Origin of the sequence: Pseudomonas sp. ICMP 3272, from assembly GCF_001466905.1 — a bacterium.
Taxonomy (GTDB): domain Bacteria; phylum Pseudomonadota; class Gammaproteobacteria; order Pseudomonadales; family Pseudomonadaceae; genus Aquipseudomonas; species Aquipseudomonas amygdali.
In genome coordinates, this window is sequence record NZ_LKEK01000075.1 from 1 (window position 1) to 115343 (window position 115343).

80 protein-coding genes and 2 pseudogenes (2 of these 82 only partly in view) are annotated in these 115343 nt (G+C 59.8%); 29 read left to right on the plus strand and 53 right to left on the minus strand.

All coding sequences use genetic code 11. The features are described 5' to 3' along the window. Window positions 1-1750 (plus strand): annotated as a pseudogene (locus AO068_RS20755) (hypothetical protein); the annotation flags it as partial. 142 nt (window positions 1751-1892) lie between these two features. Further along, window positions 1893-2795, plus strand: a complete 903-nt coding sequence (locus AO068_RS28845; protein ID WP_058409310.1) for a hypothetical protein — start codon at window positions 1893-1895, stop codon at window positions 2793-2795. 207 nt (window positions 2796-3002) lie between these two features. On the opposite strand, the gene AO068_RS20765 is transcribed toward AO068_RS28845, so the two are convergent. Genes AO068_RS20765 through AO068_RS20795 form a run of 7 tightly spaced genes read right to left on the minus strand, consistent with a single transcriptional unit; the run spans window position 3003 to window position 9964 of the window. Next, a complete protein-coding gene (locus AO068_RS20765; protein WP_058409311.1) occupies window positions 3003-4178 on the minus strand; it encodes an MFS transporter in 1176 nt (391 codons plus the stop codon). 22 nt (window positions 4179-4200) lie between these two features. Next, a complete protein-coding gene (locus AO068_RS20770) occupies window positions 4201-4821 on the minus strand; it encodes a hypothetical protein (RefSeq protein WP_058401559.1) in 621 nt (206 codons plus the stop codon). A 10-nt stretch (window positions 4822-4831) separates the two neighbouring features. After that, on the minus strand, window positions 4832-6313 hold the full coding sequence (locus tag AO068_RS20775; protein ID WP_058409312.1) for an aspartate aminotransferase family protein: 1482 nt from the start codon (window positions 6311-6313) through the stop codon (window positions 4832-4834). Then, complete coding sequence (locus AO068_RS20780) at window positions 6310-6993, minus strand: class II aldolase/adducin family protein (protein WP_058409313.1); 684 nt, start codon at window positions 6991-6993, stop codon at window positions 6310-6312. Before AO068_RS20780 ends, AO068_RS20775 begins: the two co-directional genes overlap by 4 nt. After that, window positions 6990-8618 (minus strand): xylulokinase, encoded by a 1629-nt coding sequence (locus tag AO068_RS20785; protein WP_058409314.1) that lies wholly within the window; start codon window positions 8616-8618, stop codon window positions 6990-6992. The genes AO068_RS20780 and AO068_RS20785 overlap by 4 nt, the downstream gene beginning before the upstream one ends. A gap of 10 nt (window positions 8619-8628) precedes the next feature. Further along, a complete protein-coding gene (locus AO068_RS20790; RefSeq protein ID WP_010210556.1) occupies window positions 8629-9510 on the minus strand; it encodes a TorF family putative porin in 882 nt (293 codons plus the stop codon). A 28-nt stretch (window positions 9511-9538) separates the two neighbouring features. Beyond that, window positions 9539-9964, minus strand: coding sequence for a DUF2147 domain-containing protein (locus AO068_RS20795; protein ID WP_058409315.1), 426 nt, complete (start codon window positions 9962-9964; stop codon window positions 9539-9541). Between the two features lie 163 nt (window positions 9965-10127). Between AO068_RS20795 and AO068_RS20800 the strand changes: the two genes are divergently transcribed. From AO068_RS20800 to AO068_RS20810, 3 genes are all read left to right on the plus strand, one after another. Then, entirely contained in the window at window positions 10128-10808 is a 681-nt protein-coding gene (locus AO068_RS20800) for a TetR/AcrR family transcriptional regulator (protein ID WP_058409316.1), read from the plus strand. 152 nt (window positions 10809-10960) lie between these two features. Next, complete coding sequence (locus tag AO068_RS20805) at window positions 10961-12397, plus strand: coniferyl aldehyde dehydrogenase (protein ID WP_058409317.1); 1437 nt, start codon at window positions 10961-10963, stop codon at window positions 12395-12397. A gap of 280 nt (window positions 12398-12677) precedes the next feature. Further along, window positions 12678-13346 (plus strand): helix-turn-helix transcriptional regulator, encoded by a 669-nt coding sequence (locus AO068_RS20810; RefSeq protein ID WP_057403628.1) that lies wholly within the window; start codon window positions 12678-12680, stop codon window positions 13344-13346. A 152-nt stretch (window positions 13347-13498) separates the two neighbouring features. On the opposite strand, the gene AO068_RS20815 is transcribed toward AO068_RS20810, so the two are convergent. Continuing rightward, on the minus strand, window positions 13499-31285 hold the full coding sequence (locus AO068_RS20815) for a non-ribosomal peptide synthetase (protein WP_058409318.1): 17787 nt from the start codon (window positions 31283-31285) through the stop codon (window positions 13499-13501). Continuing rightward, window positions 31282-40779: a non-ribosomal peptide synthetase gene (locus AO068_RS20820; protein WP_058409319.1), complete on the minus strand. Its 9498-nt coding sequence runs from the start codon at window positions 40777-40779 to the stop codon at window positions 31282-31284. The genes AO068_RS20815 and AO068_RS20820 overlap by 4 nt, the downstream gene beginning before the upstream one ends. A 299-nt stretch (window positions 40780-41078) precedes the next feature. Here AO068_RS20820 and AO068_RS20825 point away from each other — a divergent pair, with 299 nt between their 5' ends. Beyond that, complete coding sequence (locus AO068_RS20825; protein ID WP_058409320.1) at window positions 41079-41852, plus strand: helix-turn-helix transcriptional regulator; 774 nt, start codon at window positions 41079-41081, stop codon at window positions 41850-41852. Window positions 41853-41933: 81 nt separating this feature from the next. Here the strand turns inward: AO068_RS20825 and AO068_RS20830 are convergent, their stop codons facing one another. The 3 genes from AO068_RS20830 to rpiB all read right to left on the minus strand — a co-directional run bounded on the left by AO068_RS20830 (window position 41934) and on the right by rpiB (window position 45891). Further along, window positions 41934-44309, minus strand: a complete 2376-nt coding sequence (locus tag AO068_RS20830) for a membrane-bound PQQ-dependent dehydrogenase, glucose/quinate/shikimate family (protein ID WP_058409321.1) — start codon at window positions 44307-44309, stop codon at window positions 41934-41936. Window positions 44310-44381: 72 nt separating this feature from the next. Further along, window positions 44382-45362: a sugar-binding transcriptional regulator gene (locus AO068_RS20835; protein ID WP_004662175.1), complete on the minus strand. Its 981-nt coding sequence runs from the start codon at window positions 45360-45362 to the stop codon at window positions 44382-44384. Between the two features lie 67 nt (window positions 45363-45429). Then, window positions 45430-45891 (minus strand): ribose 5-phosphate isomerase B, encoded by a 462-nt coding sequence (gene rpiB / locus AO068_RS20840; RefSeq protein ID WP_024671533.1) that lies wholly within the window; start codon window positions 45889-45891, stop codon window positions 45430-45432. A 281-nt stretch (window positions 45892-46172) separates the two neighbouring features. Here rpiB and AO068_RS20845 point away from each other — a divergent pair, with 281 nt between their 5' ends. The 7 genes from AO068_RS20845 (at window position 46173) to dhaL (ending at window position 53643) form a co-directional block, all read left to right on the plus strand. After that, complete coding sequence (locus tag AO068_RS20845; RefSeq protein WP_057403058.1) at window positions 46173-47660, plus strand: sugar ABC transporter ATP-binding protein; 1488 nt, start codon at window positions 46173-46175, stop codon at window positions 47658-47660. Then, window positions 47657-48634: an ABC transporter permease gene (locus AO068_RS20850; RefSeq protein WP_058409322.1), complete on the plus strand. Its 978-nt coding sequence runs from the start codon at window positions 47657-47659 to the stop codon at window positions 48632-48634. The genes AO068_RS20845 and AO068_RS20850 overlap by 4 nt, the downstream gene beginning before the upstream one ends. 194 nt (window positions 48635-48828) lie before the next feature. Further along, window positions 48829-49839 carry a substrate-binding domain-containing protein gene (locus AO068_RS20855; RefSeq protein WP_057403056.1) on the plus strand — a complete coding sequence of 337 codons (1011 nt, stop codon included), beginning with the start codon at window positions 48829-48831 and terminating at the stop codon, window positions 49837-49839. Window positions 49840-50046: 207 nt separating this feature from the next. Beyond that, entirely contained in the window at window positions 50047-50802 is a 756-nt protein-coding gene (locus AO068_RS20860; RefSeq protein ID WP_058409323.1) for an SDR family oxidoreductase, read from the plus strand. Between the two features lie 29 nt (window positions 50803-50831). Beyond that, the gene (locus AO068_RS20865; protein WP_005777414.1) at window positions 50832-51947 is read left to right on the plus strand and encodes an erythritol/L-threitol dehydrogenase; all 1116 of its coding nucleotides are present in this window, start codon (window positions 50832-50834) and stop codon (window positions 51945-51947) included. Between the two features lie 40 nt (window positions 51948-51987). Further along, window positions 51988-52989, plus strand: coding sequence for a dihydroxyacetone kinase subunit DhaK (locus AO068_RS20870; protein WP_058401546.1), 1002 nt, complete (start codon window positions 51988-51990; stop codon window positions 52987-52989). Window positions 52990-52992: 3 nt separating this feature from the next. Beyond that, window positions 52993-53643, plus strand: coding sequence for a dihydroxyacetone kinase subunit DhaL (dhaL, locus tag AO068_RS20875; RefSeq protein ID WP_058409324.1), 651 nt, complete (start codon window positions 52993-52995; stop codon window positions 53641-53643). 12 nt (window positions 53644-53655) lie between these two features. Here dhaL and AO068_RS20880 read toward each other — a convergent pair whose 3' ends face one another. Genes AO068_RS20880 through AO068_RS20890 form a run of 3 tightly spaced genes read right to left on the minus strand, consistent with a single transcriptional unit; the run spans window position 53656 to window position 57259 of the window. Beyond that, window positions 53656-54741, minus strand: a complete 1086-nt coding sequence (locus AO068_RS20880; protein WP_058409325.1) for an aromatic ring-hydroxylating oxygenase subunit alpha — start codon at window positions 54739-54741, stop codon at window positions 53656-53658. Beyond that, a complete protein-coding gene (locus AO068_RS20885) occupies window positions 54726-56342 on the minus strand; it encodes a GH3 family domain-containing protein (RefSeq protein WP_058409326.1) in 1617 nt (538 codons plus the stop codon). Before AO068_RS20885 ends, AO068_RS20880 begins: the two co-directional genes overlap by 16 nt. Further along, a complete protein-coding gene (locus AO068_RS20890; protein WP_058409327.1) occupies window positions 56342-57259 on the minus strand; it encodes a fatty acid desaturase in 918 nt (305 codons plus the stop codon). The genes AO068_RS20885 and AO068_RS20890 overlap by 1 nt, the downstream gene beginning before the upstream one ends. A gap of 137 nt (window positions 57260-57396) precedes the next feature. Between AO068_RS20890 and AO068_RS20895 the strand changes: the two genes are divergently transcribed. Together AO068_RS20895 and AO068_RS20900 are read left to right on the plus strand one after the other, a co-directional pair. Beyond that, window positions 57397-58263 (plus strand): metal-dependent hydrolase, encoded by an 867-nt coding sequence (locus tag AO068_RS20895; protein WP_057404719.1) that lies wholly within the window; start codon window positions 57397-57399, stop codon window positions 58261-58263. 24 nt (window positions 58264-58287) lie between these two features. Continuing rightward, window positions 58288-59235 carry a hypothetical protein gene (locus AO068_RS20900; RefSeq protein WP_058409328.1) on the plus strand — a complete coding sequence of 316 codons (948 nt, stop codon included), beginning with the start codon at window positions 58288-58290 and terminating at the stop codon, window positions 59233-59235. On the opposite strand, the gene AO068_RS20905 is transcribed toward AO068_RS20900, so the two are convergent. Both AO068_RS20905 and AO068_RS20910 read right to left on the minus strand, forming a co-directional pair. Continuing rightward, entirely contained in the window at window positions 59183-60298 is a 1116-nt protein-coding gene (locus tag AO068_RS20905; protein WP_058409386.1) for a GNAT family N-acetyltransferase, read from the minus strand. The two genes, AO068_RS20900 and AO068_RS20905, sit on opposite strands and share 53 nt — an antisense overlap. Next, window positions 60292-60957 (minus strand): hypothetical protein, encoded by a 666-nt coding sequence (locus AO068_RS20910; protein ID WP_057432522.1) that lies wholly within the window; start codon window positions 60955-60957, stop codon window positions 60292-60294. The genes AO068_RS20905 and AO068_RS20910 overlap by 7 nt, the downstream gene beginning before the upstream one ends. 232 nt (window positions 60958-61189) lie before the next feature. On the opposite strand from AO068_RS20910, the gene AO068_RS20915 reads away from it, so the two are divergent. Continuing rightward, window positions 61190-62638: a fatty acid desaturase gene (locus AO068_RS20915; protein WP_058409329.1), complete on the plus strand. Its 1449-nt coding sequence runs from the start codon at window positions 61190-61192 to the stop codon at window positions 62636-62638. Between the two features lie 259 nt (window positions 62639-62897). Next, window positions 62898-63071: pseudogene (locus AO068_RS27360) on the plus strand (LysR substrate-binding domain-containing protein); the annotation flags it as partial. A gap of 40 nt (window positions 63072-63111) precedes the next feature. Here the strand turns inward: AO068_RS27360 and AO068_RS20920 are convergent. Genes AO068_RS20920 through AO068_RS20995 form a run of 16 tightly spaced genes read right to left on the minus strand, consistent with a single transcriptional unit; the run spans window position 63112 to window position 78876 of the window. Continuing rightward, complete coding sequence (locus AO068_RS20920) at window positions 63112-63852, minus strand: GntR family transcriptional regulator (protein WP_058409330.1); 741 nt, start codon at window positions 63850-63852, stop codon at window positions 63112-63114. Window positions 63853-63880: 28 nt separating this feature from the next. Further along, a complete protein-coding gene (locus tag AO068_RS20925; protein ID WP_058409331.1) occupies window positions 63881-64678 on the minus strand; it encodes a TIGR01458 family HAD-type hydrolase in 798 nt (265 codons plus the stop codon). A 38-nt stretch (window positions 64679-64716) separates the two neighbouring features. After that, the gene (locus AO068_RS20930; RefSeq protein ID WP_058409332.1) at window positions 64717-66300 is read right to left on the minus strand and encodes an alkaline phosphatase family protein; all 1584 of its coding nucleotides are present in this window, start codon (window positions 66298-66300) and stop codon (window positions 64717-64719) included. Continuing rightward, complete coding sequence (locus AO068_RS20935; RefSeq protein ID WP_057403042.1) at window positions 66297-66884, minus strand: AAA family ATPase; 588 nt, start codon at window positions 66882-66884, stop codon at window positions 66297-66299. The genes AO068_RS20930 and AO068_RS20935 overlap by 4 nt, the downstream gene beginning before the upstream one ends. A gap of 14 nt (window positions 66885-66898) precedes the next feature. Beyond that, window positions 66899-67945: a hypothetical protein gene (locus AO068_RS20940; RefSeq protein ID WP_057403041.1), complete on the minus strand. Its 1047-nt coding sequence runs from the start codon at window positions 67943-67945 to the stop codon at window positions 66899-66901. Continuing rightward, window positions 67942-69078, minus strand: coding sequence for a hypothetical protein (locus tag AO068_RS20945; protein WP_058409333.1), 1137 nt, complete (start codon window positions 69076-69078; stop codon window positions 67942-67944). Before AO068_RS20945 ends, AO068_RS20940 begins: the two co-directional genes overlap by 4 nt. A gap of 24 nt (window positions 69079-69102) precedes the next feature. Further along, entirely contained in the window at window positions 69103-70281 is a 1179-nt protein-coding gene (locus AO068_RS20950; RefSeq protein ID WP_058409334.1) for a hypothetical protein, read from the minus strand. After that, a complete protein-coding gene (locus AO068_RS20955) occupies window positions 70278-72173 on the minus strand; it encodes a PEP/pyruvate-binding domain-containing protein (RefSeq protein WP_058409335.1) in 1896 nt (631 codons plus the stop codon). Before AO068_RS20955 ends, AO068_RS20950 begins: the two co-directional genes overlap by 4 nt. Continuing rightward, complete coding sequence (dcd, locus tag AO068_RS20960) at window positions 72163-72840, minus strand: dCTP deaminase (RefSeq protein WP_057403037.1); 678 nt, start codon at window positions 72838-72840, stop codon at window positions 72163-72165. Before dcd ends, AO068_RS20955 begins: the two co-directional genes overlap by 11 nt. Before the next feature lie 2 nt (window positions 72841-72842). Beyond that, entirely contained in the window at window positions 72843-73355 is a 513-nt protein-coding gene (locus tag AO068_RS20965) for a dCTP deaminase (RefSeq protein WP_004667600.1), read from the minus strand. Between the two features lie 4 nt (window positions 73356-73359). Continuing rightward, window positions 73360-74376: a fatty acid desaturase family protein gene (locus tag AO068_RS20970; RefSeq protein ID WP_057403036.1), complete on the minus strand. Its 1017-nt coding sequence runs from the start codon at window positions 74374-74376 to the stop codon at window positions 73360-73362. Between the two features lie 34 nt (window positions 74377-74410). Further along, entirely contained in the window at window positions 74411-75520 is a 1110-nt protein-coding gene (locus AO068_RS20975) for an SDR family oxidoreductase (protein WP_058409336.1), read from the minus strand. A gap of 1 nt (window position 75521) precedes the next feature. Further along, window positions 75522-75989: a type II toxin-antitoxin system RatA family toxin gene (locus tag AO068_RS20980; protein ID WP_058401533.1), complete on the minus strand. Its 468-nt coding sequence runs from the start codon at window positions 75987-75989 to the stop codon at window positions 75522-75524. A gap of 12 nt (window positions 75990-76001) precedes the next feature. Beyond that, window positions 76002-77255 carry an aspartate aminotransferase family protein gene (locus AO068_RS20985; RefSeq protein ID WP_058409337.1) on the minus strand — a complete coding sequence of 418 codons (1254 nt, stop codon included), beginning with the start codon at window positions 77253-77255 and terminating at the stop codon, window positions 76002-76004. Then, complete coding sequence (locus AO068_RS20990; protein ID WP_058409338.1) at window positions 77252-77809, minus strand: DUF6031 family protein; 558 nt, start codon at window positions 77807-77809, stop codon at window positions 77252-77254. The genes AO068_RS20985 and AO068_RS20990 overlap by 4 nt, the downstream gene beginning before the upstream one ends. Next, on the minus strand, window positions 77806-78876 hold the full coding sequence (locus AO068_RS20995) for a DUF6001 family protein (RefSeq protein WP_058409387.1): 1071 nt from the start codon (window positions 78874-78876) through the stop codon (window positions 77806-77808). Before AO068_RS20995 ends, AO068_RS20990 begins: the two co-directional genes overlap by 4 nt. A gap of 554 nt (window positions 78877-79430) precedes the next feature. On the opposite strand from AO068_RS20995, the gene AO068_RS21000 reads away from it, so the two are divergent. Together AO068_RS21000 and AO068_RS21005 are read left to right on the plus strand one after the other, a co-directional pair. Then, window positions 79431-80546, plus strand: coding sequence for a decarboxylase (locus AO068_RS21000; RefSeq protein ID WP_057403032.1), 1116 nt, complete (start codon window positions 79431-79433; stop codon window positions 80544-80546). Between the two features lie 24 nt (window positions 80547-80570). Next, on the plus strand, window positions 80571-80906 hold the full coding sequence (locus AO068_RS21005; RefSeq protein ID WP_004662130.1) for a DMT family transporter: 336 nt from the start codon (window positions 80571-80573) through the stop codon (window positions 80904-80906). 31 nt (window positions 80907-80937) lie between these two features. Here AO068_RS21005 and AO068_RS21010 read toward each other — a convergent pair whose 3' ends face one another. The 11 genes from AO068_RS21010 to AO068_RS21060 form a co-directional block, all read right to left on the minus strand. Further along, window positions 80938-81735 carry a phosphodiesterase gene (locus AO068_RS21010; protein ID WP_058409339.1) on the minus strand — a complete coding sequence of 266 codons (798 nt, stop codon included), beginning with the start codon at window positions 81733-81735 and terminating at the stop codon, window positions 80938-80940. Window positions 81736-81855: 120 nt separating this feature from the next. Next, window positions 81856-82443 (minus strand): peroxidase-related enzyme, encoded by a 588-nt coding sequence (locus tag AO068_RS21015; RefSeq protein WP_058409340.1) that lies wholly within the window; start codon window positions 82441-82443, stop codon window positions 81856-81858. Further along, window positions 82443-82970 carry a CMD domain-containing protein gene (locus tag AO068_RS21020; protein WP_058409341.1) on the minus strand — a complete coding sequence of 176 codons (528 nt, stop codon included), beginning with the start codon at window positions 82968-82970 and terminating at the stop codon, window positions 82443-82445. The genes AO068_RS21015 and AO068_RS21020 overlap by 1 nt, the downstream gene beginning before the upstream one ends. Window positions 82971-83040: 70 nt before the next feature. Beyond that, window positions 83041-84606, minus strand: a complete 1566-nt coding sequence (locus AO068_RS21025) for an ABC transporter substrate-binding protein (RefSeq protein ID WP_058409342.1) — start codon at window positions 84604-84606, stop codon at window positions 83041-83043. 51 nt (window positions 84607-84657) lie between these two features. Beyond that, window positions 84658-85671 (minus strand): ABC transporter ATP-binding protein, encoded by a 1014-nt coding sequence (locus AO068_RS21030; protein WP_058409343.1) that lies wholly within the window; start codon window positions 85669-85671, stop codon window positions 84658-84660. Next, window positions 85661-86659 carry an ABC transporter ATP-binding protein gene (locus AO068_RS21035; RefSeq protein WP_058409344.1) on the minus strand — a complete coding sequence of 333 codons (999 nt, stop codon included), beginning with the start codon at window positions 86657-86659 and terminating at the stop codon, window positions 85661-85663. The genes AO068_RS21030 and AO068_RS21035 overlap by 11 nt, the downstream gene beginning before the upstream one ends. Further along, a complete protein-coding gene (locus tag AO068_RS21040; RefSeq protein WP_058409345.1) occupies window positions 86656-87576 on the minus strand; it encodes an ABC transporter permease in 921 nt (306 codons plus the stop codon). The genes AO068_RS21035 and AO068_RS21040 overlap by 4 nt, the downstream gene beginning before the upstream one ends. Continuing rightward, window positions 87573-88547: an ABC transporter permease gene (locus tag AO068_RS21045; protein WP_002553733.1), complete on the minus strand. Its 975-nt coding sequence runs from the start codon at window positions 88545-88547 to the stop codon at window positions 87573-87575. Before AO068_RS21045 ends, AO068_RS21040 begins: the two co-directional genes overlap by 4 nt. Beyond that, entirely contained in the window at window positions 88544-90004 is a 1461-nt protein-coding gene (locus AO068_RS21050; protein ID WP_058409346.1) for an NAD(P)-binding domain-containing protein, read from the minus strand. Before AO068_RS21050 ends, AO068_RS21045 begins: the two co-directional genes overlap by 4 nt. A 240-nt stretch (window positions 90005-90244) precedes the next feature. Further along, on the minus strand, window positions 90245-91195 hold the full coding sequence (locus AO068_RS21055; RefSeq protein ID WP_057420430.1) for a LysR family transcriptional regulator: 951 nt from the start codon (window positions 91193-91195) through the stop codon (window positions 90245-90247). 108 nt (window positions 91196-91303) lie between these two features. Next, complete coding sequence (locus tag AO068_RS21060; RefSeq protein ID WP_058409347.1) at window positions 91304-92359, minus strand: GGDEF domain-containing protein; 1056 nt, start codon at window positions 92357-92359, stop codon at window positions 91304-91306. A gap of 402 nt (window positions 92360-92761) precedes the next feature. On the opposite strand from AO068_RS21060, the gene yghX reads away from it, so the two are divergent. After that, entirely contained in the window at window positions 92762-93649 is an 888-nt protein-coding gene (gene yghX / locus AO068_RS21065) for a YghX family hydrolase (RefSeq protein WP_004665497.1), read from the plus strand. A 145-nt stretch (window positions 93650-93794) separates the two neighbouring features. On the opposite strand, the gene ydiJ is transcribed toward yghX, so the two are convergent. Continuing rightward, on the minus strand, window positions 93795-96842 hold the full coding sequence (gene ydiJ / locus AO068_RS21070) for a D-2-hydroxyglutarate dehydrogenase YdiJ (RefSeq protein WP_058409348.1): 3048 nt from the start codon (window positions 96840-96842) through the stop codon (window positions 93795-93797). 154 nt (window positions 96843-96996) lie between these two features. On the opposite strand from ydiJ, the gene AO068_RS21075 reads away from it, so the two are divergent. From AO068_RS21075 to AO068_RS21090, 4 genes are all read left to right on the plus strand, one after another. Continuing rightward, entirely contained in the window at window positions 96997-97902 is a 906-nt protein-coding gene (locus tag AO068_RS21075; RefSeq protein ID WP_080394721.1) for a LysR substrate-binding domain-containing protein, read from the plus strand. 24 nt (window positions 97903-97926) lie between these two features. After that, window positions 97927-98838 carry a LysR substrate-binding domain-containing protein gene (locus tag AO068_RS21080; RefSeq protein WP_058409349.1) on the plus strand — a complete coding sequence of 304 codons (912 nt, stop codon included), beginning with the start codon at window positions 97927-97929 and terminating at the stop codon, window positions 98836-98838. A 188-nt stretch (window positions 98839-99026) separates the two neighbouring features. Next, the gene (locus tag AO068_RS21085) at window positions 99027-100337 is read left to right on the plus strand and encodes an MFS transporter (protein ID WP_031599600.1); all 1311 of its coding nucleotides are present in this window, start codon (window positions 99027-99029) and stop codon (window positions 100335-100337) included. Beyond that, window positions 100334-101593 carry a metal-dependent hydrolase family protein gene (locus AO068_RS21090; protein WP_010202549.1) on the plus strand — a complete coding sequence of 420 codons (1260 nt, stop codon included), beginning with the start codon at window positions 100334-100336 and terminating at the stop codon, window positions 101591-101593. Before AO068_RS21085 ends, AO068_RS21090 begins: the two co-directional genes overlap by 4 nt. Window positions 101594-101600: 7 nt before the next feature. Here the strand turns inward: AO068_RS21090 and AO068_RS21095 are convergent, their stop codons facing one another. Next, window positions 101601-102503 (minus strand): polysaccharide deacetylase family protein, encoded by a 903-nt coding sequence (locus AO068_RS21095; protein WP_080394722.1) that lies wholly within the window; start codon window positions 102501-102503, stop codon window positions 101601-101603. Further along, window positions 102500-103660 carry a GNAT family N-acetyltransferase/peptidase C39 family protein gene (locus tag AO068_RS21100; RefSeq protein ID WP_058409350.1) on the minus strand — a complete coding sequence of 387 codons (1161 nt, stop codon included), beginning with the start codon at window positions 103658-103660 and terminating at the stop codon, window positions 102500-102502. The genes AO068_RS21095 and AO068_RS21100 overlap by 4 nt, the downstream gene beginning before the upstream one ends. 93 nt (window positions 103661-103753) lie before the next feature. Here AO068_RS21100 and AO068_RS21105 point away from each other — a divergent pair, with 93 nt between their 5' ends. Continuing rightward, window positions 103754-105340 (plus strand): RimK family protein, encoded by a 1587-nt coding sequence (locus AO068_RS21105; protein ID WP_058409351.1) that lies wholly within the window; start codon window positions 103754-103756, stop codon window positions 105338-105340. A gap of 4 nt (window positions 105341-105344) precedes the next feature. Then, window positions 105345-106274, plus strand: a complete 930-nt coding sequence (locus AO068_RS21110; protein ID WP_057401348.1) for a magnesium transporter CorA family protein — start codon at window positions 105345-105347, stop codon at window positions 106272-106274. Window positions 106275-106278: 4 nt separating this feature from the next. Here the strand turns inward: AO068_RS21110 and AO068_RS21115 are convergent, their stop codons facing one another. From AO068_RS21115 to lexA, 5 genes are read right to left on the minus strand one after another with little or no spacing between them, the layout of a single operon-like run. Continuing rightward, complete coding sequence (locus tag AO068_RS21115) at window positions 106279-107130, minus strand: urea carboxylase-associated family protein (RefSeq protein WP_057401349.1); 852 nt, start codon at window positions 107128-107130, stop codon at window positions 106279-106281. 60 nt (window positions 107131-107190) lie between these two features. Further along, window positions 107191-110286, minus strand: coding sequence for an error-prone DNA polymerase (locus AO068_RS21120; protein ID WP_058409352.1), 3096 nt, complete (start codon window positions 110284-110286; stop codon window positions 107191-107193). Beyond that, complete coding sequence (locus AO068_RS21125) at window positions 110283-111698, minus strand: Y-family DNA polymerase (RefSeq protein WP_058409353.1); 1416 nt, start codon at window positions 111696-111698, stop codon at window positions 110283-110285. Before AO068_RS21125 ends, AO068_RS21120 begins: the two co-directional genes overlap by 4 nt. A gap of 7 nt (window positions 111699-111705) precedes the next feature. Continuing rightward, the gene (gene imuA, locus AO068_RS21130) at window positions 111706-112326 is read right to left on the minus strand and encodes a translesion DNA synthesis-associated protein ImuA (RefSeq protein WP_057401352.1); all 621 of its coding nucleotides are present in this window, start codon (window positions 112324-112326) and stop codon (window positions 111706-111708) included. Further along, the gene (gene lexA, locus AO068_RS21135) at window positions 112326-112943 is read right to left on the minus strand and encodes a transcriptional repressor LexA (RefSeq protein ID WP_057401353.1); all 618 of its coding nucleotides are present in this window, start codon (window positions 112941-112943) and stop codon (window positions 112326-112328) included. Before lexA ends, imuA begins: the two co-directional genes overlap by 1 nt. Before the next feature lie 181 nt (window positions 112944-113124). Here lexA and AO068_RS21140 point away from each other — a divergent pair, with 181 nt between their 5' ends. Continuing rightward, complete coding sequence (locus AO068_RS21140) at window positions 113125-114120, plus strand: aldo/keto reductase (RefSeq protein WP_058401512.1); 996 nt, start codon at window positions 113125-113127, stop codon at window positions 114118-114120. A 19-nt stretch (window positions 114121-114139) separates the two neighbouring features. On the opposite strand, the gene AO068_RS21145 is transcribed toward AO068_RS21140, so the two are convergent. Beyond that, window positions 114140-114826 carry a hypothetical protein gene (locus AO068_RS21145; protein ID WP_011168719.1) on the minus strand — a complete coding sequence of 229 codons (687 nt, stop codon included), beginning with the start codon at window positions 114824-114826 and terminating at the stop codon, window positions 114140-114142. A gap of 209 nt (window positions 114827-115035) precedes the next feature. On the opposite strand from AO068_RS21145, the gene AO068_RS28955 reads away from it, so the two are divergent. Next, window positions 115036-115343: the 5' portion of a hypothetical protein gene (locus tag AO068_RS28955; protein WP_162492556.1), read on the plus strand. It continues 70 nt past the right edge of the window; 308 of the gene's 378 nt are visible here — the first part of the coding sequence; its start codon is at window positions 115036-115038; its stop codon lies beyond the right edge, outside the window. Next, on the plus strand, window positions 115328-115343 hold the beginning of the coding sequence (locus tag AO068_RS21150; protein ID WP_058409354.1) for an aliphatic sulfonate ABC transporter substrate-binding protein. It continues 995 nt past the right edge of the window; only the first 16 of its 1011 coding nucleotides appear in the window; its start codon is at window positions 115328-115330; its stop codon lies off the right edge, out of view. The genes AO068_RS28955 and AO068_RS21150 overlap by 86 nt, the downstream gene beginning before the upstream one ends.

Sequence of the window (115343 nt, forward strand, 5' to 3'; positions counted from 1 at the left end):
CAAAGCCAGCCAGACTCTTGCGTCAGCCAAAGGTAATGCAAACAGCGCCAATGCCAACGTCCGGTCGGCAAACGACCGACTGGCCCAGATGCAAGAACGCCTCGGTGCAAACGCCGACAAGATCAACGTCAACCGCCAGGGCCGAGGCGTACAACAACTGCGCAGCATGATGCCCGAGCATTTTGGTGCGGCCTTCCTGATCCGCCGTAATCAGGTCACGCCGCAACACTACGTATTCGGCCTGGAAGACCTGCCCGGCAGAGAGTCGCTGCCAAAAACACGTTACGGCGAATACCTGAGACCCGACGGAACGCCATTTGGCGACATCGCCCAACCGCATCCCTCTTTTACCCGCCTGCCCAAGGGCGACCATCTGGTGCTGGTGATCCCCCGCGGCCACAAGACCGCGCAGGTGGTCGGCGACATGAACCGAACGCTTAAAAAAGCTCGTGAAGCGGCCGGTGCGGTGGGTGATGCTGAACGGGGTCATGTTCGGGCGAAGAGCGGGCTGAGTGAGGCCATTGAGGGGCTGGATGCGGAGAAGAACAAGGCGGCTTATCGGGTGCTGGGGTCGACACCGTTTTGTCTGGCGGTGCTGATGCTGGAGGTTTGGAATGTGAGTTCGGAGAGTGAGGCGCTTGCGCAAGCAAATCGTGAAAAAAGCTTTTTAAGAGCAAGTGCAGGAGTGATCGGCGCGGGTGTTGACTTGATCATCGCTGTGGAGGCATTGGCCGTTAAGTTAACTGGCGTGCAGCAACAAAACTTTTTTAGTCGGAAGATTTTCTATGAGATATCCGTAGAAGGTGCAGAGAAATGGCTGGGAGTAACACTCGGCGCAGCCGTGACCAAAAAAATATCGGCCCGACTGATAGCGCAGATATCTTCAGGAGGCTTGCTAGCCGCTATCAATTTCTACGACGTCTGGCATTCCTGGCAGTGGAACGATCAAGCTATGTATGGATATCTGCTAATAGCGATGGGTGGCCTTTCCGGCTCTTTAAGCTCAATGTTTGGAGGTGCGGCGGTCTTATCAGGACTCAATCCAGCGGGCTGGGCGGCATTACTGCTTATCGGCATGGGTGTCGGTTTAGTCATTATGCTCAGCCCAACACCACTAGAGTCATGGCTTGCAAATGGTCCTTTCGGCGAGAGCAATTCAATTGATCAACATTTACAAGATCCATCAGAAGCGTTCTATAGACTGACCAGCCTGCTTGCCGGCATCAGCATCTCCATCGAAAAAAATCCTGATTATGATCCCCGTGCCACATTTGACCGTTATGCTCAACTACCTCATGCCATACGCCGCTCGGACACCATCGTTCGCCTGCGGAGTCGCTTGCCGGGGCTTATCGGCAGCTTTGACAGTCTAAGCATTGAAGCTGAATGCAGGACTTGCCGTATTACTGAAAAGATGAGTAATCAGGGTATACCTTATATCGCACAAAAAGAGATCACTGACAGACCTGAGGCGCCCAACGCTCAGTGCCTTTACGCGGATGCTCTGGAGCTTTTCTTTACAACTCCAATTAATCAGGTCTCACCAACAAGCAGCAGTAGACACTATTATACTTGGGCGGTAAGAGCTCAGTTCATCCTGATCACCAAGAGAGAAAAACGCTACTTCCCTGCCCCAAAACTTAGAGACTCAACTCAGTACAGTCAAAACTGGGCCACACCAAGCTTCAATGAGGTTGACCAGCCGTTTTGGGCAGATGAAGTGACCTATAAGGGGTCTTTCAATGACTAAATCGAAAGCACAAGCTTACTATAGCTCGCGAGCTTATAGCCCTGAAAAAACTCCCGAGCAAGCGTCTCTGCAGAAACAGACTCACCACTCATCGAGACGCCTTCCATGGGGATCAACACAGCAGGCGACATCAATTGAGTTGATGCAAGATGCAACTCCAAAAGGCATGAGATTCTGGGAATCATGCGCAAACAAAAAAGAGCAAAATATAAAGATGGGAATATATACCCCTGCAATGTTTGAGGGTGTAGAGCTCCACAACAAGTGCGACCAAGAGCGCTTCAGGTTTGCACCGCTTCCATTTCGCTCTCAATTTTGGATCATTATGCTGCAGTTCGGAAGAGGCAGTTTTTTTGTTTTTCTTGCGGCGCTTCTATTGACACACCCATTAATAATTTCGGCGTCCCGGGAAAGCTGGCAAGCGACCACTATTAAGCTACTCATTGAAGTTTACCCAGTTATTCTAGGCATTCCTTTGGTGCTTTGGTCAATAAGCCACATCGTCGTGAACCATTTTCCCCGTCTGTGGTTTCGTCCCCCCAAAGGCCCTGACTGGGAACTTAATCGCAGAACCGGTCTGGTCACGATATTCGACTATAAACGCCATCGAAAAGAAGGTGTGATCGAGGAATTCGTTGCGCCTTTTTATGAGTTCGATGCCTACATGACCACCACCCATAATCTTCACGGTCCTACATACGGGCTACTGCTTCAGCATCGCTATGAAGACCGTAAGATCAATTTTCATATGCTGATGAACGCCGACGACGTCCAGCAACGCCCCTGCGCACTCTGGGACTTCCTGCAAAACTATATGGACACCAGCGGCCCGATTCCGGACATCCCCCTCTTTGAACCATACCGGCACCTGGATCCGGTCACTGCCAGCTACGATCAGCAGCGCGGCCGCGACCCTCGCTACTGGATCGACATGGATGACGCCACGTTCAAGGCCGAGGTCGATGCTATGTGGCAGCGGGTTTATGCGATCGATACGTTTAGCCGTCCTAACCTTATGGCGCGGTATGTGGATTACGGATCTTGAGGTGCCATCTCACGTCTGCGGTGGTTCTACGCTCAATGTCACAAGCTGAAGAGGCATAGCGCTTTCGGCAAGTGCCCAAATGCGTCGCGGCAGTCTGCATGTCAGCAGCATCACCTGAACGATCCAGGCACCACCAGTTTCAAAACAACTCCGAAAGCGGCGTGCCTTTCAACTGCAATGCCCCCGCCGCCGCTGCTCGCGCACGGTTCAAGCTCTGCGTGCAACGCCAACCCTTCGACTGGCTGCCCGCCGGTGCAACAGCGCAACCAGAAACAGCGCCGTAACCGACAGCCAGACACTGACCAGCAGCACCGGTTGAGCGTTGTCGCCAGACACCCACTGCGACGCCAATAGCGGTCCGAATGCGCAGCCGAGCAGTTGCATGCCCGGAATGAGCCCGGCGATGCGTCCCGAGGGGTCGATTTGAAGCGCGATGCGCACCTGAAACGGCGTCAGCATCAGGTAGATCAGGGCAAAAAGACCGCACAGGCCCAGAAATACATTTACGCCCCGATCAGCCGTTATGTACATGCCCAGCGCAATGCTCGCCAAGAGCAGTGCTGCGGCGGCCAGCATCGAATAGTCAGGCACCCGGCGCACCAGCAAAATGCCCAGACAGCCGCCCAGGACCTGCATGAACAGCATCGCCGAGACAAGCAATTGAGCCGAGTGCGCATCCAGCCCTGCGTGAATGCCCAGCGGTTCCAGGTACGCCCAAAGACCGCCTACCGCCGAGAGCTGCATGAACACCAACATCAATAGCAGCACCTGCTTCAGGTTCCATTTGAAGCCTGATACTTCCGGTTGCTTGTCAGGCTGTTGCGGCAACCGTTTGGGTAGCCAGGCAACGAACAGCACGGAGCCTGCGGTCAGGATTCCAAGAAACACAAAGCCTGCGTAAACGCTTTGATCAGGCAATATCAGGTATGCAAGTGCTGCGGCTATCAGTGCCTGAGCCAGTGTCTGAACCACCATGAACACTCCTGCCACCCGATCCGGCGCAGGCCCCTGAACGATCAGGCTCACGGCCCCCCATAACAGTAGCCCCTCGGCCAGTCCCGCGAGCGAGCGGGCCGCCGTTAACGGTCCGTCGCCAGTGACGTTGGCCGTAACCAGGTCCATTCCGGCTGCGTACAGAATGGCAATGACCGTAAGCAGGCGCAGGTTGAGCATTGACCGCAGCAAGTCACCCAGTACCACGCCCAGCCCCAGCGCCACGATTTCGCCCATGGCGACCAGCCCTACGCCCTCAAGCGACACATGGTTTTGCGCGAGCAATTCGCCCAGCAGCAGCGGCTGCAGTCCCACCATCAATACCGCGACAGAGCCCAGTGCCAATGCGGCACTCAAATGCCTGCGAGTTACAGCGGACGACGTTTGCATGGCATGCGCCTCTTGAGAAGTTTTAGTAACCGCGGGTTTCTGGTGGGATCTTGCCTTCGGCAAAGCACTGCGCCGCCCGCTTCTCGTCTTTCATCAGCCTTCCGTTGGCGACCAGCACCACCCACCAGGGCAGTAGCGTGAGGTGTGCGCCGCACGCCTTGGCCAGGGTGTAGGCCTTGGCGCACTTTTCGAACAATTCTGCGTTGAGCACCATTCGAGGGCCTGTGGTCCCCATCACAGCAGGGATTCCATCGATAACCGCGGCATTCCCGCCACGCGTCAATGCATGTGCCAGGGGCCTATCAGCACTGGCGGGCGAACCCATGTGGCCTATGTGACGTGCCTGCTCATCAAATAGAATCGGCAGGACACCTCCAAAATCGACAAGGCTTTTTGCAAAGGCCCCACCGCCGATCAGGATTGCGCCGACATCGGCACGAACCCTGTAGATAGCTGCGTGGGTCTGGCGCTCATCCTCTGCGGAATCGGAAAAAGCGACAGCCTGCGGTGCCAGATCGTCGAGTTTCCCTAGCCACATGCCCTGCTCGCCTGGCAAGCGCAATGAAATACTGCTGTGTGAGTCCACCTGACCCATCATCCGTTCGCGCAGCTCAAACCACTGTTTTCGAAGTAAATCGCGCATGGTGCTCACCTCACACCAGTTGAAAAACGGCGTCGAACCGCTCGAGCGCGTCATCAATGACGTCGTCGGTGTCTGCCAGGCTGGTGTAGATACGGCTGCCCGCGAGGGTGATCAGGCCATGAGCGGTATACGCGGCCCCCATCTCCTCCATCATGTGCTTGCGGGTCTTGGCCTCATTGCGTGCCCTCAGCAGCTTGAGCGGATTACTGGTGTCGAGCAGCAGCACACCGGAAGTCTGCAGATGCACGATGGAGCCCATGTTGTAGGCAACATAAGGCAAGCCACGTCGATTGATGATTTCATCAAGTCCTGCGCGCATGCGGTCGCCCGCCCTGCCCGCCAGCGCCGGCGCGTTCAGGCGGCGCGCCTCCAGCAGCGCGTAATAACCGGCGACGCACGACAGCGGGTTGGCCGACAGCGTCCCGCCCACGAACGCCCTTCGCGAGGATGTGCCAATGCCACCGGCAAGCAGTTGCATCACGTCTCTGCGTCCGCCAATGGCACCCGCCATCGGGTAGCCTCCCGTCAGACACTTACCCAGTACCGTGATGTCCGGCATGACATTGAAATAAGCTTGCGCGCCGCCCAGACCCGCACGGAACCCGGTGACCACTTCGTCGAAAATAAGCAGTGCGCCAAATTCGTTGCACAGCGCACGCAACTGTCGGTTGAAGTCGGCGTGTACCGGGCGTGTGCCACTTTCCGGGCCGAAGGGTTCGACCATAATCGCTGCAGTGCCGCCACGAAGGCGATTGATCTGCAGCCTGCGGCGTAATGCATCCAGATTATTGGGCGGGCTCTCCTGGGTGTTTGCCGTAGCGCCTCGCGGAATACCCACCGCCTCCATGCGTCCGGTGCCCGGCAGGCGCATGCCGTAGACCAATTGGTCGCTCCAGCCGTGATAGGCGCCGCCGATTTTGATCACCCACCTCTTGCGGGTGTAGGCGCGTGCCAGGCGTACCGCTGCCATCACCGCTTCAGTGCCCGAGCCCAGCAAGCGCAGCATGTCGACACCGGGCATCACTTCACAGACCAGTTCGGCCAGCTTGACTTCGTATTCATGCAGCAAGCCGGTCACCGGCCCGCATTCATCGAGAATACGGTCGACCTGTTCGCGAATGGCCGGGTGATTCGAACCCAACAAAGTGGGGCCACCTGCTTGTAGAAAATCGGTGTAGCGATTGCCGTCGACATCCGTCAGGTGCGCACCTTTAGCCTGGGCGAAGGCCAGCGGAAACGGATAGTTGAACGCGAGATTGTGTTGCACACCTCCCGGTATGACTTTTTTGGCTGCCTCGGAAAGACGCTTCGAGCCCTGGCAGTGCTCGTCGAAATAGCCCATGACCTTGCTCATTGCTTCGCGTTTGATCGGGCGAATGGGTTGTTTCACCAGTTCGTCGAACCGGCGGTAGAGGGAGTCGACGTCCGGCCATTGCGACACGGCCGATTCGGGAATTGCAGGCATGCTGGCAGGATCAAGAGGTTTGTTCATGATTGAGTCTCTGAAAAAGTCTGAGGGCTGAGTGCGTGCGAGCTGGAACTGGTCAGGGCGTCGATCAGGCGGGCTATTGCAGCGCGTGACTCAGGTTTTCCACGGGTATTGACTTTGATCTGGTTGACAAGATGATCACGACAGAATGTTTCCAGGTCCTCCAGGCGCATCAGGGTTGTCTCGATATCCGCACCGCAACACAGAACGCCGTGATTGCGCATCAGGTAAACGTTGTGATCCGGCCGGATTGCCCGGCCGAGCTTGCCGGCCAGCCAGCCGGAGCCGGACGGCGCGTAACCCACCAATTGAATGCGTTTACCCAGCGATTTCCATAGCGGCGGGTAAGGCACGTCCAGCGCTTTGCCGAACAATGTGCAAGCGCTGGCCAGGGGTTGGTGGGTGTGGATACTGCAATTGACATCCGGGCGACTGCGCAGGACTTTGGCGTGCAACTCGCTTTCCACCGAAGGCGAACGTTCACCCGACAGTTGCTGCAGATCCTTGAGCCGCAGGACGCAGACATCCTCCGGTCGCATGCTGAAATAGTCGGTGGCCGAAGGTGTGACCGCGATGTGCAGCGCGTCGATACGCAGCGCGAGGTTGCCGCCGGTGGCGGCGAAGAAGCCGCGGCGTGAGAGATGCCGCGACAGGTCGACGATCTGTTGTTGGACATTGTTCATAGTGTCGTCTCCTGCGATGGGTTCAACCTGCGATACAGCGGTGCCAGGCGTTTGCGGACTTCCTTGAACGTGGCGAAGCGGTCGTCATACAGGTTTCGGGTTGACCGGGATGGCTCGTACAGTCGATGCGGCCTTTGCAGTGTCGGAAGATCGTTGAACTGCAACTTCCCGAGCGCTACTGCAGCAATGAATGCCGCTCCGCGGGCGTTGGTCTGAATGGGGTTGTGCGGTTGCTGAATGACCCGCCCGCAGACATCGGCCATGATCTGGCACCACACATCCGATTGCGCTCCGCCGCCGGTGGCGACGATGATTCCGCTCGACTGGCCGATAAACCGCGAGAACGGCTCCAGCATCCAGCGTGTGTTATGGGCAACGCCTTCCATGAAGGCCCGGATAATGTCTTCCCTGGAATGTTCGAGTTTCAGGTTGATCAAGCCGGCACGCAGGCTCGGATCACCAACCGGGGAGCGTTCGCCACACAGCCATGGCGTGTAGATCAACCCCCGCGAACCCGGCGGCACGCGCGCTGCGATACGGTCAAGCAAGGCATATACATCCGGCTGTTGCTCATCGCTCAACAGCTCGTCCGGGTGGTAAAGCACCTTGTCACGCAGAAACGACAGGTTGGCGCCTGCAGCCGATTGCATGGCCATTGCCAGATAACGGCCCTTGACCGCACTGGGAACCGCAGCAATATGGTGGCGAACACTGGATTTCTTGAACGGTACATGAGCGCCTACCCAGGACGAGGTGCCCAGGTAAAGGTGCGGAGCAAAGTCCCGCACCGTGGCACCAACAGCCACTGCCGAAGTGTCTACGGCACCTGCAACCACGGGCGTTGATCGAGGTAGCCCCAGTACATCTGCCAGCTCGGCTTTCAATGTGCCGATGACTTCGGTCGAGCCCACCAGCTCAGGCAGTTTGCCGGCGTCGATACCCAGTGCCCTTATCAGCCCGTCATCGTAGCGAATGCGGTGAGGGTCCCGATTGTCGGTAATCCAGGCGGTCAGCATCGAGTCGCCTGTCGCACAGTAACGACCCGACAACCGCATGTTCATGTAGTCGAGCACATTCAGGAATTTGTGGGTCTTTTCATACCGTGCAGGGTCATGATCAAGGATGTAGGCCATGTGCCCGGCCGAGTCCATCCCGGACAGAGACGCCACCCCGCCTGTCAGTCGCAACGAACGCCAGAGCTTGAGTGGCCCGTAGCCGCCCAGATTGCACCAGCCTCCGCCCATTCGCTGCTTGATGGAGTCGGCGCCGCGCTTGTCCAGCCACAGCAGTGCCCGGCCAATCGCGGCACCATTGCGGTCGACACAGACCGTGCCTTCGCTTTGCGTGGAGCAACAGATGGCCACCACCTGACGACGCCTGCGCGGGTCGGCTCCCAGCAACTCGTTGGCGCCAAGCATGAAAGCATTCCACCAGTCCTCCGGCTCCTGCTCTGCACTCAGGCCACTGACATGCAACGGCACACCGTGAAACGCCCAGGCCCGGATGTCTCCCTCCATGGAGACCAGTGCGCACTTGCAGCCAGACGTTCCCAGGTCAATCGCGAGGACGAGTTGCTCCAGGCCGGTAACCGCCTCAGGCGTCCGGGAAATGAAAAGCGAAGTCATAAAGGTCTACTCAGAATGTGCGGGAAATCGACGCCACCCAGCGATTGCCATCCGTGGTTCGCACATGTCCGTCGTCTTCGGCCATATACAGCTCACGCGCCCGGGTCTTGGTTGTCACCCAGTCGAGTCCCCAGTCAAAGCCCCACCAGTGATGGACCAGACCTACGCCGTAGTCAGCGAAGTTCGCTTCCGAAAAGTTGGCGATCTGCTGATAACCGGCGTGCAGTTTGAGGTTGGTATTGATGCCCAGCGCGTATTTATAATCCAGGTCATACAACATGCTGCCTCGGGAGTTCTGGTCACCCTTGGCATAGCATTCCAGGCCTTTGGTCGGGTCCTCACGGAACTGCAATTGCGCACCGCACACGCCACCGCTGTTGGCGCCCCGGTAGTTCTTCGACAGCACCCGGGCAATTCGGCCTTCAAGTGCGCCATAACCGATTTCCAGCACGGCAAACTGACTGTTGTAATTGGTCGTATGCTCATCGCCCGGCGTGAAGGTCTCGAAGTCGAAGCGATTGGGCGCTTTGAACTGCGCCCCCGGAAACATCTCCGCCGCCAGCCCTACACCATAGTGCCAGGCATCGGGATCGCCAAAGCGATAACCCCCTGCGAGCAGCACTCCCAGACCATCACCGTCGAGGAACTGCTTCTTGCTGACCGTAGAAAATTCGGCAAGCGCCACCAGGCCTGTTTCATGAGCAACCTGAATGGTTACTCTGGCTCCTGGGCGATTCAGGGAATCGGAAATGCCGCGGGTGCGAATGTCCGAGCTGGCCTTGGCGGTGATATCCACCGCGTAGCTCGACATTTCATCGGCGATAGCCAGGGTGCTGCCTGCTGCGGAGCACAATGCTGCAGCCATTACATAGCGAGTTGTATAAGTGCGCATGATTCTCTCCCACGCTGAAGGGCCGGATTTACAATTTGCAAACCGGGGCAGGAGGCAGTGTTGCGATACGCTCGAATTGCTCTGTCTTGCCGAGAACTTCGGTGCCGACAAAAGCCCTTACATTCAGGCGTCCGTCCTTGACCCGGACGGCGCCCTTATATTTTTTCTGATCACGGGGGTCATATACCCAGCCATCGCGCCAGGCATCCTGGTCATAGCGGGTCAGTTGTAGAATCTGTACACCGCAGTCACTCGACGTCGAGGCAACATCCTTGACCCAGACAACCTGCCCGCAGATGGCGCCTGCCTTGTCTGCGCAGTCGTCAAGCTTGACCACGGCGTCTTTTTCCGCCGTCAACCAAAGGCCCTTTGCCTCCAGCGGACCCGCAGCAGCATGAATACCGGTGGAGCACATCAGAAGAGAAGAGAGGAAAAGCCATTGCCGTGCGTTCATAGCGTCACCTTTTTTTATTTTTTGTTTTAACAAACCGTCACACTAACGACGCTTCAGTTATGATAGTCATCGCTACACGATAGTTATAGCTATCATTTTATCGTGGAGCAACTGTTTTTTTCGACCGTCCTGCTGGCGCCCCACTCTTTTTTGACAGGTACTTATGGCCAGGCTGAAAACTGAACCCTCTCCTGCGCAGGTCGCAGGAAAAACCCTCGAGCGCAAGAAGCTGCCTGCGCAGCAACGCGCCACTGAAACCTACGAACGCATTCTGGTCGCCACGGCAAATACCTTGTGCGAGGTCGGCATAGAGCGCTTGTCGACCAATCTCGTGTGCGAACGGGCAGGCCTTACACCGCCAGCGCTGTACCGCTATTTCCCCAATAAATACGCGCTGTTGACGGTTCTTGGTGAGCGTCTGCTGGAGAAGCAGAACGAGCGGATTGATCACTGGATCACCCCCGAGCTGATCGCAGGTACGCCGCAGGCTCTGGAGCAGGCGCTTGCCGAACTGATTCTGGATACTTACCGGGTTACCGACGCCACGCTGGGCGGCATGTGGACGCTGAAAGCGTTAAGGGCAGTTCCTGCGCTGGAGCATGTGCGGCTCGACTCTCACCGAAGGGTGTCCAAGGCCCAGGCCGCGATCATTGCCAGCGCTATTCCCGAGGCTGATCCCAAGCAGATAGCTATGGTTGCCCGTGTGGCGGTCGAGATGATTCACGCCACCATCGAATTGCTGTTCGATGAGCCTCTCGACCCGGCGAAGACCTGCGCCATGGTAGCGGCGATGATCGTCAGCCATCTGGATCGCCTTGATCCCGAACCTGCACCTGACAGATGAATACGCGAGACCAGATTGACCGTTTCGGCCACTTGAACCGGCCGGATCGCCCCTTCATCGGTCCGCGATGGTTCTGTCCGGTTACGTGAGCCAGAACGTAATCGCAACACTGCATCTATCTTATAAAAACACGCAGCCACAGGAGCAGCTTCATGAATCAGCCCGCAAGGATCACGCCCACTACGCCGTCTCCCGCTCCGGGGCTAACCGAGCTGTTCGAGGCGCAGAAAGCTGCAGTTCGCGCGCAAGGGGTGCCCTCCTACGCTCAACGAATCGCCGACCTCAACGCCATTTTGCGAGTGGTCAGCGACAATCAGGACAGGTTGCTTGAAGCGGTCAGCGCAGACTTCGGCAACCGCTCCTTCGCTGAAACCAGGCTCGGCGAGCTGATGCCTGTCATCAATGGCATCAAGCACATTCGTTCGCATCTCAAGGCGTGGATGCGGCCCTCCCGACGCAAGGTGGGTATTGTTTTCAAGCCTGCGACTGCCAGGGTCATTTATCAGCCGCTGGGCGTAGTCGGTATTCTCGCGCCTTGGAACTATCCGCTGACGCTGACACTGGTGCCCTTGATAGAGGCACTGGCAGCGGGCAACCGGGTAATGATCAAACCTTCGGAATTGACCCCCAGAACCTCTGAGCTGCTCCAGCAATTGCTGGGTGAAACGTTCTCTGCCGAGCAGGTCACAGTAGTCACTGGAGATGCCCTGCTGGCAAGCCGGTTCAGTGAGCTGCCCTTTGACCACCTGGTGTTCACCGGGTCGACCCATGTAGGTCGCCATGTCATGGCGGCGGCTGCACGTAACCTGACGCCGGTGACACTGGAGCTGGGCGGTAAATCACCGGTAGTGATCTGCGACGACTATTCGATTAAAAAAGCGGCACGGATGCTTGCTATCGGCAAACTGTTCAACGCCGGGCAGACCTGCGTCGCACCCGACTACGTACTGGTCCCGCACGAACATGTAAACAGTTTTGCCGGCGAGTGGCTGGCGGCTGCGAAAAAACTTTACCCGACACTCGAAGGTAACCCGGACTACACCTCGATCATCTCCCAGCGCCACCACGACCGGCTCGTGAGCATGGCTACCCAGGCCCTCTCAAAAGGGGCGAAGGCATGGCAACACGGTGCGCCGGTGTCGACCCACGAACGTAAGATTGCGCCCATGGCGCTCACGGATGTACCGCTCGATGCCGACCTGATGCAGGAAGAGATTTTTGGTCCGCTGCTGCCGATACTTGCCTATGACTCTCTGGATGAAGCCATAAGCTTTATCAATGATCGCCCCTCGCCTCTGGCCCTCTACTGTTTTTCCAACAACCAGACGTCCGTGGACCAGGTGCTGGACCGGACGCAATCCGGCGGTGTGACCATCAATGGCACCATGCTGCACGCCACTCAGGATGATCTGCCGTTCGGCGGCGTCGGGCAGAGTGGCACCGGGGCCTATCACGGCTATGAGGGCTTCGTTCGTCTGTCCCATGCTCGCGGCGTTCTCAAGTTGAGTCGCTTCAACATGTCTGACAAGGTCTCGGCACCTTATGGGCGGCTGACACGCTTTGTAACCCGCCTCATGCTCGGCAAATAGACGTTTTCCGAGCAACCGCGTCAGGTGACAGGATGTCGCCCCGCCACGATATAGCTCCTGCCCTGCCTTCCAGGCAGCCAATGATGATCACTGTTTGTGATGATCCAGTATTTATGTAACATCAGAGCGTTATTCTCTGCGCACTTCAACTAGCCGTGTTCTAAAAGGCATCTAACGCAGGCATCTAGCGGCCACATCACTCACAGCCAAGTTGATGTGACCGCTGTTTGCGTTTGACGTCTAAGCTAGTGTCAGCATTTCTGAAATCATGGATGACTCAATGCCACACACATTACTACCCCACATAGGCAGGGCCATAGCCAGCATCGGCAGCGGCCATTTTTCCAGCATGTTCCACAAGCTTATCGATACTCAGCTTGCCGTGGATGCCACCCACCTTTCCTCACTGCCACAGCCCTGGCAAACGCTGCCCGCGTCGGAACCCACAGTCTTCAACGAAACGGTGACGTCCTCACGCGGCACCTTGCTGCTCAGCGACTCGATCCATCTTTATCCTGCGCAGGCCTCGGAGAACTTCAGCTGCAAGATAACCGTCTTCAGGGCGCTGCCAGCGCATGAGTTTTCGGACAATGAACGTCGTCAGCTAAGCACTATCTCACCGCTTTTGTTCTCGATACTCGAAAGGCATGTCAATGCCTTGCAAATGACAATGATCACTGTCGAACCGAAAAAAACCGAAAGCGTCGAAGAGCGTTTTCATGACCGGTTGCGCGAAACAGGTATGACATTGTCCGAGCGGGAAATGCAGGTCTGCATCGGTCTGCTCGCCGGTCATACCGCAATCGAGCAGGCCGAACGGCTTGCGCTCAAGGTCAATACGGTAGGCAGTTACCAGCGCCGCGCCGCCATCAAACTGGGCATCAGCGGTCGGCACTCGCTGATGCGCTGGATGTATGGCTCATCGGAAAGCGCTTGTTCAGCCTGCTGAACGCCGTTCAAGAGCACTGTTTGAGTAACAGACAGAATAGGTAGCCAATGCCACAGGACGGGGTGATATCGATCACCCCGCCCATGCGCCTTACTGCAGGTAGCGCTGGCCTGGCTTGTCGCCTGCCTGACGCCTGCGTTCTGTCAAACGGTTCATTGCGTTTCTCCCACGCCAATTGCCAATCCGTCGTACCACCAGGCCGCCAGACTGTATACGTCTGGTGCCTTGAGGACGCTGAAGTGATTGCCCGGTCCCTGCCATGGCGTCAGCTGCGGCATCAGGTGTTGCCACCCTGTTGCAGATGACGCCTGCTCAAGTTGATTGTCCAGAGCATCCAGCTGCGGATCATCCACCAGTACCAGGCTGGCCCTGCCACTGTAGCCTCCGGGCTCTGGCCGATAGACAGTCCTTATGGCGCTGGCAAACGTACGAACAATCCCTTGCAGTGCCTGTGCTGCCAGGCGCGGCGGCAACAACCCGACGCGCACCATGGCCTGTTGCAGCAGGTGCAGTTGAGTGTCTCCATCGCTGTCGGCGAACACTTGAGGGTCGATTTCCAGGCTTCTGCCGGCGGACAACTGCAACGCTTCGATCAGCCTCTCCAACACTGCCGTGGCGGTATAGGGCTTGCAGCGCAGGCCGTCACCACCAGGCGCTTCGCTGTCGATCAGGGTCAGCGAGACAACCTCACGACCACGGGCCTGAAGCTTGACGGCCATGGCATGCGCCGCCCAGCCACCAAAGGAATGCCCGACCAGATGCAATGGGCCGTGTGGATACATTGCTTCGATAGCTTGCACATGGCTCTGCGCTGCCGCTTCCACCCTGCTGTGCGGAGCACTGCGGCCGTCCAGACCGCGCGGCTGCAGGCCGTAGATAGGCCAGTCCGGCCCCAGCGCCTCGGCCAATCCGATGAAACTGGTGACGCTGTCACCGGCACCCGGCACGCAGAACAATGGCGCATGCCCATCCCGCCCGCTCTGGATGGCCAGCAGCGATTGATAAGCCGGTGTCGACGGCGGTGTATCGGGCACTCCATGCAACGCAGCACTGATGCTCCGACCGAGTGTGTCCACGTGAGGCGCCTGCATCATTGTCATGTGATCCCCAGGCACGCTGACACAACGCAACTGGCCTTTTGGCAGGACTTCGCCCCAGCCCAGTGTAGGACTGGTGCCTGGCGGTGCCATTGGACGCTGCTCTGCGCAGAACAGGTGGATCGGCAAACCGAGCGGTTCCAGCTGGTAATGCGCCAGGGCGTGACCGTGCGCCACTTCCCGGTCCAGGTAGTGATGCAATTGTTGATCGCTGGCCTGCGCCAGTTCCTCGTACAGCAGTTCCTCGTCGCGGCAAAGTTTCAGTAGGGTTTCAAAGTCCGGCAGGGTCGCCTTTCCGCTCAACGAGGTCAGACGCGCCAATGCAGCAGCACCCGCCACGCCCTGGGTTTTCCAGTGCGCGATGCAGTGCGACAGCAATTGCCGCTCAAGCAGGTCAGGTCCTTGCCAGCGTGCCTTGCCCTGATCAGTCAGGCGCGACACGTAGCTGTCGATCAGGCCGAGGAATGCAACGGGCTCGTCCATACCGAGCAGTTGAGTTGCCACTTCATAGGCCAGAACCCCGCCAAACGACCAGCCTGCCAGCCGGTAAGGACCGCGTGGCTGGACCTGCCGAATACGTTCCACCAGCCGCGCCGCCAGGCATTCCATGGTGCGCAATTGCTGCTGGCCCAGGCCAACCCCCGGCAAGCCATAGATCGGGAAGTCGCCCTGCAGGTGTTGTCCAAGGACCGGAAAGTAAGCGTCCAGACCGGTGAAGTCATGAATCAGGAACAGAGGCGGTTCGCTGCCACCTGCCCGTACCGTGACGACCTCTTGAGCTTCGACCGAGGGGGTCGGACGCTGGTCGAGCAATCCGGCCAGCGCTGCGATGCTCGGATGCTGGAACAACTCGGCCAGGGACAGTGACAAGCCTGCTTTTTGCAGCAGGCTGACCAGACGGATCGCCGACAGCGAATGACCACCCAGCTCAAAGAAGCTGTCGTGTCTGCCGATTCGGCCCACTTCCAGAACGTCGGCCCACAGCTGCGCCAGACGCTCCTCCAATGCCGTAGTCGGCGCTTGATAAGCAAGGTTCGCCAGCGCGGCCATGTCCGGGGCTGGCAAGGCCTTTCGGTCGACCTTGCCATTCTGGGTCAACGGCAGTGCATCCAGACCGACAAAGACTGCAGGCACCATGTATTCCGGCAATTGCCCTAACAGGTGCGCTCTCAATGCAGCACTTTCGAGCGCAGCGTCGCGACGAGTGAAGTAACCCACCAGGCGCAACGAACCATCTTCCAGATGTTGCGTAGTCACAACGGCTTCGCCAACGCCCGGGCATTGCGCCAGGTGCTGTTCGATCTCGCCCAGCTCGATGCGCACCCCACGGATTTTGACCTGATCGTCGTTGCGGCCCAGGTATTCAAGGGTCCCGTCAGCCAGCCAGCGCACCAGGTCGCCGGAGCGGTACATTCTAGCCTCGCTGCTGTCGCTGAACGGATCATCAAGGAAGCGCTCGGCGGTCAGGTCCGGACGGTTCAGATAGCCACGTGCTACGCCTGTGCCGCCGATATACAACTCGCCGGGCACCCCGAGCGGCACTGGCTGGCCCTGCGAATCCAATACATAAAGCCGCGCATGGGAAACAGGCTTGCCGATGTGCAAGACCTTGCCCGGCTCCATCAGGCCAGAGCTGGCAACGACCGTAGTTTCCGTCGGGCCGTAGTTGTTGACCACCGCGAAACCAGGGTCCCGATTGAAGTGACGCAAACGGTCGCCACCAATCAACAGGGTTTTAAGGGTCGGGTGACGCAACTCACGGCTGAATGCATATTCGGCCACCGGTGTCGGCAGAAACGCGACTTGCAGAGGTTGCGCCAGCCACCAGTCGAGCAACACATCCAGCTGTTCGTTGCCAATCTCCGCAGGCGGCAGATGCAACACTGCACCGGCACACAACGCAGGCCATACTTCCCAGGCCATTGCGTCGAAACCAAACCCGGCAACGCTGGCGGTATGACTGCCTGCACGCAGATCGAATGCCTGACAGTGCCAGTCCACCAGATTGTTCAGCGTTCGATGCTCGACCATCACACCTTTGGGCAGCCCGGTGGACCCCGAGGTGTAAATCACGTAAGCCAGGTGACGCGTGGTCATATCCGCAACATGCGGGTTGTCGGTGCGTTGCGACCAGTCCGGGCGATCTAGAACCACCACCGGTACAGCCAGGCTGGGCAGACGCGCCAGCAGGCCGGACTGAGCCAGCACCACCACAGGCGTGCTGTCTTCGAGCAGGTAGCCGATGCGCTCGTCCGGATGTGCCGGATCGACCGGGACATAGCTCGCCCCGGCTTTCAACACCGCCAGCAAGCCGGTGAGTGTTTCGAGCCCGCGCCGCGCCACTACCGCCACACGGTCATCCGGACGTACGCCCAAGCCCATAAGGTGATGGGCCAGTGCGTTGGCGCGACTATTCAGCTCCGCGTAGCTCAAGCGCTGGTCACCTGCCTGGGCAGCCACAGCGTTCGGCTGATCAAGCGCCTGTTGCTCAATACGCTGATGAATGGTCAGCGAGTTCTCTGGACTGAGCGCTTGGGCATTGAAGCCATCGAGCAGTTCGTTTCGTTCAGCGCCCGGCAGAACATTCAGCGACTGAATCGGCGCGGTAAGTTTTTGCTCAAGGGCAATGACCAGGTTCTCTACGGCGCAGGAAAGGTAAGCGCAGACACGCCGGGCATCGATGCCCGTCGTAGTCAGCGCAGACAGGTCGAACGCCTCGCCCAGGTCATCGACGCTGAGCGTCAACGGGTAGCTGCTGCGCTCACCGGCCTGCAACAGTTCGATCCCCTGCCAGGCTTTTTCGGCAGCCTCGTCGTGTTCTCCGGGCGCAGTGCTGTGGCGGTAGTTCAACAACGCGCTGAACAACGGCGCGCCCGCAGGCAAGGCGCTGCAACGCTGGGCAATTGCCAGCGAGGCATGCTCGTGGGCAAGCAATCCGGTCAGACGCAGGTGGGTCTGCAACACCGCGTCGCGTGCAGTCTGACCGGAGAGGTCAATCCGCAGCGGCAAGGTATTGATGAACACCCCGAGCGTACGCTCTGCCCCCTCGGTGCCGTTCAGGCGCCCGAGCAGTACGGTGCCGAACACCACTTTGTCGCGTCCGGACAACCGGCCCAATACCTGAGCCCAGGCCAGATGCATCAGGCTGGCAGGGCTGACGCCCAGTTGCCGTACTTGATCGCGCAGCCGCTGGCTCAGCGCTGCATCCAGGCGCAGCCTGGCGTCACTCGGAACCTCCGGCCCCGGCAGCGAAGTCTGGCCATACGCCAGGGTGGGTTCGTCCAGGTCACCCAATTGCTCGCGGAAGAACGTTTCATGCGCGTGCTCACCCGCGCCCAGCAAGGTCTGCGCGATGTAATTGCGGTAAGGCACTGGCGCGGGCAGTTGTGCCTGCTGATCCAGCAGTACTGCCTGCAATTCCCGGCTCAGCAGGTCGAGGGCGACGTGGTCCATGATCAGGTGATGGAACAGCAATACCGCGACGATACGCTGGTTGTCCGGGTCGTCGGCGTGCACCAGACGCAGCAGCGGTGCACGGACAAGGTCCAGCGGTTCGGGGTCGGCCAGTGCCGCCAGCGGCAATTCGATCACCAGCAGGTCGGCATGACGCCATACCACTTGCACAGGTGTTTCCAGGCCTTCCCAGCACAGCGAAGTACGCAGCACATCGTTACGCGCGATGACCTTCTGCAGCGCCTGGCAAAAGGCATCAAGCCGTGAGCGGTCGGCAAACGCAAAGCGCGCTTGCAAGCGATAAGGGTCATCCTCACCGGCTGACAGGTAATGATAGAAAATACCTGCCTGCAAAGGCCCTAACGGGTAAATGTCCTGAACATTGGGCGCACCGCCGGTCATGCTGGCGACGACGCGATCAATGCCTGCCTGATCCAGCTTCACCAAGGGCAACAGGTCCGGGGTGATCGAGGTGCAATCCGTACCAATCAGGTTGGCCGGAACCTTCACCTGACTGCCGTTACCGATGGCGCGGGCCAGGGCCGCCAGGGTTGGCTGGGCAAACAACACGCGAATATCTGCGTCCATGCCGCGACGACGCATACGAGCGATCAGGGTGACGGCGAGTAGCGAATGGCCGCCTAGTTCGAAGAAGTGATCGTTGCGCCCTACCTGCTCGACCTGCAGCAAATCGCTCCAGATCTCGGCAACGGCTATTTCCAGTTCGCCTTGCGGCGGCTCGTATTCACGCCCCGGCAGAGCGTCGCGGTCCGGTACGGGCAAGGCGCGGCGATCCACCTTGCCATTGGCGGTCAACGGCCAGGCATCAAGGCGTACAAAGGCGCTCGGCACCATATAGCCTGGCAGACGGGCCAGCATCTCGGCACGCAGTCCGGCGACCTCAATGGCGGAGGCAGCGGCGTGTTCGATGAAGTACGCCACCAGACGTGGTTGCCCAGGCTCGTCTTCGCGGGCCAGAACCAGCGATTCTTCGATACCCGGCAAGGCCGCCAACTGCGCCTCGATTTCGCCCAGCTCGATGCGCACACCACGAATCTTCACCTGATCATCGTTACGGCCCAGATAATCCAGCGTGCCATCGGCATTCCAGCGCGCCAGATCGCCAGTGCGGTACATGCGCGCTTGCGGCTGCCCACTGAACGGGTCGTTCAGGAAGCGCTCGGCAGTCAGTTGCGGCTGGTTCAGATAACCACGCGCCACGCCTTCGCCGCCAATGTACAACTCGCCGGCAACACCCAATGGCACCAGTTGCTGCTGGTCGTCGAGCAGGTACACGCGGGTATTGGCAATCGGTGTGCCGATATCCAGGCTGCCATCCGGCAGCAGGCGACCCGAGGTGGCCACCACCGTAGCCTCGGTCGGGCCGTAGTTGTTGATGACGGCGAAGCCCGGGTCACGATGGAACTGACGCAGACGGTCGCCGCCGATCAACAGCGTGCGCAGGGTCGGATGATGCAGCTCGCGACTGAACGCATATTCAGCCACCGGGGTCGGCAGAAAGGCTACTTGCAGCGGTTGAGCCAGCCACCAGTCAAGCAGCGCGTCGAGCTGCTCGTTACCGATGTTTGCAGGCGGAAGGTGCAGCGTTGCACCGGCACACAGTGCTGGCCATATTTCCCAGGCCATCGCGTCAAAGCCGAAACCGGCAACGCTGGCAGTGTGGCTGCCTGCGTGCAGATTGAATGCCTGGCAATGCCAATGCACCAGGTTGGCCAGGGTGCCATGCTCGACCATCACGCCTTTTGGTTGCCCGGTCGAGCCCGAGGTGTAGATGACATAAGCCAGTTCGCGGGACGTCAGCCCCGCCACCAGAGGATTATCCGCCTGCGCCGACCACTCGGGTCGATCAAGCGCAATCACCGGCACCGCCAACGCTGGCAGGCGTGCGATGAAGGCCTGTTGAGCAAGTACCACTACCGGTGCGCTGTCGGTCAGCAGGTAGCCAAGGCGCTCATCGGGATGCGCCGGATCCACCGGCACATAGCAGGCACCGGCCTTGAGCACTGCCAGCAGGCTCACCAGCGTGTCCAGCCCGCGGCGCGCAACCACCGCCACCCGATCGTCCGGGCGCACGCCAAGGCTGATCAGATAATGGGCAAGGCTGTTGGCCTGGCGGTTCAACGCTGCGTAGCTCAGCGACTGTTCGCCAACCCGGGCAGCGACGGCTTCAGGCAGACGTGCGGCTTGAGCTTCGATCAGGCCATGAACGGTCTGGCCTTGCGGGAAACTCACCGCGCTGGCATTGAGGCTTTCAAGCAGATACTCGCGTTCCTGAGGGCCCACCAGCGGGATATCACCCAGCACCGCGTTTTCGTTATTCACCAGCGCGTGCAGCACCTGTTCGAAATAACCGTAATAGCGCTGCACCGTGGGTTCATCGAATAGCGCGGTTGCGTATTCCAGCGTGCCAAACAGCGCGTCACCCTGCTCACCAAGGTTCAACGACAGATCAAACTTGCAGACCTGACTCCCCTGCTCGACCACGCTCAGCGACAGGCCGTCCGTGTCCGGTAATGAGGTTTCACCGGCCAGCCAGTTGAGCGTGGTCTGGAACAACGGGGAGTGAGCCAGGCTGCGGGTCGGTCGGACAATTTCCACCACCTGCTCGAATGGCAGGTCCTGATGATCCTGAGCCTCCAGTACCCGCTCCCTGACCTGTGCCAGCAATGCATTACCGGTCAGCGCCGAGGCTGTATCGATGCGCACGGCCAGCGTGTTGACGAACAGCCCGATCAGCCCTTCCAGCTCCGCACGACCGCGTCCTGCAATCGGGCTGCCGACCACCACTTCGGCCTGACCGGAAAGACGCGCCAACAATGCGCCCCATGCGGTCAGCAAGGTCATGTACAGCGTGACGCCTTGCCGTTGCGCCAGCGCTCGCAAGCCTGCCGTCAGTGGCCCGTCCAGCCGCACGTTCAGGCTGGCACCGGCGAAGTCCTGCTGCGCCGGGCGGGGCCGGTCGGCAGGCAGCGTCAGTAGCGTCGGTGCGCCTTCCAGCGCTTGTCGCCAATAGGCTGCCTGATGTTGCAGGCGCTCGCCGCTCATCCAGCCCTGCTGCCATACCGCATAGTCGGCGTATTGAATAGCCAAAGCTGGCAGGGGATCGTCCTTGCCTTGATGCAATGCCGGGTACAACGCGAGCAATTCGCGAGTCAGCACGCCCAGCGACCAACCGTCGGCGACGATGTGATGCACCGTCAGCAACAACACATGCTGCTCGTCTTCCACCTGTAGCAGGCAGCCACGGATCAGCGGCCCACGCGTCAGATCGAACGCTGCGGTGGCCTCTACAGCAACACGTTCGGCCAGTGTTTCCGGCATTTGACGCAGATCTTCAACATGCAGGACCGGCATGGCCGCAGGCGCAGTAAACACAACCTCTGCACCCTCCTCGCAGGCGATGAACCGGCTGCGCAGGGTTTCGTGGCGCTCGATGATCCGCGATACCGCAGCGGTCAGCGCAGCAACATCCAGCAAGCCCCGTATGCGCAGAGCCAGCGGGATGTTGTACGCCTCATTGCCACCCTCCATCTGCGCCAGGAACCACAAGCGCTGCTGGGCGAACGACAGCGGTAGCGACTGATCACGCGGTGCAGGCAGGATCAACGACAGTTCACTGCGTCCGGCACCGGCCAGCGCACTGGCGACGGCGGCCAGCTCGCCCAGCGCGAAGAGTTCGCCCAATGGCAACTCCATGCCCATCTGTTGACGCACCTGCGACACCATGCGCATGGCCAGCAAGGAATGCCCGCCCAGGTCGAAGAAGTGGTCGTGGCGGCCTACCTGTTCAATCTGTAGAACTTCAGCCCAGATCTGCGCCAGAGCCACTTCAATCTCTCCCTGCGGTGGCTCGTAGGCCAGCCCCAGCAGCGACGAGTGATCCGGTTTGGGCAGCGCACGGCTGTCGAGCTTGCCGTTGGCAGTCAGCGGCAGCGCGGTCAGCTCTATATAGGCTCCCGGAACCATGTATTCAGGCAGGTTGGCCTGCAGATGAGCACGCATTTGCTCAGGCCCAGGGGCATCGGCCTCCTGTTGGCTGGTGAAATAGGCAACCAGACGTACATTGCCCGGCTCGTCCTCACGAGCCAGAACAACGGCCTCTCTGACCCCCGGCAACTGGTGCAGACAATTGACAATTTCGCCCAGTTCAATACGGAAGCCACGGATTTTCACTTGATCGTCGTTGCGTCCCAGGCATTCCAGCTGGCCGTCATCCAGCCAGCGACCCAGATCGCCGGTGCGGTACAGCATGGCGCCAGGCTGATCGCTGAACGGGTCGGCAATAAACTTCTCGTCGGTCAGATCCTGGCGGTTCAGATAACCCAGCGCCACACCGTCGCCACCGATGTAAAGCTCGCCAATAGCTCCCAACGGTGTCAGGCGCTGATGAGCGTCGAGCACGTAAACACTGGTGTTGCCGATGGGTCGACCGATAGGCACGTACTCGGCCTCATCGGCCAGCGTTCGTACTTGGCAGGCAGTGGCGAAGGTGGTTGTCTCGGTGGGGCCGTAAGCGTTCAGCAGGTGCAGACCCGGTGCCTGGGCAAGCAGTTTGCGGAAGCTGGCCGGGTCTGCGCGCTCTCCGCCTGAAAGCAGCAGGCGCAGGCCCCCAAGTGCCTCTGGAATCAGTTGCACGTACTGGTTGAACAGCGCGGTGGTCAAAAACAGCACGCTGACATTGCCCTGACGCAGGGCCGCGCTGAAACGCATCGGGTCAATCAGCGTGGTGTGCTCGATCACCAACAACTGCCCGCCGTTGAGCAATGCACCCCAGACTTCCATGGTGCTTGCATCGAACGCCGGATTGGAGGCAAAAGCGATGCTGTCCTGCTCATTGAAATCGGCATAACCGTTGTTCAATACCAGTCGGGTTATGCCGCGATGGGCGACACGTACGCCTTTTGGCGCCCCCGTCGAACCGGAGGTATACATGACGTAAGCCGCTGTATCAGAGGCCTGTGGCAAGCCCGGATCATGCGCAGGTTGATCGTCGAGAGTCAGGCGGTCCAGATCGATACGCCGCACGGATGAGGCAGTCGACATGGCGCTCTGCGTCAACACGTATTTCGCCATGCAGTCATCGAGCATGTAATTCTGCCGCTCGGCAGGCGCGTTGACGTCCAGTGGTACGTAGGTCGCTGCACATTTACCGATCGCCAACTGGCTGATCACCAGTTCCAGCGAGCGAGGCAGCAGAATCGCTACATGCTCATTGGGCTTCACACCTTGCCCCAGCAGGTAATGGGCCAGGTGGTTGGCACGTTCGTTCAGCTCTCCATAAGTCAGCGAACGGCGGCCATGCACGGCAGCCACTGCATGCGGATGCAGCGCAGCACGGCGCTCAAACAGGCGATGCACGAGCTGCTCGCGGGGGTATTCACGACGGGTGTTGTTGAACGTGGCCGACAACAGCGCGTGTTCAGCCTCCGGCAGCACCGATGATTCGATCAAAGCCGTCTCCGATTGCTGCTCCAGTGCCTGCACCAAATGGACAAGAGCTTGTTGCACATAAGCGCAAATCCGTTGCGGATCAATACCCGGCGCAGTCTGGGCAGTCAGGCTGAACGCATCGCCGAAGTCATCGATACACAGGGTCAGCGGGTAGTTGCTGCGCTCTTCTGCATGCACGACCTCAATCCCTTGCCATGCAGCGTTGCTTGCCTGGTCATCGACCTCAGGCACAGCGCTGTGGCGGTAGTTGAGCAACGTATTGAACAGCGGCGCGCCAGCCGGCAAGGCGCTGCATCGCTGGGCCAGTGCCAACTGAGCATGCTCGTGGGTGAGCATGCCGACCAGACGAGCGTGCAGGTCGAGCACCGCACTGCCCGCGCAATGCCCGCCCAGGTCCATGCGTAGCGGCAAGGTGTTGATAAACACACCCAAGGCCCGCTCGCCGCCTTCGCCACCGCGCAACCGTCCAAGCAGTACGGTGCCGAATACCACGCTGTCGCGCCCGGACAACTGCCCCAGGACCTGAGCCCAGGCCAGGTGCATCAAAGTAGCGGCGCTGACGCTCAGTTGCCTTGCCTGATCACGAACCTGATGGCACAGGTCGATGTCCAGTGTGAGTCGGGCCTCGCCAGGAATCTGATCTGCCGATGCCATTACCAGGCCGTAAGGCAGGGTCGGCTCATCGACATCGCCCAACTGCTCGCGGAAGAACGCTTCATGGGCCTCGTCGCCAGGCCCTTGCAGGACGTGGGCGATGTAATTTCGGTACGGCACGGGCGCTGCGAGCGACGCTTCGTTGCCCAGCAGTACGGCCTGCAATTCATGGCTCAGTACATCAAGGGCAATATGGTCCATGATCACATGGTGGTAACGCAGAACCGCCGCAATCCTGTGGTTGGCGGGGTCATGGGCATAGACCAGATGCAGCAGCGGAGCCTGAGTAAGGTCCATGCGTGGGGCATTGAAAAGGTCGTGCAACGCTGTCTCTTGAACGTGCATGGGAGCCTGACGCCAGACCACCTGCACCGGCGTTTGCAAACCTTCCCAGAACAACGCGGTGCGCAGCATATCGTTGCGTTCGATCACCCGCTGCAATGCATCGCAGAAAGCGTCCAGCCGCGATACATCGGCGAACGCGAACTGCGGCTGCAACAGGTAGGGATCGCTGTCCCCGGCGGTCAGGTGGTGGTAAAGAATGCCTGTCTGCAAGGGGCCCAGCGGATAAATATCCTGCACATTGGCGGCACCGCCCGGCACCTTCGCCACGATACGGTCGATGGCTGGCTGATCCAGCGCTACCAATGGCAGCAGTTCGGGTGTAATGCGCTGGCAGTGCGCCTCGATCAGGTTGGCCGGCACTTTGACTTCAGTGTCGCGACCGACGGCGTCAGCCAGTGCTGCCAGTGTTGGCTGAACAAACAGAACACGAATGTCGGCACGCATGTCCAGACGACGCATACGCGCAATCAGGGTCACAGCCAGCAATGAGTGGCCGCCCAGTTCAAAGAAGTTGTCCTGACGCCCAACCTGCTCCACATGCAGCAATTCGGCCCAGAGGCTGGCCAGGGCGATTTCGATCGTACCCTGCGGCGCTTCATAGGCTCGGCTGGCGATACTGTCGCGATCCGGTGCAGGCAAACTTTTGCGGTCCAGTTTGCCGTTCGCCGTGACTGGCAGGCTGGCCAGCCTCACAAAAGCCGCAGGCACCATGTATTCGGGCAGCAGCCCCGACAGCCAGGCACGCAACTGCTCGATATCCAGCCCGGTTTTATCTTCACCGCAGGTGTAATAGCCAACCAGTCGTTTGTCGCCCGGCACATCCTCGCGTGCCACTACCACCGCGTCGATGACATCCGGATGATCGTTCAGGCGAGACGCGATCTCACCCAGCTCAATACGGAAACCGCGAATCTTGACCTGTTCGTCGTTACGGCCCATGTATTCCAGGCTACCGTCGGCCATCCACCGTCCAAGGTCGCCGGTACGGTACATGCGCGCATCGGGTGCAGTGCTGAACGGGTTGTCGAGGAAACGTTCGGCCGTGAGCGCTTCACGGTTCAGATAACCCCGCGCCACACCGGCACCGCCAACATACAGTTCACCGACCACGCCTACCGGCACCGGCTCGCCGCGGGCGTCGAGGACATACATCTGCAAATCGGGAATACGCTTGCCGATAGGACTGGCACCGACACGCATGGCGTCTTCGGGCTGCAACGGGTAATAGGTCACATGCACCGTGGTTTCGGTGATGCCGTACATGTTCACCAGCTGTGTTGCGGCGTTCACGTTGCGGGCATACCACGGCTTGAGCATCGCTGTTTCCAGTGCTTCACCGCCGAAAATCACCTGGCGCAGCGAGTGCGCCTGCTCGTTCTCGCTTTGGGCAGCGATCAGTTGCCGGAACGCGCTCGGCGTCTGGTTGAGCACCGTTACCCCGGCACTGCACAGCAGGCTGTAGAAGTCTTCCGGCGAGCGGCTGACCAGTTGCGGCACGATCAACAAACGTCCGCCATACAGCAATGCGCCCCAGATTTCCCAGACCGAGAAATCGAAGGCAAACGAGTGGAACAGTGCCCAGACATCCTTTTCGTTGAAACCGAACCAGTCATCGGTGGCCGAAAACAGTCGTGCAACGTTGCGGTGTTCGATCATCACACCCTTGGGCTGACCGGTTGAGCCCGAGGTGTAGATGATATAAGCCAGGCTCGTGGGCTTTACCGGCACCTGCGGATTAGAGGCGGACTCGTCCTGCAAATCGGTATCGTCGAGACTGATTACCGGCACGTCTGACACCGGCAGGGCGTGCTGCACTGACCGCTGACTCAACAACGCCACTGGCGCGCTGTCGCCGAGGCTGTAGGCCAGACGCTCGAGTGGGTAAGCCGGGTCCAGCGGCACATAGGCGCCACCGGCCTTGAGAATGCCCAGCAGGCCCGCGATCATTTGCAGGCTGCGCTGCGTGCAGATGGCAACACGGTCATCCACACTGATGCCCATGCCGATCAGGCGATGTGCAATTTTATTGGCCTGGGCGTTGAGTGTCGCGTAGCTCCAGGATGTATCCTCGAACGTCAAGGCAATCGCATCCGGCGTGCGCTGCACTTGTGCTTCAAACTGGCTGTGCAGGGTCAGCCCCTGCGGGTAAACCGCATCGGGTGCATTGAAACCGTCGGTCAACTGCCGACGCTCGCTACCCGACAAGAGTGGAATGTGGTTCACGACCGTCTGGCTGTCGGTGACCATGCCGCGCAATATCGCCTCCAGATAACCCAGATAGCGTTCGATGGTGCTGCGGTCAAACAGCGCTGTCGCATATTCCACGATGCAGCGGAAACCATCGGCGCTGTCGCCGACGCTCAGCGCCAGGTCGAATTTTGCGAAAGCGGCCTGCTCTTCCAGCGGTTCCAGGTGCATGTCGCCCAGTTGCAAATCCAGACCCTGGCTGCCGTCCCAGGTCAGTGATGCCTGGAACAAAGGGCTATGCGAAAGACTGCGAGGCGGTCGCAAGCGCTCCACCACCTGCTCGAAAGGCAGGTCCTGATGGTCCTGCGCTGCCACAACGCGGGCCTTGATGCGGGCCAGAAGCGTCACAGCATCCGGCTCGCCCGAGGTATCGACACGCACGGCCAGGGTATTGACGAACAGACCGATCAGGCCTTCGATTTCGGCATGGCGGCGGTTGGCAACCGGCATGCCGACGACGACTTCCTCCTGGCCGGACAAGCGCGTCAGCAATGCGGCCCAGGCCCCCATGAACAGCATGAACGGTGTCACCGACTGCTCATGGCAGAAGGTCCTGAGGTCGCTGCTCAGGCGCGGATCGAGATCCAGCGTGACACTGGCCCCGGTATAGTCCTGATGCGCAGGCCGTGGACGGTCAGTGGGCAAGGTCAACAGTACCGGCGCACCCGCCAGTGCCTGCTGCCAGTAATCGCCCTGATGGCTCAACCGTTCGGCGTCCAGCCAGTTACGTTGCCACACTGCGTAATCGCCATATTGCAGCGTCAGCGCAGGCAGCGGATCATCCTGACCTTGACTGAACGCCTGATAAAGCGCGGTAAGTTCACGGGTCAGAACACCCAGCGACCAGCCATCGGCAACGATGTGGTGTACGGTCAGCAGCAAAACGTGACGGTCTTCAGCCAGGCACAGCAAGCGACCACGAATCGGCAGGTCGCGGTGCAGATCGAAGGGCTGCGCTGCCTCTTCCTTTACTACCGCCTGTAAGGTCCCCGCGTCCTGGCCACGCAAATCCTGCCAGCCAATATCGGGCACTACAGTGACGGACGCCGCCTGCACCCAGGCCTTGTCGTCTTCCTGGCTGAATTGGCTGCGCAGGCTATCGTGGCGGGCGACAATGCGTTCCAGCGCATGCGTCAAGGCACGGCTGTCCAACGGGCCGCTCAGTTTCAGGCCCAATGAGATGTTGTAGGCGCTGTTGGCATCTTCCATTTGCGCCATGAACCAGATGCGCTGCTGAGCAGAAGACAGCGGAACAGGGCCGGTGCGTGGCTGCACGTCGATGGCAGGCAACTGGCTGCGCGCGGCAGCCGTCAGGCAGTGCGCCACCGCGATCAGCGAACTGTCGGCAAACAGGTCGCCAAGGGCAAGCTCAAGTGACAGACGCTGGCGCACCTGAGAAACCATACGCATGGCCAACAGCGAATGGCCACCCAGATCAAAGAACCGGTCATGACGCCCTACCCGCTCGACCTGCAGCAATTCGCTCCAGATGAGGGCCAGTGCGTTCTCCAGATCACCTTGCGGTGCCTGGTATTCCCCGGTCGACAGCGCATCGCGGTCGGGGACTGGCAATGCACGGCGGTCGACCTTGCCGTTGGCCGTCAGTGGCCAGCTTTCCAGTCGTACCAACGCGCCGGGCACCATATAACCCGGCAGGCGGGCCAGCAGCGCGGTACGCAATTGCTCTACTGTGGTGGTGGGAGCGTCTGCACGTTCAGTGAAGTAACCCACCAGCCGTGGTTGCCCCGGCTCATCTTCGCGAGCCAGGACCAGCGCTTCCTCGATGCCTGGCAATTGGCCTAGCTGGCTTTCTATTTCACCCAGTTCAATGCGCACGCCACGAATCTTCACCTGGTCGTCGTTACGGCCCAGGTACTCCAGCGTGCCATCTGCGTTCCAGCGCGCCAGGTCGCCGGTGCGGTACATGCGCGTCTGTGGTTGTCCGGAGAAAGGGTCGCGCAGAAAGCGCTCAGCAGTCAGTTGCGGCTGATTCAGGTAACCGCGAGCGACACTGTCGCCGCCAATGTACAGCTCGCCTGCCACACCCAGCGGGACCAGTTGCTGGCGGTTATCCAGCAAATAAACCGAGGTATTGGCGATCGGCTTGCCGATGTCCAGGCTGCCATTGGGGAACAGTCGGCCTGAGGTGGCGACCACCGTGGTCTCGGTCGGGCCATAGTTGTTGATCACTGCGAAGCCTGGATCACGATGGAACTGGCGCAGACGGTCGCCGCCGATCAGCAGCGTGCGCAGGGTCGGGTGACGCAGGTTGCGACTGAAGGCGTACTCGGCAACAGGCGTGGGTAGAAATGCGACCTGCAACGGTTGGGTCAACCACCAGTCAAGCAGCGCATCGAGCTGTTCATTGCCGATCTCGGCAGGCGGCAGGTGCAATGTCGCCCCGGCGCACAAGGCTGGCCAGACTTCCCAGGCCATGGCGTCAAAACCAAAACCCGCCACACTGGCGGTGTGACTGCCCGCGCGCAGATCGAAGGCGGCGCGGTGCCAGTCGACCAGATTATTCAGCGTCCGGTGCTCGACCATCACGCCCTTGGGCTGACCGGTCGAGCCCGAGGTGTAGATCACGTAGGCGAGATGAGTCGAATTGAGCCCGTCGATGTGCGGGTTGCCTGGCTGTTGCGGCCAGTTCGCCAAGTCAAGGTCGATCAGCGGTGCTTCCAGCCCCTGCAACCCTGAAACCCCGTTGAGGCGTTCCACAAATGCCTGTTGCGTCAATACCGCAACCGGTGCGCTGTCGGTCAGCAAATAAGCGATACGCTCATCCGGATGCGCCGGGTCAACCGGTACGTAGCCCGCCCCGGCCTTGAGCACGGCCAGCAAGCCGACCAGCGTCTCCAGACTGCGTCGTGCAACCACGGCAACGCGATCGTCGGGCTGTACGCCGATGCCGATCAAGTGCTGGGCGAGCGCATTGGCGTGCGCGTTCAGTTCGCTGTAACTGAGGCATTGCTCGCCCACTTGCGCGGCGATCGCGTCAGGCTGTTGCTCTGCCAGGTGTTCGATGCGCTGGTGAATCGTCAGCCGGCGTTCATAGTCGGTATGTCTGTCGTTGAAGCCGAGCAGAAGCTGCGCTCGCTCGCTGGCGGGCACGATATCAAGCTGATCGACGGGCATCTGCGGCGTCTGCTCCAGCGCATCGAGCACACTTTCCATGGTCCATTGCATGTAAGCGCAAATGCTTTGCGCACTGATACCTGCGGTGGTTTGTGCAGTAAAGCCAAACGCTTCGCCCAGATCATCGACGCTCAGTACCAGCGGGTAGTTGCTGCGCTCCTGAGCATGCAGCACCTCAATGCCCTGCCATGTTTCACCGGAAGCCTGCGCTGGTGAACTGTGGCGATAGTTGAGCAAGGCGTTGAACAACGGCGTCGGCGCTTGCACCCCGCTGCAGCGCTGAGCCAGTGCCAGTGGTGCGTGTTCATGGCGCATCAGTGCGGTCAGACGCTGGTGAGTTGCCCGTACTGCTGCTTGCACGCCTTGATCGTCCAGATCGAGACGCAGCGGCAAGGTGTTGATGAAGATGCCCAGCGCTCGCTCCGTGGCCTCGGCACCCAGCAGGCGCCCCATCAGTACAGTGCCGAAGACAACCCGTGATTGTCCGGCAAGGCCTGCCAGCACCCGTGCCCAGCCCAGGTGAAACAGGCTGGCGACGCTTACTCCCAGGGTCCGCGCCTGAGCGCGCAAACGCTGGCACAGCAGCAGATCAAGCGTGACACTGTGCTCTTCGAGCTCATCGCCGTCACCGCTCAAATCCTGCAGGCTGTAAGCCAGGGTCGGTTCGTCGAGGTCGCCGAGCATGTCGCGGAAGAACGCTTCATGCTGTTCTTCGCTGACGCCCAGCAACGCCTGCCCGACATAGTTGCGGAACGGTACAGGTACACCCAGCAGCCCGGCCTGCCCCAACAGGCACGCCTGTATTTCATGACGCACTACTTCCAGCGCACTGTGGTCCATGGCGATATGGTGGAACAGCAGCGTGGCCTGCACCCCCTGACCTTGCGCCGGCTCATGGCAGACCAGACGCATCAGCGGTGCCTGGCCCAGCACCATGGTCATGCCTTCGGCGCTCGGCGAGGTATCGACCTTGAGTTCAGCGTGACGCCAGACCACTTGCACCGGGGTTTCCAGACCGTTCCAGTGCACTGAGGTGCGCAGAATGTCATGCCGGTTGATGACGGTTTGCAGCGCCTGGGCGAATGCCTTCAGACGCGCCTGATCAGAAAAGGCGAATTGCACCTGCATCACATACGGGTCGCCCTGAGTGGCGGTAACGTGATGGTACAAAATGCCTTGCTGCAGCGGAGCCAGCGGGTAGATGTCCTGCACATTGGCGGCACCTCCCGGTATTGCGTCCAGCAGTTGGTCGATGGTTGCCTGATCAAGCTCCACCAGCGTCAGCATCTGCGCAGTGATTTGCTCGCAGCCCTGAGGGATGCCATTGGCGGGCAACGTCAGTGCGCCGCGTTTGCTGTTCTGGTAGTCGCCTTGTTCGATGAGTTCTATCAGCGCCGGCTTGTGCTCGCGCAGGTGCTCCAGCAGACCGTTTTCGGTCAATGCACGGCGGTTGCCCTGCACCACCAGTTGTCCATCCTTGACCGTCAGGTGAATAGCGTGAGCTTTGAGTGCCGCCAATAGTTCGTTGATGCTCACAGTATTATCTCCATGCTCTCTGTGATGGCTGCATAGCCTGCCAGCGTAGGTTGTTCGAACAGCGCCCGGACATCGGCCTCGATGCCCTCCTGGCGCAGGCGCGCAGTCAGGTTCACCGCCAGCAGCGAGTGCCCGCCCAGTTCGAAAAAGTTGTCGTGTCGTCCGACTTGCCCGACTCCGAGCAGCTCGCTCCAGAGTCTGGCGAGCAAGGCTTCGGTTTCGCCTTGCGGTGCTTCATAAGGGCGGGTCAGTAGCGCATCGCCGCCCGGCGCAGGCAAAGCCTTGCGGTCCAGCTTGCCGTTGGGGCTCAGCGGCATGGCGTCCAGGTGCACAAACAGTGCCGGCACCATGTAATCCGGCAGTTGCGCACGCAGCACCTCACGCAGTGTCTCGACCGGCAGCGGCGTGCCGGTGTAATAGGCAACCAGCCGCTGGCCGCCCGGCTGCTCGTCGCGAACCAGCGCGACGGCCTGTTCAATCCCCGGATGACGGGTCAGGCAGGCTTGAATATCGCCAGGCTCGATACGCAGCCCGTGGATTTTCACTTGATCGTCATTGCGGCCGAGGAACTCGAGGTTGCCATCCGCCCGCTGACGCACAAGATCGCCACTGCGGTACAGCCGGTCGCCCGCCACAAAGGGGCTGTCGATAAAGCGCTCGGCGTCAGCTTGCGGCAGGTTCAGGTAACCGCGGGTTACCCCGGCACCACCAATATGCAACTGACCGATAACACCCAAGGGCACAGGCTGGTCATAGGCATCCAGTACATACAATCGCGTGTTGCTGATCGGGCGACCGATAGGCAAAGCACTTTCCGGCACAGCCTGGTCGGGTTCCAGTGTCCAGACACTGCAATCCACCGTGGTTTCGGTCGGGCCATAAACGTTGTGCAGGCGTGCCTGCGGCAGTCGCTTGCGTAACTGCTCGGCCAGGGCGATGGTCAGCTCGCCACCGCCGCAGACGATGTCGGTCAGGCTGAGGCACTGGCTGCTTTGTGGCAGGTCGAGAAACTGCTGCAACAGCACCGGAACAAACTGCACCACGCTGACCTGACGCTCCTGAATCAACTGCGCCAGATACGCAGGATCGCGCTGGCCGTCAGGGCGGGCCAGCACCAGCGGGATACCGCTGCTCAACGGCCAGAAAATCTCCCAGACCGAGGCGTCAAAGCTGATCGGCGTCTTTTGCAACAATGCGCTGGCCGCTGTGGGTGGGCACAGTCGCGAACTCCACTGCACCAGATTGCTGACGTTACGATGCTCGACCATCACCCCTTTGGGCGTGCCGGTGGAGCCCGAGGTGTAAATCACATACGCCAGATGATCCGGCATCAGGCCGGGGACACGCGGGTTATCAGCGCGCTGCATGTCCCAGGTCGAGCTGTCCAGGTCGACCCGCAGGGTATGTTCATCGTCGAGCAGATTGCGCGTGCCTGCATGCACCAGCAAAGCCACCGGTGCACTGTCCTTGACCATGTATTGCAGGCGCTCGCGCGGGTAGCCCGGGTCAAGCGGCACGTACGCGCCACCGGCCTTGAGAATGGCCAACAGGCCAACGACCATCGACAGGCCGCGCTCGACACAGATCGCTACGCGATCATCGGGCCGCACACCCAGATCGATCAGGTGATGGGCCAGACAGTTGGCCTGTTCGTTGAGCTGTCGATAGCTCAGTTGCGAACGCCCGGCGCGCAGGGCAACAGCCTGCGGCGTGCGCACTGCCTGCGCCTCGAACAACCCTTGCAGGGTTTGTTGAAGATCGTGATGAACCGTCGTAGCGTTGAAGTCGACCAGCGAGCGCTGGCGCTCGTCGGCGTTCAGCACAGAAAGATGCTGCACAGGCAGATCCGGCTGGCATTCAAGCGCATCAACGATGCCTGTCAACGTCTGTTGCACATAACCACAGATACGTTGCGCACCCACTTGAGGTGGCACGGTGACACTCAGGCGCAGGCTATCGCCCAGGTCATCGACGTTGAGGCTCAACGGATAGTTGGTGTGCTTCTCGCTGGCCAGAATCTCCAGACCGCGCCACGCGTCGAGTTGCGCATCCTGACGGGCCTGGCCTGCGGCGTGTCTGTAGTTGAGAATCGCACTGAACAACGGCAAGGGCGCGGCCACCCCGCTCCAGCGTTGGGCCTGAGCCAGAGACGCATGTTCATGACCCAGCAGCGCCGCAAGCCGGGCGTGAGTAGCGCGTGCACTTTCACGTATACCGACGTTACCCAGATCAATTCGCAGCGGCAGTGTATTGATGAACATGCCCATGCCGCGGTCGGCACCCGCACCGCCCTGCAAACGACCCAGCAGGACAGTGCCGAATACCACCCGGTCAGTGCCGGTGGCCGCAGACAGAACGCGCGCCCATGCCAGGTGAAGCAGGCTGGCGACACTGACCCCAAGTTGCCGAGCCTGGCCGCGCAGGCTTTGCAGCAGCGCGTCAGGCAGCACCTGCTGCGCTTGTTCGATGGAGCGGCCGTCACCCTGCACGTCGCGCAGATCGAATGGCAGCGTCGGCGCGTCGATATCGCCCAGTTGCTCGCGGAAGTAAGCTTCGTGCTCCGCTTCGCTGACACCCAGACGCGCCTGCGCCACATAGTTGCGATAAGGCACGGCGGGCTGCATTGGACCGGGTTCGCCGCGCAGATGGGCGAGCATTTCCTCACGCATGACCTCAAGCGCAGTGGCGTCCACCACGATGTGATGGAACATCAGCGTTGCTGAAAGGCCAGAGCCCGTCTCGTCCGGGCAATAAGCCAGGCGAATCAGCGGCGCGCAGCTCAGGTTCAAGCGTGCCGAGCCTGCGGGCGCATCGATTTGCGCTAACGATACACGCTCGACAAGCAGATCAGCCTGACGCCAGACGACCTGTTGCGGCGTGTCGAGTCCTTCCCAGACGATTGCCGTGCGCAGGCTGTCATGTCGGGCAATGACCTTGCGCAGCGCGTCGGCCACCGCCGCCAGGCGCTCCGGGCTGTCGACGTTGATGCGCAATTGCAGCAAGTACGGGTCGCCCTGCTCGGCGGTCAGGTGGTGATAAAGAATGCCTTCCTGCAACGGTGCCAGCGGGTAGATCTCCTGCACGTTGGCCGCGCCGCCAGGCACCGTGGCGACTATACGCTCGATGGTCGTCTGATCGAGCTGTGTCAGGCTGAGCAGATCCGGCGTGATGTGTGTGCAACCGGCTGGAACGCGGTTGGCAGGCGCAGAAATTTCACGGCCTTTGCCTACCGATGCGGCCAGAGCGGCAACGGTCGGCTGGCCGAGCAACACCCGTACATCGACGCTGAGGCCCGCATTGCGCAGGCGCTCGACCAGGCTGACCGCCAACAGCGAATGACCGCCCAGTTCAAAGAAGTTGTCGTGCCGTCCGACTTTCTCCAGACCCAGCACCTGCGCCCAGAGACCGGCCATGATGGTCTCTGTTTCGCCTTGCGGTGCCTCGTAGGCCTGCCCGCTCAGTTCTTCCAGTTCAGGGTCCGGCAAGGCACGGCGATCCAGCTTGCCATGACTGGTCAAGGGCAGCGTGTCCAGGCGTGTAAAGGCCAGCGGCACCATGTGCGCGGGAAGGCGCGCGCGCAGCGCTTCACGCAGGACATCGGGGGTGACGGGTGAGTTTTCGGTAAACCAGGCCAGCAAACGTTCGCCGCGCACCAGCACCACGGCATCCTGGACCTGCGCCTGACTGGCCAGGGTCGCCTCGATTTCGCCGAGTTCGATACGCATGCCGCGAATTTTCACCTGATCATCGTTGCGCCCCAGGTAATCCAGACTGCCATCGGCGTTCCAGCGCACCAGGTCGCCGCTGCGATACATACGTGCCTGCGCCTTGTCGCTGAACGGGTCGGCAATAAAACGCTCTTCGGTCATCTGCGGCCGGTTCAGATAGCCCCGTGCAACACCTGCGCCGCCGATGTACAGCTCACCGATGACACCCACCGGTACGGGCTGTAACTGCCCGTCCAGTACGTAAACACGGGTATTGGCAATCGGACCGCCGATGTGCAGCGCGCCACCCGGTTCTACCACGCCCGAGGTGGCCACCACGGTGGTTTCGGTCGGGCCATAGTTGTTGACCACGGCGAACCCCGGGTCGCTGTCAAACTGACGCAAACGGTCGCCGCCGATCAGCAGCGTGCGCAGCGTCGGGTGCTGACGAGGGCGTCTGAATGCCTGTTCAGCCACCGGAGTCGGCAGGAAACTGACCTGAAGTGGCTGTTCCAGCCACCAGTCGAGCAACTCATCCACGTGTTCGTTGCCGACCTGTGCCGGCGGCAGATGCAGCACGGCACCGGCACACAATGCGGGCCACACTTCCCAGGCCATCGCGTCAAACCCGAAACCTGCCACGCTCGCCGTATGACTGCCAGCCTGCAGGTCAAACGCCTGGCAATGCCAGTGCACCAGGTTGACCAGCGTGCAATGTTCAACCATGACGCCTTTGGGCTGGCCGGTTGAACCGGAGGTGTAGATGACGTAAGCCAGATTATGCTCATCAAAGCCCGCTACCGACGGGTTGCTGGCGCACGCCTCAAGCCAGTTGATCTGCTCGATGTTCAACTGCGTTGTATTGCCCGCCAGATCGCGCGTCGAGTCTTCGGTCAGGACCACGCGAGGTGCGCTGTCCTCCAGCAGGTAAGCAATTCGCTCCGCCGGGTAGACCGGATCTACCGGCACGTAGGCAGCTCCGGCCTTGAGCACCGCCAGCATGGCGACCAGCCGCTGCGGGCCACGGTGCAGGCACAACGCGACCCGTTCATCTGCTGTGACACCCAGGCCGATAAGATGGTGAGCCAGGCGATTGGCTCGCTCGTTCAGCTGTGCGTAAGTCAGGACGTTGCCGCCCTGAATCACCGCAGGACTGTCGGGGCGGCTGGCTGCCTGCGCTTCGATCAGCTCATTCACCGTGCAATGCTGCGCAAAGCCCTGTTCGCTATCGTTGAAATCGAGCAGCAAATGGCTGTGCTCTTCGGCGTCGAGAATCGAAACGTTTTCCAGCTTCAGTGGCCGCGCCTCTTCCAGCGTCTCCAGCAAATGCGCCAGCGTATTGAGCACCCAGCCAGCGATGCGCTCGGCGCCCATGCCTTGCAGCGCCAAGACATGCAGGTCGAAGCCTTCGCCCAGATCGTCCACGCTGAGCGTCAGCGGGTAGTTGCTGCGCACATCGCCGCCGAGCACCCGCACGCCTTGCCAGAGACCTTCACCGTCCTGTGGCTTTACGTCAGCACTGTGGCGGTAATTGAGCAGTGCGCTGAACAGCGGCGAACCTGATGCAACGGCACTGCAGCCTTGAGCGAGCACCAGCGAAGCCTGTTCATGAGCGATCAGTGCAGACAGCTTCGAATGGACGGCTTTGACGGCCGCCCGAGTGGTCAGCGCCGTATCGACCCGCAGCGGCAGGGTATTGATGAATACGCCAAGCGCCTGATCAGCCCCCTCGCCACTCATGCGCCCCAACAATACGGTGCCGAACACCACGTCCCGACGATTGGCCAGCACCCCGAGGACCCGCGCCCAGGCAAGATGCATCAGGCTTGCAGCGCTCACACCGAGTTGCCGCGCCTGTTCGCGCAGTCGCAGGGCAAGGGCGTGATCAAGTGACCGTCGATCCTCCTCGATGCCACTGCCGTCGGCACGCACGTCCTGTATGCCAAACGGCAAGGTCGGTTCTTCGACATCACCAAGCATTTCACTGAAAAACGCGCTGTGACTGGCCTCATCGCTGGCCAGCCGCACTTGCGCTACATAATTGCGATAAGGCACCGGCACCCTGAGGTCAGAACGCTGGCCGAACAGCAACGTCTGCATCTCGCGGCTGACAATTTCCATCGCGGTGTTATCAAGAACCAGATGATGGAACAGCAAAATGGCGACTGTTTCTCCGCTTGCCGGCTCATGGGCATGCACCAGACGCATCAACGGTGCCTGTGACAGGTCCAGTCGATGGTGGCGGGCGTCAAAGCGCCTTTGCAGGCGGTCGATGACCGCCATTTCTGTTTCTTCGGCATCGAACTCGATAGCCTGCACGGTCAGTTCGGCGTTGCGCCAGACCACTTGTTGCGGACTTTCCAGCCCTTCCCAGGCCACCGAGGTGCGCAGAATGTCGTGCCGGTCGATAACGTGCTGCAACGCATCGGCCCACGCGCACAGACGCTGCGGCGTGTCGAATGCCAGACGCCATTGCAACAGGTACGGATCGCCCTGCTCGGCGGTCAGATGGTGATAAAGAATGCCTTCCTGCAACGGTGCCAGCGGGTAGATTTCCTGCACGTTGGCCGCGCCGCCCGGTACGCTGGCGACAATCCGATCAATGGCCGATTGTTCAAGCGAAACCAGGCTCAACATCTGCGGTGTGATCCGGGTGCACCCTGGCGGGATAAGGTTTGCAGGTGCCTTGAATGCCTGAGCATCGTTTTGCCAAGCGGCCAGAGCAGCCAGTGTCGGCTGGCTGAGCAGCGCATGCACATCTGCCGTCAGCCCCGCCTTGCGCAGTTGCTCGACCAGGTTCACGGCCAGCAATGAATGACCGCCCAATTCGAAGAAGTTATCGTGTCGCCCTACCCGCTCCACACCCAGCACTTGCGCCCAGATGGCCGCCATGGCGATTTCCACCTCGCTCTGAGGGGCCTCGTAAGCTTGACCCAGCAGGTACGCCGGGTCCGGGTCAGGCAGTGCGCGACGGTCAAGCTTGCCGTTGGCCGTCAACGGCAGTGCGGCCAGACGCGTGAACGCGCGCGGCACCATGTAACCCGGCAGTCGTGCTCGCATTGCAGGGGTCAGTGCGTCGGTGTCGACCGCAGACGTTTCAGTGAACCAGGCCAGCAGGTGCAAGTCGCGAATCAGTACCACCGCATCCTTGACACCCTCCAGGCTGGCAAGCATCGCCTCGATTTCTCCCAGCTCGATGCGCATGCCACGAATCTTCACCTGATCATCGTTGCGCCCCAGGTAATCCAGGGTCCCGTCGGCGTTCCAGCGCACCAGATCACCACTGCGGTACATACGCGCTTGTTCGACATTGCTGAACGGGTCGGCGACAAACCGCTCTTCGGTCAATTGCGGCTGGTTCAGGTAACCGCGCGCAACGCCTGCACCACCGATGTAAAGCTCACCGGGAACGCCCACGGGCATCGGTTGCAACTGCTCATCGAGCACGTAAACCTGCGTGTTGGCGATGGGGCCGCCGATGTGCAGCGAGCCATTGGCCAGTACCTGGCCCGAGGTGGCGACTACCGTTGTTTCGGTCGGACCATAATTGTTGACCACGGCATAACGGCGGTTATGAACGAATTGACGAAGGCGGTCGCCGCCGATCAGCAGAGTGCGCAGGGTCGGGTGTTCTTCGTCCTGACTGAAGGCGTACTCAGCCACTGGGGTCGGAAGGAAGCTGACGTCCAGTGGCTGGGCACGCCACCAGTTCAACATCGCTTCAATGTCCTCCCCGCCGTCCTGAACCGGGGCCAGATGCAGGGTTGCGCCCGCGCACAGGGTCGGCCAGACCTCCCAGGCCATCGCATCGAAGCCGAAGCCGGCGAGGCTGGACGTATGACTGCCCGCCTTCACGTCGAACGCATCGCAATGCCAGTCAACCAGATTGGCCAGCGTACGATGCTCCACCATCACGCCTTTCGGCTGGCCGGTGGAGCCCGATGTGTAGATCACGTAAACCAGATTGTCACTGCTCAGCCCCGCCACCTGCGGATTGTTGTCGGGCCCCTGACTGTCTGCGCAGTGGTCCAGCTCGATCAGCGGCATTGCCAGCGGTGGCAGACGGTCGATCAGCGTTGATAGCGTCAACACCACCACCGGCGCACTGTCGCTGAGCAGGTAATGCAAACGTTCGCGTGGGTGTGACGGGTCGATGGGCACATAGGCAGCGCCCGCCTTGAGGACCGCCAACAGCCCGACCAGGGTTTCCAGGCTACGGCGGGAAACGATGGCAACGCGGTCGTCAGGTCGGACGCCCTGGTAGATGAGGCGCTGAGCCAGCGCATTGGCCTGCCGGTTGAGTTGCGCGTAGGTCAGGTGTTGCCCCTGATAAACCGCTGCCACCGCATATGGGCGGGTCCGTGCCTGTTGCTCGATGCGTCGATGAATCAATTGCTCTTCGGCAGCATTTTTTTCAGTCTGATTCCAGGCCTGTATCTGCAATTGCTCAGCTGGCGCTGAAATGTGGAAGTCTTGAAGCTTGAGCGTCGGGTTTTCAAGGCCCTGCTCCAGTATGTGCAGCAGACGCCCGGCGATGGCCTGGGCCTCGGTATCTTCGATCCAGGCGCGATGGTGGACCAGATGCAGCGCTGCATCGTCGTTGTAGCTGTTGGTGCGCAAGTGGATGGCCAGCGGCGTCGCCTCATAGCCATTGGAGACTTTTACCGTGTGTGCCTCAGCCTCGCCGTAGCAGTAACCGTGGTCTTCCAGCTCGTAGGACACCGAGACTTCGAACAACTGCGCGCGCTCCTCGCGGGATAACTCCAGGCTGCGATTGAGCTCGCTCAGGGGGAAACGTTGATGACGGAAGTCGCGTTTCAGCGCGTCACGTACCTCGACCACCAGAGCACCGAAGTCCAGCCCGTCGGCGAAGGCCATGCGCACCGCACTGACCTGGGCGAAGTGACCAAGGGTGGCCTTGAAGCGCGCGCCGTTGCGGTTGAGTAACGGCAAGCCCACAATCCATTCTTCGCGTTGCGCCGTACGCGTGAAATAGACATGCAGAACCGCCAGCAACACATGAAACGCCGAAGCATTGTGGCGCTCGGCAAATTGCTTCATACGCGCATGCAATGCCTGGGGAAGTGCCTGCACCCAGGCATGGGACGGCGCCGGGTCTGTCGCTCGGCGGTTGTGATAGCGCGATACCAGCAACGGTTCCGGCAGGTTACGGTATTTTTCCAGCCAATAGGCCTTGTCCAGCGAATAGCGCTTCGACGCATGGTACTGCGCATCGTCAGCAATGAAGGCGCGGTAGCCTGGCGCACTGAGCTCAAGGCGCTCACCTGCCATCAATGCGCTGTAAAGCTCGCCAAGGGACTTGAACAACTGGCCGAAGCCCCAACCATCAAGAATAAGATGGTGGGCCTGGCCCACCAGCCAGTGCTGATCCTGGGCAAGACGGATCAGGCGGAAATCGATCAACGGGCTGCCATCCAGTGCGTATGGAAGCCGCATGTGGTCATTGACCAGCGCTCGCGCTGCACGGGTCGGCTCGGGGTGATCACTGAAGTCGTGTAACGGTAGGGTCAGCGGCATGACAGCAGCGTATGACTGAAGCGGCAAGCCATCCGCCCCTGCTCCCGGCATCAGCACTGTGCGCAGGCTTTCGTGAGCGGCAACCAGTTGTTCCAGCGCTCGATGCAGATTCGCCGGGTCAACCGGCCCGGTCAGTTGCAGGTAGCCGCCGATGTTGTAAAGCGGAGAATCGCCACGGCTGATCTGGTCAAGCCAGATATCACGCTGAGCAGCGGTCAGAGGGAAAGTTTCAGCGGCTGAGGCAAACATGGCTCAAGGTCCTTCTTGACAGGTAGGCCGCGGATTAAGCACTGCCGACCTGCCTATGTATGGCCCCTTAAACCCGGACAGACCCCGGAGACTGGCTTATAGCCACTCTTCATCGCTTATACATGTTTGGCAGGTTGAAAATCTGTCCCCGTTTTCCGTTACAGACGCACGACAAAAGCTTTGGCTGAATACCAAAGACCCAGTCCAGTCATCAGGCTTGTCAGTTATTGCAATCAGTAGTTACCGCGCGGCAGTCGACCAAGGTCCTTTTTGCGCGGTCGGAATCAGGAAAGCTCAAGATGAACACGGCGCAACATTTCGAATACAGCGACGATCCACGCTTCTATCTGCAATTGGCTCAACTGGTTTCCAGTACCGGTGCCGCCACATTTTCCGAGCAGATGTTGCAATTGGTGGATGCGCTGGTGCCTATTCACGGGCTTGACCTCAGTGAATGGACACTGGACGTGCGTCAGAGCAGTATCAGTCGCATCAATCTGCTCGGCGGCGCCGGCCTGCAGCACGATCCTCCGAGCCCCGAAACAACAGACCATCCTCTGCTATCAAGCATTCTGGACATGCAGGCACCGTTGCTGGTCCAGCTCAAAACCCCGCTTGACGCGCAACGCCCACAGCAAAACACTCACCAGTGCAATCTCGTTTCCAGCAGCGGTGACCGTCGACGGATCATCTGCGTTTATCGGTTGACTTCCCTGCGCGCGTTTTCCCTGACCGAGCTTTCATTACTCAAGAGTCTCTCCGACACACTGTTGCCGCTGGTCGAGCATCATGCGCAAATCCTTGCCCAGGCAGGCCATCGCAAGCCCCGTATCGAGCCGGAGCCCGGTTCTCTGGATCAAGCTTTCAGTGGCAGGCTGGCACAGGATTCAGTCACTCTGTCTGCACGCGAGCAGGAGGTGTGCCTGGGTTTGCTGACCGGTGGCACTGTGGCCGAAATGGCGCAGCGCCTGAAGGTGAAAAACAGCTCGGTGGAAACCTACCTCAAGCGCGCCACCGCCAAACTCGGCGTCAGCGGCCGGCACGGTCTGGCACGCTGGATGGCAGGCGGCTGATACTGCCTGACGCGATGCAGATGCATCATGCAAATGCTGAAAAGGGCCTGTTCCGGCCCTTTCCCCTGCCCTGACCCGATCTCAATCAAGCCGGAAGGCAATCACACTGTCACCCAGTGTCGTACCAAGCGACCCGTGGCCGCCAGCCGCAATGATCACGTACTGTTTGCCATCACTGCCGGTATAGGTCGAAGGTGTCGCTTGCCCTCCAGCCGGCAATTCATGCTCCCAGAGTACGTCTCCGTTATTCACATCGTAAGCGCGAAAGAAGTTATCCGCTGTCGCCCCATGGAATACCAGACCGCCTGCAGTAACCAGCGGACCACCATGGGCGACCATGCCCATCGGAAAACCGACTGGAAAACGCTCCTGCATGAAGCTGGTCTTGAGGTTTTTGGTGGTGCCAACCCGGCGTGTCCATTCGGTTTTGCCGGTGGCCAGATCAACCCCCGCCAGGGTTCCCCATGGTGGCGCGGTGCAGGGAATGCCAAGGCTGGAGGCGAACCTTGAGATGCGGATGGCGTAGTCACCGTTGAAGTTTTCGTTCCAGTACGGCTTGCCTTCCTGAGTGAACAAACGCTTTTGCGCGTCCTGATCGGGTCGCTTGATCAGGTTGTAGATGTAAGCAAGGCGTACCGGTGTTGCCATCAACAATTGGCGGTCAGGATCAACCGCCACCGAGCCCCAGTTGAACACACCGATGTTGCCGGGATAGATCAGCGAGCCCGCCTCCGTGGCAGGTGTCCAGGGATTGCCGTCATAACGAAGTGAGTTGTAGGTAATCCGGCAGGCCATCTGATCGAAAGGCGTAATGCCCCACATGGACTTCTCGGTCAACGCCGGGGGGATGAAGTTAAGCCTTGAGACCGGCTGGGTCGCCGCGAAACGCTCGCCCGCAACACCGCCTTCGGCGCGAACGCTGACCTGATCAACAGGCACTATCGGCTCGCCGGTCAGGCGGTTGAGCACGAAGATATTCCCGACTTTGGTCGGCAACAGCAACGCAGGCTGCCTGTTGCCTTCTTTTCCCACGGCAAGCAGCGACGGTTGTGAAGGGTTGTCGCGATCCCACAGGTCATTGTTCGACGACTGAAACTTCCAGCGCAGCGCACCTGTTTTCAAGTCCAGCGCCACCAGTGCATCGCGAAACTTCTCGGTATTGCTGCCGGGGTCACGCCGGGTGCCGGTTTCGTCGGGCGAGGCATTGCCGAAGGGAACGTACACGAGACCGTTTTCAACATCGGCGCTCAGGGTTGCCCAGGTAACAGGTGTGTCTTGCGGATAGTTCTGGTCGGCCGCTATGGGCTGGGTAATGTCCGGGTTTTGCGGATCGAAGTTCCACACCAACTGGCCAGTCATGACGTTATAGGCGCGGATGACGCCGGACGGGTTGCCGTCGTCGTAGCCGTTATCCATCACCGAACTGCCAATCACGATCAATTCGCCTGCAATCAGTGGCGCAGAGGTCTGCATCAGCGCGTGTGGACGAATCTCGCCCATATTGACGCTCAAGTCGATCACGCCACCATTGCCGAAATCGCCGCACAATTTACCGGTGTCTGCATCAAGCGCGACCAGCCTGGCATCTGCGGTGGCAGTAATGATGCGTTTTGCGCATTGAGCGGGCTGTGGCACCTGGCCAGTCGAGCTGGATGCAGCGGAATAATAGCTGACGCCCCGGCAGGTCTGATGCTGCTGCAGGTAAGAGCGTTTTTTCTCAGGCGTGTATTTCCAGGCCAGTTCCCCGGTCTGCGGGTTCAACGCGTGCACTTCGTTATGCGGCGTACATACATACACCCGGTCGTTGATCTTCAGCGGCGTCGCTTCAAAGGTGTACTCGCCCGCATCCTTGCCTGCGTCACGCAGGTCGCCGGTGTGGTACTCCCAAGCGACCGACAGCCTGCCGACGTTCTTCGGAGTGATCTGATCAAGACTGGAAAAACGCTGACCGGCAGTAGTTCCGCCATACGCTGCCCAGTCCTTGCCTGCCGACTCGGCGCTACGGGTGGGCGTTGCATTACTGATCTGCCCTTGAAGCGGGTAAGGGTCATGAAACATCAGCGCAACCACAATCACCAGCATCACCCCTAGCGTACTGCCAAGGAAGGGATGAAAACGACGTTTATCGAAGCTCGAGCCAGCCTGATAAAGCGGCCGCACCACCCAGGGCAGCGCCAGCCAGAGGCCGATCAGCGCAAACAGGTCACCGCGGGGGATCCATTGCCATTTGTCAAAGCCGACTTCGTAGATGATCCAGATCAGAATCCCCCACATAAGCAATGCGTACAGGGTCAGCGCCGACTTCTTTTTCAGAAAGATCAGGGTTGCCGTGGCCAGCAAGACCAGCGCAATGATCGAGTAGGCGGGAGAGCCCCCGGCAGCGACCAGTTGCGCACCCATGAACAGCAGAATAAAACTCAGTATCGCGATCACGATACCTGTCACTTTCAGAATCATCGTCCTTGTCCTTTCTTGTTATGACCTTGCGCTGCAAAGCTTTTTCGACGCCACGCCATCCTGCGTGTCGATTCAGTTTTTGCGCGTCGCGTCATCCAGCGCAAGGATGGTATGGGCGTTAGTGACGGTGGTCGCCAGGGTATTGATCACACCTGAGCGCAATGCACCCAGCGTGGCGGCTGCTTTGGTGTTTTCGCTGGCGATGGCCACTACATCCGGGATACGAAACAGCTCTTGCACGGTCAGGCCGATAACCCTGCCCTGAATGGCGTTGACTGCCGGCTGGCCGTGAATATCGATGAAATCATAGCCCATCATATCGCCCACGGTACCGGACAATCTGGCCTGGGCAATCTCCTGCGGAGAAAACCAGCCCATACGCACCATGTTGCTGTTTTCGCTCATGTCACCGATGCCAATCAGCGCCATGTCTGCGCGGCGGGCACGGTCCAGTGTGGAGCGCACAGTGTCATTGCTGATCAGAATGCTGCGCAGCTCGGGGTTGGCCACCAGGGCAGGCGCGTACAGGCTTTCACTTTCGCCACCGAAGCGCAGCGCCAGACGGCGGCAGATATGATCGGGGTTCATGTATTCGCCAGCCTTGAGCGAACCGCCAATGGCGCAGACAAATGTGCAGTTGCGCGTGACCGGCAAAAACACGTTATCCGCCACTGCGCCGACATTGCGGCCCATGCCCACGGCAACAATCATTCCATCGCTCAGGGTTTTGTTCAGGTAGTTGGCAACCAGGCTGGCGACCGCCGAACGTTGGGTGTCGGGGTCGCTGTGGTCGACTGCTATCAGCGCCCTGTCGAGCTGAAAGCGCTCTACCAGCGCCAGCTCCAGCTCGTTGTTCATTGCCGGGTGCTGCAGCACGCGCACTTCGACAATACCTTCATCGCGTGCGCGCTTGAGCAGGCGGCTGACTTTTGCGCGCGACAGGTCAAAGCGTTTGGCGATGGCTTCCTGAGTGACGTTCTCAAGGTAATAGAGCATCGCGACTTCAGTCATAAGATCGATGTCGCTGGCCATGCGCTGGGTACTGTCACTCATGTGGACGAGCTTCCGTTTCGACGTCAAAGGCGCATTCTCTCTACTCCCGCCCTGTGCCGTCTACTCACTATTGGTGCCCGTCACGCTCTATCGCGTTAATACGCTCGACCTTGGCGCCGGAGCGGGCCGCTTCGAACTCCGACTCCAGAAACGATTTGACGATGCTTTTCGCCAGTTCCGCACCGATCACTCGTGCACCGACGGAAAGAATTTGCGCATCGTTGCTCTTGCGTGCCCGCTCTGCCGAGTAAGTGTCGTGAGCCTGAGCTGCACGAATGCCAAAGACCTTGTTGGCAGAGATGGCCATACCTATTCCGGTACCACAGACCAGCACGCCAAGCCGCTGCTGGCCAGCATTGATCGCCGTGGCGACCGCCAGAGCAATGTCCGGATAGAGCACTGGCGCAGTGGAATGCGTGCCGAAGTCAGTCACCGGATAACCCAGTGACTCGATATGGCGCTTCAACAGTTCCTTGAGTTCATAACCCGCTTCATCACATCCGATAGCCACCGGGAAAGGTGTGTTCATGGCATCAGGCTCCGCTGCCGAGTTCTTATTGTCTGACCAAATGTTCAATCGGTGAAATTCCGATCAGTCATTTCTCGGGCATTAGCGACGTACTGTCAAGCGGCTTTTTTGCCTGAACACTGAGCAAAAGCTCTCATTTACGATAGGAGGCGCCAAAAATCGATACTCCAAAACTTTTATATGAAAGAGATTGACTGATCAGAATTTCATTTGATACACATATGCTCACTGAGCAACGCATCAGTGCATCTAATAAGAATTCACAGCACGAGGACACGCCAATGGCTACGCCATTACTGCTCCAGGCTGAAAATGTCACCAAGGCTTACGCCGGTATCCCCGCCCTGCGTGACGGGCGTCTGTCATTACGAGCCGGGAGCGTGCATGCCCTGTGTGGCGGCAATGGCGCGGGCAAGTCCACCTTCCTGAGTATTTTGATGGGCATCACCCAGCGCGATGCCGGGACCATCCTGCTCAACGGCGAACCGGTGCAGTTCAGCCGTCCTGGCGACGCCCTCGCAGCCGGAATCGCAATGATCACCCAGGAACTGGAGCCGATCCCCTTCATGACCGTCGCCGAGAATATCTGGCTGGGCCGCGAACCACGCCGGGCCGGGTGCATCGTCGACAGCAAGGAACTGAATCGGCGCACCCGCGAGCTGCTGGAAGAACTGGAGTTCGATGTCGACGCTACCAGCCCCATGCACTTGCTGAGTGTGGCGCAGATACAGCTGGTGGAGATTGCCAAGGCATTCAGTCACGACTGTGAAGTGATGATCATGGACGAGCCCACCTCGGCGATTGGCGAGCGCGAGGCGCAAACCCTGTTCAAGGCCATTCGCCGACTGGCTGCCCGAGGCGCCGGCATCATCTATGTCTCTCACCGCCTCAGCGAGCTGGCGCAGATTGCCGACGACTACAGCATCTTTCGCGATGGCGCTTTCGTCGAAAGCGGGCGCATGGCTGATATCGACCGGGCACACCTGGTGCGCGGTATCGTGGGCCAGGAGTTGCAGCGCATCGACCACAAGGTCGGTCGTGAATGCGCCGCCGAGTGCTGCCTGAATGTCGAGAGCCTGAGCCGCAACGGCGAATTCGAAGACATAAGCCTGCACGTGCGTCACGGTGAAATTCTCGGCATCTACGGGCTGATGGGCTCGGGTCGCAGTGAGTTTCTCAACTGCCTGTACGGCCTGACCATTCCCGACTCGGGCAGCGTCACCCTGCAAGGCAAACCCATGCCGGTCGGCCTGCCCAAGGCAACCATCCGTGCAGGCGTTTCACTGGTCACCGAAGACCGCAAGGACAGCGGCCTGGTACTCAGTGGCAGCATCCTTTCCAACATCGCCTTGTCGGCTTACAGACAGCTGTCGAACTGGTCGCTGATCGATGCGCGCAAAGAGCACAAGCTGGCCGAAGACATGGTCAGACGCCTGCAGATCAAGACCGCATCACTGGACCTGCCCGTTGCGTCGATGAGCGGCGGCAACCAGCAGAAAGTGGTCCTCGCCAAATGCCTTTCGACCGAGCCGGTCTGCCTGCTCTGCGACGAGCCGACCCGAGGCATTGACGAGGGCGCCAAACAGGAAATCTATCACCTGCTGGATCAGTTCGTACGCGCTGGCGGGGCCGCCATCGTGGTTTCGTCGGAAGCACCGGAACTGTTGCGCCTGAGTGACCGAATCGCTGTGTTCAAGGGTGGCAGGCTGGTGACCATCAGCAGCGATGCCGATCTTTCCCAGGAAGTCCTGCTGAGTCTTGCCTCATGAATGCCAAAACCATTATCGCCCCTTCTACCACTGCGCCGCGCAGCCGCCTGCGTTTGTCCGTCGATCGCTTTGGCCTGCCGCTGGTGTTTATTCTGCTGTGCCTGGTGATGGCCTTCGCCAGTGAGTATTTCATGACCTGGCGCAACTGGATGGACATCCTGCGCCAGACCTCGATCAACGGCATTCTTGCGGTCGGCATGACTTACGTGATTCTGACCAAGGGCATCGACCTTTCCGTCGGCTCTATTCTGGCGTTCGCCGGGTTGTGCAGCGCGCTGGTGACGACGCAGGGTTACGGCCTTCTGGCTGCGGTCAGCGCCGGTATGTTCGCCGGGGCCATGCTCGGTGTGGTCAACGGCTTCATGGTCGCCAACCTTTCAATCCCGCCGTTTGTGGCCACCCTGGGCATGCTCAGTATCGCCCGTGGCATGACCTTCATCCTCAATGACGGCAGCCCGGTGACGGACTTGCCCGAAGAGTATCTGGCGCTGGGCATCGGCAGGGTCGGCCCGATTGGCGTGCCCATCATCATCTTTGCCGTAGTCGCGCTGATTTTCTGGATGGTCCTGCGCTACACCACTTATGGCCGCTATGTGTACGCCGTCGGCGGCAACGAAAAGAGCGCGCGGACCTCCGGGATCGGTGTGCGCAAGGTGATGTTTTCGGTGTACGTGGTTTCCGGGCTGCTGGCGGGACTGGCTGGCGTGGTGTTGTCCGCCAGAACCACCTCCGCCCTGCCCCAGGCCGGTATGTCTTATGAGCTGGACGCCATCGCCGCGGTGGTCATCGGCGGCACCAGCCTGTCAGGAGGCACCGGCAGCATCGTCGGCACGCTGTTCGGCGCATTGCTGATCGGGGTGATCAACAACGGCCTGAACCTGCTCGGCGTGTCCTCCTATTACCAGCAGGTCGCCAAGGGCCTGATCATCGTGTTTGCGGTGTTGATTGACGTGTGGCGCAAGAAAAAACGCTAGGTTCTGTACGAAAAGTCGGCGAGCGAAGGTCAGGCAAGGCAAAAACAGGCGAGGAAGCGGAGTCTACGTGTTGTAAATGAGCATTCCGAGCCTGTTTTTAACGCAGCATCACCGAGCGCAGCCACTTTACGTACAGAGCCTAGGCCTTTTCCTCTGTATGAACGACTGATTACAACAATAACGAGGTTCTCATCATGAAATTCGGTACATCCCTGGCCGCTGTTGCGGCGCTCTCCCTGCTCGCCAGCAGCATCACCCTGGCCGCCGATGGCAAAACCTACAAAATCGGCGCGGCGGTATACGGCCTCAAGGGGCAGTTCATGCAGAACTGGGTGCGTGAGCTCAAGGAGCATCCGGCGGTCAAGGACGGCACTGTGAAAATCACCGTGTTCGACGGTAACTACGACGCACTGACCCAGAACAACCAGATCGAAACCATGATCACTCAGCACTACGATGCGATCATTTTTGTGCCCATCGACACCAAGGCAGGCGTCGGCACCGTGGCAAGGGCGATGGAGAACGACATTCCGGTGATCGCTTCCAACACCCGGGTTGCCGGCAACAAAGTGCCCTACGTCGGCAACGACGATGTCGAGGGCGGTCGCCTCCAGGCACAGGCCATGGTCGACAAGCTCAAAGGCAAAGGCAATGTGGTGATCATTCAGGGGCCGATTGGCCAGTCGGCACAGATTGATCGGGAAAAGGGCGAGCTGGAAGTTCTGAGCAAACACCCGGACATGAAGATCATTGAGAAGAAAACCGCCAACTGGTCACGTGCCGAAGCCCAGACGCTGACCGAAGACTGGCTCAACGCGCATCAGAACGGCGGTATCTCCGGGATCATCTCGCAGAACGACGACATGGCTCTCGGAGCCCTGCAAGCGGTGAAATCCCGCAATCTGAAGCCTGCGGACGTGCCGATCACCTCCATCGACGGCATGCCTGATGCGATTCAGGCGGCGAAGAAAAATGAAATAACCACCTTCCTGCAAGACGCCCAGGCGCAATCCCAGGGCGCACTCGATGTCGCCCTGCGCGCCCTGGCCGGGAAAGACTACAAGCCGCAGTCGGTGATCTGGCAACGCTACGCCAAGGACGTCAAATGGGGCGACGGCACGGACAAGAACTACATCCTGCCCTGGGTGCCGGTCACCGACGCCAACGCCGATGCGCTGTATCAACAGGTCAGTGGCGGCAAGTAAGCCAAGCGTCGTAGCGCAGATTTGTGACGCGGAGCGTCACGAAAGGCATCCCCACGCGGAGCGTGAGGAACGAGAGGTGTCCCTGCCGGCACCGTTCGCTCCAGCGTGGGAGCGCAGCTCTGGGCGCTCTGCGTCCCATCTTGTGTGTGCGGCAACACGCAGAGCGTGACGAATCATCAATCAACCAGCGCTACAGGAGTCATTTTCATGTCTGAATTCTGGAACAAGGCCTTCAATCTCAATGGCCGTTGCGCGGTCATTACTGGCGGGGCCGCAGGGATTGGTCTTGCCTGTGCCCGCCTGCTGGTCGAGCGAGGCGCGCGGGTCGCACTTCTGGACCGGGACCTGGCAGTGGTCGAAGTGGCTGCCAGCCTTGGCAGCGGGAACATCGGCATCACGGTCGATCTGCGCAGGATCGATCAGGTCAACAGCACCATCGACACCGTGTTCGAGCATTTCAAGCGCATCGACTATCTGGTCAACAGCGCCGGTGTTGCCGTGCTGGACAAGGCTGTCGATGTCAGCGAAGAGGCTTGGGATACCACTCTGGATATCAATCTGAAAGCCAGCTTTTTCGTGGCGCAGGCCTGCGCCCGGCACATGCTCACCCAAGGCAGCGGGCGCATCGTCAACCTCGCCTCGCAGGCCGCCGTAATCGGCCTGGACCGGCACGTCGCCTACTGCGCAAGCAAGGCTGCCGTGGTCGGCATGACCAAAGTACTGGCCATGGAGTGGGCACCGCACATCAACGTCAATGCCATCTCGCCCACCATCGTCGAGACCGCGCTGGGCAAAAAAGCCTGGGCGGGCGAACTCGGAGAGCGGGCCAAATCGCAGATCCCGGCAGGCCGCTTCGCCCAGCCGGAGGAAATAGCCGGGCTGGCCCTGTACCTGCTCAGCGATGCCGCCAGCATGATCACCGGCGAAAACGTGGTGATCGACGGCGGCTACAGCATCCAGTAATTCACTTTTCTGTTGCGAGGTTTATCGTCATGTCCACCGTCATTGAACGCACTGCCGAACAACTCTCTCCCGTGATTCCGTCCACCATGCAAGCGGTGGTTTGCTATGGCCCGGAAGACTACCGGCTGGAGACCGTCGATGTGCCGACGCCAGGCCCCGACGAAATCCTCACCAAGGTAGAGCTATGCGGGATTTGCATGGGCGACATCAAGACCTATCGCGGCGCTCCGTCATTCTGGGGCGATGCCGAGCAGCCCCGTTACGTCAAGCCACCGATGATTCCGGGCCATGAATTTGTCTGCCGGGTGGTCGCACTCGGCCCAGGTGCAGAAAAGCGTGGCGTGCAGATCGGCGACCGGGTGATTTCCGAGCAGATCGTCCCATGCTGGGGCTGCCGCTTCTGCAACCACGGACAATACTGGATGTGTCAGAAACACGACCTGTACGGCTTTCAGAACAACGTGCAGGGCGCGATGGCCCAGTACATGATCTTCACCAAAGAAGGCATCATCCATAAAGTGCCGGATTCGATTGCCCCGGACGAAGCGATCCTGATCGAACCGCTGGCCTGCTCATTGCACGCGGCAGAACGAGCCAATGTCGATTTCGACGACATCGTGGTGGTCGCCGGTGCGGGCACGCTGGGCCTCGGGATCATTGGCGCAGTGCGTATGCGCAACCCGAAAAAACTCATCGTGCTGGACATGAAACCCGAGCGCGCCGCCCTCGCCTTGCGCATGGGCGCTGACGAGGTGTGGAACCCGGCCGAGGTCGATGTACTGGCGAAGATCCGTGAGATCACCGGCGGCTACGGCTGCGACATCTATATAGAAGCCACCGGGCATCACAAGGCGGTCAATCAGGGCCTGGCGATGCTGCGTAAACTCGGGCGTTTTGTTGAGTTCAGCGTGTTCAACGACGAGGCCACGGTGGACTGGTCGATCATTGGCGACCGCAAGGAACTGGACGTACTCGGCTCCCATCTGGGGCCCTACATGTACCCGCGTGCCATCGACTTCATCGGCAATCGCAAGATCGACATGCGCGATGTCGTCACGCACAAATTCCCCCTGGCGGAGTTCAAGGAGGCGTTCGCGGTCATGGAGCGTGGCGACAAATCATTGAAGGTCGTTCTGCAACCTTGACCCACCCGATCCTTATAAAAAGAACACAGGAAATCGCGTTATGAACCGAGTGATAAACGACCCGGACCAAGTGGTCGAGGACATGCTGCGCGGCATTCTGGTCGCGCACCCCGAACTGACGCAGAGTGACAATAACCCTCGGGTTATCAGCAAAGCGCGGCCTTCCGTGCAAGGCTCCGTCGGCATTGTCACGGGTGGCGGGTCGGGCCACGAGCCGGCCTTTCTCGGCTACGTCGGCCCCGGTCTGGTGGACGCCGTAGCGGTCGGCGAGATTTTCTCCTCGCCCACTGCGAAAAGCTTTTTCGACGCCTTCCGTGCCGCCGATCATGGGGCTGGAATCGCCTGCCTTTACGGTAATTATGCGGGCGACAACATGAACGTGAAGCTGGCGATGAAAATGGCCGCCAGCAAGGATCTGCAAGTCCGCACCGTGGTCGCCAACGATGACGTAGCCTCGGCACCAAAATCCGATATCGCCAAACGTCGTGGCGTGGCCGGGGAAATTTTCATGTGGAAAGTCGGTGGCGCTGCCGCCGCACAAGGTTATGACCTGAATGGCGTAATTAGAGTCGCGCAGAAAGCCGTGGATCAGTGCCGTTCAATAGGTATCGGTCTGACGCCCTGCACCATTGCGGCGGTCGGCAAACCCAATTTTCAGATTCCGGACGGCAAGATGGAGCTGGGTATTGGCCACCACGGCGAACCGGGCATCGAGGTCATTGCCATCGAGTCGGCAGCCGCGATGGCCGAGCGCATGCTGGCACCTATCCTCGCCGACCGCGACTTCAGTGCTGACGACAGCGTTGTCGTGCTGGTATCCGGTCTTGGCGCAACACCTGTCATGGAGCTGTATATTTTTTACGCCGAAGTCGAAAGCCAGCTCAAGGCCAAGGGGTTGCATATTCATCGCTGCTACGTCGGCAATTACTTCACATCGCTGGAAATGATGGGCGTAACCCTCACCGTACTGGGCCTGGACGCCGAACTGAAAACCCTGATCGACCACCCTTGCCGCTCCATCGGCATGACCCAGACGGAGTGAACCATGAGCCAGCATTTCTCCACCCATGACGGCACTGCCATCGTCACTGATCTGGTCAGCGTGATCGTCGCCAATCGCGAATACCTTAGCGAGGTTGATGGCGCGATTGGTGACGGCGACCACGGCATTAACATGGCCAAAGGCTTTGCCCATTGCGGCCGGACCATTGAAGGCCGGCAACTGAGCCTTGCCGAAGCACTGGATGAACTGACCCTCAGCCTGATGGAAGGCATCGGCGGCTCCATGGGGCCACTGTACGGCAGCCTGTTTATCGGCATGGCCGATCAGGTGCGCGGCCGTGAGCAGATCGACGCTGCCACCTTCGCCAGACTGCTGCGCGGTGGCCTCACTTCATTGCAGGACATCACCGAAGCCGGCATCGGCGACAAATGCCTGATGGACACCCTGATTCCAGCCGTCGAAGCTTTCGAGCAGGCCCACGCCCGGGGTGAGTCATTCAGCGCAGCCCTTGACGCGATGAAAAGCGCCGCATCACAAGGGCGCGATTCAACCCGTGACCTGGTAGCGAAGATCGGCCGAGCGAGTCGCCTGGGCGAACGATCGCTTGGCGTGCTGGATGCCGGCGCGGTGTCGTGTTGCCTGATCCTGACGCAACTGGCGGATTCAGTGCAGCCGAGGCTGAAAGTCAGTTAAAGCATCGCGGGATCAAAGCTCGAATCGAATCCGCCGCTCGCGGCGCTGTGCTTGCGGCAGCGCCTCACCGCGCCGGACCGCAGCAAGCAGTTGCTCGACGCCCACATGGATTGCATCGGCAGGCACATTGCACGGCTTGAAACCGGAGGCGTTGTCGAGCCCTTCGCGATGCGCCCGAATGATTTTGACGTCTTGTTGAATGACGATGTGCGTGTACAGATGGATGAACGGACGCAATATCCGTAGAACCCAGGCCGGCATTGGAAAACGGTATGCAATGTAGGTGTAAACGCGCGACTGGCGATCATCGACTGGCGTGATCTGGCTCACGATCAGAAAGCCTGAGCGTGCCCCCCAGAGGTAATCACAAAACGTCACATTAGGCGCGAGAAAACGATCCGTATGCACAAGCGGCTCGGCGTCCGGGTTGGTCAGCCATTGCATCATCCCGATCTCGTCGACTTCGTCGTGATAGACAACCTCAATGCTCTGCGCCTTGCAGGAGAGCGTCGCTTCCATGGTTCGACCGCTGCTGGAACGAAAAATACCCTCGTGAACGAATACCGTGTGCGGCACGTCCAGAAAATTCTGCACCAGACTGCCGACATCGGCGTCGAAGGTGTTGATCATGAAATAGGATTGCCACGGCCGCTCGCCATAGGCCGGAAGCCGAAATATCGGTGTTTCGCGAGCATCGCGTGTGCCGGTGTAAACCCAGACCAGGCCGTCCTGCTCGCAGACGGCAAAATGGCGCTGCCGGTAGCGATAGTCAGGCGACTTCGCTGCGCCCTGCCTGGCGTCTACGCTGGGAATATGTACCACTTGACCGTTCGCGTCATAGCGCCAGCCGTGATACGGGCATACCAGACAATCATCCTTGATTTTGCCGGCTGACAGCCTTGTGCCACGGTGCACACATTGGTCCAGCAGCGCAGCGGGCTGCCCATCGCTGCGGCGAAACAGAACGATATTCAGGCCGAGTATCGTGGCCCGGTATGGCTTGCCTTTGCGCAGCTGCTTTTGCGTGCACGCCACATACCACTGCTCACGTGTGCCGTCGCCATGGGTATCGGTTTCACTGCTCAACGTTGTGTGCATTCAGATCCGTCCGTGATTGCAAGAAGCGCCTCAGCCGTGTCCAGACGGCTGATCAATGCACGCGGCTTGACGTCGCCTGCACGAATGCCCGTCGACTCTGCAGCGCGCTGCAGCAAGTCTGCGAGTTTTTGCGCCCCGCCACAGACAAAACGCATACGCACCGGACCCAGCTGACCCAGTGTGCGCGCGTGTGCATAGTGAAAGGAACGCTGCAGGGCCATTTCAATATCGTTGGCCAACGCAGTGCGGCAAATGCTTGCCAGCGTCGTCGTTGAGGTGCACAAAAGGACCACATAATGCGGCAGTGTGCTGCTGGAGTCGGGTATCAGGCATGCGCTGTCGGCTGCGTCCATGCATTGCGCAAGGGCTCGCTCGACCACTTGCTCATCGAGCTTCTCGCCCACCAGGTCACAGGTACTTGCGCAGCGCCCGACAAACTCCACACGCGGCGTTCCGGCGAGTTTACCGACTACGCGCACCCGGTCACCCAGTGCATATCGGTAAAGACCTGCACCGGTAGTCAACAGCACTTGCGCGGTTTCCCCCATGCGCAGGGAGTGAGCCTCTTTCGGCACCCCGTCGTCCCCGATGAATTCCAGATAATGACTGCCTATCGCCAACGGGCAGCCAGCCCCTTCCCCGAACGGGAGGCTGACCACACCTTCGGTCGCGAACAATCCTTTGGCTACCCAGCGCGCCTGAGGAAAACGCACAGCCAGTTGCTGGGCGTACACGCGACTCGGCCCGTCCATCCAGGAACTTACCGCCGCCAGACGAGGCCACAACTCGGTGAATACCCCATGAGCAAGCGCGTGGCGCAAGGCTTTCTGGCGGGGTACCGGCAACCTTTCTTCAAGCCAGGCAACTATCTGCCGACTTTCGAGCATTTCAGTGTCGAGCAACGGTTGTAGCAGGCTGGTAAGAAACGTCGGGCTCCACACGCTGATAAAGCTCAACCCGGCATCTGCAATCAGGGCGAGCAGCGTTTGCCTGCGCCAGTGCGCCACGTCGCTGGCCAGTTCAGGAATCAGCAATGTGCCGGCCAGCCCCGCGATTGCACTGCCTTGCAGATATTGCAGATCGCTGACACTGCCGATCGGTATGCCGTTGGCCGTCATTGCAGGCTGCTGCAAGGGCGGCGACATGGACCAGTACCCGCTGCCATGGCTGACCTCCGGGACCTGGCGGTACATATCCGCCAGCCATACCGTCAACGAACCCTGCAATTGGCCAAGGAATTCCTGCGTATAGGGGATGTGTTTCTGCAGTGCACTATTGCCACTGCTGCGCTCGAAGAACAGCGGCGGACTGGCGGTCAGTATCGGCCCTTGTTCCTGCTGCGCACGCTCGATCCAGGGCTGCAGTTGAGCATAGGTATGAATAGGTACCCGCTTGCGAAACTCTTCAGCATCGCGGATTCCGGCAAAATCATGGGCTTGGCCGAAGGCGCAGTCACGGTTGGCCGACAACATACGCATCAATAAACGCTGCTGAGATTGCTCGGGCTGCTCGAACAGACCTTGCCAGTGATCGAGCGTGGCGTGAGCACTGTCCATGAACGAGCGCCACAAGGCCCTTTTCACCTCTTCACCCGCCTGCATCAAAAGTAGGTCTTGTCGAGCTGAGTCAGGTCATCGGGCAGTCGCTGCGGAGGCATGAACACCTGCAGCCAGCCGAACCATAAAGGGCGGGTTTCCTTGAGACTGGATGCCGCATGCATGAGCTGCCAATGCATCTGTGAGTGGCGGTGGTGAGTCAGGTTGTAGTTGAAGTTGAGGAATGCCCAGCGGACCAAGCGTGGCGCGCGCATGTTGTAGGCACCTTCGACGACATCTATCGGGGTGCGCATGTGATAGACCCATTGCAGCGATGACCAGGAAAAACCGAATGCGATATAGGCAATCAGTACCACTTCCCAGGACCAGCCAAACAGGTAGGCGCACGTCAGCCAGACGGCAATGCCGGTAATGACTTCCTTGCGGATGCGCTGAAAGTCGCTGATCGAGAAATCCTTGAATGCCGCAGCGTATGTATTGACCTCACCGCTCTGCGACCATCGATCTGCTATACGTGGCGGCAGCAAGGGCAACAGCAGGCTGCCGACGAACGCCGCCAGCCAGATACCGCCGAGCACCGCAAAATAGTATTCCAGCCGTTTACGCAGCAGCGATTCATCCGGCATGGCAAAATCGGCCAGTTCGGCACGTGTGCGGTTCCGTGAGTGGTGCCCGAGGTGATTGATGTGGATCAGCGTCGCGGACGCCCCGAACAGGGTCGAAGCCCACCACATCATCAGGTAATTGAGGGTTTTTTCGCTGTGCGCAAGGCTGTGAAACGCCTCGTGCATCATCGAGAACACACCCTGCATGACCAGACAGAACGGAATCAGGACCAGCCATTTCCATGAACCTGCGCCGGTGTGGGACAGCCAGGTGAGCGTAGCGCCCCAGAATAGCGTCTGAAGCGCCAGTACAGCCAGGTTGGCCTTGTCGAAGCGGCGTGCCGGGGAAATATCCATATATATCTGCGCCTGAATGACCACATTCGAAAGCCCCGAAGTATACCTGCCGGAACGTCAGTATGGTTATTCGGCAGTTTCAAGCCTGCCGGAGTCTGGCACACTGTGCGCCTTGACATCACGCTAAGCCGAGCCCCATGTCGCTCTTCAAACGAATTCTGTCCAGACGCTCGGCGGCCATGCTTTCCCCGCAGGTAATCGCGCACCGATCAATACGCTTCACCTTCGATGCCAGTATCCCCCGCTACTGGCATGACGGCCGGACGCACACCACGCGCTTTTTCGATTGTCTGTCGTTCATGTTTCCCCAAGGGGAAAAAATCTTCATCGAGAGTGTGGTGCATTTTCGCCACAAGCTCGACAAAGGCAGCGCTCTGGAAAAGGCCGTCGACGATTTCGTCTATCAGGAAGCGTCGCACATCCGCGAGCACCGTGCCTATAACCTGCTTCTGGGCGCACAGGGCGCACCGGTCGAAAAACTGGAACGCATGCTGTTGCGGCGCAGAAAGGAAAGCGAGCGATTACCAGCCAGCTTTCGTCTGGCACTGACGGCCAGCCTTGAACACATCACAGCAATACTGTCCGAGCAGATTCTGCGAAACCCGGCATTCATGGCGGGCGCCGACCCAACGATGGCCCGCCTGTGGCGCTGGCACGCAATGGAAGAGATCGAGCACAAGGCAGTGGCCTATGACGTGCTGTGCAAGGTGGAACCTAACCCGCTGCGGCGTTACCTGCTTCGCTGGGTAGCGATGACGAGCCTTTCGGTGTACTTCACTTTCGACCTTACTTACTTCACCTATCACCTCGTGCGCGGGGACCGGCAACACCGCAACTGGCGCGAATGGCTGCGCCTGCAGTGGTGGTTGTTCGTCAATCCGGGCCTGCTTTCGCGCATCGTGCCTGCCGGGCTGTTCTGGTTCGTGCCTGGCTTCCATCCTGACCGAATCGACACACGTGAGCTGCTCGACAACGCTCGCCAGGCGCTTGATGAACAGCGCTGAAGGCAGCTTCCGGGATCGGCTCGTATGAGGACGATCTGGGAACCCGAGGGCTTCGAGGAATGGCAAATGCATTTCCCGGCTACAGCGTTCGTGCGTCATCCTGCGGAGCTGGACTGGACCGATCTGTTCCTGCAGCGCTGGCAAGCGCCCTTGCCCGCCCTGCCAAAAGCCACCCTGGTCGTGCTGGTTGCAGGTCTTTACTCGGAATTCATCCTCTACTGCAATCGCGCCTGTGCCCGGTCCCTCACCTCTGCGGGGCACGATGTCCTGCGCATGCCGGTGCGCTCTTCGCGCGGTGTGATTGAGCAAGGCAGGCACATTGCGACCCTACTCGGCAGCAGACTCAAGCCAGACCAGCGCTTTGTGGTGCTGGCTCATAGCAAGGGTGGTCTGGATACGCTGGCAGCGCTGTCACAGAACAAGAACCTGCTCGACGCCTGTGACGGCATCGCTCTGGTGCAGCCGCCCGCAGGACCATCGCCGATCATTGATACGCTGCTGGGCCACGGTGCCGCCGGCGCTGGCAGAAGTTACCGAATGGACAGATTCCGTCAGGCGATGATCAACAGCGCTCCGCTGGCTGCTGGCACCCGGGACATCAGCAGCAGTCGCGATCCACAGGTTGCCAAAATACTCTCTGCCCTGCCCGACAAGCTGCACTGCCTGCATGTCGTCAGTTGGTCCGCTGCGCGCCGCTCGCAATTCGATACTCACCATCAGCGCCTGAATGCGTTGCGTCCCGGGCATGCGCATGACGGTCAGTTCTATATGGAAAACCTGTCGTTGCCAGGCGTACCGCAGATCTGCCTGCCGGATCTGGATCATGGTCAGCCAATACTGGGCGGCGCAGGCTTTGACCCGGCGAGATTCTGGCGAACATTGCTGGACGTCCTGCACCAGACACGTGCGCCAGAACGCTCTACACCAGATAGATTTCGAAGCCCGGAATACTCGCCGCACAAGCCTCTTTAAAGTCGGCTGCGTGGCTGCCGCAGGGTGCCGTGTAAAGGTCCATCGGCAAGGAAAAGGCGTGATAACGATGCATTGCTTTCCACAGCGGGTCCTGGTCGTACAGGCATAATTGCATCAGCGAATAGTCGTTGCGGACCTGCTTCCAGGCAACATCCAGCAGTGCGCAAAACACCTCGGGGTCACGATGGCGAACCTGCAGATGGGTCAGGTAGATATCCCGCAGGGCCTGGCCAGGCGCGGCGATACCCGGTCGGCCTGCCAGAGGTGCGAGCGCATTGTAGCCAAGGCGCAGTAACTGCTGCGTCAGGGGCATCTGTTCGACGACGATACGTTTTATCTTCCCGGCGTCCCAGGGCGCGACGCAGCCAAGCAGGTTGTCGCGGTCATCGACAGCCAGCAGAAACGAGTCAATGCCGAAATCCGGCCACTGACTCAGCCTGCGCTCAAATTCCGCCTCGCTGAACACACAACCGAACGATTGTCGGGATGACTCGCTATCGAGAAACGCCCTCAGCGCATCCAGATACCGGGGAGCTGCGCGTACCACCCTCACCTTGGCGCTCGTACGGGGAACTCTACTCAAGCCACGCTGGCCGTACACTGAGACGTTACTGTAGCCACGCCAGTGTGCGAGTTTCAGCGGGTTTGCTCGTCGTCCTCGCAGCAGCGACCGGGTCGCCAGGGCGTTGTTACGGATGATGCAGCAATAGGCATGCTGCACGCCTGTTTCACGGGAAAGATCCGCGAGACGCGCCGCTACCTCGGCCATCCATGCCCCGGACAGTCTGCGATCCGGCGTCAGTCGCAGATCGCCCAGATATGCGACCGGCTCTACACCACCGTGCAGGTAGCCATCACGCACCACCAGGCTCGCCGCGCCGCGCAGCTCACCGTCCGGGCTTTCGGCTATCCAGGTGCGCTGATCGTCGGCATGACAGCGATGCAGGGCGAAGTAATCCGGGCTGCGGTCAAAACGCAGCGGCATGCTCCCGCGCATCGTGTGTCGCCGTTGAAAGTCGAGAAGTTGCGAATTGTCCGCCGCACCGGCCTGACGAATCAGCACGCCGAACACTGCTCGGTCATAAACAGCCGTCGAGCCAGCGGCCGCAGGTTTTCGGGGGTGAGACGACACAGGCAGACCAGTTCATCGCCCTCGGCGTAACCAGGGTTCTTCTGCAGGAAATACTCGACTTCCGGCAGCTTCGCGTGATTCTCCGAGATCAGTGCAAGCTCCGCGCTGAGGCGGCCCTGCGGTGTCTTGAATGAAAGCACACCGGTTGCCGGGTCGTAGGCATCGCCGAAACGCGTATGTGCCAGGTGATTCATCAAGGCCTGGACACGAGGCGCTGTCGAATGACCCGCACGCGGTGCGTAATCCAGTACCATTGCCCGCAGATAGCGATAGGTTCTGTGCCCCTTGCAGATCAGAAACCAGTACAGGGGAACATCGGGAGCCTGACGCCACAGGTCGCCCACCAGTCGTGACCAGGCGAATGCCAGTTGCTGGCTGCCCCAGTGTTCAGGGGTGATGATAGTGTCCCCGGAAAAAACGAATTTGCAGGGCTGATTGTCCCAGCTCATTTCAAACAGTTTCAGCGTTGTGAACCCCATAATCGTGTCATGGGTGTCACGCAGAACGACGCAATGCGTCTTGTCGTCAAGGTCCTGCTCGAATCGAGCCCGGCAGGTATCCTGATAGCAGGCAGAATAAATCTCGAACATCCGATCGATATCATCTGATCGTAAATCGGGGCGCCCAACGGCGGTCGCGCACAAACTCATGGAGGCCTTCGATGTATGGAAACACAATGACCGGATTCTGAATTGCCGGGCCGCCGAGGGCAATCAGTCTCTCCGCACAATGTCCCGTTTCTTCTGAAATCATCGCTGCGCACAGCCTGGCCTGTCCGGGTGTTCGCTTGTGCACGTACTGAATGAACCAGGCTTCGCATCCATGCATCCTCATCACTGCGCCACGTCCAGCACTGATCGCCCCGTTACCTGGCTGTTGGTCTACCTGCTGGTCACCGGCCTGCTGTACTTTCTGGTGACACACGTTCCAATGGGCGCTGTCAGGCTCGTCGAGCCAGGCATCGTCGACCTTCATATGCCCTTGCTGCCGTTCACGCTGCCGCTGTATCTCAGCTATACGCTGGTGATGCCAGTGCTTGTGTACATGGGCCGTAAGTCCTCATGGCTGCTGCCGGTTTTTTTCGCTGGCGCCCTGGCCGCCGGGCTGTGCCTGATCAGCCACCTGTTCTGGCCGACCATGATCCTGCGTCCTGAAACCGGGTCTGCGTGGCTCGACTGGCTGTACCGGCTCGATGCGCCACTGGCGGCCTCACCCAGCGGGCATGTAGCGTTGCCCGTTGCAATCAGCGTCGTCATGGGCGGTTTGCAGCTGCGATCGACCTGGGTATTTGCCCTCTGGAGCGCGGTGCTGATGCTGACGGTGATGACCACCGGGCAGCATGTCTTCACCGACATGGTCTATGGTCTGATCATCGGTCTGGCATGCGGCATGACGACTCTGGTCCTCAGGCGCTGTGCGGTGGACATGCGCACCCTATCGGCAATGCTGCTCGAATGGCTGTGCATACTGGTCACGATTCGTGTCGCGATTTACCTCGCAGACTGGCGCTTCTATCTGCTGACGGTGCTCGTCGTGGCGGCAAGACAGCACGCGTTGTTCGTGCTGTATCACGATGCAACCCACTACCACCTGACTCGACAGCGCAGTATCAACGACTTTCTGATCAATCTGGCTATCGGTGTTCCAGGCCTGGTGCCGATCGAATTCTACCGCCCCCTGCACCTGGACCATCACCAGCACGCGGGTACCGAACAGGACCCGGAACGACGCTTTCTCTATTACCGCCAGCCTTGGCATTTCCGGCCGTTAACCGCGAAGCTGCTGGCCAGACAACTGTTGGGAGACTTGCTGCTGATCAATACGCTGCGCAATATTGCCGCCTACAAGGCCGCAGGAGGCGCGCCGCCAGCGATCACCCGCCCGCTGACTGCGGCAGCGCTGATCTGGCTGATGATTGTCGCCGCGCTCATCTGGCAATGCTCGGCGCAAACGTTCGGTTTGATAGCGATGCTGTGGTTCCTGCCCTTGATTACGGTCGGCACCCTGCTGCAGAAAATTCGCAGCATGGCCGAGCATAGCGGCGGCCCCGGCGTCACACCTGGCTGGGAAGAATGGACATACGCCTGGCGCGTCGGTTGGCTGGGGCGGTTTTTTATCTGGCCCTACCACATCAACCTGCACTTGCAGCACCACCGAGCCGCCAGCATACCCTGGCATGCCTTGCCCTCTGCAGTTCGAGCCGAGGAAAAGCTCATGGCATCCCGCTCGCTTGCCTCGTTGATGTGGTCGAGGCTCAAGCAGAAATACTGATACCTGATTGTACGAGCGTCTTCTTCAATGTTTACTCATGAGCTGAGGCTCATGAGCCTATACCGATAACACCCCATTGTTGACCAAATGACAGCGCTATAAGGTGATCCGGACATCACGCTGAAGGTGCGCCTACAGCGCATTTGTCCGAGTTTCACCGAGGAACTGTTCATGAAGACCCGAGAAAAGTCACCGTAGTCATCGGTGCCGGCTCCATAGGGCAAGCCATTGCCCGCCGTGTCAGCGTGGGCAGACCGTCGGCCTGAGTTACATCCCGCATGACCTTGTCGCCGAACACATCGAAACCGGACGCCTGATTCAGGTGCTGGAAGACTGGTCGCCGACGTTTGCCGGCTTCCACCTCTACTACCCGAGCAGACGCCAGGCATCGCCCGCGTTTGCCCTGTTGCTGGAGGCATTGCGCTACCGGTGATTCATTAAATAACCGAAACGCGCAGCACCGCAGCCACCACTCATTGTGTTTGCACGCGCAGCCTGGCGGGCTCGCGGCTTTTCTCGGCGTAATGCCGCGCGCGACGTAAAACATGCTGGGTGGCTCTGTGCGCTTCCTCCTTGTTGAATTCGACATGCGCTTCCAGCAACTGCTGAGCCTGTTGAGGTTGATGTTGCAGGAGGGCCTGAAGAATGCTGCCATGCTCTTCGTAGGTTGCATCGACCCTGGAAGCGCTGAACTCAAGACGCCGGATAGTCCGGGTCTTCTCGGTTATCTCGTAATGCAGCCTCGCCATTTCCCGGTTACCCACGGCCTCTACCAACGCACAATGAAACCGCTCGCCCAGTCCGGCCAGGAGATCGGTGTCCCTCAATCGCTCATGTTTCGGCACCAGCCAGGTGCGTATGAGTTCGTCGATCAGCGGCTCGACGCTCAGGTCCATCAAGCCCAGCCTGCCAAGCGCCTCCAGTTCAAGCACCACACGCACGTCGTACAGCTCTTCGAAATGCCGGGGATCAAAGGGACGTACTTGCCAGCCGCTTCGGTAATAAACCTCCACGTACCCTTCCTGCTCCAGCCGGAACAATGCCTGCCTGACCGGGGTACGACTGGCCTGAACGCGTTCGGCCACTTCACCTTCAGTAAATCGTTCGCCGGGTAATAGGCGAAACTCGGAAATGTCCTCTTTGATCCGGGCGTAAATCCGCTCCGATATGTTTTCCGGGCGTTCTTTCGACTTTTTGGCACATGCTGTCTGCATTGATGATTCGTCCTTGTAATCCGGTTACTTAACGTTGGTCATGACGATCTGCGGCATTGCCGGAGGCCCACCAGCGCGGAAAATCTGCAATGCCGTCAATCACCGCATCCACGTTTTGCCTATGGGCATCAAAAAGTGCCGGATCATATTTTCCGGTACGCACCAGCAGGCTGCTGGCACCAACGGCTTTCGCCCCGGCGCAGTCCGTCAGCACATCATCGCCCACTACCAGAGTGCGGCTGGCGCAGGTATCCAGCTTGCGCAAGGCGGCGTTGAAGAACATGGGTGACGGCTTGCCCATGACCAGCGCCTGAACCTGCGCTGCGGCCTCAAGACCGACGATGAAAGCTCCGCAATCAAGGCGTTCGCCGTCGTGATCAAACCAGAACAGGTTTTTTTGCAACGCAATAAGACGAGCGCCGCCCCGCAGCATGCGGAAACAGCGATTCAGCGTGGCGTAATCGAATGCCTCGCCAATATCGCTGATGACCACCACGTCAGGGTTTGTATCGTCTGTAAGAATGCCGTTGAAGGCCGCTCTGATCGAGTCGGGCACCAGCAGATGGCACTTGAGTTGCGCATGCTGTTGCAAGTAGCCCACACAGGCCGTTGTAGCGGTTTGAATTTCGTCGGGGGCCACCTCGATTCCGGCCCGACACAACTCTTGCGCCAGATCCACCGGCATCTTTGCCGTGGTGTTGGTCAGCAGTTGCAGGCGCAGCCCTTGAGCTCTGGCGAAACTCAGTGCCTCGGCTGCACCGGGTAAAGGCTGTCCCTTGAGCATGAGTGTGCCGTCGATGTCCAACAGCAGGCTGTCAAAATGCATGGATAAGCTCCCTGTGGCTGAAATGATCGGGGCAGGTTTCACAACGCGGCGGTCAGCCATTGGCGAATCTCGGGCAATGTCAGTTCAGCGTTGGCAGGACATGGCAATGGCGTGCTGCTGGCATCCAGTACTACACCACGCAACCACGGGTCAGAGGCACACACCGTGTGGTCGCCACCTTTACGGCTGAGGCGGACACAGTGCTCTGAACGTGCCGCAACCAGTCGGGACCCTCTTGGAGCCTGCCAGTAGCAGGAGCCCGTCCAGCCTTCAGGGAAACACTGCTCGCCCGGGTACTCGAACATCGTCCATTCATGTCGAAAAGGCTGCGCAAGGCTTTGCCGCCAGGCTTCGGTGACTGAACGGGGGTCATGCCCCGACATCGCGAGCCGCGCCTCATTGAACAGCAGTAGACCGTTGTCTGCCGGATGAAAGACTACTGCGCTTTTTTGCATATCCGGCACGCCCGCCGAGTCATAGACCAGCCAGCCCTGACGCTCGAAAAATGCATTGGGGTATAGGTCGTGATGGACCGGGGCCATGCCGTGATCCGAATGAGCGACGCAGCGTACCTCGCCACCCGCCGCATCCATGCAGCGCTGAATCAGCTCGTCGACCCAACCCGATACTTCATCGAACAACTGTTGCCCGACCTCGCGCATGCGCTCACTGGCCCAGTCTGGCGTAAGGTATTTGAGCAAATGATGCGAAAGTAGATCGACCACCGGGTAATAACCGATGACTCGCTGTGCATCACCCGCACGGACTGCGCCGACAATGTCGCTGCAAAAGCTTTCATGCATCTCCCGCATCAGTTCCAGCAACAGCCACTCCGCTGTGCCCTGCCCGCCTTCATCCAGCCGCTTGCCCAGTTGTCCGCTGCGATACAGCACGGTCAGGTCTCTGGCCACATAAGCCTTGCTTTTGTCGCTCTGCAAATCCAGCGCCTGAACCTCTTGGCAGCCGAAACTGACCACACTTATCCGGTCCTCGACACATACGGCACGCAGCGCAATCGCCTTGCAAACGTTGCCAGGCCCTTTCTCCGGCAGCGGCAAGTGCACCGTACTGCCCAGCGGCAACCAGCAGGGGGCACGGCCATCCTCCTCTGGCCAGTCGAGCATTGCGCCGCCCTCGCGCGAGCTGACCCTGGCAGCCATTTCCAGCCTCTCGATGCGCAGGTGCCCGCCGTTTTCGATCAACTCGGGAGGTACGGAAAAGCCCTCATAGACACAGCTTTGCCCGAGCAATGCGCTGCCCAGCCTGTCCGGCTGGACAAAGGGCACCGCGCACAGGCGAAAGGTGATGCCTTGGCGAGCCCATTCGTCCCAGACCATATCGATATCGCGCGGCCAGGCCTGAAAGGCATCCGCCACGGCCAGACAGTTACGAGGTGTCGGCGCGGGGACGAGATAGCCGGTCAAACCGTGCTCGCTGACCTGTGTTCCGCTGAAAATCGACAGCAATGATGGCGGGGTTTGACAATTGGGCGACAACGGCAACAGCGGGTAGAACGGCCAGCCCGCAGAGGGCTGCTCAGGTTTTCTTGTCCGATAACGGTTGACCAACTCCCACGACAGCCCGTCGATCAATAGCCATATCAACGGATCAACACCTTTCATGAAGCTATCCGCCGTTGAGCACCGTGCATTGCCCATCGGGCCACCACTGCAACACGCTGCTTCAGTTGCGCCAACGAACCGCTATTGGGCAGTACGTAATCCGCGTCGATCCGGCGCATCTGTAGGTCAAGCGCGCTGTTTTCCACCACACTGATATCGCCGCGCTGGCCAAGACGCGATTGCCTCAAGGATGAATCGGCCAGCACTTTGATTACCTGAAAGCCTTGCTCATACAGATACGGCCAGTCGACGGTGTCATCGCGCAGGTCGTCATTGATGACAACCTGCGCACGCGACTGCAGCAACCGCCGTGCGAAGTTCTTGACCAGCGACTGACTGTCCAGAACCCTTAGTTCGCGCGCGATGCACTCCAGCAGGCGCTGGTTCTGACTGCCGCTTGCCAGCTCCACCCCGGCCTGTTCGTAGAACAGGCCTTGCAACTCATACAGTGGCTGGGCCAGCTTGATGACCTCTACCGACAGCCCGGCCTCTTCGAAATGCTCACGCAGCAACTGAGCGGTTGTGCTCTTCCCTGAGCCGCTGGGGGCCACCAGCGCCAGACGCAATTGGGTAGCGTGGTTCATGGAATCTCCTTGTCTCAGGCGCTGATGAGTTCACGCGCCACGCCGACACGACTTTGCCATTGCACGCCGAGCAGCCCCCGGACGATCTGCGCTGGCACGGTATCGGTCAGCGAAGTGGCGTCAAGCAGGCCGTGCCAGGTTGAGGTCACGAAACGGTGCGGCCACTCGAAGAGCGTGGGCGAGTGGATTTGCTCCAGAATCGCATCGCGGCCCATTGCATGGATCTGCAACTTGCCCCGCGCCGCGACATTGGGCAGTACGACTGTTTGCAGCCAGCCACAGCCTTCAGGACTGGCCTTGAGTGCGGCGCGCATGGTTTCAGGCATGCACAGGCGTTTTTCGGTGTGTGCAATCGACAGGTCATCAGCCACCGCAGCCAGATCGAGTCGCTTGGCCAGTTCGGGGTGTGTACGCAACGTGCCGACACCGACATGCGGGTAGTCCGGCCAGCCACGGGCACGAACCCGACCGTCGATACAGTCCAGCAACAGCTTGTCACCGGAAAAGTACAGATACCCCTCGGACAGCACCAGGTCCAGCATGGTAGTGGTCTTGCCGGCCCCCTTTGCACCGCCGATGGCAACGATTCCACCGTCCGGCCCGACCACTGCCGACGCATGCATGATCACACTGCCTTTGGCCTGCTCGACCAGCAGGCCGTAGTAGCGCACCAGCTCGATCAAGTGAATGAATGCGTTTTCGTCGCCGTGAAAATCAACAGTGTGACGTGCCCGGTCAATCCGGTAGCCGACCTGCGTATCGGCATCCCAGGCGTAGTCCAGACCGGTCTGCGGGTCGTGGCCACGCAGAACACGCAGGGTAAAACCAGGGGCATAGGTTTCGCGGATGATGTCGGGGGTGACGCAGAGGCCAACCCACTCCGGTTTGAAAGCGGTGCTGTCGTGCAGCCGGACCCTTAAATCGACCGTTGTCTGGCCGTCGTCCGCGACTTCAGCAAAGTAAGGTGCCAGGAACACTCGCAGCCGCTGGGCCAGTGCGGAGCCCGAGGTCTGATCATCCAGTTCGAATCGATAGCGTCCATTGCAAAGATAGCGGCTCATGAGTACAGGCTCTCCCGGGTGGTGATAAAGGGCGATGGCGAGTGCAGAAATGCAAAACGGTCGGCCAGCGGCCAGCATTCCTGGCGACGCTCGTCCAGAAACGCGTGCAGACGCGTCATCAGCTCGTGCAGATCGGCGTTAATTGCCTGAGGGTCTATTACGCCTCGGGACTTGAGAAAACGCACTTCACCGCGTGTCGTACTTACCGAATGCGCAGCTAGCGGCGTGCAGGTCTCGAACGTGATCACGAACAGGTTGCCGCTTTGCACCGATTCGCACGGCGCACTGAATGCATAACGTCGATACTCGCCAAGTGCCTGCAATGTGCTGTCAACGCTCATGGCCATGGCCTCCAGCGTCGGTGAGCCCAGCGCCAGGTGCTTCACCGTGCCCGACAAGCTCCCGGGCGCACTGCGAAACAACTGCACGATGGGTTCATTGACCGCCAGCTTGCGTTTGCGGCTGCAATGCTCGACCCACACATAGCCCCCGTCCTCATCCCGGGCGGCGGTCACCTGATGATCCCAGACCTGAAACTCGTCACCGCACTGACTGGTGAACGGCGCCATTGCCGGGCTGAAACTGGCATCAAACCAGGCCTCGCCGAGCATCCGCGCATGGCAATCAGGCGCCAGCTCGAAGGACTCGACATACGTCTGCTCGGTAGTGGTGTAGCGACATTCCCAATTGTTGATCGCCAGGTGGTTACGTTCGAACGCGTTGCGCAGCGCCATCAACAGGTTCTGCGGGACTGCGGGCTGCTCGATCTCAAGCGGAGGCTGTACGAAAAGCGAACGATGCACATCAATGCGATTCAGCAAGTGACTGATATACACGTGGTCCGCCTGTAACGTGATGACCGCAAGCGGGATGGCGGCTCCGGACAGGTTGTGGCAAGTTTCGTCGCCCAGATCACCGTTTTCATCATCAAGAAGCATTGCCCCATCGGCGTCCCAGCGGGCCAGAACCCGGTGGCTGCCTCGCAGGTCAGCGACCGCGGTCAGCTCGCCCAGCAATGCCGTGTCCGCAGCAATGGCATACAACGTGTGGTCATCGCTGCCGAACGGCTCCTGATGGCGGATCTTCCAGCTACCAAACACAATAGCCGTTTGCGTGGTCGTGGATTGCGACATGATTATCTCCCCGGCAAAGTGAATTCAGAGCCGACTCGCCTCACGGGCAAAGTCGAGTTTCGAATAGAGATCCTGCTGAAACGGCAGGTTTCGCTCCGCCAGAAAATCGCGCATCACGTTGGATACGGTTTCAAAGTCTTCTTCAACTTCACGTAGCGTGTGCAATGTCCTGCTGCGGCAATACTCGACCTCGACCTGAGCAAACTCTGCGCTGCCGTCAACCATGCGGCAGACATCGAAATACGCGCCAAAACCATTGCCGGTCCTCAGCGATTCGAAATTGATGTCGATCCTAGTACGCCTGAACGGCTTGAGCCGACGCAGATTTGCCGAGGTCATCGAGCGGGCGTGATTTTCGATATTGGCAAACGCTACCGGCTGATCGGTGTTGAAGTCCTCACGGCGCAACTCTGCGTTTTCGAGAAACCATTTGCGCTTGACCGCCATCAGCCCGTCAGCCTGAGGAATAAACGAGATGTAACCGGTTTCGAGCGGGTCACCCGTCACTTCGAAAATGTGCGATTCATAGTCGTAGGTCTGAAAATCACGGTCGATTTCCAGCACCAGGTCCTTGAAAGCGCCCTCTCCAAACGCTTTGTGCATCGCGGTAGACAACTGCCACATGTCAGGTATCTGAAACGAGGTGAATTTACGTTCCAGCTCCATTTCCGGCCGCCAGCGCACGTACCAGCAGTCATCGCTGAGCATCGGTTGCGAAGCGGCCACGCGCGCCGCGGCGGATCTGGCCAAACGTTGCCAGGCCCTCCAGGAAGCACGTTCTACCGGTTCGACATCCATAAGGTGCAGGAACAAGGCCCCGGCTTCGCCCTCATGGATATAGTGATAAACGCTGCATTTACCGAGGTGATGCGTCACCGCCAGAGTGGCCATCAGCGCCTGATCGGACGGCCGACGGTGAAGCGTCGGGTCCAGCACATGCATGCGTGAACGACTGTCTTGCGTACGCTTGCGCTGCCCGGCATTGAAGACTTGAAAGTCGAAGTCCTTCATCGGCATCGGTACATGCATGTGATGGGCATTGGAAAGCCACTGCGCATGCAACGTACCACTGGGGATGAACAGACCGTTGTCCGAGTGACGGGCTCGAGCAGCCTCTGTGTCGACAATGGCAACCAGCGCAGAATCAAGGCTGCCGTTGAGGGTGTGCGGATCGAAGAACAGCAGTGAAATATCCGTAGTCATTGTAGCTCCCGTACTTCGTTGACAGCGTGAGGCAGCGCCTTCGGGCTCTGACTGAAAGTGATCCGTTGTCCGGCCAGCCCCTGTTGATACAGCGCCTCGGACTCCACCGCAGGTATGCCGTGTTCACGCAAGAGGATCGAAAGATGACAAAGCATGGACGCCTGCTCGAAGACAAAACCGCGCGCGAACGGCAGCAACGCCGCCAGTGCCGCGTAGGGGCGTGGCGAGACCACAATGGCTTGTCCGTCATGAGCACGCAGTTGTCGCTCAAGCTCCTCCAGTTCAGCCCCTAGAGAGCTGGACGTGGGGATCGAATTGATCGACACGGTGGCCGAGATACTCAGTTCTTCCAGTTGCCGCCCGGCAGTTACTACAACCACCGGCCCGTCGGCATAACCCGGAGAAATGAGTCGGATTTCCGTTGAGTCCTCTACCTGCACGAACGTCGACAACGGCGAGAAATCAATCAGGTGCAACTGCTGCCCGGCCCTCACCCACTCCAGTTGCACCGAGCCCAACAGTTCGCCGGCGGCGTGAGTAATGCTGTGCAATTGCAGGGCATCTGCCGGGCCAGTCGGGTCGTGCGCTACCAGCCGGGCGCGTTGCGTCCCGGCGATGCCGCGATTGATCGCCAGCAAGCCTTCCGATGACCATTCACAGGTCGTCGAGCCGTCATCGCACGCCTGAGTGATGAGCCCTGTTTCACCTTTCAGAAACTCGCGGACCACAAAACACACCACCCGCTCATCACTGAGCTCAAGCAGGCGCTCACGCAATGCGCCACGCTCGAGGATCTGCTGGCGTACCTGATCGGAGAAGTCCAGCACGACCTGATCGGTGTTGAGTCGGTCCAAAAGCAACTGGCTCATCGCTGGCTCGACCAGCCCCTGACGGTTTGCCTTGACCAACAGCGCCTGACCTGCCGAAACGTCGTGGGTTTGCGCGAACAACGCCAGCGGGCGGCGTTTGCTTCGGAAATACTGCGCAAAGGCAGGCAATGGCCGGAAATCCATCAGTGCTTCATCACTGGCGATATACAGTTCGGCCCATTCCAGGACCGGCTCCAGGCTGCGTGCTTCGCGCAGGCTAGTGACGGGCCTTGCCTGGAGCAGCCAGAGTTTCTGTTCATCCGCCGCCCACTCGATATCGGCGGGCAGCCCCAACGCCGCAGACGCATTGGCTGCCAGTGTCGCCACCTCCAGCAGCAACGCCTTGTGCGGCTCCAGCGCGGGGTCACAACCCAGCAATTGCTGGTCGCTGACGCGCGCCGACATGCCCTTCTCTACCCCGGAGACCATCGCTTCGCCCAGCGATGCGACGGTTTCAATCAGCGTTACTGCCTCCCCGCTCAACGGATCATGGCTGAAGGCTACGCCTGCGAAGCGGGCCTTGACCATGCGCTGCACGATCACCGTCATCTCTACCGGCGTTTCCAGCATCGACGCTCGCAAGCGTTCCAGAATGGCCTGGCGGGAAACTCCGGAGCGCCATACATCGAGCACCGTAGCCTTGAGTGCCGGTAGCCCCTGCACCGAAAGGTGTGTGCTGAAAATCCCGGCAAAACTGTGCTGATTACCATCTTCGATATTCGCCGAAGAACGTACGGCAAGTTCGCTGCCGGCATCAAAGCCCGTTTGCTCAAGCAGCGCCTTGAGATGGCTGTCGGCAGCCTCACTCCATTCAAACTCGGCCAGCCGGGCGATTCTGTCCATGTGTTCGTCAAGGAAGGCACCTGCGGTGATCCGCACGGTTTTCAGCGTGTCTTCAATAGCCTTTTTGCGGTCTGCGAAGTCGTGCCAGAGCACGCGGTAGTCTGCATCGTCCAGTGCGCTCAGGGGCGGCACCGGCAATGTAGCGGCAAGCTGTTGCAGGGTTGAGTATTTACTGGACACGACGGCCTCCTGCTATCAGTGGAAGGTCAGTGGCCCTTCTAACAGGCCCACTGGCCAGTGCATCCGGGACTGCATCAACCTCCTCCTGGGCTGCCAGAACCGGAAACGGCGCAAGATTGGGCACCACCAGCGGCTGTGGGCGTGGCGCCTTTTCGAAATCCATGAATATGCGTGACGCAAAGGCTTCGGTCGCGCCCTGGTACTTCCCGGAATACAGCTCGATATCGCCTTTGACGTTCCAGAACATCATTTGACCGATGTTCATGCCGGGGTAAACACGGATGCGGTTCAACGCATACAGCTGCAAGGTCCAGCGTCCGACGAAACCGATGTCGCCCAGCGGGGCCGACAGGTTGATGAACATTCCCAGTCTTGCAATCGAGGAACGCGCCGCATAAGTGGGCACGAAATGGGTGCTGCCCATGGTTTCTATGGTCGAGGCCAAGTACAGCTTCATGGGCTGCAATTCATAGCCTTCGGGGCCGATTTCGATGGTTCGGGTGGCCGCCTCGGTGCGCACATCGATCACATCGTCTTCGTAGACCTTCATCTGGTCATGCAGGCGGAAGTTGTAACTGTTGGGGTTGACGTTCTCATGGGAAAACGGACTGATGACGATTTCACCCGAACGCACACGATTTTCGATTTCACTACCGGTCAGTATCATGGTCAATCCAGAATGATTTTCGAGGGCACGGTGCTCTTGGAGCCCAAGTAGCGTCCCGCATAACAGGTGGTCAGGCCGAAGTTTGCCCAGAAGCAGACCTTGGCCACTTTGGTGCCGGCATAGACCCGCACCGGCTGGGTAACGACAATCTCCAGGGTCCAGCTGATGGCCGCGCCGGTGTGGCCGAGCGGCGCACTGGTCTGAATGAAAACGCCACAGGACGCCGTGGAAACGTTGGCGTAAAGCTCACTGGCAAAATCGATACCGCCGATCTGCTCGGCCGTGGCGCCCAGGTAAAAGCGGTTGGGGTACAACACAAAGCCTTCGGGCGGAATATGATGCTCGACCACCTCCAGCTCCCCGTGAGGATCGATGCGGTCGCTGCGGTACTCCAGAAGCAGATCCGCCAGGTGACAGCCGTAGGAATTGACCTCTACATGAATGGGGTCGAAAGGCTCGATGACGACACTGCCGACCTCGCGCATTTTCACTATTTCAGAACCGGTCAGCATCATGGGTTCAAGCCTCCTGATCCAGAGACGCCACGGCGCGTGCCTGTCCGTTCGCACCGTACAATTCGGCCCGCATGCTGCGCGCGCCCCAGAGATAACCTTCGGTGTTGCAGGCGGCGGCCGAGCCTGGCAGGCGCTGAGCAAGGCGTCGGGACAAGGTGCCCAGGTGATAGCTGGGCACCTGTTGAAAAAGGTGGTGCTCCCAGTGCCTGTTGATATTGCACGGTGCAAACAATCCTCGTTCCAGCCAGCCCGGACTGACGCTGCGTGCATCGCGCTTCACGCTCCGGGTCGAGAGCCCGGCATGCTCCGACAGACTGCGAATGCGCAGAATCGGCGGAAGAAAGAACACCAGCGGTGCCAGCCAGTACAACAGCACGCCCGGCCAGACACTGAAAGCGCTGATGAGCAGCACTGCACAGGCATAAAAAGCCAAAGCCTGATAGCGCTCGGTGCGCGTCGCGGGCGAAGGGCTGGTGAAAAGCCCGATCACGCTGAAACTGTCCATCGTGCGTAACGATTGCAGGGTCGACAACCCGCTGATGTCGCGCAGCAAGGCCTGCCAGAACAACCCCGAACTTGGCGGTGCGAACGCATCGGCGTAGTCCGGGTCGGTCGGCGTATTAAGGTGCTTGTGATGGGCAATATGGTGAGCCCGATAACGTGACGTGCTCAATGTCAAAGGGAACGTCAGAAAGACGTTGGAGATCAGGTCGTTGCGCCGCTTGTCACGGCTGATCAGCAAATGCGCCGCGTCGTGCATGAGCACCAGCAACGCGTGCTGTCGCGTCGCAATGACGACTACGGCGATAATGCAAACCAGAGTCGAATCGCTGACTTCAGCCAGCGTGACTGCGGCGACGATCACCGCCCACTGCACGCCTATCTGCAATGCCTGCCGCCAATTGCTGAGTTGCTTGAGATCCGAGGTCAGTGACAGGTTGTCACGTGCCAGCGTAGCGCGCTCGGAGCGTCGGTCGTAAGCGCCACTGTCCATCGTGTCGAGTTCGATTGTGTCTTCCATCTTTCATCTCCCGTTCAATCGTTGAAAGGGCCTGCTAACCGTGCATTGCCGCTGATTTCGCGACAAGCTTGTCCAGGCTGAGCCGCGCATCGGGCGCATGAGCCAGCCAGTAATCCACCGCTCTGGGTAAAAATATTTCTGCGCTGGGTGCCGGGTGCCGGACATTCAACGGGGGTCTGACCAGATCGCTTTCGGCGTACACGCCATAGATCTGTAACAGGCGCTCGAAATAGCGGAAATCCCGGGTTGAAATACCCTCCGGCCGCCATGCAACCAACGAGCGCTTGAGGAACGCCCATTGCCGACTGCGCAGGATCGGTGCCGGCGTCAACGGTGCCACGCCCGCTTCCTGTCGCGCATGGTCGACACGCGACTCGATGATGCGGATTACCTGCTCATAAGGCAGGCGCGCATCTCCTGCCGACGCCACAACCTCGCGCGCGTCTCCACCTGCGACGCAATGACTGACCAGGTGGATCAATTCGTCGACCACCCAGTCGATAGGCACCAGGTCAAACAGCCCTTCGCGGTTGCCGACCAGAAACGGCGGTGAAAAGGAATTGATGAAGCGGATCAACGGATACAGCCCATGAAAACGACTGATTGCGCCGTCGCTGGTAGCGCCGATGACCAGGCTGCAACTGAACACGGAAATCGGCATTTGCCTGCCGAAGGTTTCGCGTAACCCCCGCTCGGCAGCGGCCTTGCTTTCCTCATAACCGTTGCGATAGGTCCATCCCTCACACTGCGTGAAAGCCGTGGACACGTAGATGAAGTGCGGCTTGCGCACCAGTTTCTGGACAAAACCGCAGAACAGCTGCGCACCTTCGACATTCAGCTCATGCATCTCTTCGAACGTCTTGTCCCAGGCCACATCGGCAGCGAGGTGGACCGCCGTGGCGCTCTCGATGGCTGGCATGGTGTCCGCCAGCGCATTCAGGGAAGCGGCATCTGTAAGGTCGGCGATCCGGCACTCAAGCCGCGAGCGGCTGTCCGCCGGCAGGTCTTGCAGGCAGCGACTGGCAGCTTGCCCGGAACGACACAAGGCTATGACATGCGACTCCGGATGCTGACTGAGCCAGTCGCGTACGAACCAGGAGCCCAGAGCGCCGCTGGCACCGGTGATGATCAGTGTCGAACGCATATCAACAGCCCCCTGCCGCAACCCGCTGATGACGGCAAGCGAGCAATTGATTGCGTATACCGTCGAGCATCTGGATGTTATTGGCGCGAATCGCTCGTTCGCCTATGGGGTGCAAAACCTCGGCCAGCGACGGGATGCCAAGGTCGAAGGTGACATTCAGGTCCACATGCAAGCCATCGGCGCGTTGTATCAGCAGCCACTCGCCGTACCAGACCTCAAGGTCGCCATCGGTCTGTTTGAACTCGATGCGCTCGTTCGTCACCAGCCAGTCCTGCTCGGTCCAGGTCAGCTCGCTGCCGTTAATCAATACTCGCCACGTACTGGAGACATATTCACTCTGCCGGGGGTGAACGATCACCTCCAATACATCACTCATGAAGTCGGGATAGCGGGCGAAGTCCGAGAGGATCGGCCACACTTCGCCAGGCTCGAAGTCACCAAGAAGCACGCTGGTTGATACATCAGGCATAGGAACTCTCCGTCATTGGATGGAACGATAGGCCGCGTCGACGGCATCACAGAAACTGTTGATGCCCTGTTCGAGGTCGTCCCGGGTGATGGTCGCGTCGGGATAAACCCGCAGTACCCGGGTTGCGCTCAGGCAGAAAGCCAGCAGCACATTGCGGTGTGCGGCCTCGATCAGGGTCTGCGCCACATAGTTACTGGAAGTGAACTCCACACCGATCATCAGGCCGCTACCGCGTACTTCAGCCACCGCCGGGCAGTCCTGCAGACGTTTGCGCAGGATTTCCATGGCCACTTGCCCCAGCTCATTGACGCGTTCGCAGAATGCGGGATTGCTAACCACGTCGAGCACCGCGTTGACCACTGCCCCGGCCAGGGCGCTGCCCGCATAGGACGAGGCATGCACAACCGGATCACGCGCGGGTGCGCCGAACCGGCTGCTGTCGTAAATGGCGGCGGCCACCGGGAACACGCCGCCGCCCAGGGTTTTGCCGAACACGATGATGTCGGCTGGCGCTCCGCAGACCAGCGACCCGCTGCGCCCCAGGCCTGATTGAATCTCGTCATGAATCATGAACGCGTCATGCTCGCGACATAGCCCGGCAAGTTCTCCCAGAAAGCTCAGGTCCACCGGCCTGATTCCGCCCTCTCCCTGAACAGGCTCGGCGATTACCGCAGCAATATCGCCTTCTGCCAGTGACTTGCGTGCAGCGTCCAGATCACCGGCATTGATGAACACCACATCTTCGGCATGCATCAGCGAGGCGTGGCCCCTGTAGCCATAGCTGACCGCCAGCGCGCCGCTGGTACGCCCGTGATAAGCATGAGTCAAAGCGATGATTCGCCGCTTGCCGGTCTGCATGCGCACCAGTTTGAGCGCCGCTTCGATGACCTCCGAACCACTGTTGCCGTACAGCACGCCATTACCTGGCCGACCGACACTGGCCACCAGGCGCTCAGCCGCACTGAGGCTGGGTTCGTTGGCCAATATCCGGCTGGAAAGGCCCAGCGACGTCACCTGCCGCGTTAGAGCAGCGACCACCTCGGGGTGCCGATGGCCCAGCAGATGCAGGCCGAACGATCCAAAGTCCAGCCAGCGCCGACCGGTGTCGTCGGTTATCCACGAACCCTGGGCCGAGTGCTCGGCTGCGGTAAGCCCTGCCATTCGCAGCATCAGGCCTTGCTCACGGCCGAATACCGCCCCGTAACGCTCGACAAACGATGATTTGCGCACCGGCACTGCAGGCGCGGTCATGACATGACTGTTCATAGAGACCTCATCAAAGGAGCCAGAAAGGCAGCATCGCGTCCTGCCAGGCGGCAGGAGCGGTCCCAGTCACGCAGGGTCCGCAGGACCTGGCCCTGAGTACCCGGCAGCAACGGGTTGAACAGCTTTCCGGGAAAGGCTTGCAGAACTTCCTTGAACAGGTCGATCAACCGGCTTGCCTCATCAATGCGGTCGGCATCGGTATCCGTGGGGACGCCCAGCCATTCGACGGCGACTGGCCCGGAGTGAGCAATGACGTCTGTGAGCCCGTATTCACTGAACAAGGCGAACTGGTGTAACTCGTCCGGGGTGTCGGCACCGGCGAGTCGGCAGTCAATGTCGACCATCAATTCAGCCAGCTTGATTCTCAGCGCATCCACCACTTGAGGCTCGTTCGCCGCGCCTTCGAGGTCTTCCAGATAGGCTTCAAGCTCGGTCATCAGCAACCAGGCCACCGATATCAGCTTTTGCGCGTAAGGCCCTGCCGGGTATACATAGCCGCCACTCAGCCGGGGAAACCACTGGCGACCGGCTGCCTGTGCTGAAATTGCAGTCATGCGTGTGCTCCCTGCATCGGGTTGTGATCCTTGAGTGAGAAGCTGACGAGTCCGGCACGCGCAGCGCGCAGAAGACAGGCGGAAGCCTCAGGTGATTGCTCGGCAAGATCGATCGGGCGGGTGCTGGACAGCTCTGGCACATCCAGACGTGCCAATAGCGTCGCCTGTTGATCGTCGGTGAGCACAAAGTCGACCCCCGGCAAAAACGCACTGGCGGCGGAACGCTCGATACCTGGTTTTAACGCGGCATAGTCCGCTTCGCAGGCAAAGGTTTGCTCGGCGAGCTGGGTCAATTCACACAATTGCATGAGGCCTGCCCCCTGCAATCCATTGCGGCAGGCAGGATAGGCGCGTTGCCACAGCTGCCCGATGGCACGGGCAAGGCCGTCGTCATTCAGCATGCCGTGCCTGTTGAGCGCGCGGTCCCATCGCAGGAGTGTCCACTTGCGATTGGAGTTGACCCAGCCGTGGCTGGCCAGCGTCGCGTTCATCAAAAACAGTGCGGCGTTGCAGGCATAGGCGGCGGCCGCGCGGTATTCGCCGCTGCGCCAAGCCAGCACTGAAAAGCAGGCGCTCTGCCGGAAGTCATCGAACGCTGCCACCGACCAGATCGAACTCAAGTCCTTCTGACTGTCCAGATAAGGAAGCGACTGATCGGTCGACACCGCGCAGACCAAGCGCTCCAGGTACTTTCGCGATACCGCCTGCTGCTTGTCCCACTGCTTGAACGCAACGAGTTTCTGTGCGGTAGTTTTGTGTGCGTCCGTCGCCAGTTGGGAGAACGCGTTGTGAACTTCTTCGCGGGCAAATGCCACCACTTCCATATGGTGTTCATTGTGGTAAATCTGCGAGGCCATCGATTGATCGGACTGCCGATCATCGGTCACACATATCAGGTCTATATCACTGGCCGCATTAGCGATGCCATGTACGGGAGAGCTGCTGATCAGCGCCAGTTGTGCATCGGCATACTGGCGTTTCACAACCTCTTCCAGTTCAGAAAAAGCAAGTTGGCGCGAGGCCAGAAACTGCAGGGCGTTGCCTGAATAAAAAGCACGAAAATCCATGTACACCTTCCACTCGATAACGGTGACTTCATTGGGGCTGCTATTCGGCTTGCCGAGCAACCCCCTGCCTGATCCATGACCATGAATTACTTTGTCGTCGTTAACGCGAGCGCTGACGCAATGGAACAAGCCCCCATTACTTCACGATATTGTACCCAGCAAGTGGCGTGCCACCGTTATTGATCATCGTGTATTGGCAAGGTGCCAGATAATCGCCAACGCCGGTCTGAAGCGTGACCGAAAGATCAGCAAGCTTTTAAATTCACTGACTTTTTTTCGTAAACCTTCGAAATATGACAACTTTAATATATGTATCGAATTATGTATAAGCCACTTTTAAAAGTAGCAAAGTGCTATCCATGTTTATTATTTCAGGGCACGTAAGCAACTGCACCACGCCGACTCAATAGCGTCGAAATCGCACTGTTTTGGCTTATCGTCTTGTATACATGTTTATTAGATCACTGCCGTTAAGTTTGTTCAGCCGCCTGATAAAGCAGTGGCACGAAGCTTGCTCAAACTCTGCTCACACTTCGAAGCCAGGGAAGTTCAACGTGGACACACTTCTTGCACAATTAGCCGACGACACCAACGACACCTTCTATACCGTTGACCCGCGCTGGATCACTCGGAATGCGCAGCAATTCAGTGGCTGTTTTCCAGGTACCGTGCTGTATGCAATGAAGGCCAATCCACTTGTGCAGGTACTTGAAGCCTTGAGCCAGGGCGGTATCAATCATTTTGACGTGGCGTCGCTTGCAGAGGTGCAGACGGTACACAACACGCTGCCCAACGCAGTTCAATACCTGATGAACCCAGTGAAGTCCCGCCATTGCCTGCACGAGGCCTACTATCGGTATGGCGTGCGTTCATTTGTGCTCGACAGTGAGGAGGAACTCTCGAAGTTGCGGGACGTGTTGCCCGAGCGCGACAGCACGATCAGCCTGTTCGTGCGCTACGCACCCTCCGAGTCGACGGCGGTTTATGACCTCAGAGGAAAATTCGGGGCAAGTCCGGTGTTAGCGACGCAACTGGTGCATCAAGTGGCGTCCAGCACCGACTGGTCACTCGGGCTGTCATTCCATGTCGGTTCGCAAGCCATTGAAGACGGCCCGTGGCTCGCTGCCCTCAATGACGCCGATGCCATTGTGCGCGACACCGCCGAGCACGTCAGGCACCTGGATATCGGTGGCGGGTTTCCGGGCAATTACCTGAACTCCATGGGCAATACGCCAGACCTGGTTGGCAGAGTCTGCGAGCATATCCAGACCAGCCCGACACTGAAGGACCTGAACCTGATCTGCGAAGCGGGTCGTGGCCTGGTCTACGGCGGCATGTCGCTATTTGCTCGGGTGCTTTCAAGACGCGAACACAGTGTTTTTTGTGGTGCCGGTATTTTTGGCGGTTTGCTCTCAGCCCAGCAGTGGCTGCAATTTCCCGCACGCGTGTGGCGGGACGGCACCCCTTACACCGGTGCAGCGGAAAACACGTTCAATATCTTCGGCCCCACCTGCGACAGCATGGATCGCCTGGCCTTCCCCTACACGCTCGCCAGCGATATCAGGGAAAGCGACTGGCTGGAATTCCAATCGACCGGCGCTTACTCGGTGTCCTTGCGCACCCCGTTCAACGGGTTTTACGCCGACCGCATCATTTCTCTCCCTTCCTGAATGCCTGAAAAGCGATCTGCCGCCATGCTCATAAAAGCCTATTTGTTCCTGCTCGCAGGAATTGTCGCTGAAACAGTGGCGACCATAGCACTGAAGGAAAGTAACGGCTTCACCCGCTGGGTCCCGGTTATTGCCTCTATCGCGGGCTACGGGCTCGGAATCGTCTGCCTGGGGTATGCACAACGGGACTTGCCCATGTCCCTGATCACCTCCATGTGGTCAGGGTTGGGCATTACGCTGATCACTGTCATTGCCGCGTTTCGCTATCAACAGGTGCCCACGTTAATGGCCGTGAGCGGTATTGGCCTGATCATCGCGGGCATCATTCTGGTCAATCTGGCCAAGGAACAAGTGGCCTGACAGCGTCTGGCTGCCAGGCTGATACGTCGGTTCAAGCGAAGTCAAAAGGCCCTTCGAAACGGCCTATTGGCAACCAGTGGGTAATCAGACCAGTGTCGGCCTTCCAGTGGTGCAGCAGCAGCGCTGGAGGCTCGACATAGGAAGCGTCGGCAGCCTCCGGGTGCAGTTGCAAGGCAATGGCCGTCGTTGTGCTCGGTGCCGTACACATCAGCGTGCCGCCAAAGCGCAGCTGCATGAAACGGTGAATATGACCGCAAACGATTCTCTCGACAGCCGGGTATCTGGAGACAACCTCGGCCAGCCGCTCGCCCCTTTCACAGCGATAGGCGTCGATGCAGTGAATGCCACTTGAAAACGGCGGCTGGTGCATCATGATCAGCGTTGGTTTGTCAGGCTCCAGCGCCAGCGTGCGATCCAGCCATTGGGTGGCAGTATCGGTCATATCGCCGTGGTGCTGTTCGGGCACGCTGATATCCAGTCCGATGATGCGCATCGGCGCGGAACCCGAGTCGACGAAGCTGCAGTTTTCCTCATTGATGAAGTAATTGTGCTCCGGGAAGGCATTACGCAGGTTCTGCCGATGATCATGGTTGCCCGGTATCATCAAAAGCCTCTGGCGCAGCGGCTGCAGTAGCTCTCGGGCCATTGCGTACTCCTCGGGCCGCCCCTCGTCCACCAGATCACCGCTGAACAGAATCAGATCAGGCGGCGGATCCAGGGCGTTTATCGTGTCGACGGCAGCCGCCAGCATTGCATTCGAATCGACAACGCCTTGATAAAGCAGCCCTCTGGGCCGTACATGCGTGTCAGAAATGTGCGCTATCAGCATTCCATTACCTCAATCGTGTCCAGGTCGCTTATTCACTTGTGCAGTGAACCTGCAACGACCGGGCCAGACTTCGCCCCGGCCATTACTGAAGCGCGGCAGCGATTGAGAACACCGCAGGCTTTAAACCTCGGGAAACAACGGTTCTCCCAGATTGAGCATGAGCCGATTGGCCCAGGCGAATATCGAGATGGCGTGAATCAGGTCCAGCACCTGCGCATCGTCCAACCCTTGCTCGCGCAGTGCATTGATGTGCCCGGCGTTGAGCGAGGCCGGTTCGAGCGTCAGGTCGATGGCGAACTGCACGATGGCTTTTTCACGCGCGGTCGTACCTGCCGTATGGGGGTCGGCAAATATCTGGGCGATAACATCATTGCGCTTGGCCAGTTGTTCGAAGCGTTGCGCATGCACTGACGCGCAATAGACGCAGCAGTTGATTCGCGACACGACGGTGCTCGCCAGTTCCCGTTCGGCGCGCGACAAGCCACCCGGTGCGTACATGATCGCGTTGAACGCCTGTGAACGCTGGCGAAGGATGTCTGGGTGATGTGCCAGGGTCAGGTAGTAATCCGAGGTCTTGGCCTGCGGATGGCTTTCTTCAAGCACCGCAACCTGCCCGGCGGTCGCGCTGTTCAGGTCCACGGTTGGCAGCCAGGCTTTCCAGCCCAGTACCTGATTGGTGAAACCCTCAATTTCAATCAGTTCGCTCATCAGACTGCTCCGGCAGACTTTAACGCATCCAGCCCTGCGGCCAGACGCACTTGATAGGACAGGAATGCGATCAATTGCGCCAGCACCACGATTTCAGCGGTGCTCAGGCCCTCATGTTGCAGGGCCTGCAGGGCGCTTTGATCGCCGTGTACCGGAGACTCGATCAGGGTGCGGGTAAAACGCAGGATCGCAGCCAGACGCGGGTCCTCCAGCAGATCGATTCGGCTGGCGCTCACATCGGCCAGTACGCTTGCCTGCGCGCCAGTCGCCTGCAATTGCGAAAGATAATGCTCGCTGAGGGTCGGTTGCAGGCTCAGCAGGGTCGCGTAATAAGCAATCCAGAGGCGCTCACTCAACGACAGGTTGTGCTCCAGCGTCGGAGCAAAAAACAAATCCTGGCTACCCTGGGTGGCCAGTGCGACCTTGTCCCGCGCGTGTCGAACTGTGTGCAGCGGACTGCCCGGCGCAATGCCCAGCAGGCTATCGAGAGTGTCCGGAGACGTTGAATGTTCAGTGATCGATGTCATGACAGGTCCTGCAATGCTGTGGTTGCATGCGCGCAGCCGCTTCAAGAAGCGGCGCGTGAATGAAAGGAGATCAAGGCTGTTCGGTAACCATGATTGCCGCCGTGCGGTCACTGACCAGCGGCTCGACCTTCAGGCCTTTGCGCGCCGCCCAGATGTTCTGGTAGTGGAACAGCGGGATGATGCCGACGTCGTCGCTGACCACCTGAACCGAGTCCTGAAGAATCTTGCGCCGTTTGGCCTCGTCGAATTCGGCGGTCGAATCAGCCAGAGCCTTGTCTACCAACGGATTGCTGTAATGCCCCCAGTTGGACGCGCCCTGCCCCTTGCTGCTGTCGACCGTGGTCAGAATGTTGGTCAGGGCATATGCCGCTTCGCCGGTCCCGTTGCCCCAGGCAATCACACTGATCACCAGTTCATTCTTGTTGGCCTTGCCCGCGTACACGGCCCACGGCAATACCTCCAGCTGGACCTTGACGCCGATCCGCGTCCAGAACTGCGCCACTGCCTGCATGACTTCCGGCGCTTGCGGGTAACGGTCGCCCGGGACGTGCACGGTCATTTGGAAGCCTTCGGGAAAGCCTGCCTGCGCCAACAGGTCCTTGGCTTGCTTGACGTCGTAAGGGATGTTCTTGATCTGCGGGTTGTAACCGAAGGTGTTAGCCGGCATCCATTGGTTGGCCTCGGTAACGGTGCCTTGCATGATGCGTTCGTTGATGGCCGGGCGGTTGATCGCCAGGGACAGCGCCTTGCGCACCCGCACATCCAGCAGCGGGTTTTCGGCCAGCGGCTTGCCTGCGTTGTCACGAATGAACTCGTTCGGCCCGGCACGGAAGCTCGGTTGAATGATCAGCGCACGCAAGCCCTGATAGGCGAAAACATTGACACTCGGCGTTTTGCGCAGACGCTCCACATCGGTGGGCGACACCTTGTCGATCACGTCTACATCACCCGCCAGCAATGCAGCAGTACGGTTGGCAGCGTTGGCAATGAAACGAAAATCAACCTTGTCCCAGGTTGGTTTCGCGCCCCAGTAGCTGTCGTTGCGGGCAAAGATCGTGCGATCGCCAGGCACGAACGAGACAAACCGGTAAGGACCGGTGCCGATCATGGCCTTGCCCGAGTTGTAATCGGCGCTGCTGGCGGTCGCACCTGCATGGCGGCTGACAATGTAGATCGAATCGACGTCCGGCAGCAGGTTGGCATTGGGCAGACGGGTCTTGATGATCAGCGTGTGCTCATCCTTGGCCTTGACCGATTCAACGGTGCGCATGGCACCTGCGTAAGACGCGACGCTGCCGGGCACGCTGCGGGCGCGCTCGAAGGAGAACACCAGATCGTCGGCGGTCAGCGGCGTACCGTCCTGCCATTTCACGTCATCGCGCAGGGCAAATTCCCAGGTGGTGTCGTCGACGACCTTCCAGCTCTTGGCGAGGCCCGGCAGGGTCTTGTCATCGCGGCGGCTGACCAGCGATTCAAAGGCATGCAGCGCCACCGAGCGGTCGCCGGCATAGTTGTTGAGCTGAGGATCGAGCGACGATACCGGGTCGGCATAACCGATACGCAAGTCCTGCGCCGAGACACTGCCAGCGGCCAGAACGAGGGCCGACGCTAACAACGAACGAACGAGTGGTTTCATGGGTGATTCCTTGTACGCAATGGCAGAGGGTGACGAGCTTCAGGCGCTCGTTCAGCGTTGATCATTCAGATGGCACGCGCTCTGGTGGTTCGGCGAAACCTCCCTCAGCGCTGGAACTTCCTCGCGACAGCGCGCCATGGCGTGCGGACAGCGAGGGTGGAAATGACACCCGGTTGGCGGGTTCAGCGGGCTGGGGATTTCCCCTTGGATCGCGTCATAACGGGTACTGCGAATATCAAAGCGCGGGATCTGCGCCAGCAGGGCCTGGGTATACGGGTGATTGGCACGCGCAAACAGGTCATCGACCGATGCGGTCTCGACCACACGGCCCAGGTACATCACGACCACGCGGTCGCACAGGTGCTCGACCACGCCCAGGTCATGGCTGATAAAAAGATAGGTCAGCCCCAGTTCGTCGCGCAGGTCCATGAACAGGTTGAGAATCTGCGCCTGAATCGACACGTCCAGAGCCGCCACCGACTCGTCGCACACCAGCAGTTCCGGTTGCACCGCCAGCGCACGGGCAATCCCGATGCGCTGACGCTGGCCACCGCTGAACTGATGCGGATAGCGCTGACGCAATTGCGGGCTGAGCCCGGCACGCTGCAATTGCGCACTGACGTAATCATCTGCGCCCTTGCGGTCGGTCAAGCCGTGCAACAGCGCACCTTCGCCGACGATCCGGTCGACCCGCAGGCGCGGGTTGAGGCTTGACGACGGGTCCTGAAAAATCATCTGCACTTTCAGGCGCAGCGCCTTGCGCTCCTGCGTCGTCAGGCTGTCGAGCGGCTTGCCGTCCACCGATGCGATACCTGACGAGACCGGCAGCAGCCCGGCGACCATGCGCCCAAGGGTCGATTTGCCACAGCCCGACTCGCCCACCAGCCCGACCACCTCGCCACGCATTATCCGCAGGTCGACTCGGTCCACCGCATGGGTCACCGGTTTCGGACGGGTCAGGTGCAGTCGCTGCAGCAGTCCTTGAAGAGAGTGTTCAGCCACTGGTTTGCCGAAGGCCTTGCTGACCTGGTGCAGCTCGATAAGGGGAATCAGATCACTGGGCATCGGCAGCTCCCGGATGAAAGCAGCGAACCGTCTGGCCCGGTCCCGCCTCGTGGGGTTCGGGGTCGGTCTGTACACATATCTGCGACGCTCTGGAGCAGCGCGCCGCAAAGGCGCAGCCGGCAGGCATCGACAGCAGGTCCGGCGCCATGCCGGGTATCTGACGCAGGCGCTGGCCACGCTTGTTGCGACTTGGCAGGCTATCGATCAGCCCCTGTGTATAAGGATGTTGCGGGCGATCCAGCACCTCGGTGACCGGGCCTTGTTCGACAATACGTCCGGCGTACATCACTGCCACGTCATCAGCCAGCCCGGCAATCACGGAAAGATCATGGGTGATCCAGATCAGTGAGGTGCCCTGCTCACGTACCAGCTTCTGCACCTCGCTGAGGATTTGCGCCTGAATGGTGACGTCCAGAGCAGTGGTTGGCTCATCGGCAATGATCAGGTCCGGCGCATGCAGCAGCGCGATGGCGATCGCCACCCGCTGGCGCATGCCGCCAGACAGTTGATGCGGGTAGGCGCGCAGGCGTTCTTCAGGGCTGGCGATGCCCATCAGCGCCAGAGTACGACTGGCATGCTCGCGGGCCTCGCGCCTGCCGAGCGGGCTATGCGCGCGCACCGCTTCGACCATTTGCGTGTCGACCCGCAGCACCGGGTTGAGGGTCATCATCGGGTCCTGAAAAATCATCGCCACCCGATTGCCCTGAATACCGCGCAGTTGCGAGGCAGACAGTTTGGTCAGATCACGTCCTTTGAACAGCACCTGCCCGCCACTGATGCGCCCCGGCTCATCGACAAGGCCGAGAATCGAAAACCCGGTGACCGATTTACCCGAACCCGACTCACCGACCAGGCCGAGAATACGCCCCGGCTGCACGCTCAAGGACACATCACGCACCGCTGGCAGCACGCCTGCGCGGGTATGGAACGAGGTGCACAGCCCTCGCACATCAAGGGTTGGCTGTGCTGACACTTCAGGCAGGCTCATCGCTGCAACCTCGGGTTGAGAACATCACGCAGACGGTCACCGACCAGATTGATCGCCACAATGGTGATCAACAGCGCCAGCCCCGGAAACAGGCTGATCCAGTATTCATTGCTGAGCATGTACTGAAAGCCGTTGGCAATCAGCAAGCCCAGCGAAGGCTCGGTCACCGGCACGCCCAGACCGAGAAACGACAGGGTCGCTTCCAGGGTAATGGCGCGGGCGATTTGCAGCGCGCCGATCACGATCAGCGGTGGCAGGCAATTGGGCAAAATGTGGCCAACCACAATACGCAGCGGCCCCACGCCCTGCCCGCGCGCCGCATCGACGTATTCACGGCGGCTTTCGGTCAGCGCCTGACCGCGTGCGGTGCGCGCGTAATAGGCCCATTCAAGCATTATCAGAGTCAGCATCACGTTGCCGACGCCCTTGCCCAGCCAGGCAAGAATCATCAGAGCCATGAGAATCACCGGGAACGACAGCAGCAGGTCGACCAGACGCATCAGCAAAGCATCGAGCCAACCGCCGACATACGCAGACACCAGCCCGAGCAGCGTACCGACCACTGCCGCAATCAACGCCGAGCCAATGCCGACCCACAGGCTGATGCGCAGGCCATAGATAATCGCCGAGACCAGATCGCGGCCCTGTCCGTCGGTGCCCAGCCAATAGGTATAGCCGCTGTCCATATTGAGGCTGCCTGGCGGCATTCGCGCATCCATCACGTTGAGCTGCATCAGGTCGTAGGGGTTCTGCACCACGATCCAGGGTGCCAGGACAGCCACCAGCACAATGACCAAAAGGACCATCAGGCCTGTCACCGCAGTCGGTGAGCTGAAGAACTCGGTCAGCACCCGCCGCCATGGCGATTGAGCCTGCAACAGCGTGCTGCCGATCGGGGCTTTTTCAATGACATTCATCGGGAGGCCTCGATGCGTACGCGTGGGTCCAGCAGGTAATACAGGCCATCCACGATCAGGTTGAGCACCACGAAAATCACCACGACCACCATCAGGTAAGCGACCACCACCGGGCGATCAAGCATGTTGATGCTGTCGAGGATCAGCTTGCCGGCACCGGGCCAGGCAAAAATGCTCTCGGTAACCACGGCGTAGGCGATAGTCGAACCCAGTTCCATGGCCAGCACCGTCACCACCGGGATCATGGTGTTGCGCATGACGTGCATGCACATCACACGCATCGGCGAAAGGCCCTTGGCCCGGGCGAATTTGACGAATTCCTGAGGCAGCACCTCACGCACGCCCGCACGGGTCAGGCGCAGCACCAGCGAAATCTTGAACAGCGCCAGGTTCAGCGCAGGCAGTAGCAGATGTTGCAAACCGTCCAGCGTCAGCCATGACCATTGCACACCCAGCCATTCACGGGTTTCGCCCCGACCGCTGGCCGGCAGCCAGCCCAGCGTGATCGAGAACAGCATGATCATCATCAATGCCACCCAGAACGCCGGCAGCGAAAAACCGACGATGCTGGCAGCCATCATCAGCCGGGAAAGCGGGTGCTCGGGGTACATACCAGCGAACATGCCCAACGGCACACCGATGACTACGGCCAGAAACAAGGCGCTGAACGCCAGCTCAAAGGTCGCGGGCAAGCGCTGCAGAATCAGGCGCATGGCATCTTCGTGGTACACAAAACTTTGCCCAAGATTGCCGTGAACCGCGCCTTTGAGAAAAATCAGGTACTGCTGCCACAGCGGCTGATCCAGCCCCAGGTGAGCGATGGCCTGCAGACGTTCGGCCTGATTGAGGTCTTCACCCACCAGAATGTCCATCGGGTTGCCGATGGCATTGAGGCCGACGAACACCACCACGGTCATCAACAGAATGACCAGCAACGACTGAGTGAGCCTGCGCAGCGCCCAGCCGATCATTGGCGCAGCTCTTCGGCGGTCGGCTGGCTGGCCACCCACTCATCGCCCAGCAGCTCCGGTTCGGCGTAATCGAGCATGGTGTCGAAATGCAGCGCGATGTCCTCATTGAACAGCTGCCCGACCAAGGCATGGGCCAGACGCTTGGAGCCTTCGCTGATGGCAGGAATATCCCCGGATACCGCGCCATAGCTCAGCGCTGCCGGGTAACTGAAGCAATGGATATGGTTAAGCCCCGGACAGGCGCCGGGGGTCTTTTCCTGAAACTCGAAGCAATTGCCCAGATCCGGCAGCACCGCCAGTTCGCTATCGGTTTCACTTTGCGGCGCTTCGAAACGATCCTGCCAGACGCGAATCTGCGACGAAAACGGGGCAAATTCAGGGCGCTGGCGGAAGTCGGTACGAAACCCGGTGGCAAACACCACAAAATCGGCCTCGATACGCGCTTTGGGCGTGTTCAGCCACACGCCGCCAGCCGGGTTCTGTTCGACTGAAAGCACCGGGCTGTCGAGCATGAAGCGGGCTCTGCCCGAACCAGACACTCTGAGCGTACTGCCGCGTGGCGGTGGCACTTGCTGGGTGTTCAGGTAGTGACGAATGCGCCATTTCCAGATATCCGGCAGGCGCCAATAACCGTGAACCATGCCCGGGTTACCGACCCCCTTGCCTTTGTTGATGCGAGGCAGCTCGGCGCGCCGGATGAGCAGGTCAACCCGCGTTGCGCCCGCTTCAAGCGCAGTGGCGGCGCTGTCCATGGCCGATGCGCCACCGCCAATGACTGCCACACGTTTGCCGGCGAACCAGCCATCTTGCAGGCCCGCCGCCGAATGCGTCCACAAATGCTCCGGCAACTGCCGGGCGAAATCCGGCACCCAGGGGCCGCCCAGACCGTCACGGCCCGTGGCGAGCACCACATGCCGGGCCAGCAGGAATTGTGTTTGCACAGGCGTCACGATATCCAGTTCGATAAGGCCGTCCGTTCTGGGTGCGACCCGGCTCACCCGGTGTTCGTTGCGTACGTCCAGCGCCAGCACCTTGCGATACCAACGCAAGTATTCGGCCCATTGCAGGCGTGGAATCTTGTCCAGTAATGCCCAGCCGTCGATACCGAATTGCGCTTCGTACCAGGCGCGGAAGGTCAGCGCAGGTAGCCCCAGCGCCGGTCCGGTCAGTTGCTTTGGCGAACGCAGGGTTTCCATTCGCGCGGTGGTTGCCCAAGGGCCTTCGAAACCGGCCGGGGACTGATCGAAAATCACCGCCGCCACGCCGAGGTTGCGCAGTTCTGCGGCCAGAGCAAGACCGGCCATGCCGCCGCCGATGATCGCCACATCAAGCACTGCCTGCCCGGCGCTCATCCTGGCTTTGACCCAGGGCTTGGCGGGCAGATCCAGCCAGGCCAGATCCTGCTGCAAACGAGCTTCCAGGGCCGCCAGACCGGCGGGTGCATTTACATCGGACATTGATCGGTACTCGAAAAAATGTTCGGGCCACAAGCCCAAGCGGTGACTCAAACACTTCAAGAATCATTCCAATGTCGCATTAAATGAATTCTTTAAGCCCTTGAATGCTTAATTCGAATAGTAAAAGGCGCTTTTTATTCTCGCAATGCGCAAAAAAGCATATTGATATTCCTGAATGGAATTTTAACGGGCTTCGCGTGCGGTGCCGTGGGGCGTCACGACACGCATTGCACCTCTCGCTCACTCGGCATAAATGCTCTGCAACAGGGCATCGTGCGCGCTGGCTTCGTGCATGATCATTCCCGGCAACAGGGTTTTTGCGCTGTCGGCAATCTCATCGATCAGCGCGCTTGCCACATCGGACAACGGGCTGGCGAAGGCTGAAATCAGACCGAAGAAAAACGGGATGTTGCAGGCGATTGGCCGGACCACTACACCTTGCAACGGCACGCCGATGGCGGTGAAAGGATCGACCAGCGCAATGCCCAGCCCGACTCTGGCCATTTGCATGGCGATCAGGGACGTATTGGTGTCAAGCATGCGCGGCGGCTGACCGCCCGCGTCCTGAAACGCCTTGTCGATGCGTCGACGAAAGCGATACGGGTTGGCCATGGTGATCAGCGTTTGCTGACGCAGCAGCTCCATCGACAGCACTTCATGGGTGGCCAGCGCAGAATCGGCGGGTAATACCGCCACGCAAGGCGCTTCGCCGATCCAGTGGATTTCCAGGCCGCGATGCTCCAGCGGCAGGCTTACCGCGCCCAGGTCCATGGTTTTCGACAACACCGCCTGAACCACATTCTCCGGGGACATGCTCTGCAACTGGATCTGCTGCGGACGCAGATGCTCAGGCAAGCGCGACAAGGCCGTGGGCAGCAAGCCAGCCGCCAGGGCCGAGATCGCTACCAGCTTGATCTGGTGATTTTCTTCCTGGGCAATATGCTGCGCACGTTGGCGGATATTCCGTACGCCCAGCAACGCGCTCTCCACTTCGCCATACATCATGAACGCTTTGTGGGTAGGCGTGACCTTCGGCCCGCTGCGCTCGAACAAGGCAAAGCCCAATTCCTGCTCAAGCTCCTGAATGGCCCGTGTAACCGATGGCTGAGAACGGCCGAGCATTTTCCCGGCAGCAGTGACACTGCCTGCCGACATGACCGCCGCGAAGGCTTCGAGCTGACGCAAATCCATAAGCATGCCTTGATCGATACATAGCCAATGAGGAAGCGCGACGCAATGCGCCCTCTGTTCAAAGCGCGAAAGTCTACACGCTGATGGAGCACTGGGTGAATGAACACCTCACCCGGCGATCATTACCCGGTTTCGGCCTTGTTGTTTGCCCAGATAAAGCGACGTGTCGGCACGATTGAGGGTTATCTGAAAGGTCTCGCCCGCGGCAAGGGTTGCCATGGCAAGGGTTGCGGTGACCGCAATGCTGCGTTCATCGATCTGACCGGCCTCTTCGGCGATACGCCGCCAGATGCGCTCCGCCACCCGCAGTGCATCATCGGGCGCGGTGTCCGGCATCAGCACCAGAAACTCCTCACCACCCCAACGGGCAGCCATATCGCTGTTGCGCACGCTTGAACTGATGACTTCGGCTACCCGCTGCAACACCGCGTCACCGGTCTCATGTCCGTGGAGATCATTGATCTGTTTGAAATGGTCGATGTCGAGCAGGATCAGTGAAGCCGAGAACCCCTGACGCCTTGCCTCCAGCTCGCGTATGCGATGCAGCACTCTCCTGCGCGTATAAAGGTTGGTCAGGCTGTCGCGGTTGGCAATATGAAACAGGCTCAGTTGCATCGACGACGTGAAACGTACCGAGAGTGCGGTGGCATAAATCGACAGGACGGTAGCCGTCAGCACGTTGACGATACCGAACGCATCAAGCACGTTCTGGCTAAGGCCGGATCCCTGCCCCATGTGGCGGCGAAAGGCGAAGCATCCGACCAGCGACAGGAGTATCGCCAGGCTATAGGCAATGCGTCTGATAGCGACCAGTTGAAAGGTAAAGGCAATGATCGGGATCACGCAGAACAGGTAGTAGCTGAAGTTGCTTTCCCAGCCCAACTCCCATGTCGCGAGCAGTGCATGGCCGATGATTTCCAGACACATCAGCTGTCCGGCCTGGCGATAGCGCTGTCTGCGGATCAGGTAAAGGCAGTTGATGTAGAGCAGCGTGCTGACGATGTTCGCTACCCACAGGACCTTCATGCCCAGCCCCAGGAACACCACCAGCAAGACACAGTGAATGCCCAGCGCGACATACACGATCGGAGTGATGTGTTTCCAGAACTGGATAGCCGTGTCCTTGAACAGCTGGGTGCGGTCTTCCGTCGGGAGGGTCATCATCACGTTATCTCGAAATGCAGGTGGAATATGACCATGAGCGTGGGGTGAAGATCATGATGTGTTGTCGGCCTGAACCGACGCTGCTTGATACGGCGGCTCGATAATATGTTGGTTTGCACAGCGCAAACGCCGTGGCATGTGCCGAAGGAGTCAAATGGACATCACTGATGGCAAGTAGTGCAATTAGATGCCTGATTTTCCTGAACCACTGGCAGCAGGCACGGGCCTGCACATCAGGCTCGTTGGCGAGATCGGTAAGGGATGACGGCTTTTCTTCAATTTGCAGTAGCGATCCCGGTGTTCTGGAAATACTATCGGGACCGGACATTGTGTTGATCGCGCTGCGCCCATCAGCCCGCCAACACGCAGGCAGCCCTGAATGATTCAGAAGGAAGCGTACTGATGGAACGTCTCACTGCAAAAGACTTTGCCCCTGAATTGCTTGAGCTTTACGACTACTACGCGCACGGCCGGATCAATCGACGCGAGTTTCTCGATCGGGCTGCGCTGTTCACCTTCGGCGGCCTGACCGCCAGCGCGCTGCTCGCTTCCCTCAGCCCCAACTACGCGCTGGCCGAACAGGTGGAATTCACCGATCCGGATATCGTTGCCGAGTATGTGTCCTACCCCTCACCCAAGGGGCATGGTCAGGTTCGTGGCTATCTGGTACGCCCGGCAAAAGCCACCGGCAAAGTACCGGCAGTGGTCGTGGTGCATGAAAACCGCGGTTTGAACCCCTATATCGAAGACGTTGCCCGCCGTGTGGCCAAAGCCGGTTTCATCGCGCTGGCACCTGACGGCCTGTCCTCGGTTGGCGGCTATCCGGGCAATGACGACAAGGGTCGGGAGCTCCAGCAGACCGTTAACCCGGAAAAGCTCATGAACGATTTCTTCGCTGCCATCGAGTGGCTGATGAAGCATGACGCGAGCACCGGCAAGGTCGGCATCACCGGTTTCTGTTATGGCGGCGGCGTGGCCAATGCTGCAGCCGTGGCGTACCCGGAACTGGGCGCTGCCGTATCGTTCTATGGCCGCCAGCCCAACGCCGAAGACGTGGTGAAGATCAAGGCGCCAGTCATGATTCACTACGGCGAACTGGACACCCGCATCAACGAAGGATGGCCCGCGTACGAGAAAGCCCTGAAAGCGGCTGGCACGACGTACGAAACGTACATCTATCCGGGCGCCAACCACGGCTTCCACAATGACTCCACCCCGCGTTATGACGAAGCCGCGGCCAAACTGGCCTGGGACCGCACATTGGGGTGGTTCAACAAGTACCTGGTTTAAGTTCTGGTTGAGCGGCGCGGCGCAGATCGGTGACGCAGAGCGTCACGCAAGGCATTCCCACGCAGGGGCGTGAGGAACGATAGTTTTGTAACTATCGTGCCCATGCTCCGCGTGGGCATGCCGTTCTGGACGCTCTGCGTCCTCTCTATAGCGCCCTCACCCGTTCCAGCAGTACCTGTAGTGGATGCTGCACCACTTTGCCATCCTGGCGCTTGACCTGGCTGCGGCATGAGTAGCCATCGGCGACCAGTCGACCTTCACCGCCATGCCGGGCCACCAGCGGCTGCCAGGACTGACGATAGATGGTGTCGCTGGTTTTTGCGTTTCGGGTTTCATGCCCATAAGTGCCGGACATGCCACAGCAACCGCTGGCCAGTACATCAAGCCTGAGCCCGGCGCGAGTGAAGGCTTTCTGCCAAAGGCCGACACTGGCAGGCTCGTTGGTCTTTTCAGTGCAATGCGGCAGGAAGTAGTACGTCTCTTCCGATGCCCCATCACGACCTTCCTCGACCGTGGACGCCAGCCATTCCTGCGGCAGCATGACCTCGGGTACATTCTCGCTGCCCAGCGTCTTGCTGTACTCCTGGCGATAGACCAGGGTCATGGCCGGGTCCAGACCGATCAGCGGAATGCCGTACCCTGCCAGTTTGCCAAGCGACTGGCTGTTGAAACCGGCAGCCTTTTCGAACGCGGCCAGAAAACCCTGCACGTGCAGCGGCTTGCCATTGGGTGCGAACGGTGCGAGATAAACCTGGTAACCCATACGCGAGATCAGTTCCAGCCAGTCTGCCGCCAGCGGGGTTTCAAAGTATCGGGTGAACGCGTCCTGAACCAGCACCACCGTACGTTTGCGCTCCTGCTCGCTCAACGCGGCCAGACGCTGCGGCGTGGCAATGCCGACATTCCAGCGCGCGCAGGCCGCGCGAAAGTCCATCAGGCTGAGCAATGGACTGTCGACCATACCGGCGACATGCTCAAGCAGGTAACGCACCGGTTTTGCGCCCATGATCGCGTTGTACAACCGGGGAAACCGCGCCAGGTGCGGAATGCTGAACTCCAGCGAGCCAATCAGGTAATCCTTGATCGGGCGCAGGTAACGGCTGTGGTACAGCTCCAGAAAACGCGAGCGGAATTCAGGTACGTTGACCTTGACCGGGCACTGCCCCGCGCAGGACTTGCAGGCCAGACAACCGGCCATGGCATCGTAGACTTCATGAGAGAAATCCTTTTGCCCCGCTACTCTGGCCACACTGTTGACAGTTCGCTCGGCAAGGCTTTTCAGCACATTGGCATTCCGCGCCCTGGCGCTGGCAGTCAGGACGTTGACATCCTGCTCGCCTTGCAGGCGCAGCCACTCCCTGACCAGCGAAGCGCGGCCCTTGGGTGAGTGAATGCGGTCACGTGTGGCTTTCCATGACGGACACATGGCATCGTCGGTGTCATAGTTGTAACAGGCACCGTTGCCATTACAGTGCAGCGCGCTGTCGTAGCTCTGCCAGACCCGTTCGTCGATCGTGCGGTCCAGGTCGCCACGCAGCTTCACCTCGTCTACCAGGGTCAGGCGCGCATCGGGCACCGTCGCCGGTGTGGCGATCTTGCCGGGGTTGAGCTGGTTGAACGGGTCGCACGCGGCCTTGAGCGCCTGCAACGCAGGGTACAACTCGCCAAAATATTCAGGCACGTATTGCGAACGCAGGCCCTTGCCATGCTCGCCCCACAGCAGCCCGCCGTAGCGCTTGGTCAGCGCGGCGACGGCGTCAGAGATCGGACGAATCAGTGCCGCCTGCGCCGGGTCCTTCATGTCCAGTATCGGTCGCACGTGCAGCACGCCTGCATCAACATGGCCAAACATGCCGTATTGCAGGCCGTAGCTGTCCAGCAGCGCCCGAAACTCCTGAATGTAATCGGCGAGGTTTTCCGGTGGCACAGCCGTGTCTTCGACAAACGGCTGCGGCCGCGCTTCGCCCTTGACGTTGCCGAGCAGCCCCACCGAGCGCTTGCGCATGGCGTAGACGCGGTTTACCGCAGCGCTGCCGGTTGCCAGGGTATGACCGAGGCGCACCACCGACGTGTCTTTTTGCAGATGAGCGACGAATGCATGGACGCGCTGTTCGACTTCGTCCAGTTCATCACCACTGAACTCGATCAGGTTGATGCCCAGAGTCGGCGTCGCCGGGTCCTGCGGGAAATACTCGGCCACGCCGTGCCAGACGATATCCTGCATGGCCAGCATCAGCACTTTGGAGTCCACGGTCTCGATGGACAGCGGCTTGTGCGCCATCAACGCCTTGGCATCCCGCAGAGCGTCCATGAAGCCGGCATAACGAACGTTGACCAGAATCGAATGTTTGGGGATTGGCAGTACGTTCAGCCTGGCTTCGACGATAAACCCCAGCGATCCTTCGGAACCGCAGAGTACGCTGTTGAGGTTGAAACGGCCGTCTTCCTCACGCAAGTGCGCCAGATCGTAACCGGTCAGGCAACGGTTGAGCGGCGGAAAAACGTCCTTGATCAATTGCGCCTGCGTATCGGCGATCTGCTGCGCACAGCGATACACATCGCCAGCACGGTCAACACGCGCTTGCTCGCTGGCCAGCTGCTCAGCGCTGAATGCCTGACTGTTGACGTAGGAACCACCGAGCAGCACGGTCGTCAGTTCCAGCACATGGTCACGGGTCTTGCCGTAGGTGCAACTGCCCTGCCCGCTGGCGTCGGTGTTGATCATGCCGCCAATCGTGGCGCGGTTGGAGGTCGACAGTTCCGGCGCGAAAAACAGCCCGTGCGGCTTCAGCGCTGCGTTGAGCTGGTCCTTGACCACGCCGGTCTGCACCCGCACCCAGCGTTCCTCGACGTTGATTTCAAGGATATTGTTCATGTGCCGCGACAGGTCGACCACCACGCCGTCGGTCAACGACTGCCCATTGGTCCCTGTGCCACCACCACGCGGGGTCAGCACCACCTGCTTGTACTCGGGCCGCGCTGCCAAGCGGGCGACAATTGCCACATCGTGGCTGTCCATCGGGAACACCGCAGCCTGCGGCAGGCGCTGATAGATGGAGTTGTCAGTGGCCAGCACAGTACGCGAGCCGAGGTCCCTGGCTATTTCGCCGCGAAAGCCGCCCTCCACCAAGGCATTGAGGAAACGATCATAGTGACCGACCTGCTCGGAGGTCGGTTTCAACAGCGCAATCATGGTGGTCTTCCTGGCTGACTAGGCGTTTTATATGCAAAGCACGTATGCTTCGAAACGCTCGTATGCATGGCGTTATCAACGGTTATCGTGATTCTCCGGCGTGTCATGCTTCAGTGCAAACGTAAAAGATGCCGTTTTTCCATGAGTTTTATGAATGAACACCAGAAGACTGACGCCCTCCATGTCTTTGTTGCTCGCTTTCGAGGCGGCCGCGCGGCATGGCAGCTTCACCAAAGCCGCAGACGAACTGGCCTTGACCCAGAGCGCCGTCAGCCGCCAGGTGCAGGCGCTGGAGGCGCAGCTGGAAGTCGAGCTGTTCAAGCGTGATGGCAGGCGTATCGAACTGACCACTGCCGGTGCGTTGTACCAGCATGAGCTGGCCGCCGCGCTGGGCCGCATCCGCAGTGCAACTCTGCAAACCATCGCGCACAAGGCCGAGGGCGGCACGCTGCATCTGGCCGTGCTGCCCACCTTCGGCTCCAAATGGCTGCTGCCTCGGATGAATGACTTTTACACCCGGCATCCGGGCTATGTGGTGCATATTCACTCACGCATCGTGCATGCCGACCTGACGCCTGCTGCCAGCGAAATGAACGCGATCATCTGTGCCGGCAACGGTAACTGGCCCGGTTACATCGCCCACCCGCTGGTCAGCGAAAAACTGGTGGTCATTGCCAGCCCTGCCGCGCTTGCCGGCTACCAAGCGATGACTCCGACGCAGGTCGCCCAGCATTCGTTGCTGAGCGTGGTGTCACGGCCCAATGCCTGGTCAGACTGGTTCGACAGTAATCGGCTGGACCACCACATCATGCGCCCCGGCCCGAGTTTCGAACTGACCTCGCACCTGATCCAGGCTGTGGCGGCGGGCATCGGTATCGCACTGGTACCGCGCATTCTGGTGCAGGACGAAATCAACAGCGGCGAACTGGTCACCCTGTTCGAGCCGCTGGACAGTGGGCGCAATTACTACCTGGCGTACGCGACGCGCTTTCAGAACCTGCCATCGCTGTGCGTGTTCAGGGACTGGCTGCTATCGACACCGTTTCCCGACCCTTTGTAAAACCTGCCCGCAACAGGAGCCGCTGTGCGTATCGAGCCCCTTCCACCCTTGCAGAACCTGATCGCCTTCGAAGCCGCCGTTCGGCACGCTAGTTTTACCCGTGCCGCCAGCGAACTGAACCTCACCCAGAGCGCGATCAGCCGTCAGGTCGCGCAACTGGAGGAATTTCTCGGCCGCGCGCTGTTTCGTCGCGAGCACAAGCGTATTCATCTGACGGTGGCCGGGCAGGTTTACGCCGAGCAGATCCAGCGTGTGCTGACCCTGTGTGCAGAGGCCACGGCACAAGTCATTACCCATAGCGGCGAACAACAACTGACCCTGGCTTGTTCCAGCGGCGTGGCCGCACTGTGGCTGGGCCCTTTGCTGGGACGCTATCGCGATGCCTTCCCCGCCGTGGATATCCGCCTGCGAGTGGTCGACGGGCTGGATTCTCTGATTCGCGCGGAATTCGATCTGGCGCTGTATTTTTTGCGCGAAACATCACCGACGGGCCTCGACAGTCGTTTGCTGTTCGCCGAATCGGTAAATGCCTACTGCTCGCCAGACTACCTGGACGGCCAGCTGCTGGAACCTGCACAGTTGCTGGACCACTGCCTGCTGATGCTGGAAGACGGGCAACGTCAGTGGCTGTCCTGGGGAGACTGGTTCGGCCGTCAGGGCGTTGATGCGTCGCTGATACGCAAGCGCATGACCGTCAACCTGTACCCCGTGCTGGTCGACCTGGCTGTCGCCGGGCACGGCATCGTGCTTGGCTGGCAACCGATGATTGACCGTCACGTGCAGTCCGGTGCGCTGGTGCCGGCCTGCCAGAAAAGTGTGGGTGCAATAGGCGGCTATTACCTGCTGACCCCCAGCGGCAAGACGCCCCGGCGCGCTGCGCGAGCCTTCGAGAAATGGCTGACAGATGAAATAGCCACGCTGACACCTCGCCCCTGACGCTTGCATGCATCTGGCGCATGCAAACCTGCGCAATAAGCGTTTTCTTAAAATCGGCCCAGCACCTACTCTCGACTGAAACGGGCAAAAAGACCTGACTCAGCCGCACTTACATCAACCCTGCCCCTCAATCAATGCAGCCACTGCAGGGGGCCTCCCTGCGTGTATCGCATGCAGGAGCCTATCCAGTGAGCACATTACGATCCTCTGCTTCACGCACCCATGAACAAAAGGCACGCCGCGCGGTGACCGCTACGGTGATCGGCAATGGCCTGGAATGGTTTGACTTCACGGTCTACAGCTTCTTCTCGGTGATCATTGCCAAAGTGTTCTTCCCCACCGGCAGCGAGCTGACCTCTTACCTGTTGGCGCTGGCGACCTTCGGGGTCGGCTTCTTCATGCGTCCGGTGGGCGGTATTGTTCTGGGAATCTACAGTGACAAGCGCGGGCGCAAGGCGGCTTTATCCCTGACCATCCTGCTAATGGCGCTGGGGACGCTGATCATCGGATTGACGCCCAGCTTCGCGCAAATTGGCTATCTGGCACCGCTGCTGATTGTTCTGGCGCGACTGCTGCAAGGGTTCTCTGCCGGTGGCGAGATGGGCAGTGCCACCGCATTCCTGACCGAGCATGCTCCGCCCGGCAAGAAAGCCTTCTACTCCAGCTGGATTCAGGCCAGCATCGGCGTCGCGGTGCTGCTCGGCTCTGCGCTGGGTGCCATTCTGTCCAGTTACCTGACCCAGGCGCAGCTGGAAAGCTGGGGCTGGAGGGTGCCATTTCTGATCGGCACGCTGATCGGGCCGGTCGGCTTTTATATTCGCAGCCGGGTGGATGAGACGCCTGCCTACAAGGCCGCAAAACCAGTCGAGTCGCCTCTGCGCGAAGTCATCAAGACCTACCCGCGCCAGACCCTGATCAGCTTTTCGCTGGTGGTACTGTGGACGGTCTGCACCTACGCGATTCTGTTCTACATTCCGTCCTACGCCCAACGCGTGCTTGGCCTGCCGTCATGGATGGGCTTCAGTGCGGGAATGATGGGTGGTGCAGTACTGATCGTCGCCACACCGATTGTCGGCGCCCTGGCAGACCGCAGCGGGCATCGCCCGTGGTTGCTGGGCTCGGCAATTGCCATTTTCTTCAGCGCCTACCCGATGTTCCTGTTCATCAACCAGATGCCGGGACTGTTTTCGCTGCTGGTCTTTGAGCTGGTACTCGGCCTGCTGATTTCCGGTTACATCGGTTCGATCCTTGCGGCCTTTGGCGAATTACTGCCCACCCACGTGCTGTCCACCGGGCTTTCGGTGGCCTACAACTTTGCCGTCACCATTTTCGGCGGCTTTGCCACCTTCACCATCACCTGGCTGATTGCCTCGACCGGCAGCAACCTGGCACCCGCTTTCTACATCATGTTCGCGGCCGTCGTCAGCGGCATTGGTGCGCTGCTGTATCGCGACCGTGCGCCTGCTGCCCATCGTCCCCTGTCTGGAGCTTTCCAATGAGTATTGCTGATCCTACACGCCTGATCCTGCGCAACGGTCGCCTGCTGGACCTGCAAAAAGGGCAATTGATTTCCGGCCAGGAAGTCGTGATCGAGGGTGAGCGCATTATCGACGTGCGTGCCGAAGGCGAGCCTGCCGCGGTTGGCGCGCGGATTATCGATCTGGGCGGCAGAACCCTGATGCCCGGCCTGATCGACTGCCACGTGCATGTGCTGGCTTCCAACGCCAACCTGGGCATGAATGCCCTGCAACCCAACGCAATCATCATGTACCGCGCATTACCGATTCTGGCTGCGATGCTCAACCGCGGTTTTACCACTGTACGTGATGCCGGGGGTGCCGACTGGGCGCTGGCGCGTTCGATCCAGATGGGGCTGATTCCCGGGCCGCGGATCTTCGCGTCGGGCAAGGCGTTGTCGCAGACCGGCGGCCATGGCGACATGCGCGCACGGGGCGAATTGCTGCTCAACGAACCTTGCTCGTGCTGCTTTCGGGCAGGAGCCATTGCCCGCGTAGTGGACGGCGTCGATAACGTGCGTCTGGCCGTGCGCGAAGAGCTGCAACAGGGTGCCAACCAGATCAAGATAATGGCGTCGGGCGGCGTCTCGTCACCGACCGATCCAATTGCCAACACCCAATACAGCGAAGCTGAAATCCGCGCCATCGTTGACGAAGCCGCCGCTGCGAACACCTACGTGATGGCCCATGCCTATACCGCTCGGGCGATTCGCCGTGCCATCGAATGCGGCGTAAGAACCATCGAACACGGCAATCTGGTGGATGCCGACACCGCCCGACTGATGGCCGAAAAAGGCGCATTTGCGGTGCCGACTCAGGTCACTTATGAAATGCTTGCCGAGTACGGCGAGCGCTTCGGCCTGCCAGCGGACTCGGTGGCCAAAATCGAGGATGTGCGCCAGGCCGGGCGCAACGCGCTGCTGCTGTTCGCCGAAGCGGGCGTACCGATGGGCTATGGCTCGGATCTACTGGGGGAAATGCACGAGTACCAGACCCACGAACTGAAGATTCGCGCCGAACTGCTCGGTAATCTGGCGGCGTTACGCAGTGCAACAAGTGTTGCTGCGCAGATACTCCAGCGCGAGGGTGAACTGGGTTGCATCAGCGCCGGTGCGATAGCCGATCTGCTGGTGGTGGATGGCGACCCGCTGAGCGATATCGGTTGTCTGGTCGGTCAGGGCGAACATCTGGCAATGATTGTCCAGGGCGGTCATGTGCGCAAGAACACCCTGGTCTGACGCCTGGTCAGTGCGCGTTGTGGTCCCAGATCCAGTTCCACACACCGGGCAAGCTGACAGGCTCGCCCGCCTCCTTGACCGTCCTGGCCAGTGCTGCGCGCTGCAACTGCGCACTGTCGTCGTAGAACGGCTTGTCGGCGAGCCTTACGCCAGTCTGCCCGGCACTGTCGACCAGTATCTGCAGGTACTCTCGCGCATGCCGCGCGGTGTAGCGGTTCAGGTCGTGAAAGGTCACCACCACCGGAATCACCCCGTCCACTGCAGGCAGCTCTCCGGCGGCGATGCGTTCACGTACTTGCGAGAGCTGACTGACCATGTTCGAACGGCGGCGCAGGCTGAAGTTATAGCCCCAGATCTTGCCGTCATTGGCGCTCAGGTCAGTCAGTAATACATGCAGGTCATGACGCTGGTAGGCGCTGAACGTGCGTTTGTCGTAGTTCCAGAACGGCGGGCGCAACAACGTGGTCGGCACGCCGGTAATCGAGGCGATGATGGCGCAGCCTTGGGTCAGGGACTGCTCCAGCTCCTCATCGGTCAACGAACGATGATTGGTGTGGTGCGGCGTGGCGGTATGAAAGCCGAGCAAATGCCCCTCTTCATGCTGACGATGCATGATCGCCCGCCCCTGATCACTATTCCCTGCGCCTGTGGCGCCGGTCTGCACGAAGAACACGGCCTTGATGTTCGGCTGCAACGGATTGTCGGCCAGGCTGTCGAGTACGGTGATACTGGGGTTGTAAAAAGTCGACGCACTGGGGCCGTCATCAAAGCTCAGCAGGAACCGCACTGGTGGCTGCTGCCGCAACTGTTCGGCAGTTTTTGGCGTCAAAGGGACTGGCGCGCTGATGCAGGCCGACAGGCTCGCGACGATGGCCAGTGCGCAAAGGGCCTTGAGGGCTGACTTGATCAATGTACGGGATCCTGTGGCCGGGCTGCTGAAGCCGCTTGGGAAGCGCACGCATGATCATCCACAGGCGCGGCAAACACAATCACTGCGGCGCGCAGTTTATCGGTGCCGAAACAACTCATGCGATTGAAATCGGCATGGCTTACCGGCAAATGCTGGCAGTCGATGGCCTGCCGATGCAGGCTGTGATCAATATCAGGATCGTGCAGATAGACGAAATCGCTGTCGCAATCGGTGACCATCACCCAGTGCGGTGCCTTGGAGCGTGTCAGGCGATAGCTGCTGATCAGCACCAGCGGCTTGCCGCCCTCGGCCAGTACGCGAGGCAGGTTCAATGAGCGGTTGGGCAGCGTCTCTACACCGCAGGTTAGCAGCTCATGACAGAACTGCTCATGAACCAGGCGAATCACCTGTTTCTTGTTGTCGCTGCGCACGCCGCCCAGAAACAGCGGGCCTGCCACCGACACCAGCAACTTTACGGCGAAGCCCCGTCGCCGGGCAGCCAGCGCCAGCCCTTGAGGGCTGCATCCACCGTGGCCGGAGGTCATGAACACCGTGGTCGCCTCGCGCCAGATCTGCAGTTCTTCGGCGCGATCCATCAAACGCGCAGGATGTAGAGCCTTCATCGCCATCAACAGGCAGGCAGGACCACAGGTGAACTCCAGGGTCTGCTGGTAGTAAGGCACTGAACGACTGTCCAGCCGGGCATGCTCGACGATGCGCTTCTCGTAACGCAGCGCCGGGGCATGGTCCTGGTAATAGTCGTCGACCTGAGCGAAGCGCCGGTAGCCGTTGCGTTCGTACAGCCCGATAGCCGCGTGGTTATCAGGGCGCACCTCAAGGCGCAGGTAAGCGCAGTCGCGGCCCACGGCCTGCTGCTCGGCACATTGCAACAACTGCTTGCCCAGCCCCTTGCCCCGCGCCGCATCGGCAATCGCCAGCGAATACAAACGCCCCAGCGAGGTGCCCCGATGAAACAGCACCAGCGCATAGCCGGTGAGCTGTCCGGCCTGCTCGGCGACGATCAGGCTGGCATTGGCGCGGCGAATCATCCAGTGAAAGCTGCGCGCGGTCAGACGGTCGCCGTCAAAGCACTGGTTCTCCAGAAGCAGCAAGTCGTCGACATCGGTTTCAACTGCATCGCGAAATATAAAGTCCATCTGCACCGCCGTAAAAGTTGTGTAACGAAACGGGACATTTCAAAAAGCACATGCTTAATAGAAAGGACTTGTTTCCCATCGGATCGATTACACATGTCAGCGGCACAGGTGAAGATGAACGAAGTATCTGCGCAACTTGCGCTTTCAGCAACAACCAGACGTGCAGACCCCACAACGCTTTTTGCAGCACAGAGGCAACTGGTGATTATTGTCGAACGGCTTGAAGACTGGGCATCGTACTTCCCCAGCGAAAACCTGATCAGCGCCCAGGAGTATCTGGAAAAGCCGCTGAAAGCCACGGCAGGCAAGCGTGTGCAAGTCATCAATCTGTGCCGCAGCTACAAATACCTGGGCCACGGTTATTACTGTTCCCTGCTGGCCGAAGCGCGCCAGCACAATGTCATTCCCTCGGTAAAAACCATCAGCGAGTTGACCCGCAAGTCACTCTACGGCCTGGCCCTTGATGACCTGGACAAGTTGCTGGACACCGCACTCCAGGATCATCCCTATGACGACACCGAAGGGTTTACCCTGACACTTTACTTCGGCCAGACCACACTTGAGCCGTTGAAAGATCTCGCCCGTCAATTGTTTGAAGTCTTCCCCTGCCCGATCCTGATGGTGGAGTTTCGCAAGCGCGACAATTGGCACATTGCCGGTATCAAGGCCGGTGCTCTGCCGCGCCTGCGCGAGGATCAGCAGGATGAGTTCGCCATGGCGCTGGAAGGCTTCAGCCGCAACGTCTGGCGCCAGCCCAGCTCGCGGCGCATGGCCCGCTACGACCTGGCGATTCTGCATGATCCGCAGGAACAGCTGCCGCCGTCCAACCCTGAGGCGCTTGCCAATTTCATCCGCGTCGGTCAGCGCCTGGGCATCGATGTCGAGCTGATCGAAAAGAAAGACTATGCCCGACTGGCCGAGTACGACGCGCTGCTGATTCGCGAAACCACCAGCGTTGACAACCACACCTATCGCTTTGCCAAGAAAGCCGAAAGCGAGGGGCTGGTAGTCATGGATGACTCCACCTCGATCCTGCGCTGCACCAACAAGGTTTACCTGACCGACCTGCTCAAAAGCCATGATCTGGGCATGCCTCGAACGGAAATCCTCTACAAGGACCGCCCGGAAGAACTGCAGCACGTGGCCACACGCCTGGGTTTCCCGCTGGTATTGAAGATTCCCGATGGCTGTTTTTCCAGAGGCGTGATCAAAGTCAGTACGCCCGAGGAAATGCATACGGCGACAGCCCAATTGTTCGAGCATTCGGTGTTGTTGCTGGCTCAGGAGTTTTTCTACACCGAGTACGACTGGCGCATTGGCATTCTCAACCGCAAACCGATATTCGCCTGCCAGTACTTCATGTCCAAGGGGCATTGGCAGATCTACAACCACAAGGCAATCGGTGCCGAGGTCATTGGCGAATGCCGCACGCTGGCGGTGCATGAAGCGCCGCGCGCCGTGGTCGAGCTGGCACTCAAGACTGCCAATCTGATTGGTGACGGGTTATATGGCGTGGACTTGAAACAGTCAGGCGATCAAGTGGTGGTGATTGAGGTCAACGACAACCCGAACCTGGATGCCGGCATCGAAGACGCTTATCTGCAGGATGACCTGTACAGCCTGGTGCTGGAAGAGTTCGTCCGCCGCCTGGAGCTCAAACGCCTCGGCCAGGCATGGTGAGACGATGATCCAGGGCCTGAAACTCGATGACAGCCGTTTGCTTGTATGTGATCCGCAAAAAGCTCAGGTGCTGTGGTTCAGCAAACCTGATGCAGGTGAACGCAGATTATTGCTGGAGCGATTTCACCTTGATGAGCATGCCGTTGCCTCGGCACTCGACCCGGACGAAATTTCGCGCATCGAGTTTCACCCTGATGCGTTGTTCGTCATCTGGAAACGTCCCGAGAACTATTCGGGCAAGGACAGCTTCTCGTTCGACGTTTCGTCCTTTGGCGTGCTGTTGAGCCGGGACCAGCTGGTGCTGATCTGCGATGACGAGCAACCCTTGAGCGCGCTGGGGGCTCACCGCCCGTTGGACCAGCCGCTGGATATCCTTCTGGAGCTGCTGTTCAACAATATTCATCACTATCTGGGCCATTTGAAAGTCATCAAGATGGTCGCCCGGGAATTGCAGCAGAAATTCAACTCGTCACTGGAAAACCGTCATTTGCTGCAGATGTTCAACCTCAGCGAAAGTCTGGTGTATTACATCAACGCCATCCACAGCAACGGCGCGGTCCTGACGCGCCTGCGCAATCACGCACAAGGCAAGCAATACGGGGCTGCCAGCCTGGCGCTGATCGATGACATGATCATCGAGAACGACCAGTGTTACAAACAGGCCGAGATCTATTCCACGGTGTTCGCCGGGTTGATGGATGCGCGCGGCAATCTGGTCAACAACAGCACCAACACCCTGCTGCGCAAACTGACCTTGATCAATGTGGTGTTTCTACCCCTGAACCTGATTGCCGGGATCGGCGGTATGTCCGAATTCAGCATGATGACCGCCCCGCTGCACTGGTGGGTGGCTTACCCGGCACTGCTGCTGGCGATGCTCGGGATGGGGGCGGTGATGGTCTGGGGACTGCGCAAGATGGCTCGCGCGGCCTGAGCGGTTATTTCTCCCATTCAGCCTTGGCAATCTGCAAGCCGTGCTGACCGTTATACGCCGCACGTTCGGGAGACTGCCAACCCTCCAGCAACGCGGCGTCGAGGTCGTAGATTTCGACGCCCAGCGGACGGCAGACGCTTAACGGGTCCTGCGCGTCAGGCCCCCACATCGGCAGTGACAGGTCGCCGCCCGGACAGGTCGACAAGGCGCACAGCAGGTCGATTTCCGCGAAGAATTCCAGGTAATCGCCCTTTTGCGCCGGACAGGCTTTCATGAAGTACATGTCGTCATGGTTGAGGCCGGTGCACTGGAAGATATTCAACACGTCATGCACATCGAATTCGGTCAGCCCATACGGCAACACTGCGCGGGTCAGGTTCGAATGGCAGTGATGATGAAAGTCTTCGCCGGTCAGCATCTTGTTGACGTAGGGATCACAGCGCGTGCCAAGCAAATCGTGCAGGCGGCCACCATGCTCGTCGATCCCGTAGCTGGCCAGGCTGTCATCGGTGATGGTGACCAACGGCCGTAAAAACGGCAGGTTCGACCACAGCCGGTCATGGGTGCTGACATGCGCGCCCTGCAACTGACGCGTACGCGCCGCCCACAGGCGTTCGCGAGGGTCGTTGGCATTCCACACATTGAAATCGCCCACCTGCGGGCCAACCGGTGTGGTAACACGAAACACCTGACCGGCCTTGACCTTCCAGGCCCGTCCGGTGCGGATCGGCACTTCAAATTGCTCGACGAGGGTACGCTGCTGCGCATTCGTGCGGATACGCTCGTAAAAGGCCGTATCCACTTGCAGCGCCGCGCCTTTGCTGACCTGGTAAGCGGCTGGGTAGTCTTTGTACATACAGGGCTTCTCGCTGGCAGGATGAAAGTGTTCAACCAACACTGCAAATTGCGGGCCTGTCTATTGAAAATCCCGACTGCGCACATCCAGTCCAGTCAACAGCGGCGTCAGGTCATAAAGCCGCTGGGCGATCAGGTGCCGTACGCCGCTTTTTGATTCCAGCCTCCCGAACACCTGCAGCAGTTGCGAGCCCACCAGCACCTTGCGCTGACGCTCGGCCAGGTCGCGCCAGACCACCACGTTGACCATGCCGAATTCGTCTTCCAGCGTCACGAAGGTCACGCCACTGGCGGTGCCCGGTCGTTGGCGGCCGATGACCAGCCCCGCCACACTGAGTGTTCGGTCGTTTTCCAGGCTCAGCAAGTCTTGTGAGCTGCGAAAGCGTTTGGCAGCCAGTTGCCTGCGCAGCAAGGCCAGCGGGTGTGGGCCCAAGGTAGTGCCCAGCGTTGTGTAGTCGGCCACCAGGTCTTCGGCCACAGTCGGCAGTGGCAAGATCACTTGGGTTTCTTCGCTGGGCAGGTCGTCGAACAGCGGGCGCTGGGCCTCGACCCCGGCGACTTCCCAGCGCGCCCGGTGCCGATGACCAATCAGGCCACGCAAGGCCCCGGAATCCGCCAGTGCCTCGGCGGCGCGAGCGTCCAGACCGGCGCGCTGAGTCAGGTCGGTGGCATCGGCGAATGGCCGCTTCGAGCGCGCCGTTTCGATGCGCCGGGCATCATCCTCGCGAAAGCCTCGCACCATGCGCAGCCCGAGGCGAATCGCCAGATTGCGCGTGCTGTCGGGATGATCGAGCGGCTCCAGCGAACAATCCCAGTCGCTGTAGCGCACATCCACCGGTCGGATTTCAATGTGGTGGCGACGTGCGTCCTGTAACAACTGATCCGGGCTGTAAAACCCCATCGGCCAGCTGTTGATCAGCGCACAGGTGAACGCTGCCGGTTCGTGGCATTTGAGCCAGCAACTGGCGTAGGTCAGCAAGGCGAAACTGGCGGCGTGGGACTCGGGGAAACCATAACTGCCAAAACCCTTGATCTGTTCGAAAATCCGGTCGGCAAAGTCCGCTTCGTAGCCGTTTTTCAGCATGCCCGTGCGCAGCCGTTCGCGATGCGGCTCCAGCCCGCCGTGGCGTTTCCACGCAGCCATCGCGCGGCGCAACTCGTCCGCCTCGCCCGGCGTGTAGTCGGCAGCGATGATCGCAACTTCCATGACCTGCTCCTGGAACAGCGGCACGCCCAAGGTGCGCTCAAAGACGCTTTTTAGTTTAGGCGGATAAGTGACCGCCTCTTCGCCATTGCGCCGCCGCAGATACGGATGAACCATGTCGCCCTGGATCGGCCCCGGCCGGACGATGGCGACTTCGATGACCAGGTCATAGAATTTTTCCGGCCGCAGGCGCGGCAGCATGGCCATCTGCGCGCGGGACTCGATCTGAAACACACCGATGGTGTCGGCGCGGCTGATCATTTCGTAGGTTTTCCGGTCGTCGCCCGGCAGGTCTGCGAGGGTCCAGCGTTTGCCCCGGTGCAGATGCACCAGATCGAACGTGCGGCGCAAGGCGCTGAGCATGCCCAGTGCAAGGATGTCGACTTTCAACAGACCGACCAGGTCCAGATCGTCCTTGTCCCACTGGATGATGGTGCGGTCGGCCATCGCGGCGTTCTCGACCGGCACCAGTGTGTCCAGCGGGTGCTCGGAAATCACGAAGCCGCCCGGATGCTGCGACAAATGCCGGGGAAAGCCGATCAGCTCGCCGGTCAGTGCCAGCACGCGCTTGAGGATTGGCATGTCGGCATCAAAGCCGTATTCGCGCAGGCGTTCGGGCGACGGCAGCGAATCGCTCCAGCGGCTGAAGGCATCGGCCAGGGCGTTGATCTGGTCAGGCGGCAGACCCAGCACCTTGGCCACATCACGCACTGCGCCCGAGCCGTGATACGTGCTGGCCACCGCCGTCAGCGCCGCCCTGCCCCGACTATAACGCCTGAATATGTACTGAATGACTTCTTCGCGGCGGTCATGCTCGAAATCCACATCGATGTCCGGTGGCTCGTTGCGCTCTTTGGAGATGAAGCGCTCGAACAGCAGGTTGCTCTTTTCCGGGTTCAGCTCGGTGATCCCCAGCGCATAACACACTGCCGAGTTGGCCGCCGAGCCACGCCCCTGGCAAAGGATATGCTGGCTGCGGGCAAACTCGACGATGTCATGCACGGTCAGAAAGTAGCTGTCGAACTTCTTTTCCGCGATCAGAGCCAGTTCCTTCTCGACCTGCGCACGGGTAGCTGGCGTCAGCCCCTTCGGCCAGCGTTTTCGGACACCGCGCTCGGTCAGTTCACGCAGCCACGACGTGGGTGTCTGGCCTTTGGGGACCAGCTCGTGCGGGTATTCATATTTCAATTGTTTGAGATCGAACGTGCAGCGCCGGGCAATACGCACCGATTCGGCCAGCAGCCAGTCCGGGTAATGCTCGGCAAGCGCATCCAGTGGCCGTAAATGACGCTCGCCGTTGGCAAACAACAGGTGCCCTGCTTCGGCCACGGTCGTGTGATGGCGAATGGCAGTCATGGTGTCCTGCAGGGCACGCCGACCGCGCGCGTGCATGTGCACATCACCGCTGGCAACTGCCGGGATACCCAACGATTGCGCCAGCGCCAGCAAGTCGGCCAGACGCTGCTCGTCATCCGCGCCGCGATGTAACTCCACGCCGAGCCAGAGGCGCTCGGCAAAGCGCTCACGCAACCAGCGTCCATGCGCCAGACAGGCTTGCGCGTCGCCTTCGATGTCCGGCAGCCAGATGGCCAGCAACCCGTCCGGAGACGGCTCGAAATCTTCACGCAACAACCGGTACTCACCTTTCCTGGCTCTGCGGCGTGCCACCGTGATCAATTTGCACAACGCCTCATAACCTGTCTGGCTTTCCACCAGCAGCACGGCTTTCGGCCCGTTCTCGATGTGCATTTCGCTGCCGATGATCAACGGCAGGCCGGTGCTGATGGACGCCTGCCACGCACGTACGATACCGGCCAGCGTGCACTCGTCAGTGATGGCCAGCGCCTGATAGCCGTGGCGCAAGGCACGTTCGAACAGCTCACGGGCGCTTGAGGCGCCGCGCTGAAAACTGAAGTTGGACAGGCAATGCAGCTCGGCGTACTCGCTTGTCATGCGAACCAGCCATGCAGCAGCAGTTCACCCTGCTCGCCCACGCTGCGATAGGCCCAGGCGCGCTGGCCGTTGGAGGTTTCGACCAGATAGTAGTCGCGACGTACATCGCCGCCGTCCCACCACCCTGATTCGATTCGCTCGGGCCCGGCCACGATGCGCGTGGCATGAAGTGGCAGCGGCTGGGGTTCTCGCAGCAACCAGCCCGGGCGCATACAACCTTTGGCTGGCAAGACCGGTTTGCTTGTGCTGTGCGGTTGCCAGGCGCATTCAGGGCGGTGATCGGCCTGGGCGCGCAAGCCATTGACCGACTCGTCGCCCAGTCGCGCACGCAGGCGTTCGCGCAGTTGCTCCCAGGGCAGGGTCTGTTGCACGCGCTCATCGAACAACTGCCGGTGCGCCGGAACAAAATCCGGCAAATCCTGCGCCAGCAAGCGCACGGCACGTACCGGCGACGCCACCAGCACTTGCTCCAGCCTGCCGCGAGCCAGTTCGAACAGCATCGAAGCATCGCGCTCGGCACTCAGTAGCCCGACTGGCACCACAGTCTCCGGACCTTCAACGTGCTCCAGATGCAGGGAAAATCGCTGCACACCGCTGTCGCGCCCAGCCAGAAACAAAGCCAGATCGGCGATCAGCCGCTTGAGAGGAAACAACAGGGCCTGATGCGACTCGACGTCGAAATTCAGCTCGATGCGTACATCGAAGAAGTCCGGCGGTGTGTAGCACTCCAGTGCCACCGGTCGTTCGCCAAGCAATGTGTCGAGATGCTGCAGCACGCTGGCCGGAAACCGCCGCGCCAGTGTATCGCGCGGCAGGGCCAGTACCTGCCGCACATAGCGCAGCCCCATGCGTGTCAGGGCCGTGGCGGTTTCACGACTCAGACCGATGCGTTCCAGCGGCATATGCTCCAGGCTGCGGCGCAACGCCTGCGGGCAATCAATGCTCAGCCCGTCATGCATGTTGGCCAGCATCCGTGCGGCTATCGGGTTGGGCGCAACCACGATGCGATGCCGGAAACCCTGCGCAGTCAACTCTTCACGCAAGCGTGCCTCGAACACCGGCCAGGGGCCGAACAGCTTGAGACTGGACTCAATCTCCATCAGCAACACTCGAGGGTACTTGAGGCTGACATTGGAGCTGAAACCGTACGCCCAGGCCGCGAGCAGTTGCTGCAAGCGCTCGATGTCAGCCGGGTCATGCTCGACCATAGAGAAGTTCGACACCAGCGCCTGAGCGGCTGTCAGTGACTGCCCGGCTTTCAAACCCAGCGCACGCGCCGCCGGATTGACGGCTTGCAACACGCGACGTTGAGCACTGCCGCTGATCAGCGCCAGAGGCTCATCGGGATCGTTACGACGACGCATGACGCCGTCGAGCGCCAGTTGCGGCAGCAAGACACAGGCCCAGAGCATAAGAACCTCAAGCGTCGGTCGAAAATGGAATGGGGAAAGGCGGCGCAAGCCCGCCACGGCACTTGAGCACCCGCAATTGTGCGGGTCGGGTGTCGACAGCGATGCGCAGGGCCGCCGGTGACGGGTTGGCGGCGGCCTGCTGCGGGCGGCAGGCAAACGCCAGGGTCTGCCCGGTTTCGGCAGCCACCTGCAAACGTCGCAGCGCACGGTCATCGACCATGCCGGGCCAGCACACGACCGCGCCACAACTGCCGGAACGCAGGCACTGTTCGGCAGCCCACAGGGCATCGCGCGGGCCTGCCTCAATGACAACCAGCTGGCGCAGATCGACCCCGGCGGCCAGCCAGGCTTGCGGGTACGGAATGTAGGGCGGTGCAACCAGCACAATGCGCTCAGCGATCGCAGACAACCTTGCCAGGCTTGGCCACAGCAGACGCAACTCCCCACTGCCATTGGCCGGGATGAGGATTTCAGTCAGGGCGGCAGCAGGCCAGCCGCCAGTGGGCAAGGCGCTGTCCAGCAATGCATGGCCACTGGGGTGCGGGCTGACCTGCGGCGCGCTCTGCTGACGGCCTTTCCAGACCCTGCGCTCATCCAGCAAGGCGTCAAGGCTGACCACCGCGCCCATCATTCGCGCCGGACCAGCCCGCAGAACACGCCTTCGATGGCGAAGTCCTGATCAGGCGTGACAATGATCGGTTCGTAGGCCGGGTTGCGCGGCAACAGGCGCACCTGATCGGCACTGCGTTGCAGGCGCTTGATGGTGACTTCGCCGTCCAGGCGGGCAACGACGATCTGCCCGTCACTGGCCTGCGGGTTACGGTGCACGCCGACCAGATCGCCATCGAGAATACCGTCTTCGATCATCGAGTCGCCCTGCACGCGCAGCAGGTAGTCCGGCACACGGGTAAACGTGCTGCGGTCCAGATGCAGTGTGGTGTGAATATCGAGGTCCGGCCCGATAGGTGCGCCCGCAGCTACGCGCCCCAATACCGGAAGTTCGAGCAACTCGGGCCGTGGCTCACTGTTGAGCAGCCGAATACCACGGGCCTGATGCGCTACGACCTCGATCAGCCCGGCTTCGGTGAGGGCCACAATGTGTTTGCGCGCCACGCTGCGTGAAGCAAAACCGAAAGCCTCGGAAATTTCCGCCAGGCTCGGCGATTGCCCTTGCTGCGCGATGCGATCGCGGATGAAGGTAAGGATTGCGCTGCGACGGGGAGATAATGTGCTCATGGAGTACATTTGTACTCCACTGGTGATTTTGTGACTAGTACGGTTTGTCGGATTGACGCCGCACGCTCTCGCGCTTCGTAGACGTCGATTATTCGGATTTTCAAAACAGTGAAATAAGAAACACCCGGTTTATTGCGCCAGCCAAAGCGTAGAGACTTGACGGCTCTTTCAACGATCAGGAGAGTTCATTGTGATTACTCGCCAACTGGGTCACCACGGTCCGCAGGTTTCTGCCATCGGACTGGGCTGCATGGGAATGTCGGACTTCTACACCACCGGCATCGACGAAAAGGAATCCATCGCCACCTTGCACCGCGCGCTGGAACTGGGTATCACTTTTTTTGATACCGCTGACATGTATGGCCCGCATACCAACGAGACGTTGCTCGGCCGGGCTCTCGAAGGCAAGCGTGAAGGTATTTACCTGGCCAGCAAGTTCGGCATCGTGCGTGGCGATGACCCGCATGCGCGTGGCGTGAATGGCAGCCCGGCGTACATTCACCAGTCCATCGATGCCAGCCTGAAACGGCTGAATACCGATTATCTTGATCTCTACTATCAGCACCGTGTCGACCCCAATGTGCCCATCGAGGACACCATCGGTGCCATGGCCGAGCTGGTCAAGGCTGGGAAGGTTCGCCATATAGGTATCTGCGAAGCCAGCGCAGCGACCATCGAAAGAGCCCACAACGTGCATCCGCTGGCGGCCGTGCAAAGTGAATATTCGTTATGGTCTCGCGATCCGGAGCACGACAATGTGCTCGCCACTTGCCGTCGCCTGGGTATTGCTTTCGTGGCTTACAGCCCGCTGGGCCGTGGCTTTCTGACTGGCGCCTTGCGCACGCCGGACGATTTCGCTGCCGATGACTATCGTCGTTTCAGCCCGCGCTTTCAGGGCGAAAATTTCAAACGCAATCTGGCACTGGTAGAAAAGGTCAAGGCACTGGCTGCGGCCAAAGGCGTCAGCGCGTCGCAACTGGCGCTGGCCTGGGTACTTGCTCAAGGCGACGACATCATTCCGATCCCGGGCACCAAACAGCGCAAGTACCTGGAAAGCAACGTGGCAGCGGCTTCATTGACGCTGAGTACCGATGAGCTGGCTCAACTGGATGCGATCTTCCCGGCGCAAGGGGCCGTGTCGGGCGAGCGTTACAGCCCGGAGTCGATGAAGTCGCTCAACGGCTGAAAACGTTTGTGGTTCGAGATCAGGTCGCCTCAGGGCAGGTCTCGGTGCCGTTGTTGAGGCCCTGTTTTTGATTCTTGTAATCGAGCGTGGCCTTGCCATCGACCCATTTCAGGGTGACGACAATCACTGAGTCGAAATCATCGTTCGTCCAGTCATCCAGCAGGTTAGTGCTCTTGCCGGACGCTTCTTCAGCAACCTTGTTGATCAGCTCCGGCAGGTAGCCATGCGACCAGGCGGTGTAGATAACTGCGTTGTGGTACTTGTCCCGCATCAGCTCATCGGCCAGGTCTGCGGTGTCGTTGGCACCAAAGTCGAGGTTGACGGGCAGACCCAGTTTGATTGCGCTGGGCCCTACCGTCATCAGCGGACGCACGTAGCTGTAGGACAGGTCGCCCTCACCCTCTTCCACATGCCGGCTGGGGTTGGCGGCGAAGATGAAGTCAGCCTTGCCGAATTCCCTGGGCAGGACCTCCGACAGTTCGATGGCCCGGTTGAGCCCTTGGCAGTTCAGTTGCCCCAGCCCCATGGCCGGTTTTTCGGCATGACGAAGAAATACCAGTGTCTGCGTGCCGTTCTTGGGCTCGGCATGAACCCCCTTGCCCATGGTGAACAGGGCCAGGGCAGAAGCCACCAGCAATGATGGGAAGAAGCACCATGCGATGCGGCGCTGGAGTCGGGTGATCGAAGGCATTTTCGGCATATTCATTATTTTCTGAGTCCGGTGCGCATTTGAAAGGGATCAGCCATCTGGCTGGTGCGAATACGCAGGCTTATGCAGCTCGCCCCAAGAATTTCTGCGGATCAGTCGAACAAGGGCGCAGTGGGCGCACACTCATGGATCACGCGCGAATCTTAGTGCTCACATGTTTCGAAATTAAGAATGTGGACGATTAGGAGTGTCAAAAAACGATTCTGTTGCAAACCTGGCGAAAAAAATCACCCGAAAAGCAGAAAAACTGTCAGAAAATCGTCGAAAAACAGGCCGTGAGCCTTACTGTTTACCAGGCAACAACAGTTCAACACCTTGCTGCCAGATCAACATCACTCACACTGGAAAATTGCCCTGATACCTTGCTGTTCAAGCACCCGGACCCTTGGCACAGAGCATGCAATATTCCATTTGTGAATTTCATGCTCTCTGGACTGCTGTTTTTGAAATATGCAAACCAGTCTTGCAGCCCTTGTCTCCCCGATCTGGACGCTCACTATGCCACAACCCCCTA

Coding starts and splice junctions, on each gene's coding strand:
- AO068_RS28845 (WP_058409310.1), top strand. CDS start 1,893: ATGCAAGATGCAACTCCAAAAGGCATGAGATTCTGGGAATCATGCGCA.
- AO068_RS20765 (WP_058409311.1), bottom strand. CDS start 4,178: ATGCAAACGTCGTCCGCTGTAACTCGCAGGCATTTGAGTGCCGCATTG.
- AO068_RS20770 (WP_058401559.1), bottom strand. CDS start 4,821: ATGCGCGATTTACTTCGAAAACAGTGGTTTGAGCTGCGCGAACGGATG.
- AO068_RS20775 (WP_058409312.1), bottom strand. CDS start 6,313: ATGAACAAACCTCTTGATCCTGCCAGCATGCCTGCAATTCCCGAATCG.
- AO068_RS20780 (WP_058409313.1), bottom strand. CDS start 6,993: ATGAACAATGTCCAACAACAGATCGTCGACCTGTCGCGGCATCTCTCA.
- AO068_RS20785 (WP_058409314.1), bottom strand. CDS start 8,618: ATGACTTCGCTTTTCATTTCCCGGACGCCTGAGGCGGTTACCGGCCTG.
- AO068_RS20790 (WP_010210556.1), bottom strand. CDS start 9,510: ATGCGCACTTATACAACTCGCTATGTAATGGCTGCAGCATTGTGCTCC.
- AO068_RS20795 (WP_058409315.1), bottom strand. CDS start 9,964: ATGAACGCACGGCAATGGCTTTTCCTCTCTTCTCTTCTGATGTGCTCC.
- AO068_RS20800 (WP_058409316.1), top strand. CDS start 10,128: ATGGCCAGGCTGAAAACTGAACCCTCTCCTGCGCAGGTCGCAGGAAAA.
- AO068_RS20805 (WP_058409317.1), top strand. CDS start 10,961: ATGAATCAGCCCGCAAGGATCACGCCCACTACGCCGTCTCCCGCTCCG.
- AO068_RS20810 (WP_057403628.1), top strand. CDS start 12,678: ATGCCACACACATTACTACCCCACATAGGCAGGGCCATAGCCAGCATC.
- AO068_RS20820 (WP_058409319.1), bottom strand. CDS start 40,779: ATGTTTGCCTCAGCCGCTGAAACTTTCCCTCTGACCGCTGCTCAGCGT.
- AO068_RS20825 (WP_058409320.1), top strand. CDS start 41,079: ATGAACACGGCGCAACATTTCGAATACAGCGACGATCCACGCTTCTAT.
- AO068_RS20830 (WP_058409321.1), bottom strand. CDS start 44,309: ATGATTCTGAAAGTGACAGGTATCGTGATCGCGATACTGAGTTTTATT.
- AO068_RS20835 (WP_004662175.1), bottom strand. CDS start 45,362: ATGAGTGACAGTACCCAGCGCATGGCCAGCGACATCGATCTTATGACT.
- rpiB (WP_024671533.1), bottom strand. CDS start 45,891: ATGAACACACCTTTCCCGGTGGCTATCGGATGTGATGAAGCGGGTTAT.
- AO068_RS20845 (WP_057403058.1), top strand. CDS start 46,173: ATGGCTACGCCATTACTGCTCCAGGCTGAAAATGTCACCAAGGCTTAC.
- AO068_RS20850 (WP_058409322.1), top strand. CDS start 47,657: ATGAATGCCAAAACCATTATCGCCCCTTCTACCACTGCGCCGCGCAGC.
- AO068_RS20855 (WP_057403056.1), top strand. CDS start 48,829: ATGAAATTCGGTACATCCCTGGCCGCTGTTGCGGCGCTCTCCCTGCTC.
- AO068_RS20860 (WP_058409323.1), top strand. CDS start 50,047: ATGTCTGAATTCTGGAACAAGGCCTTCAATCTCAATGGCCGTTGCGCG.
- AO068_RS20865 (WP_005777414.1), top strand. CDS start 50,832: ATGTCCACCGTCATTGAACGCACTGCCGAACAACTCTCTCCCGTGATT.
- AO068_RS20870 (WP_058401546.1), top strand. CDS start 51,988: ATGAACCGAGTGATAAACGACCCGGACCAAGTGGTCGAGGACATGCTG.
- dhaL (WP_058409324.1), top strand. CDS start 52,993: ATGAGCCAGCATTTCTCCACCCATGACGGCACTGCCATCGTCACTGAT.
- AO068_RS20880 (WP_058409325.1), bottom strand. CDS start 54,741: ATGCACACAACGTTGAGCAGTGAAACCGATACCCATGGCGACGGCACA.
- AO068_RS20885 (WP_058409326.1), bottom strand. CDS start 56,342: ATGCAGGCGGGTGAAGAGGTGAAAAGGGCCTTGTGGCGCTCGTTCATG.
- AO068_RS20890 (WP_058409327.1), bottom strand. CDS start 57,259: ATGGATATTTCCCCGGCACGCCGCTTCGACAAGGCCAACCTGGCTGTA.
- AO068_RS20895 (WP_057404719.1), top strand. CDS start 57,397: ATGTCGCTCTTCAAACGAATTCTGTCCAGACGCTCGGCGGCCATGCTT.
- AO068_RS20900 (WP_058409328.1), top strand. CDS start 58,288: ATGAGGACGATCTGGGAACCCGAGGGCTTCGAGGAATGGCAAATGCAT.
- AO068_RS20910 (WP_057432522.1), bottom strand. CDS start 60,957: ATGTTCGAGATTTATTCTGCCTGCTATCAGGATACCTGCCGGGCTCGA.
- AO068_RS20915 (WP_058409329.1), top strand. CDS start 61,190: ATGCATCCTCATCACTGCGCCACGTCCAGCACTGATCGCCCCGTTACC.
- AO068_RS20920 (WP_058409330.1), bottom strand. CDS start 63,852: ATGCAGACAGCATGTGCCAAAAAGTCGAAAGAACGCCCGGAAAACATA.
- AO068_RS20925 (WP_058409331.1), bottom strand. CDS start 64,678: ATGCATTTTGACAGCCTGCTGTTGGACATCGACGGCACACTCATGCTC.
- AO068_RS20930 (WP_058409332.1), bottom strand. CDS start 66,300: ATGAAAGGTGTTGATCCGTTGATATGGCTATTGATCGACGGGCTGTCG.
- AO068_RS20935 (WP_057403042.1), bottom strand. CDS start 66,884: ATGAACCACGCTACCCAATTGCGTCTGGCGCTGGTGGCCCCCAGCGGC.
- AO068_RS20940 (WP_057403041.1), bottom strand. CDS start 67,945: ATGAGCCGCTATCTTTGCAATGGACGCTATCGATTCGAACTGGATGAT.
- AO068_RS20945 (WP_058409333.1), bottom strand. CDS start 69,078: ATGTCGCAATCCACGACCACGCAAACGGCTATTGTGTTTGGTAGCTGG.
- AO068_RS20950 (WP_058409334.1), bottom strand. CDS start 70,281: ATGACTACGGATATTTCACTGCTGTTCTTCGATCCGCACACCCTCAAC.
- dcd (WP_057403037.1), bottom strand. CDS start 72,840: ATGATACTGACCGGTAGTGAAATCGAAAATCGTGTGCGTTCGGGTGAA.
- AO068_RS20965 (WP_004667600.1), bottom strand. CDS start 73,355: ATGATGCTGACCGGTTCTGAAATAGTGAAAATGCGCGAGGTCGGCAGT.
- AO068_RS20970 (WP_057403036.1), bottom strand. CDS start 74,376: ATGGAAGACACAATCGAACTCGACACGATGGACAGTGGCGCTTACGAC.
- AO068_RS20975 (WP_058409336.1), bottom strand. CDS start 75,520: ATGCGTTCGACACTGATCATCACCGGTGCCAGCGGCGCTCTGGGCTCC.
- AO068_RS20980 (WP_058401533.1), bottom strand. CDS start 75,989: ATGCCTGATGTATCAACCAGCGTGCTTCTTGGTGACTTCGAGCCTGGC.
- AO068_RS20985 (WP_058409337.1), bottom strand. CDS start 77,255: ATGAACAGTCATGTCATGACCGCGCCTGCAGTGCCGGTGCGCAAATCA.
- AO068_RS20990 (WP_058409338.1), bottom strand. CDS start 77,809: ATGACTGCAATTTCAGCACAGGCAGCCGGTCGCCAGTGGTTTCCCCGG.
- AO068_RS20995 (WP_058409387.1), bottom strand. CDS start 78,876: ATGGATTTTCGTGCTTTTTATTCAGGCAACGCCCTGCAGTTTCTGGCC.
- AO068_RS21005 (WP_004662130.1), top strand. CDS start 80,571: ATGCTCATAAAAGCCTATTTGTTCCTGCTCGCAGGAATTGTCGCTGAA.
- AO068_RS21010 (WP_058409339.1), bottom strand. CDS start 81,735: ATGCTGATAGCGCACATTTCTGACACGCATGTACGGCCCAGAGGGCTG.
- AO068_RS21015 (WP_058409340.1), bottom strand. CDS start 82,443: ATGAGCGAACTGATTGAAATTGAGGGTTTCACCAATCAGGTACTGGGC.
- AO068_RS21020 (WP_058409341.1), bottom strand. CDS start 82,970: ATGACATCGATCACTGAACATTCAACGTCTCCGGACACTCTCGATAGC.
- AO068_RS21025 (WP_058409342.1), bottom strand. CDS start 84,606: ATGAAACCACTCGTTCGTTCGTTGTTAGCGTCGGCCCTCGTTCTGGCC.
- AO068_RS21030 (WP_058409343.1), bottom strand. CDS start 85,671: ATGCCCAGTGATCTGATTCCCCTTATCGAGCTGCACCAGGTCAGCAAG.
- AO068_RS21035 (WP_058409344.1), bottom strand. CDS start 86,659: ATGAGCCTGCCTGAAGTGTCAGCACAGCCAACCCTTGATGTGCGAGGG.
- AO068_RS21040 (WP_058409345.1), bottom strand. CDS start 87,576: ATGAATGTCATTGAAAAAGCCCCGATCGGCAGCACGCTGTTGCAGGCT.
- AO068_RS21045 (WP_002553733.1), bottom strand. CDS start 88,547: ATGATCGGCTGGGCGCTGCGCAGGCTCACTCAGTCGTTGCTGGTCATT.
- AO068_RS21050 (WP_058409346.1), bottom strand. CDS start 90,004: ATGTCCGATGTAAATGCACCCGCCGGTCTGGCGGCCCTGGAAGCTCGT.
- AO068_RS21055 (WP_057420430.1), bottom strand. CDS start 91,195: ATGGATTTGCGTCAGCTCGAAGCCTTCGCGGCGGTCATGTCGGCAGGC.
- AO068_RS21060 (WP_058409347.1), bottom strand. CDS start 92,359: ATGATGACCCTCCCGACGGAAGACCGCACCCAGCTGTTCAAGGACACG.
- yghX (WP_004665497.1), top strand. CDS start 92,762: ATGGAACGTCTCACTGCAAAAGACTTTGCCCCTGAATTGCTTGAGCTT.
- ydiJ (WP_058409348.1), bottom strand. CDS start 96,842: ATGATTGCGCTGTTGAAACCGACCTCCGAGCAGGTCGGTCACTATGAT.
- AO068_RS21075 (WP_080394721.1), top strand. CDS start 96,997: ATGAACACCAGAAGACTGACGCCCTCCATGTCTTTGTTGCTCGCTTTC.
- AO068_RS21090 (WP_010202549.1), top strand. CDS start 100,334: ATGAGTATTGCTGATCCTACACGCCTGATCCTGCGCAACGGTCGCCTG.
- AO068_RS21100 (WP_058409350.1), bottom strand. CDS start 103,660: ATGGACTTTATATTTCGCGATGCAGTTGAAACCGATGTCGACGACTTG.
- AO068_RS21105 (WP_058409351.1), top strand. CDS start 103,754: ATGTCAGCGGCACAGGTGAAGATGAACGAAGTATCTGCGCAACTTGCG.
- AO068_RS21110 (WP_057401348.1), top strand. CDS start 105,345: ATGATCCAGGGCCTGAAACTCGATGACAGCCGTTTGCTTGTATGTGAT.
- AO068_RS21115 (WP_057401349.1), bottom strand. CDS start 107,130: ATGTACAAAGACTACCCAGCCGCTTACCAGGTCAGCAAAGGCGCGGCG.
- AO068_RS21120 (WP_058409352.1), bottom strand. CDS start 110,286: ATGACAAGCGAGTACGCCGAGCTGCATTGCCTGTCCAACTTCAGTTTT.
- AO068_RS21125 (WP_058409353.1), bottom strand. CDS start 111,698: ATGCTCTGGGCCTGTGTCTTGCTGCCGCAACTGGCGCTCGACGGCGTC.
- imuA (WP_057401352.1), bottom strand. CDS start 112,326: ATGGGCGCGGTGGTCAGCCTTGACGCCTTGCTGGATGAGCGCAGGGTC.
- lexA (WP_057401353.1), bottom strand. CDS start 112,943: ATGTACTCCATGAGCACATTATCTCCCCGTCGCAGCGCAATCCTTACC.
- AO068_RS21145 (WP_011168719.1), bottom strand. CDS start 114,826: ATGAATATGCCGAAAATGCCTTCGATCACCCGACTCCAGCGCCGCATC.